110 protein-coding genes, 1 tRNA gene and 2 pseudogenes (2 of these 113 running past the window's edge) are annotated in these 111,067 nt (G+C 66.8%); 60 read left to right on the top strand and 53 right to left on the bottom strand.

The window, feature by feature from the left end:
• Window positions 1-996, top strand: partial view of an efflux RND transporter permease subunit gene (locus ACQKLX_RS10465; protein ID WP_427361519.1) — the final stretch only. 2,187 nt of this gene lie to the left of the window's left edge; only the last 996 of its 3,183 coding nucleotides appear in the window; its start codon lies off the left edge, out of view; it ends in the stop codon at window positions 994-996.
• Between the two features lie 203 nt (window positions 997-1,199).
• Window positions 1,200-2,258, top strand: a complete 1,059-nt coding sequence (locus ACQKLX_RS10470; protein ID WP_427361520.1) for a DNA cytosine methyltransferase — start codon at window positions 1,200-1,202, stop codon at window positions 2,256-2,258.
• On the opposite strand, the gene ACQKLX_RS10475 is transcribed toward ACQKLX_RS10470, so the two are convergent.
• Together ACQKLX_RS10475 and ACQKLX_RS10480 are read right to left on the bottom strand one after the other, a co-directional pair.
• Window positions 2,226-2,921, bottom strand: a complete 696-nt coding sequence (locus ACQKLX_RS10475; protein WP_427361521.1) for an MAE_28990/MAE_18760 family HEPN-like nuclease — start codon at window positions 2,919-2,921, stop codon at window positions 2,226-2,228. The genes ACQKLX_RS10470 and ACQKLX_RS10475 overlap by 33 nt on opposite strands.
• The gene (locus ACQKLX_RS10480) at window positions 2,918-4,078 is read right to left on the bottom strand and encodes a DUF262 domain-containing protein (RefSeq protein WP_427361522.1); all 1,161 of its coding nucleotides are present in this window, start codon (window positions 4,076-4,078) and stop codon (window positions 2,918-2,920) included. Before ACQKLX_RS10480 ends, ACQKLX_RS10475 begins: the two co-directional genes overlap by 4 nt.
• Window positions 4,079-4,421: 343 nt before the next feature.
• On the opposite strand from ACQKLX_RS10480, the gene ACQKLX_RS10485 reads away from it, so the two are divergent.
• Window positions 4,422-5,231, top strand: a complete 810-nt coding sequence (locus ACQKLX_RS10485; RefSeq protein ID WP_427361523.1) for a DUF3108 domain-containing protein — start codon at window positions 4,422-4,424, stop codon at window positions 5,229-5,231.
• Window positions 5,232-5,234: 3 nt separating this feature from the next.
• On the opposite strand, the gene ACQKLX_RS10490 is transcribed toward ACQKLX_RS10485, so the two are convergent.
• The 6 genes from ACQKLX_RS10490 to ACQKLX_RS10515 all read right to left on the bottom strand — a co-directional run bounded on the left by ACQKLX_RS10490 (window position 5,235) and on the right by ACQKLX_RS10515 (window position 10,411).
• Window positions 5,235-6,506, bottom strand: coding sequence for an acyl-CoA dehydrogenase family protein (locus ACQKLX_RS10490; protein WP_427361524.1), 1,272 nt, complete (start codon window positions 6,504-6,506; stop codon window positions 5,235-5,237).
• An 11-nt stretch (window positions 6,507-6,517) separates the two neighbouring features.
• Window positions 6,518-7,558 (bottom strand): phosphotransferase family protein, encoded by a 1,041-nt coding sequence (locus ACQKLX_RS10495; RefSeq protein ID WP_427361525.1) that lies wholly within the window; start codon window positions 7,556-7,558, stop codon window positions 6,518-6,520.
• A gap of 61 nt (window positions 7,559-7,619) precedes the next feature.
• Window positions 7,620-7,934 (bottom strand): type II toxin-antitoxin system RelE/ParE family toxin, encoded by a 315-nt coding sequence (locus ACQKLX_RS10500; RefSeq protein ID WP_427361526.1) that lies wholly within the window; start codon window positions 7,932-7,934, stop codon window positions 7,620-7,622.
• Window positions 7,931-8,209, bottom strand: a complete 279-nt coding sequence (locus ACQKLX_RS10505) for a type II toxin-antitoxin system ParD family antitoxin (protein ID WP_427361527.1) — start codon at window positions 8,207-8,209, stop codon at window positions 7,931-7,933. Before ACQKLX_RS10505 ends, ACQKLX_RS10500 begins: the two co-directional genes overlap by 4 nt.
• Window positions 8,210-8,243: 34 nt before the next feature.
• A complete protein-coding gene (locus ACQKLX_RS10510; RefSeq protein ID WP_427361528.1) occupies window positions 8,244-9,662 on the bottom strand; it encodes a protein kinase domain-containing protein in 1,419 nt (472 codons plus the stop codon).
• 8 nt (window positions 9,663-9,670) lie between these two features.
• On the bottom strand, window positions 9,671-10,411 hold the full coding sequence (locus ACQKLX_RS10515; RefSeq protein WP_427361529.1) for a metallophosphoesterase family protein: 741 nt from the start codon (window positions 10,409-10,411) through the stop codon (window positions 9,671-9,673).
• 292 nt (window positions 10,412-10,703) lie between these two features.
• Here ACQKLX_RS10515 and ACQKLX_RS10520 point away from each other — a divergent pair, with 292 nt between their 5' ends.
• Window positions 10,704-11,498, top strand: a complete 795-nt coding sequence (locus ACQKLX_RS10520; RefSeq protein WP_427361530.1) for a phytanoyl-CoA dioxygenase family protein — start codon at window positions 10,704-10,706, stop codon at window positions 11,496-11,498.
• A gap of 113 nt (window positions 11,499-11,611) precedes the next feature.
• The gene (locus ACQKLX_RS10525) at window positions 11,612-13,198 is read left to right on the top strand and encodes a CYTH and CHAD domain-containing protein (protein WP_427361683.1); all 1,587 of its coding nucleotides are present in this window, start codon (window positions 11,612-11,614) and stop codon (window positions 13,196-13,198) included.
• Window positions 13,199-13,228: 30 nt separating this feature from the next.
• On the opposite strand, the gene ACQKLX_RS10530 is transcribed toward ACQKLX_RS10525, so the two are convergent.
• On the bottom strand, window positions 13,229-13,603 hold the full coding sequence (locus ACQKLX_RS10530) for a superantigen-like protein SSL4 (protein ID WP_427361531.1): 375 nt from the start codon (window positions 13,601-13,603) through the stop codon (window positions 13,229-13,231).
• 134 nt (window positions 13,604-13,737) lie between these two features.
• Window positions 13,738-14,976, bottom strand: coding sequence for an aspartate kinase (locus ACQKLX_RS10535; RefSeq protein ID WP_427361532.1), 1,239 nt, complete (start codon window positions 14,974-14,976; stop codon window positions 13,738-13,740).
• Between the two features lie 151 nt (window positions 14,977-15,127).
• On the opposite strand from ACQKLX_RS10535, the gene ubiG reads away from it, so the two are divergent.
• Together ubiG and ccrA are read left to right on the top strand one after the other, a co-directional pair.
• On the top strand, window positions 15,128-15,880 hold the full coding sequence (gene ubiG / locus ACQKLX_RS10540) for a bifunctional 2-polyprenyl-6-hydroxyphenol methylase/3-demethylubiquinol 3-O-methyltransferase UbiG (protein ID WP_427361533.1): 753 nt from the start codon (window positions 15,128-15,130) through the stop codon (window positions 15,878-15,880).
• A 385-nt stretch (window positions 15,881-16,265) separates the two neighbouring features.
• Window positions 16,266-17,540 carry a crotonyl-CoA carboxylase/reductase gene (gene ccrA, locus ACQKLX_RS10545; protein ID WP_427361534.1) on the top strand — a complete coding sequence of 425 codons (1,275 nt, stop codon included), beginning with the start codon at window positions 16,266-16,268 and terminating at the stop codon, window positions 17,538-17,540.
• Here ccrA and ACQKLX_RS10550 read toward each other — a convergent pair.
• Entirely contained in the window at window positions 17,507-18,742 is a 1,236-nt protein-coding gene (locus tag ACQKLX_RS10550) for an acyltransferase family protein (RefSeq protein ID WP_427361535.1), read from the bottom strand. The genes ccrA and ACQKLX_RS10550 overlap by 34 nt on opposite strands.
• A 76-nt stretch (window positions 18,743-18,818) precedes the next feature.
• On the opposite strand from ACQKLX_RS10550, the gene ACQKLX_RS10555 reads away from it, so the two are divergent.
• Window positions 18,819-19,694 carry a LytTR family DNA-binding domain-containing protein gene (locus ACQKLX_RS10555; protein ID WP_427361536.1) on the top strand — a complete coding sequence of 292 codons (876 nt, stop codon included), beginning with the start codon at window positions 18,819-18,821 and terminating at the stop codon, window positions 19,692-19,694.
• Window positions 19,695-19,714: 20 nt separating this feature from the next.
• On the opposite strand, the pseudogene ACQKLX_RS10560 reads toward ACQKLX_RS10555, so the two are convergent.
• Window positions 19,715-20,572 (bottom strand): annotated as a pseudogene (locus tag ACQKLX_RS10560) (YihY/virulence factor BrkB family protein).
• 137 nt (window positions 20,573-20,709) lie between these two features.
• Between ACQKLX_RS10560 and ACQKLX_RS10565 the strand changes: the two are divergent.
• The 7 genes from ACQKLX_RS10565 (at window position 20,710) to ACQKLX_RS10595 (ending at window position 34,353) form a co-directional block, all read left to right on the top strand.
• Window positions 20,710-21,594, top strand: a complete 885-nt coding sequence (locus ACQKLX_RS10565) for a DMT family transporter (protein ID WP_427361537.1) — start codon at window positions 20,710-20,712, stop codon at window positions 21,592-21,594.
• A 113-nt stretch (window positions 21,595-21,707) separates the two neighbouring features.
• Window positions 21,708-22,475 carry a fumarylacetoacetate hydrolase family protein gene (locus tag ACQKLX_RS10570; protein WP_427361538.1) on the top strand — a complete coding sequence of 256 codons (768 nt, stop codon included), beginning with the start codon at window positions 21,708-21,710 and terminating at the stop codon, window positions 22,473-22,475.
• Window positions 22,476-22,625: 150 nt separating this feature from the next.
• A complete protein-coding gene (locus ACQKLX_RS10575; protein ID WP_427361539.1) occupies window positions 22,626-24,641 on the top strand; it encodes an autotransporter assembly complex protein TamA in 2,016 nt (671 codons plus the stop codon).
• A complete protein-coding gene (locus ACQKLX_RS10580; protein ID WP_427361540.1) occupies window positions 24,641-28,963 on the top strand; it encodes a translocation/assembly module TamB domain-containing protein in 4,323 nt (1,440 codons plus the stop codon). The genes ACQKLX_RS10575 and ACQKLX_RS10580 overlap by 1 nt, the downstream gene beginning before the upstream one ends.
• A gap of 388 nt (window positions 28,964-29,351) precedes the next feature.
• Window positions 29,352-30,791, top strand: coding sequence for a porin (locus ACQKLX_RS10585; protein ID WP_427361541.1), 1,440 nt, complete (start codon window positions 29,352-29,354; stop codon window positions 30,789-30,791).
• A 211-nt stretch (window positions 30,792-31,002) separates the two neighbouring features.
• Window positions 31,003-33,333: an OmpA family protein gene (locus tag ACQKLX_RS10590; protein WP_427361542.1), complete on the top strand. Its 2,331-nt coding sequence runs from the start codon at window positions 31,003-31,005 to the stop codon at window positions 33,331-33,333.
• A 9-nt stretch (window positions 33,334-33,342) separates the two neighbouring features.
• On the top strand, window positions 33,343-34,353 hold the full coding sequence (locus tag ACQKLX_RS10595) for a hypothetical protein (protein ID WP_427361543.1): 1,011 nt from the start codon (window positions 33,343-33,345) through the stop codon (window positions 34,351-34,353).
• Window positions 34,354-34,358: 5 nt separating this feature from the next.
• On the opposite strand, the gene ACQKLX_RS10600 is transcribed toward ACQKLX_RS10595, so the two are convergent.
• The 5 genes from ACQKLX_RS10600 to ACQKLX_RS10620 form a co-directional block, all read right to left on the bottom strand.
• Entirely contained in the window at window positions 34,359-35,246 is an 888-nt protein-coding gene (locus ACQKLX_RS10600) for an alpha/beta fold hydrolase (RefSeq protein ID WP_427361544.1), read from the bottom strand.
• 83 nt (window positions 35,247-35,329) lie between these two features.
• Window positions 35,330-35,701 (bottom strand): MarR family winged helix-turn-helix transcriptional regulator, encoded by a 372-nt coding sequence (locus ACQKLX_RS10605; RefSeq protein WP_427361545.1) that lies wholly within the window; start codon window positions 35,699-35,701, stop codon window positions 35,330-35,332.
• Window positions 35,702-35,811: 110 nt separating this feature from the next.
• Window positions 35,812-37,107, bottom strand: coding sequence for an MFS transporter (locus ACQKLX_RS10610; protein ID WP_427361546.1), 1,296 nt, complete (start codon window positions 37,105-37,107; stop codon window positions 35,812-35,814).
• Window positions 37,104-38,264 carry an amidohydrolase gene (locus ACQKLX_RS10615; protein WP_427361547.1) on the bottom strand — a complete coding sequence of 387 codons (1,161 nt, stop codon included), beginning with the start codon at window positions 38,262-38,264 and terminating at the stop codon, window positions 37,104-37,106. Before ACQKLX_RS10615 ends, ACQKLX_RS10610 begins: the two co-directional genes overlap by 4 nt.
• A gap of 356 nt (window positions 38,265-38,620) precedes the next feature.
• On the bottom strand, window positions 38,621-40,660 hold the full coding sequence (locus ACQKLX_RS10620; protein WP_427361548.1) for a lytic transglycosylase domain-containing protein: 2,040 nt from the start codon (window positions 40,658-40,660) through the stop codon (window positions 38,621-38,623).
• Window positions 40,661-40,939: 279 nt separating this feature from the next.
• Between ACQKLX_RS10620 and dapA the strand changes: the two genes are divergently transcribed.
• A complete protein-coding gene (gene dapA / locus ACQKLX_RS10625) occupies window positions 40,940-41,833 on the top strand; it encodes a 4-hydroxy-tetrahydrodipicolinate synthase (RefSeq protein ID WP_427361549.1) in 894 nt (297 codons plus the stop codon).
• A gap of 52 nt (window positions 41,834-41,885) precedes the next feature.
• A complete protein-coding gene (gene smpB, locus ACQKLX_RS10630; protein ID WP_137883819.1) occupies window positions 41,886-42,359 on the top strand; it encodes an SsrA-binding protein SmpB in 474 nt (157 codons plus the stop codon).
• Between the two features lie 16 nt (window positions 42,360-42,375).
• Here smpB and ACQKLX_RS10635 read toward each other — a convergent pair whose 3' ends face one another.
• From ACQKLX_RS10635 to lepB, 6 genes are all read right to left on the bottom strand, one after another.
• Window positions 42,376-42,762, bottom strand: a complete 387-nt coding sequence (locus tag ACQKLX_RS10635; protein WP_427361550.1) for a nuclear transport factor 2 family protein — start codon at window positions 42,760-42,762, stop codon at window positions 42,376-42,378.
• 62 nt (window positions 42,763-42,824) lie between these two features.
• Window positions 42,825-43,547, bottom strand: a complete 723-nt coding sequence (locus ACQKLX_RS10640; RefSeq protein WP_427361551.1) for a superoxide dismutase — start codon at window positions 43,545-43,547, stop codon at window positions 42,825-42,827.
• 118 nt (window positions 43,548-43,665) lie between these two features.
• Window positions 43,666-44,280 (bottom strand): LabA-like NYN domain-containing protein, encoded by a 615-nt coding sequence (locus tag ACQKLX_RS10645; RefSeq protein WP_427361552.1) that lies wholly within the window; start codon window positions 44,278-44,280, stop codon window positions 43,666-43,668.
• Between the two features lie 176 nt (window positions 44,281-44,456).
• The gene (era, locus tag ACQKLX_RS10650) at window positions 44,457-45,368 is read right to left on the bottom strand and encodes a GTPase Era (RefSeq protein WP_427361553.1); all 912 of its coding nucleotides are present in this window, start codon (window positions 45,366-45,368) and stop codon (window positions 44,457-44,459) included.
• Window positions 45,361-46,092: a ribonuclease III gene (gene rnc / locus ACQKLX_RS10655; protein ID WP_427361554.1), complete on the bottom strand. Its 732-nt coding sequence runs from the start codon at window positions 46,090-46,092 to the stop codon at window positions 45,361-45,363. The genes era and rnc overlap by 8 nt, the downstream gene beginning before the upstream one ends.
• Window positions 46,089-46,853 carry a signal peptidase I gene (lepB, locus tag ACQKLX_RS10660; protein ID WP_427361555.1) on the bottom strand — a complete coding sequence of 255 codons (765 nt, stop codon included), beginning with the start codon at window positions 46,851-46,853 and terminating at the stop codon, window positions 46,089-46,091. Before lepB ends, rnc begins: the two co-directional genes overlap by 4 nt.
• Window positions 46,854-47,196: 343 nt before the next feature.
• Between lepB and aqpZ the strand changes: the two genes are divergently transcribed.
• Window positions 47,197-47,907 (top strand): aquaporin Z, encoded by a 711-nt coding sequence (gene aqpZ, locus ACQKLX_RS10665; protein WP_427361556.1) that lies wholly within the window; start codon window positions 47,197-47,199, stop codon window positions 47,905-47,907.
• 31 nt (window positions 47,908-47,938) lie between these two features.
• Here aqpZ and acpS read toward each other — a convergent pair whose 3' ends face one another.
• Window positions 47,939-48,343, bottom strand: coding sequence for a holo-ACP synthase (acpS, locus tag ACQKLX_RS10670; RefSeq protein ID WP_427361557.1), 405 nt, complete (start codon window positions 48,341-48,343; stop codon window positions 47,939-47,941).
• Between the two features lie 9 nt (window positions 48,344-48,352).
• Entirely contained in the window at window positions 48,353-49,105 is a 753-nt protein-coding gene (locus tag ACQKLX_RS10675; RefSeq protein ID WP_427361558.1) for a pyridoxine 5'-phosphate synthase, read from the bottom strand.
• A gap of 202 nt (window positions 49,106-49,307) precedes the next feature.
• On the opposite strand from ACQKLX_RS10675, the gene ACQKLX_RS10680 reads away from it, so the two are divergent.
• Complete coding sequence (locus tag ACQKLX_RS10680; RefSeq protein ID WP_427361559.1) at window positions 49,308-51,011, top strand: ATP-binding protein; 1,704 nt, start codon at window positions 49,308-49,310, stop codon at window positions 51,009-51,011.
• Between the two features lie 8 nt (window positions 51,012-51,019).
• On the opposite strand, the gene ACQKLX_RS10685 is transcribed toward ACQKLX_RS10680, so the two are convergent.
• Window positions 51,020-51,463: a GFA family protein gene (locus ACQKLX_RS10685; RefSeq protein WP_427361560.1), complete on the bottom strand. Its 444-nt coding sequence runs from the start codon at window positions 51,461-51,463 to the stop codon at window positions 51,020-51,022.
• 157 nt (window positions 51,464-51,620) lie between these two features.
• On the opposite strand from ACQKLX_RS10685, the gene rpoZ reads away from it, so the two are divergent.
• Window positions 51,621-52,013 (top strand): DNA-directed RNA polymerase subunit omega, encoded by a 393-nt coding sequence (gene rpoZ / locus ACQKLX_RS10690; RefSeq protein ID WP_092158745.1) that lies wholly within the window; start codon window positions 51,621-51,623, stop codon window positions 52,011-52,013.
• A 172-nt stretch (window positions 52,014-52,185) separates the two neighbouring features.
• Complete coding sequence (locus tag ACQKLX_RS10695; RefSeq protein WP_427361684.1) at window positions 52,186-54,396, top strand: RelA/SpoT family protein; 2,211 nt, start codon at window positions 52,186-52,188, stop codon at window positions 54,394-54,396.
• A gap of 116 nt (window positions 54,397-54,512) precedes the next feature.
• Here ACQKLX_RS10695 and ACQKLX_RS10700 read toward each other — a convergent pair whose 3' ends face one another.
• Entirely contained in the window at window positions 54,513-55,355 is an 843-nt protein-coding gene (locus tag ACQKLX_RS10700) for a LysR substrate-binding domain-containing protein (RefSeq protein ID WP_427361561.1), read from the bottom strand.
• 117 nt (window positions 55,356-55,472) lie between these two features.
• On the opposite strand from ACQKLX_RS10700, the gene ACQKLX_RS10705 reads away from it, so the two are divergent.
• From ACQKLX_RS10705 to parC, 3 genes are all read left to right on the top strand, one after another.
• Window positions 55,473-55,856 (top strand): tautomerase family protein, encoded by a 384-nt coding sequence (locus ACQKLX_RS10705; RefSeq protein ID WP_110492686.1) that lies wholly within the window; start codon window positions 55,473-55,475, stop codon window positions 55,854-55,856.
• Window positions 55,857-56,091: 235 nt separating this feature from the next.
• Complete coding sequence (gene recO / locus ACQKLX_RS10710; protein ID WP_427361562.1) at window positions 56,092-56,820, top strand: DNA repair protein RecO; 729 nt, start codon at window positions 56,092-56,094, stop codon at window positions 56,818-56,820.
• A gap of 325 nt (window positions 56,821-57,145) precedes the next feature.
• Complete coding sequence (parC, locus tag ACQKLX_RS10715; RefSeq protein WP_427361563.1) at window positions 57,146-59,392, top strand: DNA topoisomerase IV subunit A; 2,247 nt, start codon at window positions 57,146-57,148, stop codon at window positions 59,390-59,392.
• Between the two features lie 190 nt (window positions 59,393-59,582).
• Here parC and ACQKLX_RS10720 read toward each other — a convergent pair whose 3' ends face one another.
• Window positions 59,583-59,990: a DoxX family protein gene (locus tag ACQKLX_RS10720; RefSeq protein ID WP_427361564.1), complete on the bottom strand. Its 408-nt coding sequence runs from the start codon at window positions 59,988-59,990 to the stop codon at window positions 59,583-59,585.
• Between the two features lie 102 nt (window positions 59,991-60,092).
• Between ACQKLX_RS10720 and ACQKLX_RS10725 the strand changes: the two genes are divergently transcribed.
• Window positions 60,093-60,491, top strand: a complete 399-nt coding sequence (locus ACQKLX_RS10725) for a winged helix-turn-helix transcriptional regulator (RefSeq protein ID WP_427361565.1) — start codon at window positions 60,093-60,095, stop codon at window positions 60,489-60,491.
• Window positions 60,492-60,577: 86 nt separating this feature from the next.
• Here the strand turns inward: ACQKLX_RS10725 and ACQKLX_RS10730 are convergent, their stop codons facing one another.
• Window positions 60,578-61,183, bottom strand: coding sequence for an outer membrane protein (locus ACQKLX_RS10730; protein ID WP_427361566.1), 606 nt, complete (start codon window positions 61,181-61,183; stop codon window positions 60,578-60,580).
• 87 nt (window positions 61,184-61,270) lie between these two features.
• Window positions 61,271-62,290 (bottom strand): DUF2336 domain-containing protein, encoded by a 1,020-nt coding sequence (locus tag ACQKLX_RS10735; RefSeq protein WP_427361567.1) that lies wholly within the window; start codon window positions 62,288-62,290, stop codon window positions 61,271-61,273.
• Between the two features lie 321 nt (window positions 62,291-62,611).
• Between ACQKLX_RS10735 and ACQKLX_RS10740 the strand changes: the two genes are divergently transcribed.
• Window positions 62,612-64,240: an OpgD/OpgG family glucan biosynthesis protein gene (locus ACQKLX_RS10740; RefSeq protein ID WP_427361568.1), complete on the top strand. Its 1,629-nt coding sequence runs from the start codon at window positions 62,612-62,614 to the stop codon at window positions 64,238-64,240.
• Between the two features lie 24 nt (window positions 64,241-64,264).
• On the opposite strand, the gene ACQKLX_RS10745 is transcribed toward ACQKLX_RS10740, so the two are convergent.
• The 6 genes from ACQKLX_RS10745 to ACQKLX_RS10770 form a co-directional block, all read right to left on the bottom strand.
• Window positions 64,265-65,191 carry a hypothetical protein gene (locus tag ACQKLX_RS10745; RefSeq protein WP_427361569.1) on the bottom strand — a complete coding sequence of 309 codons (927 nt, stop codon included), beginning with the start codon at window positions 65,189-65,191 and terminating at the stop codon, window positions 64,265-64,267.
• Window positions 65,192-65,250: 59 nt separating this feature from the next.
• Entirely contained in the window at window positions 65,251-65,613 is a 363-nt protein-coding gene (locus ACQKLX_RS10750) for a peptidoglycan-binding domain-containing protein (RefSeq protein WP_427361570.1), read from the bottom strand.
• Window positions 65,614-65,698: 85 nt separating this feature from the next.
• Window positions 65,699-66,898, bottom strand: a complete 1,200-nt coding sequence (locus tag ACQKLX_RS10755; protein ID WP_427361571.1) for a UxaA family hydrolase — start codon at window positions 66,896-66,898, stop codon at window positions 65,699-65,701.
• Complete coding sequence (locus ACQKLX_RS10760) at window positions 66,895-67,212, bottom strand: UxaA family hydrolase (protein WP_427361572.1); 318 nt, start codon at window positions 67,210-67,212, stop codon at window positions 66,895-66,897. Before ACQKLX_RS10760 ends, ACQKLX_RS10755 begins: the two co-directional genes overlap by 4 nt.
• A complete protein-coding gene (locus tag ACQKLX_RS10765; RefSeq protein ID WP_427361573.1) occupies window positions 67,212-67,859 on the bottom strand; it encodes an RraA family protein in 648 nt (215 codons plus the stop codon). The genes ACQKLX_RS10760 and ACQKLX_RS10765 overlap by 1 nt, the downstream gene beginning before the upstream one ends.
• A gap of 248 nt (window positions 67,860-68,107) precedes the next feature.
• Window positions 68,108-68,854, bottom strand: coding sequence for an arginyltransferase (locus tag ACQKLX_RS10770; RefSeq protein ID WP_427361574.1), 747 nt, complete (start codon window positions 68,852-68,854; stop codon window positions 68,108-68,110).
• A gap of 165 nt (window positions 68,855-69,019) precedes the next feature.
• On the opposite strand from ACQKLX_RS10770, the gene ACQKLX_RS10775 reads away from it, so the two are divergent.
• Window positions 69,020-69,850: a class I SAM-dependent methyltransferase gene (locus ACQKLX_RS10775; RefSeq protein WP_427361575.1), complete on the top strand. Its 831-nt coding sequence runs from the start codon at window positions 69,020-69,022 to the stop codon at window positions 69,848-69,850.
• 7 nt (window positions 69,851-69,857) lie between these two features.
• On the opposite strand, the gene ACQKLX_RS10780 is transcribed toward ACQKLX_RS10775, so the two are convergent.
• The 4 genes from ACQKLX_RS10780 to hemB all read right to left on the bottom strand — a co-directional run bounded on the left by ACQKLX_RS10780 (window position 69,858) and on the right by hemB (window position 74,116).
• Complete coding sequence (locus tag ACQKLX_RS10780) at window positions 69,858-70,331, bottom strand: RDD family protein (RefSeq protein WP_427361576.1); 474 nt, start codon at window positions 70,329-70,331, stop codon at window positions 69,858-69,860.
• Between the two features lie 54 nt (window positions 70,332-70,385).
• Window positions 70,386-71,630: a threonine ammonia-lyase gene (locus tag ACQKLX_RS10785; protein ID WP_427361577.1), complete on the bottom strand. Its 1,245-nt coding sequence runs from the start codon at window positions 71,628-71,630 to the stop codon at window positions 70,386-70,388.
• Window positions 71,631-71,650: 20 nt separating this feature from the next.
• Window positions 71,651-72,982, bottom strand: coding sequence for a branched-chain amino acid ABC transporter permease (locus ACQKLX_RS10790; protein ID WP_427361578.1), 1,332 nt, complete (start codon window positions 72,980-72,982; stop codon window positions 71,651-71,653).
• A gap of 135 nt (window positions 72,983-73,117) precedes the next feature.
• The gene (gene hemB / locus ACQKLX_RS10795) at window positions 73,118-74,116 is read right to left on the bottom strand and encodes a porphobilinogen synthase (protein ID WP_427361685.1); all 999 of its coding nucleotides are present in this window, start codon (window positions 74,114-74,116) and stop codon (window positions 73,118-73,120) included.
• Between the two features lie 243 nt (window positions 74,117-74,359).
• Between hemB and ACQKLX_RS10800 the strand changes: the two genes are divergently transcribed.
• The 5 genes from ACQKLX_RS10800 to ACQKLX_RS10820 all read left to right on the top strand — a co-directional run bounded on the left by ACQKLX_RS10800 (window position 74,360) and on the right by ACQKLX_RS10820 (window position 78,524).
• Window positions 74,360-74,683 (top strand): hypothetical protein, encoded by a 324-nt coding sequence (locus ACQKLX_RS10800; RefSeq protein WP_427361579.1) that lies wholly within the window; start codon window positions 74,360-74,362, stop codon window positions 74,681-74,683.
• A gap of 86 nt (window positions 74,684-74,769) precedes the next feature.
• Window positions 74,770-75,825 carry an enoyl-CoA hydratase/isomerase family protein gene (locus ACQKLX_RS10805; RefSeq protein WP_427361580.1) on the top strand — a complete coding sequence of 352 codons (1,056 nt, stop codon included), beginning with the start codon at window positions 74,770-74,772 and terminating at the stop codon, window positions 75,823-75,825.
• Between the two features lies 1 nt (window position 75,826).
• Window positions 75,827-76,273: a DUF6163 family protein gene (locus ACQKLX_RS10810; protein ID WP_427361581.1), complete on the top strand. Its 447-nt coding sequence runs from the start codon at window positions 75,827-75,829 to the stop codon at window positions 76,271-76,273.
• Window positions 76,274-76,481: 208 nt separating this feature from the next.
• The gene (gene ldtR, locus ACQKLX_RS10815; protein WP_427361582.1) at window positions 76,482-76,994 is read left to right on the top strand and encodes a transcriptional regulator LdtR; all 513 of its coding nucleotides are present in this window, start codon (window positions 76,482-76,484) and stop codon (window positions 76,992-76,994) included.
• 288 nt (window positions 76,995-77,282) lie between these two features.
• The gene (locus tag ACQKLX_RS10820; protein ID WP_427361583.1) at window positions 77,283-78,524 is read left to right on the top strand and encodes a L,D-transpeptidase family protein; all 1,242 of its coding nucleotides are present in this window, start codon (window positions 77,283-77,285) and stop codon (window positions 78,522-78,524) included.
• A gap of 200 nt (window positions 78,525-78,724) precedes the next feature.
• On the opposite strand, the gene ACQKLX_RS10825 is transcribed toward ACQKLX_RS10820, so the two are convergent.
• Window positions 78,725-79,858 (bottom strand): isocitrate/isopropylmalate dehydrogenase family protein, encoded by a 1,134-nt coding sequence (locus ACQKLX_RS10825; protein ID WP_427361584.1) that lies wholly within the window; start codon window positions 79,856-79,858, stop codon window positions 78,725-78,727.
• Between the two features lie 53 nt (window positions 79,859-79,911).
• The gene (locus ACQKLX_RS10830) at window positions 79,912-80,886 is read right to left on the bottom strand and encodes a Bug family tripartite tricarboxylate transporter substrate binding protein (RefSeq protein WP_427361585.1); all 975 of its coding nucleotides are present in this window, start codon (window positions 80,884-80,886) and stop codon (window positions 79,912-79,914) included.
• 139 nt (window positions 80,887-81,025) lie between these two features.
• Between ACQKLX_RS10830 and ACQKLX_RS10835 the strand changes: the two genes are divergently transcribed.
• Entirely contained in the window at window positions 81,026-81,679 is a 654-nt protein-coding gene (locus ACQKLX_RS10835; protein ID WP_427361686.1) for a GntR family transcriptional regulator, read from the top strand.
• A 193-nt stretch (window positions 81,680-81,872) separates the two neighbouring features.
• On the opposite strand, the gene nhaA is transcribed toward ACQKLX_RS10835, so the two are convergent.
• Both nhaA and ACQKLX_RS10845 read right to left on the bottom strand, forming a co-directional pair.
• Window positions 81,873-83,135, bottom strand: coding sequence for a Na+/H+ antiporter NhaA (gene nhaA / locus ACQKLX_RS10840; protein ID WP_427361586.1), 1,263 nt, complete (start codon window positions 83,133-83,135; stop codon window positions 81,873-81,875).
• Window positions 83,136-83,293: 158 nt separating this feature from the next.
• Window positions 83,294-84,499 carry an MFS transporter gene (locus tag ACQKLX_RS10845; RefSeq protein ID WP_427361587.1) on the bottom strand — a complete coding sequence of 402 codons (1,206 nt, stop codon included), beginning with the start codon at window positions 84,497-84,499 and terminating at the stop codon, window positions 83,294-83,296.
• Between the two features lie 69 nt (window positions 84,500-84,568).
• On the opposite strand from ACQKLX_RS10845, the gene ACQKLX_RS10850 reads away from it, so the two are divergent.
• Window positions 84,569-85,015 (top strand): helix-turn-helix domain-containing protein, encoded by a 447-nt coding sequence (locus ACQKLX_RS10850; protein WP_427361588.1) that lies wholly within the window; start codon window positions 84,569-84,571, stop codon window positions 85,013-85,015.
• A gap of 98 nt (window positions 85,016-85,113) precedes the next feature.
• The gene (glyA, locus tag ACQKLX_RS10855; RefSeq protein WP_427361589.1) at window positions 85,114-86,409 is read left to right on the top strand and encodes a serine hydroxymethyltransferase; all 1,296 of its coding nucleotides are present in this window, start codon (window positions 85,114-85,116) and stop codon (window positions 86,407-86,409) included.
• A 24-nt stretch (window positions 86,410-86,433) separates the two neighbouring features.
• On the opposite strand, the gene ACQKLX_RS10860 is transcribed toward glyA, so the two are convergent.
• Window positions 86,434-87,384: a hypothetical protein gene (locus ACQKLX_RS10860; protein WP_427361590.1), complete on the bottom strand. Its 951-nt coding sequence runs from the start codon at window positions 87,382-87,384 to the stop codon at window positions 86,434-86,436.
• 262 nt (window positions 87,385-87,646) lie between these two features.
• On the opposite strand from ACQKLX_RS10860, the pseudogene nrdR reads away from it, so the two are divergent.
• The 11 genes and pseudogenes from nrdR to ACQKLX_RS10915 form a co-directional block, all read left to right on the top strand.
• Window positions 87,647-88,204, top strand: a pseudogene (gene nrdR / locus ACQKLX_RS10865) (transcriptional regulator NrdR); the annotation flags it as partial.
• Window positions 88,170-89,267: a bifunctional diaminohydroxyphosphoribosylaminopyrimidine deaminase/5-amino-6-(5-phosphoribosylamino)uracil reductase RibD gene (gene ribD, locus ACQKLX_RS10870; protein WP_427361591.1), complete on the top strand. Its 1,098-nt coding sequence runs from the start codon at window positions 88,170-88,172 to the stop codon at window positions 89,265-89,267. The pseudogene nrdR and the gene ribD, both read left to right, overlap by 35 nt.
• Window positions 89,267-89,914, top strand: a complete 648-nt coding sequence (locus ACQKLX_RS10875; RefSeq protein WP_427361592.1) for a riboflavin synthase — start codon at window positions 89,267-89,269, stop codon at window positions 89,912-89,914. Before ribD ends, ACQKLX_RS10875 begins: the two co-directional genes overlap by 1 nt.
• 34 nt (window positions 89,915-89,948) lie before the next feature.
• Window positions 89,949-90,446, top strand: a complete 498-nt coding sequence (gene ribH / locus ACQKLX_RS10880) for a 6,7-dimethyl-8-ribityllumazine synthase (RefSeq protein ID WP_427361593.1) — start codon at window positions 89,949-89,951, stop codon at window positions 90,444-90,446.
• Complete coding sequence (nusB, locus tag ACQKLX_RS10885) at window positions 90,443-90,910, top strand: transcription antitermination factor NusB (RefSeq protein WP_427361594.1); 468 nt, start codon at window positions 90,443-90,445, stop codon at window positions 90,908-90,910. The genes ribH and nusB overlap by 4 nt, the downstream gene beginning before the upstream one ends.
• Before the next feature lie 8 nt (window positions 90,911-90,918).
• Window positions 90,919-91,914: a thiamine-phosphate kinase gene (gene thiL / locus ACQKLX_RS10890; RefSeq protein WP_427361595.1), complete on the top strand. Its 996-nt coding sequence runs from the start codon at window positions 90,919-90,921 to the stop codon at window positions 91,912-91,914.
• A gap of 36 nt (window positions 91,915-91,950) precedes the next feature.
• On the top strand, window positions 91,951-93,153 hold the full coding sequence (locus ACQKLX_RS10895) for an MFS transporter (protein WP_427361596.1): 1,203 nt from the start codon (window positions 91,951-91,953) through the stop codon (window positions 93,151-93,153).
• Window positions 93,154-93,194: 41 nt separating this feature from the next.
• Window positions 93,195-93,995, top strand: a complete 801-nt coding sequence (gene allE, locus ACQKLX_RS10900; protein WP_427361597.1) for a (S)-ureidoglycine aminohydrolase — start codon at window positions 93,195-93,197, stop codon at window positions 93,993-93,995.
• Window positions 93,996-94,250: 255 nt separating this feature from the next.
• Window positions 94,251-96,407 (top strand): sodium-translocating pyrophosphatase, encoded by a 2,157-nt coding sequence (locus ACQKLX_RS10905; RefSeq protein WP_427361598.1) that lies wholly within the window; start codon window positions 94,251-94,253, stop codon window positions 96,405-96,407.
• Between the two features lie 131 nt (window positions 96,408-96,538).
• On the top strand, window positions 96,539-96,787 hold the full coding sequence (locus ACQKLX_RS10910) for a hypothetical protein (RefSeq protein ID WP_427361599.1): 249 nt from the start codon (window positions 96,539-96,541) through the stop codon (window positions 96,785-96,787).
• A gap of 100 nt (window positions 96,788-96,887) precedes the next feature.
• The gene (locus tag ACQKLX_RS10915) at window positions 96,888-97,808 is read left to right on the top strand and encodes a DMT family transporter (protein ID WP_427361600.1); all 921 of its coding nucleotides are present in this window, start codon (window positions 96,888-96,890) and stop codon (window positions 97,806-97,808) included.
• Between the two features lie 76 nt (window positions 97,809-97,884).
• Here the strand turns inward: ACQKLX_RS10915 and ACQKLX_RS10920 are convergent, their stop codons facing one another.
• Window positions 97,885-98,379, bottom strand: a complete 495-nt coding sequence (locus ACQKLX_RS10920; RefSeq protein ID WP_427361601.1) for an outer membrane protein assembly factor BamE — start codon at window positions 98,377-98,379, stop codon at window positions 97,885-97,887.
• Between ACQKLX_RS10920 and ACQKLX_RS10925 the strand changes: the two genes are divergently transcribed.
• The 7 genes from ACQKLX_RS10925 (at window position 98,378) to sugE (ending at window position 103,348) form a co-directional block, all read left to right on the top strand.
• On the top strand, window positions 98,378-99,055 hold the full coding sequence (locus ACQKLX_RS10925; RefSeq protein WP_427361602.1) for a ubiquinol-cytochrome C chaperone family protein: 678 nt from the start codon (window positions 98,378-98,380) through the stop codon (window positions 99,053-99,055). The genes ACQKLX_RS10920 and ACQKLX_RS10925 overlap by 2 nt on opposite strands.
• Entirely contained in the window at window positions 99,052-99,609 is a 558-nt protein-coding gene (locus tag ACQKLX_RS10930; RefSeq protein WP_427361603.1) for a YceD family protein, read from the top strand. The genes ACQKLX_RS10925 and ACQKLX_RS10930 overlap by 4 nt, the downstream gene beginning before the upstream one ends.
• A gap of 112 nt (window positions 99,610-99,721) precedes the next feature.
• Window positions 99,722-100,786 carry a phosphate acyltransferase PlsX gene (gene plsX / locus ACQKLX_RS10935; RefSeq protein WP_427361604.1) on the top strand — a complete coding sequence of 355 codons (1,065 nt, stop codon included), beginning with the start codon at window positions 99,722-99,724 and terminating at the stop codon, window positions 100,784-100,786.
• A gap of 15 nt (window positions 100,787-100,801) precedes the next feature.
• A complete protein-coding gene (locus ACQKLX_RS10940; protein ID WP_427361605.1) occupies window positions 100,802-101,779 on the top strand; it encodes a beta-ketoacyl-ACP synthase III in 978 nt (325 codons plus the stop codon).
• 202 nt (window positions 101,780-101,981) lie between these two features.
• Window positions 101,982-102,296, top strand: coding sequence for an integration host factor subunit alpha (locus ACQKLX_RS10945; RefSeq protein ID WP_057192231.1), 315 nt, complete (start codon window positions 101,982-101,984; stop codon window positions 102,294-102,296).
• A 35-nt stretch (window positions 102,297-102,331) separates the two neighbouring features.
• Window positions 102,332-102,898, top strand: a complete 567-nt coding sequence (locus ACQKLX_RS10950) for a MerR family transcriptional regulator (RefSeq protein ID WP_427361606.1) — start codon at window positions 102,332-102,334, stop codon at window positions 102,896-102,898.
• A 135-nt stretch (window positions 102,899-103,033) separates the two neighbouring features.
• Window positions 103,034-103,348, top strand: a complete 315-nt coding sequence (gene sugE / locus ACQKLX_RS10955; RefSeq protein ID WP_427361607.1) for a quaternary ammonium compound efflux SMR transporter SugE — start codon at window positions 103,034-103,036, stop codon at window positions 103,346-103,348.
• Window positions 103,349-103,493: 145 nt separating this feature from the next.
• Here the strand turns inward: sugE and ACQKLX_RS10960 are convergent, their stop codons facing one another.
• The gene (locus ACQKLX_RS10960; RefSeq protein ID WP_427361608.1) at window positions 103,494-103,664 is read right to left on the bottom strand and encodes a hypothetical protein; all 171 of its coding nucleotides are present in this window, start codon (window positions 103,662-103,664) and stop codon (window positions 103,494-103,496) included.
• 234 nt (window positions 103,665-103,898) lie between these two features.
• Between ACQKLX_RS10960 and ACQKLX_RS10965 the strand changes: the two genes are divergently transcribed.
• Window positions 103,899-104,402, top strand: coding sequence for a YciE/YciF ferroxidase family protein (locus tag ACQKLX_RS10965; protein ID WP_427361609.1), 504 nt, complete (start codon window positions 103,899-103,901; stop codon window positions 104,400-104,402).
• Between the two features lie 9 nt (window positions 104,403-104,411).
• On the opposite strand, the gene ACQKLX_RS10970 is transcribed toward ACQKLX_RS10965, so the two are convergent.
• Window positions 104,412-105,365 (bottom strand): LysR family transcriptional regulator, encoded by a 954-nt coding sequence (locus tag ACQKLX_RS10970; protein WP_427361610.1) that lies wholly within the window; start codon window positions 105,363-105,365, stop codon window positions 104,412-104,414.
• A gap of 94 nt (window positions 105,366-105,459) precedes the next feature.
• A complete protein-coding gene (locus ACQKLX_RS10975; RefSeq protein WP_427361611.1) occupies window positions 105,460-105,885 on the bottom strand; it encodes a DoxX family protein in 426 nt (141 codons plus the stop codon).
• Window positions 105,886-106,070: 185 nt separating this feature from the next.
• On the opposite strand from ACQKLX_RS10975, the gene ACQKLX_RS10980 reads away from it, so the two are divergent.
• Window positions 106,071-107,003: a ring-cleaving dioxygenase gene (locus ACQKLX_RS10980; RefSeq protein WP_427361612.1), complete on the top strand. Its 933-nt coding sequence runs from the start codon at window positions 106,071-106,073 to the stop codon at window positions 107,001-107,003.
• Between the two features lie 66 nt (window positions 107,004-107,069).
• The gene (locus ACQKLX_RS10985) at window positions 107,070-107,699 is read left to right on the top strand and encodes an alpha/beta hydrolase (RefSeq protein WP_427361613.1); all 630 of its coding nucleotides are present in this window, start codon (window positions 107,070-107,072) and stop codon (window positions 107,697-107,699) included.
• A gap of 5 nt (window positions 107,700-107,704) precedes the next feature.
• Here ACQKLX_RS10985 and ACQKLX_RS10990 read toward each other — a convergent pair whose 3' ends face one another.
• Together ACQKLX_RS10990 and ACQKLX_RS10995 are read right to left on the bottom strand one after the other, a co-directional pair.
• Window positions 107,705-107,854 carry a hypothetical protein gene (locus ACQKLX_RS10990; protein WP_159650342.1) on the bottom strand — a complete coding sequence of 50 codons (150 nt, stop codon included), beginning with the start codon at window positions 107,852-107,854 and terminating at the stop codon, window positions 107,705-107,707.
• Between the two features lie 136 nt (window positions 107,855-107,990).
• Entirely contained in the window at window positions 107,991-108,293 is a 303-nt protein-coding gene (locus ACQKLX_RS10995) for an SH3 domain-containing protein (RefSeq protein WP_427361614.1), read from the bottom strand.
• Between the two features lie 129 nt (window positions 108,294-108,422).
• On the opposite strand from ACQKLX_RS10995, the gene ACQKLX_RS11000 reads away from it, so the two are divergent.
• The 4 genes from ACQKLX_RS11000 (at window position 108,423) to ACQKLX_RS11015 (ending at window position 109,659) form a co-directional block, all read left to right on the top strand.
• Complete coding sequence (locus ACQKLX_RS11000) at window positions 108,423-108,707, top strand: hypothetical protein (RefSeq protein ID WP_427361615.1); 285 nt, start codon at window positions 108,423-108,425, stop codon at window positions 108,705-108,707.
• A gap of 114 nt (window positions 108,708-108,821) precedes the next feature.
• A complete protein-coding gene (locus ACQKLX_RS11005) occupies window positions 108,822-109,025 on the top strand; it encodes a hypothetical protein (protein ID WP_427361616.1) in 204 nt (67 codons plus the stop codon).
• A gap of 68 nt (window positions 109,026-109,093) precedes the next feature.
• Window positions 109,094-109,171 (top strand) — tRNA-Pro (locus ACQKLX_RS11010).
• Window positions 109,172-109,509: 338 nt separating this feature from the next.
• Window positions 109,510-109,659 (top strand): hypothetical protein, encoded by a 150-nt coding sequence (locus ACQKLX_RS11015; RefSeq protein WP_427361617.1) that lies wholly within the window; start codon window positions 109,510-109,512, stop codon window positions 109,657-109,659.
• 30 nt (window positions 109,660-109,689) lie between these two features.
• On the opposite strand, the gene ACQKLX_RS11020 is transcribed toward ACQKLX_RS11015, so the two are convergent.
• Together ACQKLX_RS11020 and ACQKLX_RS11025 are read right to left on the bottom strand one after the other, a co-directional pair.
• Complete coding sequence (locus ACQKLX_RS11020; protein ID WP_427361618.1) at window positions 109,690-110,928, bottom strand: O-antigen ligase family protein; 1,239 nt, start codon at window positions 110,926-110,928, stop codon at window positions 109,690-109,692.
• Window positions 110,925-111,067: the 3' portion of an undecaprenyl-phosphate glucose phosphotransferase gene (locus ACQKLX_RS11025; protein ID WP_427361619.1), read on the bottom strand. 1,399 nt of this gene lie beyond the right edge of the window; only the last 143 of its 1,542 coding nucleotides appear in the window; its start codon lies beyond the right edge, outside the window — the gene reads right to left on this strand; the stop codon is at window positions 110,925-110,927. The genes ACQKLX_RS11020 and ACQKLX_RS11025 overlap by 4 nt, the downstream gene beginning before the upstream one ends.

Raw genomic sequence — 111,067 nt, forward strand, 5'->3', positions numbered from 1 at the left:
AACGTGCCGCAGCTCTATGCCGACATCGACCGCACCAAGGCGCGCCAGCTCGGCGTTCCCGTCACCGATGTCTTCGAGACGCTGCAGATCTATCTGGGATCGTCCTATGTGAACGACTTCAACAAGTTCGGCCGCACCTACACGGTGCGCGTCCAGGCCGATGCGCCCTACCGCGCCTATCAGGAGGACATCGGCAAGCTCAAGGTCCGCTCGAATTCGGGCGAGATGGTGCCGCTCTCGGCCGTGCTCAACGTGCGCACCGATGCCGGCCCCGAACGGGCCATGCGCTATAACGGCTTCCTCAGCGCCGACATCAATGCCGGCCCGGCCCCGGGCTTCTCCTCGGGCCAGGCGCAGGACGCCGTCACCCGCATCGCCAACGAGACCCTGCCCAAGGGCTTCGCCTTCGAATGGACCGAGCTGACCTATCAGGAGATCCTGGCCGGCAATTCCGCCATCCTGGTCTTCCCGGTCGCGATCCTGCTCGTCTTCCTGGTGCTGGCGGCGCAGTATGAGAGCCTGACCCTGCCGGTCGCGATCCTCTTGATCATCCCGATGGGCCTGCTCGCGGCGATGGCCGGCGTCTGGTGGAGCGGCGGCGACAACAACGTCTTCACCCAGATCGGCCTCGTCGTCCTGGTCGGACTATCGGCCAAGAACGCCATCCTGATCGTCGAATTCGCGCGCGAGCTCGAATTCGAGGGCCGCACGCCGGTCGAGGCCGCGATCGAGGCCAGCCGCCTGCGCCTGCGGCCGATCCTGATGACCTCGCTGGCCTTCGTCATGGGCGTGGTGCCGCTGGTGCTCTCGACCGGGGCGGGCGCCGAGATGCGCCAGGCCATGGGCATCGCGGTCTTCGCCGGCATGATCGGCGTCACCGCCTTCGGCATCTTCCTGACCCCGGTCTTCTACGTGCTGATGCGGAAGCTGTCGGGGAATAAGCCCCTGCGCCAGCATGGGGTAGAGGGGAAGGGGGAGATGGCTGAGGCGGCGTAGTGGGTAGCCGGCGGGGTGGTCGCTACCCTGCCGGCCTTTTTTCTAAGGCCCCGTCATGCCGAGTGCATGGCGGGACTTTTCGGGCATCCGTCGGGTGGCTTCGGAGCAAACTGCCGCTCAGCATTTGAGCAGTGTGAATCTCGTGGTGAACCGCGATCGATTTTTGCGTGCGCTCGCGCTAAGATCATGGCGGAGTGTCTCAGATGGATTCGTTTTCTTGTTCACGCCCCGCGGTGAGGGCAATTGACCTGTTCTGCGGGGCCGCGGGACTGTCGCTGGGACTTCAGCGTAGCGGCATCGAGATTGTAGCTGGTGTCGATGTCGATCCCGCATGCCGCTTTCCCTTCGAAACGAACATTGGTGCGCGCTTCTTTGAGGAAGACGTTGCCGACCTTGACGGAGAGAAAATTGCATCGATGTTCGGCGACGGCTCGGTGCGCCTTTTAGCTGGTTGCGCGCCATGCCAGCCCTTTTCGGGCTATACGACCAAGCGTAGAGACATAGATGGGCGTTGGCAGCTTCTACTTGAGTTCGCACGCCTCGTTGAAGAGTCACGTCCTGAGCTGGTAACTCTGGAAAACGTCCCTCGACTAGCACAATTGCCGCTATGGCATGACTTTGTGGGACGCCTGCGCAACCTGGGGTATAGCGTCAGCTGGGATGTGCTGGACGCGTCGCGTTACGGCGTCCCGCAGGCGCGGCGGCGACTCGTATTACTGGGGTCGCGCCTCGGCGAGATCGCTCTACCAAAGCCCTTGGAGCGCACGATTAATGTACGCGAGGCTATCGGGAAGCTCCCAGATGTTGATGCTGGGGCGTCTCACGAGCGCGACCCACTTCATTCGTCGCGTGCGCTGACCCCTGCTAATCTCGCCCGCATCAGAGCGTCCAAACCGTCCGGCACCTGGCGCGATTGGCCTGATGAGATGCGCGTGAAGTGCCACACGACTTCGCGTGGCAGGACCTACCCCTCGGTCTATGGCAGAATGGCTTGGGAAAAGCCGTCTCCAACGATCACTACGCAATTCTACGGCTTCGGAAACGGGCGCTTCGGCCATCCCGAGCAGGATCGCGCCATCACTCTGCGAGAGGGGGCGATCTTGCAATCTTTCCCAGAAGGTTTTGAGTTCGCTCCTCAGAATCGCAAGCTCAACTTCCGCGAGATAGGACGTCTGATCGGTAACGCGGTTCCTCCAGCACTAGCCCAAGCCATCGGCCAAGCCATCCTCTCACACGTCGAGGAGACGCGCGGGGCCTTGTGAGGCAGGTCGCGGTTCGGTGTGCAGATATCGGCGCTCGTCCAAAAACTGCGTAACGTTGCCCAAGATGGCGCGCATGTAGCCGAGCGTACGCAGGCTCAGGCCACGGATTTGCTCAATTCCGTAATCGCGGCCGACGTCCTCGAATGTGACTCGCCCATGCGCCAAATTATTCCGATTGTTTTTAACGGTCACGAGATCGGAGCCACCCCATGTGTGACTCGGTGCCGAATGCGAAAATCCGTAGACTTCGGCAAGCTCGCGGATGTGGCGGGCGTCTACGTTGCCCGAGAGGCTGATTCCACCTTCCAAGGCGATTCCGACGAACGCACGTGCGAGGTCTGTCGCTCCGTAATGAGCCTCTGGGTCCAGGCGTGTCCGAAAACGCTTCATCGCCTCCCGTCGCAAAGACGCCGATAGTTCCTCAAACGGCACGGTCTCTGTCGCAATACGGTCGTGGATCGCCTCGATCGTGTTGCGGGTCGTAGCCTCAACTAGATTATAGAGAACGAGAAAGACACCGGCTCTGGCTGTCAGCAATCTCCCTTCCTGAGTCCTTGTCGCTCTTCCCAGCGGCGTAATCCGCTCGATGGCGACGAGGATGGAAAGATAATGCCGAACCTGCCGCGTGCGGGTTTGGAAATCGGACTGAAGGCCGTTGCTCATCGTCCCAGCAACCGGTCGCGCACGAACTCCAACCTTCCGACCAGATTGGAGCGGTTGTTCGAAGCGTCGGTGGTCGTCCTCTTCTTAAACTCTTCGCCATTGAGCCAGGAAACGTCGCTAGGCACGAGATTCGGATCTTCGCGAAGCGCCAGCGCCACGCCGACCGCTAGGGCCTCAAACCGGACGCGCGGCACCTTCCGTCCGGGCCCCGCCTTTTTAAAGCCGCCGGGAAAATTCTTGCCGATGAACGCCAGCATGCGATGCCATTCTGCTTCCATCACCTCCCGCTTGGCGGTGCCGCCGTCGGAAGCAAGTTCGGCGTTGGTATCCAAGACGTAGGACATCAGGAAGTCTTTGACGACCTTCCCTTCCGGCCCTCGACCATAGTTTTCGTACCGGTCGAGGAAAGCAAAAAACCTTGTGACGAGTTCCTCGTACTCGAACCGCTTTTGTAAGGCTGTCGACACCGGCGCAAGGCTATGGAGGGCCGGGTCCTTGGCCAATACACTGACCAAGTCGAGAAACGGCCCAGGACGCATACCCCTTCTGACCTCGACGGCCTCAAGACCGACGGAGCCGGTGTTGATGCGGTCGAACATGTCCCTCCGCACGTCCTCTCCGACTGTCTCGGTAAGCTCAATCAACCTCAGCGTCACCCTCTTGAATCGTCTCTGTCGAGAGGGAGGGAGGTCGTGGAAAGTAAAGTCATTCAGAAGCGGGAGCTTTTCCAAGTCCGATAGTACGAGATCACCCGTGAGAAAACGGACGAGTGTCCGAATGCGCTGCACACCATCGACGATCTCTAAGCGTCCGGCCTTGTCGGGTTCATCGATAGCGTTGGCATCCGCCACGAAGATGAAAGGTACAGGAAGTCCTATGAGCAAGGATTCAACAAATCGAGATTGGTTCTTATCTGGCCAGATCAGATCGCGTTGATAGTCAGGAATAAATATCTCATTCTTGTCGTCTTCTAAGCCATTCAGAAACATAGATACAACGACGGAGATGGGATATTCTCTGACGATATACCTGACGTCCTTTATATTTTGGATAATTTGCGCTTCCGCTGCTGCTATTTCCGGTTCTTTTTTTGAGGAACCCGAATCGGAGCGTGGATCCAAGAAGTTTAATTCCTCGTCGTCCGGGCTCTCTTGCATCTTTCCAATCCTCGATTCGCGATCCGTTTCCAGGAGCTTACACGACGTTACGAAGGACGATGCTACCCCACCACCTTCATTCAAGGCCACACAATCCCCTGCTCAGCAACGCGCTGCGGTTGCTCTCCTTGCGCCTCTTGATCTCCGCCCGCGCGATGGTGCGCAGGACCCGGCCTGAGGAGTCGATGAAGCCCAGCGGCGTGTCGTTGGATAGCCCGCCCGCACTGCAGCCTTGCACCGCCGCGCCTCGCGCCCGCACCCCGTCGCGCCTTCGTGCATGGCGGGGCTCTCGTCGTTCACGCTAAAACAGGACATCGCCCGAGCGCGACGGGAGGAGAGTTCCTTGACCGGCATCGCATCGAGACAGGCCAGGGCCATCGCGGCAGGCGCCCTGATCGTCGGGGCGCTCGCCTGCGCCGCGCCCTCGGCCGCCTCGGCGCGCGAGCTGCGCCTTCGCTACGATGTCACGGTGCTGGGCGGGGTCACGCTCGGCGAGATCGAGGTGACCTCGCTGCTGGATCGCGCCGGCTATCGCATTGAGATCCGCACGCGCCCCTACCGGGCGGCCCAGCTCGTCGGGGCGGCCGAGCAATCCGGCAAGGTCGAAGGCCGCTGGGGCCGCGGCGGTCCCGAGCCGCGGCTCTACCAGGCGAACGGCTCATGGCGTGGCCGCACCTATGTCAGCGAGATGCACTATCCGCGCGGCGTGCCGACGATCCGGCGGCAGGAACCGTCGAACGAGGATCGCGAGGCCGTCCCGCCCGAACTGATCCGCGGCACCGTCGACTCGCTCTCGGGCGTCGCCGGGATGCTTCGGAAGGTAGCGGAGACGGAAAGCTGCGACGGCTCGACGGCGATCTATGACGGCCGCCGCCGCTCGGTCGCGGTCATGACCTCCTCGGCCAAGGTGCAGGTCAGCGACCAGGGCCCGTTGAACGGCCGCGGGCTGACCTGCGGCTTCACCGTCCGGACCATCGCCGGCTTCCGGCATGACGATGATCGCGAGGCGGCGATGCGGCCCCTGAAGGGCTCGGTCCTGATCGCGCTGCGCGAGGGCGGCGAGTTTCCCGTGCCCCTGCGCTTCGAGGTCGAGACGCGCTGGTTCGGCACCGTCGCGGTCCAGCTCGCCGGACCGCCTGTCGCGGCCGATTGAGAGCTAGCTCGCTCCCTTCACCCATGGCCGCACCACACCCTGTTCCGCGAAGGTGCTGCGGTTGCTCTCCTTGCGCTTCCTGATCTCGGCGCGGGCGATGGTGCGGAGATGGACCTCGTCCGGCCCGTCGATGAAGCGCAGGGCCCGGCCCCAGGAGTAGATGAAGGCGAGGGGGGTATCGTTGGAGAGCCCGCCGGCGCCAAACACCTGCATCGCCCGGTCGGCGATCTTCGTCTGCAGGCGCGTCGCCGCGACCTTGATCGCGGAGACCTCGGTGCGGGCGGCCTTGTTGCCGTGCTTGTCCATCATCCAGGCGGCGCGCAGGCAGAGCAGGCGGGCCTGGTCGATTTCCATGCGCCCTTCGGCGATCCAGTCCTGGACATTGGCGTAGTCGGCAAGGTTGCGGCCGAAGGCCTTTCGCTCCAGCGCCCGCTCGACCATCAGTTCGAGCGCGACCTCGCATTGGCCGATCGTGCGCATGCAATGGTGGATGCGCCCCGGCCCGAGCCGCGCCTGCGCCAGGGCGAACCCTGCGCCTTCCTCGCCGAGCAGGTTCGCCGCCGGCACGCGCACATTGGTGAAGTCGGTCTCGGTATGGCCCTCGATCGAGTAATGGTTCAGCAGCGGCAAATTGCGCATCACCGATAGGCCGGGCGAATCCATCGGCACGATGATCATGCTGTGGCGCTTGTGCGGATCGGCCTCGGGCCGCGGATCGGACAGGCCCATGACGATGCAGAACTTGACGTTGGGGTGCAGCGCCCCGGTCGTCCACCATTTGCGGCCGTTGACGACGTAATGGTCGCCGTCGCGGATGATGGTGGTCTGCAGGTTGGTCGGGTCGGAGGAGGCGACGCCCGGCTCGGTGATGCCGACGCAGGAGCGGATCTTGCCGGCGAGCAGCGGGTTCAGCCAGCGTTCGCGCTGCTCAGGCGTCGCGAACATGTGCAGGATTTCCATGTTGCCGGTGTCGGGGGCGTTGCAGTTGAACACCTCCGAGGACCAGTAGAACCGGCCCATGATCTCGGCGAGCGGGGCGTATTCGAGATTGGTCAGCCGCGTGCCGGGCTCGTCGGCCTTGAGCGCCGGCAGGAAGAGGTTCCAGAGCCCTTCCGCCTTCGCCTTAGCCTTGAGGCTGTCGATCAGCGCGGTGGGGTAGCGGCCCGCCTCGACCTCGTGCTTCCAGGCGGCGTCGGCCGACTGGATATGGGCATCCATGAAGGCCTGCAGCTTCGCGCGCAGCTCCTCGACCCTGGCCGAATAGGCGAAATCCATGGCGTCCCTCGTCAGTTCGTCTGGTCGATCAGCGCTTCCGCGCGCTGCGCAAAGCTCTCTGCCATCGCGCCGACCGCCACCGCATTCTCGGCGGCGGCGTTCCCGGTCTTCGCTCGCGCCGCAATGCCGTCGAGGATGACGGCGAAGCGGAACAGCGAGAAGGCGAGGTGGAAGCGACCCGGCCCCTGCGCCCGCCCGGCGGCGGCACAATAGCGGGCGATGTACTCGTCCTGCGTCGGTATCCCCAGCGCCTCGCGGTCGAGCCCGACGATGCCGGCATACATGTCCGGTGTCGAATGCCAGGGCAGACACGAGAAGGCGACGTCGGAGAGCGGGTGTCCGAGCGTCGAGAGCTCCCAGTCGAGCACCGCGACGACCCTCGGCTCCGATGGCGCGAACATCAGGTTGCCGAGCCGGAAATCGCCATGGACGATGGTGGTGTCCGGTGTCTCGTCGAGCTGGCTGCCGAGCCAGTCGATCACTCGGTCGATCGCCGGAATCTCGCGCGTTCGGGTCTCGCGCCATTGCCGGCCCCAGCGCGCCAACTGGCGGGCGTAGTAATTGCCGGGTTTGCCGAAATTGCCGAGGCCGGCGCCCTGCCAGTCGAAGCCGTGCAGCGCCGCCAGCGCCTCGGCCATGGCGAAATACATGGCGCGCCGCTCGTCGGGGGCGACGCCAGGCAAAGCGGTGTCGTGGAAGACGCGGCCCTCCAGCCGTTCCATCAGGTAGAAGGGTGTACCGACGACATCGTCGGCCTCATGCAGCAGCAAGACGGGCGGCACCGGCACGGCCGAGCCAGCGAGCGCCTTCAGGATGCGATATTCGCGCTCGACCGCATGGGCCGAGGGCAGCAGCGGTCCCGGCGGCTTCTTGCGCAGGACGAGCCCTGTGCCGGCGTCGGGATAGGAGACGAAGAAGGTCGGATTCGACTGGCCGCCGCTGATCCGCTCGATCGTCATGCCTCCGGCAGTGCGGCCGGGCAGTGCAGAGCGCAGGAAGGCGCCCAGCCGGGCAGGATCGAATTCGGGCGGGGCGGAGGAGGCAGCCGGCATGTCCGGCATATTCGGAAGGAGAGGCGGGGAGGTCAACGCGGCTAGCACATGGCGGATGCGCTCAAATCGGGGCGTCGTCCTTAAGCAGCACCTCGATGTCGCGCCCGCGCTGAAAGACCCGAAGGATCGTCAGGTCATTGCCGAGCACGGCGAAGGCAATGGTTGCTTGTCTGCGGTAGCCGATCAGCCTCAAACCCGGACGCAGATCGTCGCGGCGGACGCCTCGTTCGGGAAAGGTCCGGAAGTCGAGGCAGCAGGTGTGGAGGCGGGCGACATAGTCGCGTGCGTTCCGCTCGCCACCTCGCGGCGCGATGTAGTCGTAGATGCCCTGAAGGTTGGCGATCGCCCGCTGGGAGAAGCCAACCCGAATGCTCATGCGCCACCGGTCTTGCGGCCGATATGCGCTTCGATTTGGGCCCAGGCCTCGTCCGCTGGCACGGTCTTGCTCGGATCGGCGGAAATCTCATCGTAGACCGGCAGGACCTCCTCGCGCAGCCAATTGTCGACGGCCTGATCGCGGGCGGCGAGCACGCGCAAACCGTCGCGGATGACCTCGCTTTCGCTGGCGTACTCGCCCGAGGCGACTTTGGACTTCACCATCTGCGCCATCTCATGCGGCAGCGTGATGCTGAGAGATTGGGTCGTGCGCATGAAGACCTCCGATTGGTTTCGCTCTTAGCACGATTTAATCCTGCTCGCGATCCTTCTCGCCTGCTCCAGTCTTCACCCGGACCACTGAAACCGAGCACAGCGCTTCCGCCACGACCTTGGTTGAAACGCTGCCGAGATGGCGGCGCACCGCCGAGGAAGTGCGGGCGCCGAGCACGATATGGTCGATGTCGTTGTGCTCGGCATAGCGCAGGATCGCGTCGGCGGCGCTGACCGCCTCGATGACATGGTAGCTGACCCGATCCTCCGGCAGATGCAGCGGCCGTGCCCAGTCTTTCAGCGCCACCAACCGGCCGATATAGAGCGAGCGACCCTCGGCATCGACGGTCTTGGTCTCGCCGATGATCTCGGTTTTCAGCACCGTCAGGCAGGCGAGCGATGAATCCGGCCGGGCCGCCAGCAACCGGCTGGTTTCGGCCAGGATCGCTGCCGCGAGCGCATCCAGACCCTCGGCGAGATCGACCGCCGTCAGCACGATCGAAGGCCCGGCCTTGCGCCGCGCCACCGTAGGCGCGCCGGTGACATCAGCCTCGTCACGCTTCTGGAACAGGTCGACCAGTCGCTTGCCGAAGCTACGTTCTTCTGTTGTGCGGCGCTTGCGCGAGATGGTGACCTGCTCGGGATGGCGCAGATCGAAGGCGAGCTTGCCGGCATCGGCATAACGCCGGCCGCGATCGACCTCCAGGCAGCGCGCGACGATTTCCTCGAGCCAGGCCGGAGCCTGCGGATTGAGGGCACGCAGGGGTTTCGGCGCGTGATAGAGCCGTCGCTTCATGCCGGGCACGGTCTTGGGCCACCCGAACGGCTCCTCGCCCGCAGCCATCTGGTAGAGCAGGCAGCCGAGCGCGAAGAGGTCGCTCGCCGGGTCGGAACGCTCGCCCAGGACTTGCTCGGGCGCGATATAGGCCGATGTCCCCATCGGCTCGGAACTTTCCTCACCAAGCAGATCCGGCAGTTCGGCATGGCGGGCGAGGCCGAAATCGAGCAGCACCGCGCCCTTGTCGGTCAGGATCACGTTCTCCGGCTTGAGGTCGAGATGGACGACGTTCTGCCGGTGCAGATCGGCCAGCGCCGTCGCGATCGCGAGACCGATGCGCTGCACTTCGGCGAAGGGCAGGGGCGCCTGCTTGATCCGCTCGGCCAGGCTTGTCCCGGCGACGAAGCCCATGGCGATGAAGGGGATATGGGCGAGGTCGCCAGAGGCGACGAAGTGCGGCACATGCGGTCCCGACAGGCGCTTGTGGATCAGCACCTCGGTCTCGTAACCGACGATGGCCGAGACGTCGGCGCCGGGGTCGAGCACAGGGATCTTCACCACGAGCGGGCCAGGATGAGCCGGGTGGGTGGCGTGCCAGAGCGTTGCCATGCCGCCGGCCTTCAAGCGCTCGCCGAGCGTGAAGCCATCGATGACCGAGCCGGTCCCGGGCCGTTCCATCCGAACTCCTATCTGCCGATCTGCAAGCGCAGGCCGAGCCAGTCCGGCAGGCCGGACGCTTTGATCTTCCGCGCGGTGTCCTGGCTGTCATAGGGCACGCGCATCATCGTGACCTCGCGCCCCCGCGTATCCAGCAGCGCGAAACAGGCGGCCGGATCGCCGTCGCGCGGCTGGCCGACGGCGCCGACCACGACCACGTGGCGGTGCACGGCCGAGAGCGGTGCCGGCACATTGCGTAGCGGAATGAACGCCACCGGCTCGCGCCCGGCCCTGGCGTAGAAGATCGTTGGCAGATGGGTATGGCCGCAGACGACGATGCTCGCGTCGGTCGCGGCGAGGCAGGCCTCGGCCCCGCGCAGGTCGCGGACATAGGGCCAGGCGGCGGGATCGTGGGCGCTGGCGTGGACGAAGAACACGCCGTCGAGCTCGGCCGTCAGCGGCAGGGCACCCAGGAACGCGCTCTGCTCGGCGCTGAGCTGGGCCCTGGTCCACAGCGCCGCCTCATGCGCATTCGGCGTCATGCCGGCGGGGCCGTGCACGGCGGCGTCGTCATGATTGCCGCGGATGCAGATGGCACCCGCCGCGACGAGCTCGCGCGCCACATCGACGCAGAAGCCGGGTTCGGGGCCGTAGCCGACGATATCGCCAAGCAGCACCAGCCGGTCCGGCGCCAGCCGGCGCACGGCACCCAGCACCGCCTCGAATGCCTCGCGGTTGGCATGGATGTCGGAGAGGATGGCGATCCGCATTCAATGTCCGGGCCCGAATCCGGGGAAGCCCGCATCGTGGCAGTGCCGAAGCCAGCTTGGCCAGCGCGCCTTTCGGCTCAGGCGGTTGCTCGTGGGTTGATCGTGCTCGGCTCGGCTGCGATAGTGCCCGAACCATGATGATGTTCGCCGTCTTCCTCGCCTGACCTTCCTGCGGTCCCGGCTGCGCTTTGCGCTCCGGCCCGGCAACGGGTGCCCCGCATCCGAAGGTCCCTTGCCAGCCTGCCCGCGTGGCGGGCGTCTCGGCTGGCCGATAGCGAAAGACACACCATCAATGACTCACCCTGAACTCGGTGCGCGCGTCCTCGACGACGCGCAGATCGCCCATTTCGTCGAGCGCGGCTTCGTTCGGCTCGACGGTGCGTTTCCTCCGGTGCTGGCGGAGCAGGCCCGCGCCATCCTCTGGCGCGATCTCGGCTGCGATCCCGATGATCCGGCGAGCTGGACCAAGCCGGTGATCCGGCTCGGCATGTACACAGACGCGCCGTTCGTCGCTGCGGCGAACACGCCGCGGCTGCGCGGTGCCTTCGACCGGCTCGTCGGTGTCGGGCGTTGGCTGCCTTGCCGCGCCATGGGCACCTTCCCGGTGCGCTTTCCGTCGCCGGAGGATCCGGGCGATACCGGCTGGCATGTCGATGTCAGCTTTGGCTTCGACGATCCCGACTTCATGAACTGGCGCGTCAATCTCGCCTCGAAGGGCAGGGCGCTTCTGATGCTCTTCCTGTTCTCGGATATCGGCGAGGGCGACGCGCCGACCCGTATCAGGGTTGGCTCGCACCAGGACATCGCCCGCCAACTCGCGCCGGCAGGCGAGGCCGGGTTGTCGCTGCGTGAGCTGGCTGCCGATGGCTTCGCTGGCAGCACCGGGCGCAAGGAGGTGCTGGCGACGGGGCAGGCAGGGACGGTCTATCTTTGCCATCCCTTCCTGGTGCATTCGGCGCAACCGCATCGCGGCAAGACGCCGCGCTTCATGGCGCAGCCTCCGCTACTGCCGCGCGAGCCGTTGAGCCTCGACCGGCCGGACGGGACATGCTCGCCCGTTGAGGCCGCGATCCGGCAGGCTCTCTGAGCCTGCGCCACTTCGCCCGGGCCTTGGCCCCGGGCGAAGTGGTGACAAGCCGCTGCCGGGAACGCTACTGTCGCGGTTCATGCACCGCCCAGTGGAGAGAAGCCTTGGACGTTGTGCCGAGTCCTGATGTCGCCCAGCCCGACGACGCTGCACCTCCCGCGCCGAAGAATCCGCCGCCGCGCGAGATCGAACTGAAACTGGCCGCCTCGCCCGAGGCACTGGAGACGCTGCGCAGCGCGGACTTGATCGCGCGCCATGCCCGCAACCAGGGCGTCACCCGCCGGCTCGACGCGGTCTATTACGACACGCCCGACCGCCTGCTCGACCGCAACGGCCTGTCGCTGCGCGTGCGCCGCAGTGGCAAGCGCCATGTCCAGACGCTGAAGCGTTCCGATTCGGGCGATCCGCTGGTGCGTGATGAATGGGAGGCGGCGCTGCCGGATGGCACGCTCGACCTCGCCTTGCTGCCTCTGGCCGAGATCGGCGAACCGCTCGCCAGCCTGTCGGCCGGGCAGCTCGCGCCGGCCTTCGCCACGCGCATCAGGCGGCGCCTGCGCCGGCTCGACTACGCCGGCGCACTGATCGAGATCGCCTTCGACGACGGCACGATCGAGGCCGGCGAAAAGAGCCTGCCGGTCAGCGAGGTCGAGCTCGAGCTCAAGGAAGGCGAGGCTGCGGCGCTCTACGAGTTCGGGCTGGCCATGCTGGATGTGGCCCCGCTGCAGGTCGCGACACAGAGCAAATCGGCGCGCGGCTACGGTCTCGCCTTTTCGCGGCTGCCACGGGCGGTGAAGGCAAAGCCGGTCGAGATCGGCGCGGATGACAATGCCGATGCGGCGATCGCCGCGATCCTCGGCAATACCTACAAGCAGCTCCTCGGCAATCTCGCTCCTGTCGCCACGCGCTCGGGGCCGGAAGCGGTCCATCAGATGCGGGTATCGCTGCGCCGCCTGCGCTCGGCGCTGACGGTGCTCAAGAGCGAGATTGCGTCACCGGCGCTCGTGCCGATCGGGCAGGAGGCGAAGCGTCTCGGCCATGCCCTGGGCCCAGCCCGCAATTGGGATGTCTTCATCACGCAGACGGTGCCGGATATCGAGGACGAGGGGCTGGAGGATGCCGGATTGAAAGTGCTGCGCAAGGCAGCCGAGCCGCACCGGGAGAGCAGCTATGCCGCCGTGCAGGAGCGTCTGGCCGATCCGCAGACCAGCCGCTTCCTTTTGTCGTTCGGCGCGCTGATCGAGCGTCGAGGCTGGCGCAATGGCGTGGCAAGCGAGACGATGGCGGTGCTCGCAGAGCCGGCCGACGATTTCGCCGGCCGCATCCTGGCGCGCACTCATCGCAAGGCGCTGAAGCGCGGCCGCCATTTCGGCAGCCTTGCTCCGGAGGCGCGCCATCAGTTGCGGCTCGCGCTGAAGAAGCTGCGCTATACTGCCGAGTTCTTCCTGCCGCTGCATGACGGCGCGGCAGCGCGCAGATATCTCGGGCGGCTGTCGCGATTGCAGGAGGCGCTCGGCCTCGCCAATGACGCTGCGACGACGCGGCACCTCATCGCCGACCTGCGCGGCGGCAAGGGGGGGCCGGAGCTGCATTTCGCCGCCGGCGCCGTGCATGGCTGGCAATCCCGCCAGACCATCGAGGCGGGTCGCAAACTCAAGCGGCGCTGGCGCAAATTCGAGGCTGCCACGCCCTTCTGGGCGTAGGCTTCCGGCTGATGCGCCGGCCGCCTTTCGTCAGCTGGCCTTCCTCGTCACGATCGTCAGCTCGCCGTCATTGTTGACCTGGGCGAGCACGACGTCGCGCGGCGAGAAGCCCTTCGCCTCGACGGCGGACTTTACCGCCGGCGCCTTTTCGATCGCCTGGCGCAGCTTTTCGAGTTCGTCGGCGGTGCGTGTCGCCACCAGCTGGTTCACCTGCGCCTTGGTCGCCTCGGGCAGTTCGTCGATCTCGACCACCTTCACCGATGTGATGGTCGGCGCGTTCGCCGGAGCTTCCGGCGACGAGGCAGGCGGCTTGCTCGTCGGGCGTTCCGTCGACGGTGCCTGGGCATAGGCGGCGCCGGCCAGGATCGTGGCGGCGCTGGCAACGGCGATCGTGATCATACGCATGGCGTGTCCTTCCATCGGTTGCGGAAAGGACGATTAGAAATCAGCAATGGGATCAGAGGCTGGAAGCGATCAGGTCATTTCGTGGTCATACAGCGGCGCTGACGGGGCAGCGCCGCCGAGACTTCGCCCTGATCTCAGGCGGCGTCGAGCCCGTAGAGCGAGTGCAGGGTGCGGACCGCGAGCTCGGTATAGGCGGCGTCGATCAGCACCGAGAACTTGATCTCGGAGGTGGTGATGGCGCGGATGTTGATGCCCTTCTCGGCCAGCGCCCGGAAGGCGCGTGCCGCGACGCCGGCGTGGCTGCGCATGCCGACGCCGATCGCCGAGATCTTCACCACGTCGGTTGCGCCCTGGATGTCCTGGTAGGCGATGCTGTCATGCATCGATTCGAGCAGGCCCTTGGAGCGCTCGTAGTCGGCCGTCGGCACGGTGAAGGTGATGTCGGTGGTCGCCTGGTCGTCCGAGACGACCTGGATGATCATGTCGACATTGATATTGGCGTCGGCCAGCGGCCCGAAGATCGCCGCGGCGACGCCCGGCTTGTCGGCGACGCGCCGGAGCGTGATCTGGGCTTCGTCGCGCGAGAACGCGATGCCGGTGACGATCTGCTGTTCCACGATGTCGTCCTCGTCGCAGATGAGGGTGCCTGGATTGGGGTTGTCGGGGTCGTCGAAGGAGGAGCGCACATAGGTCGGTACGCGCTGGACCATGGCGATCTCGACCGAGCGCACCTGCAGTACCTTCGAGCCGAGCGAGGCCATCTCCAGCATCTCTTCGAACGAGACCTTGTCCATCCGCCTCGCTTTCGGGACGATGCGCGGATCGGTGGTGTAGACGCCATCGACATCGGTGTAGATGTCGCAGCGATCGGCCTTGAGGCCAGCGGCGAGCGCCACCGCGCTGGTGTCCGAGCCGCCGCGGCCGAGCGTGACGATGCGGTGGCTGCGCGGGTTGATGCCCTGGAAGCCGGAGCAGACGGCGATCTCGCGGTTGCGGTCGAAGCCGGCGAGGATGCCGGCACCATCGACGCCCTCGATCCTTGCCGAGCCATGCGCGTCCGAGCCGTAGAGCGGAATCTGCCAGCCCTGCCAGGAGCGGGCGGGCAGCCCCATCTCCTGCAGCACGATCGCCATTAGGCCGGAGGTGACCTGCTCGCCCGAGGCGACGACGGTGTCGTATTCGGCCTGATCGTAGGCGGACGAGGCTTCCTTGCACCAGGCGACGAGCTCGTTGGTCTTGCCCGACATCGCCGAGACCACGACCGCGACCTGGTTGCCGGCGTCGAATTCGCGTTTGACGTGGCGTGCCGCGTTCTTGATGCGCTCGACAGTGGCGACCGATGTGCCGCCGAATTTCATCACCAGACGGGCCATGACGTCCAAGAGCTCTCAACAACGGACCCGGCGCAGGGCCGGGACAAATAGCGCCCTCGCACTCGGCGAAAGGCGCGTGTAGATGACGGGAGGTGCGGGCGGTGTCAATGCAGCCATAACCCGTCAGAGCGTAAACAGGACATCAAAGGCGATGACGGCAGCGGCACGCGAAGGCTCCACCATCGACCCGGCCGAGGTCGCGCGCTTCGACGCGCTGGCGAAAAGCTGGTGGGACCCGAAAGGGCCGATGGCGGTGCTGCACAAGTTCAACCCGGTGCGGCTCGCCTTCATCCGCGACCTTGCCTGCGAGCGCTTCGGTCGCGATCCGAAATCGCTGCGGACGCTGGAGGGCCTGAGCCTCGTCGATATCGGCTGCGGCGGCGGTGTGCTCTCCGAACCGCTGGCGCGATTGGGCGCCGAGGTCACGGGGCTCGACCCGGCGACGACCAATATCGCCGTGGCGCGTGCGCATGCGCAGAAGGCCGGCATCGGCGTCGATTATCGCGAGGAGACGATCGAGGCGGTTGTCGCATCCGGCGCGCGCTTCGACATCGTGCTCGCCATGGAGGTGGTCGAGCATGTCGCCGATGTCGAGGCCTTCGTCGCCTCCTGCTGCGCGGCGGTGAAGCCGGGCGGCCTTCTGGTCATGGCGACGCTCAATCGCACGCTGAAATCCTATGCGCTCGCCATCGTCGGCGCCGAATACATCCTGCGCTGGCTGCCGCGCGGCACGCATGACTGGGAGAAATTCGTTACCCCGGACGAGCTCGAGGCCGCGATCGAGACCGGAGGGCTCTCGGTCTTCGCCCGCGAGGGCGTCGCCTACAACCCGCTCGCCGATCGCTGGTCGCGCTCGCGCGATCTCGACGTCAACTACATGCTTGCGGCTGGCCGTCCGGCGTGACCTTTCGCGGCGCAATGATCCTGCGCCGGCGTCCTTGAAATTCGATCGAAACCGCCCCTGAATCTCACACGGGCGATCCGAGCCGCCCTGCAAATCGGCTCAGCGGACGCCGGGGTACAGATTCCCCTAATCCCTGCGCCTCGGCGTCCGATTAGAACTCGAAGAGCCGCTACGGGCTGAACGCTTCAGGCCGCGAGCCGGGCCTCGAGCGCCGCGCTGTCGTCGCCGCTTCGGCGCGAGGCAAACGGCAAGGGAACTTTGCGCCTTTCCTCTTGTTTTTTGCGCTGCGGCATAATTCGATAGGCGTATGGCGCAGCGCAGCAATGGCCTGCATGATGCCGGCAACGCCACCGGATCACAGGCGTGGCGACAAGGGAGAGATCAGATGGCACAGCTGCAACCCGTCGCGAAGCCCGCGTTGAAGGATCTCTACGAGCTCGGTGAATTGCCGCCGCTCGGCCATGTCCCGGCCAACATGTACGCCTGGACGATCCGCCGCGAGCGCCACGGCCCGCCGCAGGACAGCTTCAAGGTCGAGGTGGTGCCGACCTGGTCGATCGGCGAGGAGGAGGTCCTGCTCCTCGTGATGGCTGGCGGCGTCAACTACAACGGTATCTGGGCCGGCCTCGGCCAGCCGATCTCGCCTTTCGATGTCCATAAGGGCTCGCTGCACATCGCCGGCTCCGACGCTTCCGGCATCGTCTGGGCGGTCGGCTCCAAGGTGAAGCGCTGGAAGGTCGGTGACGAGGTCATCGTCCACTGCAATCAGGACGACGGCGACGACGAGGAGTGCAATGGCGGCGATCCGATGTTCTCCTCCTCCCAGCGCATCTGGGGCTACGAGACGCCGGACGGCTCCTTCGCCCAGTTCTGCCGGGTGCAGTCGCGGCAGCTGATGCTGAAGCCGAAGCACCTCTCCTGGGAGGAATCGGCCTGCTATACGCTGACGCTGGCGACCGCCTATCGCATGCTCTTCGGCCATGCCCCGCACACGATCAAGCCGGGCGACAATGTCCTGATCTGGGGCGCCTCGGGCGGCCTCGGCGTCTTCGGCGTGCAGCTCTGCGCGGCGTCGGGCGCCAATGCGATCGGCGTCATCTCCGACGAGACCAAGCGCGACTATGTGCTGGGCCTCGGCGCCAAGGGCGTGATCAACCGCAAGGACTTCAACTGCTGGGGCCAGATGCCCACGGTCAACTCGCCCGAATATGCCGAGTGGACCAAGGAGGCCCGGAAGTTCGGCAAGGCGATCTGGGACATCACCGGCAAGAAGGACGTCGACATCGTCTTCGAGCATCCCGGCGAGGCGACCTTCCCGGTCTCCTGCCTCGTCGCCAAGCGCGGCGGCATGGTGGTGTTCTGCGCCGGCACCTCCGGCTTCAACATCACCTTCGACGCCCGCTATGTCTGGATGCGGCAAAAGCGTGTGCAGGGCTCGCATTTCGCGCATCTCAAGCAGGCCTCGGCCGCCAACCAGTTTGTCATCGACCGCCGCGTCGATCCCTGCATGTCCGAGGTCTTCCCCTGGGACAAGATCCCGCTCGCCCATCACAAGATGTGGAAGAACGAGCACGCGCCCGGCAACATGGCCGTGCTGGTCTACGCCCCGCGCACCGGTCTGCGGACCTATGAGGACGTGGTCGAGGCGCTTGAGGGCTGAAGGCTAGGGGCGGGCAGGGGCCTGCGCCTGCCCGCCGAGATCCCGAACAGGGGCCTCAGCCAGCCGATGCGCCTGGCGATCTCATAGCTCGCGGCGCAGCCCAGCGCGGCGATCGCGATGACCAGCGACGCTTCCTGCCCGGCCGGCAGGGCGAGCGGCTTCAGCCAATGCGCCGCGAGGATGATCGCGGTCTGGTGGACGATGTACCAGCAGAACACGGCATCGACGAGGTAGCGCCGCACCGGCCCATCGCGCTGGGAGAGGTGCCGGCGGGCGAAGCCGAGGATCGCGACGATCCAGCACCATTGGTCGAGCCCATAGACGAACGGTCCGACGAGCCGACGCAGATCGCCCGGCGGTTGGGCACGCAGCCAGAGCATGGCGAGGAAGGCCGCGACGGCGAGGATGAGCGCGAGCCAGCGCAGGCGCTCGGTCCGCTCGGCCTGCCGCTGCGAGCGCGCCGCGAAGAAGCCGAACAGAAAGCAGAAGCCGTAGAGGACGTGCTGGTACCAGTCGCCGACGACGATATGGCTCGGCGGGAAGGCAGGGAAGACCAGGAAGCGGTTGAGCCCGAGCAGCAGCGCCGGCCCGAGCAGCAGGAGCAGGCCGGGCAGGGCGCGCTCTAGCAGTCGCTCACCACGACCAGGCAGACCAGGCGAGAGCGCGATCAGCCCGGCGAGCGCCATGGTGTAGAGAAAGAGATAGACCACGAACCAGAGATGGTTCCAGGTCGGCAAAATGATGCAGGCCTGCCGGCCGGTCTCGATCCGGCAGAAGCTCTGGTCGAAGGCGAGATAGTGGCCGAACCAGAAGTCGAGATAGCCGCCGGAAAACCCGAGCTTCTCGACGACCTCGGCCCAGGATTGCGGCGGCACCACCACCAGCATGCCGAAGGCGAGGGGGATCAGCAGGCGGGCCGAGCGCCGTCTCGCGAAGGCCCCGACCTCGTATTTGCCCAGCATGAAGCGCGTCGCCGCGCCCGAGACCAGGAAGAGCAGCGCCATCCGCCAGGGGTTGAGCAGCAGCATCAATGGCTCGAGCTCGCGCAGCTGGTGGAGGCTCTTCACATGGAAGCCCCATGACACATAGAGCATGCCGACATGGTAGAGGATCAGCAGGCCGAAGGCGGCGATCCTGATCCAGTCGAGATCGAGCCGGCGTTCGGTGCTGTGTGGTGGCGAATGATCGGTTTGCGCAGTCATGGCGGCTATCCCTTGCTCGCTCCGAGCAGGCCGGGATGCCTGCGCAAAGGTCGAGACGGTGCGGGACGAGCAGCCGATGCTCCGTGACGAAAGCCAGCGAGCCGGGACGAGCGGCGGGGCAGCCGTGACGAACGGCGGAGCCAGCCGTCTGCCGGGCTGGCTGCCCTATCTCGCGATCGCCCTCGGCACCACCGCGACCTGCCTCGTCAACACCTTCTCGACCTGGCACGATCTCGCCCGCCTCGGCCGCGCCGTTCCGCTGTGGCAACCCCTGCTCTGGGAAATTTCGAGTGGCGTCCTGGTCGTCGCGTTGGCGCCGCTCGTCCATCGGCTGGTGCTGGTCTCGCTCGCCTGGCCGCACCGACCATGGCTCTTGGGGCCGCTGCACGCTACTGCGATCCTCGCGTTCTCGGCCGTGCATGTCTGCGGCATGGTTCTGCTGCGCAAGCTCGGCTACTGGGCCGCTGGCGCCGGCGACTACAGCTTCGGCTTCTCCGGCGGCAACCTGTTCTACGAGCTGCGCAAGGATATTCTCGTCTACCTGCTGCTCGCGGCCGTGTTTTGGCTGAGCGAACTCTGGCGCAGGCGTCCGCAGCCGCAAGCAGCGGCTGTCGCAGCCGCTGCGCCCGGCGGTCTCTGGCTGCGCGACGGCACGATCAATCTGCGGCTCGAACCGGCCGATATTGTCGCCGTGGTCTCGGCCGGGAACTATGTCGAATACTGGCTGGCGAGCGGCAAGCGCCACCTGATCCGCACGACGTTGCAGGCCGAGGAGGAACGCCTGCGCCCGCTCGGCTTTTCCCGTATCCACCGCGCGAGGCTGGTCAATCACGGGCGCATCCGGCGCATCGCCGGCAAGCCGTCGGGTGATTTCGAGGTCGAGATGGATACCGGCGAGAGTTTCGCCGGCAGCCGCCGCTATCGCGAAGGTCTTGTCGTGCTCACGCCTTGATCGTGGGCACCGGCCTGCGCTCACAGCCCGCTCAGCACATCCCCGGTCGACTTTTCCGGCGCGCGGTGCAGCGCGATGGCGGCGTTGAGCTCGGCGCCATAGAGGAAGATCGCCGCCAGCCAATACAGGAAGACCAGCGCGATCATCGCGGTGGCGAGGCCGGCATAGGTGGTGACATAGGCGCCGGCAAAGGAATCGAGATACCAGCCGAAGCCGACGCCGCCGATCAGCCAGACCACCAGCGTCATCAGGATGCCCGGCCACATCGCCCCGATATGCGGCGCCCGGGCCGGCAGCAGCTTATGTGCGACGGCGAGTGCCAGCACCACCAGCACGGTCGCACCCGCAATGCGCAGGAAGGCGAGCAGGAAGCCCAGCGGGGCGAGGGCCGGCGCGAAACCGACGATGCCGCGCCAGATCAGCGGGCCGAGCACGACCAGCAGCGAGAAGGCGAGCATGAAGATCGCGCCGCCGACCACGTAGACGATCGATTCCAGCCGCGTGCGCCACCAGCTGCGCCATTCATAGGCTTCTTAGGCGCGGTTGAGCCCGACCCTGACGGCTTCTACTCCTGAGGAGGAGAAGTAGAGCGCCAGGATCGCGCCCAGCGTCAGCGCGTCCTTGCGCACCGCGGTCAGCACCGAGCGAACCTCGCGCGCGATCGGCTCCGCCACTTCTCGCGGCCAGGCTTCCAGCAGCAATTGCGCCGCTTCGTCGGCTGCCGCCTGCGAGCCGAAAAAGCCGCCGAGCGCGGTGACGAGAATCAGGAAGGGGAACAGCGACATCAGCACCGAGAGCGCGATGTGGCTGGCGATCGCCCAGCCGTCATGGGCGATGAAGCGCTCGAAGGCGAGGGCAGGGACGGAACGTAGCGACATGCGGTTCTCGAGCGATGGCACGATCTTTGGTGCTTCGCTGCTACGGTGGCAAGTGCACGGAACATGCCGCCACAGCGTCCGTATGCGGCGACAACTGCCGTTATCGGGCCTATCAGGCGCCTAGAGGCCGCGCCGAGATGTTCGATTCACCGCTCTTCCTGCGCCTGTCGCCGGCGTTCTTCGTGTTCCTCTGGTCGAGCGGCTGGATCGTCGCCGGCTATTCGGCGCGCTATTCCGACGCGCTGACCTTCCTGTCGGTGCGCTTCGCCTGTGCCGGGCTCGCCCTGTCCATCCTCGCCGTCGCGCTCGGGGCGCAGTGGCCGAAGACGCGGCGCGCCATCGTCGATTGCGCCGTCGCCGGCATCCTGTTGCACGCCGTCTATCTAGGCGGCGTCTGGTGGGCGGTACGTCACGGATTGCCGGCCGGCGTCTCCGGCCTGATCGCGGGGCTGCAGCCGGTGCTGACCGCGCTGTTTGCGCCTTTGATCGTGCGCGAGCATATCTCCCCGATCCGTTGGCTCGGCATCGTCTTCGGCTTTGTCGGCATCGCGCTGGTGCTGGAGCCGAAGCTGGTCGGCGTCGCGCCCGAGGCGCTGTCCGCCATTGCGCTGCCGATCATCGTCAACGTCGTCGGCATGTTCGCCGTCACCATCGGCTCGTTCTGGCAGAAGGCGCGCATCGTCGAGGGCGATCTGCGCACGGTGACGGCGGTGCAGTACATCGCCGCCTTCCTGTTCACGCTGCCCTTCGCCTACCTGCTCGAGCCGATGCGGATCGAGTGGAACCTGACCATGGGCCTGGTGCTGGCCTGGTCGGTGCTGGCGCTGTCGCTCGGCGGCATCGGGCTCTATCTCGTCCTGATCCGCCGCGGCCAGGTCTCGCGCCTCGCGACCTTCCTCTATCTCGTGCCGCCGGCGGTCGCGGTCGAGGCCTGGATTCTGTTCGGCGAGACGCTGACGCCGATCCAGCTTATCGGCATGGCCGTCGCGGTGTTCGGCGTCGTCCTCGCCAGCCGGAAATAGCGTCGTTGAATCAGGCGGGCCCGATCCTGGGTTCCCGGAAGCCGGTCGATGCTGTAGCCAGAGAAGATCAGGCGGCACGGTTCCGCCACGCTGACGACGGGGACGAGACGACCATGGCTGCGACGACCGAAACTCTTGCTGGCGCCTTCATCGCTGCCCGCCGTGGCCACAAGCTGGTCGACATCGCGACCTTGCCGGTCCCCGCCGATGTCGATGCCGGCTTTGCCGCGCAGGCCGAGGTCAACAAGGGCATGGGCTATCCGCTCGCCGGCTGGAAGGTCTCGCTCGGCGAGGGCGGCCGGCCGATGGCCGGGCTGATGCAGGGGCCTTATCTCAAATCCGGCGACACCTATCGCGGCGTGCACGGCGCCGAATTGCGCGTCGAGATCGAACTCGCCATCCGGCTCGGCCGCGATATGCCGCTGCGGCCCGGCCAGCCCTACACCCGCGAGGAGCTGATCGACCATTGCGACGCCGCGCTGGTCGGCATCGAGATCGTCGAGAGCCGCATCGCCGACTGGACCAATGTCCCGTTCCCGCTCTGGCTCGCCGATGCGATGGGCCATGGCGGCTATCTGCTTGGCCCCGAGGTGCCCTTCAGCATCTTCGATGATGTTCCGGCGCTGACCTGCACGGTCGAGCTCGATGGCGACGTGCTCTATGACCGCCAGGCGCTGCACGCCAATGGCGATCCGCTCGTCACGGCACTCGCCTGGGCCAACCGCTCGGTCGAGGGACCGCTCGGCCCGCTCAAGGCCGGCCAGATCATCACCACCGGTAGCCTCTGCGGCGGCGTGCTCGCGCCCACGGTCGGGCCGGTGATCGCTCGGCTCGATCCTGTCACCGCGATCTCCTTCGCGCTGGCGGAGCAGGGCGATTGAGGCTTTCGCCAGCGGGCGACAAGCCAACGATTCGTTCAGAATTTGGATTGATGGTGCGCTAATCCCGAGCGTCGAATTGTGATCAACTGGAGGCGCGATCACAAAATCAACGCATTCGCTGCGTCCTAGTTGGGTTGCGTTGGAGGTTTGATGCGGTCATGGCGAAGGGGCAGGATCGGCATTGCCGGCGGAGGCTTGGTTGCTTTCGCGGCGATGCTTGCCGGTGAGGTTTCGCCGGCGCGCGCCTTCGACCTGTCATCGCTCGACGTCTTCAATCTCTTCGGCAGCAAGGACAAGCCGCCGCCGGTCAGCGCGACGACGCTGCCCTATGAATTGAAGTTCGAGCTCGGCGATGTCCCCGATGCCAGCGCACTGAAGCGCAGCCTGCAGGACGCCTCGCTACTCTATCGCCTGCGCGAGGATGCGCCGCCCGACGGCGAGACCCTGGCCCGCCGCGCCGCCGCCGACATCAACCCGCTGATCGATGCGCTCTGGGCTCAGGGCTATTTCAACGCTCAGGTCGCGATCGCAGTCGATGGTGTCGCGGTGACGCAGGCGGGCGAGCCGCCGCCGGGCCTCGCCCGCGCGGCCGATCGCTATCGTAACCGTGCGCCGGCGCCGGTCGTGGTCACGGTCGATCCCGGCCCGCTCTTCTCGCTGCGCAATGTCGACATCGCGCCGAGCGGACGCCGTGATCCTTCGGCAGTGATTTCCGATCCTGGCAAGGTCTCCGGTCTCGTGCCTGGCGCGCCGGCCACCTCGTCCTCGATCCGCGCCGCGCAGGCTGCTCTGGTCGACTACTGGCGCGGCAAGTCCCGTCCACTTGCGCGCGTCGTCGAGGTCCGCCCCGTCGTCGACCATGCCGCGAAGACGATGGACGTCTCGCTCCTCGTCGATCCCGGCCCCGTGGCCGGCTTCGGCGACGTCTCGGTGACCGAGACCGGTGACATCCCGCCCGAGGTGATCCGCTCCTTCATCTACCTGGAGCCGGGCGATCCCTATTCGCCCAAGGCGCTGACCGATACGCGCAAGTCGATCGCGACGATTCCCGCTGTCGGCTCGGTGCGCATCCGCGAGGGCACCAGCCTCGACAAGGCCGGCAACCTGCCGATCTTCGTCGAGGTCAATGAGCGGCCCAAGCGCCTGCTCGGCTTCTCGGCCCGCTATTCGACGATCGATGGCCCGGCGGTGAAGACCTATTGGGAGCACCGCAACCTGTTCGGCGGCGCCGAGAGCCTGCGGCTGGAGGCTTCGGTCTTCCTGGCCCCGCGCATCGACGGCACCAAGATCCAGAGATTCGGCGACTTCGAGCGCAGCGATCTCGGCGGTCGCTTCTCGGCGAGCTTCGTGAAGCCGGCGCTCGGCGGCAGCCGCAACGACCTGCTGATCGACGCCTCCGCCGTGCGCGAGCGTGTCGGCATCAACCGCTACGGCGGCTACACGGCGCGCTATGCCAACGTCACCACTTCGATCCGCCATCGCTTCAGCGACGTCTTCTCGATCCAGGCCGGCATCGAGGCCGAGCGCGGCCAGACCAGCGACGTGCTCGGCCAGGTCGACTACATGCTCGTCGGCGTGCCGCTCTCGCTGCGCTACGATTCGACCGACAGTCAGCTCGATCCGACCCGTGGCATCAGGGTCTCCGCCTCGGTCACGCCCTATGCCGCCTTCGGCGACAACGACGCCCCCTTCATCCAGAGCAAGGCTTCGATCTCCGGCTACTACGCCCTCGATGACGATGCCCGCTACGTGCTCGCCGGCCGGATCGGGCTGGGCTCGGTCGCCGGCGCCGATCTCGACGAGATTCCAGCGACCCGGCGCTTCTATGCAGGCGGCGGCGGCTCGGTCCGCGGCTACGCCTATCGCACGCTCTCGCCGCTCGGCCCGTTTTTCCGGCTGACCGGCGGACGCAGCCTGTTCGAGGCCTCGGTCGAGGCCCGCATCAAGATCACCAACACGATCGGCATCGTGCCCTTCTTCGATGCCGGTATGGCCTTCGCGTCGGAATTCCCGAACTTCAAGGAGAAGGTGCAGTACGCAGCCGGCCTCGGCTTGCGCTACTACACGCCGATCGGGCCGATCCGGGTCGATGTCGCAGCGCCGCTCAACCCGCGCAAAGGCGACAAGCCGGTCGCGCTCTATATCAGCATCGGGCAGGCCTTCTGATGGGCGCGCTTCGAATCTCGCGCTTGCTCGCCGGCCTGGGAGCGCTGGTCATCGCCGTGGCGTTGGTCCTCGCCACTGGCCTAGGCGGCTTCGCCCAGAATGCCGGCGAACGCGGCGTCCTGGCCGACCTGATCTCGAAAGCGCTCTCCACCGATGGCAGCCAGGTCTCGATCGGCGCGGTCGACGGCGCGCTCTCCTCGGATGCCTCAATCCGCGACATCGTCATCTCCGACCGCGACGGGCCCTGGCTCCGGCTCGACCGCGCCCGCCTGGTCTGGACCCGCTCGGCCCTGCTGCTGCGCCGGCTCGAGGTCAATCGGCTCGAGATCGGCAAGCTGGAGATCCTGCGCAAGCCGGTGCCCGAACCGGGGGCTCCGCCTCCGGCCGACAATGCACCGATCCTGCCGGAACTGCCGCTCAAGGTGGTCATCGAGGCCTTCCAGCTCGGCGAGCTGGCGCTGGGGCCGACCGTGATCGGTGCCGCCGCGCGACTTTCGGCGACCGGCGCTGCCCGTCTTGGACCGCCCAATGAGGGTCTGGACCTCAGGCTCGTCGGGCGCCGGCTCGATATGGGCGGCACGCTCGACGTCACCCTGCGCTTCGTGCCGCAGTCGACGCAGCTCCAGCTCGCGGTCAAGCTCGACGAACCGGCGGGCGGCCTGATCTCGACCATCGCCGATCTGCCGGACCGGCCGCCGGTCAAGCTCGATCTCAGCGGCGACGGCCCGCTCGACCGGTTCCGAGCGACGCTCGCCTTCGCCGCAGGCCCGACCATCGGCGCCAACGGCACCGCCGATCTCAGCCGGCAGGGGACGGCGCGCCGGCTCCTGCTAGCGCTCGATTCGCGTATCGCCGGCCTGATGCCGCCGCCGGTCGCGCCGGTGTTCGAGGGCTCGACCCGGCTTGATGGCACGGTCGCCTTCGCCGATGACGGCGCCGTCGCGGTCGACCAGCTGGCGCTGGTCTCGGCGCTGGCCCGGCTCGATGTGAACGGCCTCTACGGCGCCGACAAGAACCTCGACTTCAAGGTAACCGCCGCCGCCCGCCCCAATGCCGGCGGCCGCACCGTCGCCTCCGGCGCCGAGATCGCCAAGCTCGCCTTCGATGCGACGATCCGCGGACCGGCCGCCGGGCCGCGTGTCAACGCCAGCCTGCAGGCGGAAGGTGCCAGTGTTCCGGCCGGCAAGCTCGGCAAGCTCGATTTCACCTTCACCGCGACCCCGACCGGCGCGCTCAACGATCCGAGGACGCGCACCGTGCTGGTCTCGGATGGCGAGGCTTCAGGCGTCGCACTCGCCGACCCCGGTCTGGCGCGCTTCATCGGCGACCGCCTGCGCTTCACTTTGCGCGGCACGGCCTCCGATGGCGGCGGCGGCGAGTTCGAAACCTTGAAACTCGCCTTCGGCGGGGCCGAACTCGGCTATGTCGGCCGGCTCGATCCGGCCCGGATCCTCGGCAAGGTCGAGGCGCGGTTGCCTGACCTTGCGCGGCTTAGCACGCTGGCCGCCCGCCCGCTCAAGGGCTCGGCCGCTGTCACCGCCAATGTCGACGCTGAGCCGAAGAAGCGCCTTTACGCCGTCAAGCTCGATGGCGGCGCCGAGGCGCTCGCGCTCGGCCAGGAGGCGCTCGATCGCCTGCTCGCCGGCAAGCTCTCGCTTGGCGGTGAGATTCGGGTGCCCGGCAGCGGTGGCCTGGTCGTCAACGGTCTGCGCATCGCCGGCACCCATGTCGCGGCGACGGCGGATGGTGCACTCGGCGCGCAGGGTTCGAGCCTGAAAGCCAACATCGCCATTCCCGATCTGCGCCGCGCCGATCCGAAACTGTCGGGGCAGGGCGCTTTCGACGCAACGCTGACGGGGCCGCTCGACAAGCTCGACGCGACGCTGAAGGCTGGCATCACCAATGCGACCGCGCTCGGCCGGCCCGTGCCGCGTCTCGCCCTCGAGGCGGTCCTGCGCGATCTGCAGGGCGCACTCTCCGGTGACGTCAAGCTCTCCGGCGAAGTCGATGGTCGGCCTGCGACCGGCGGCCTGCGTTTCGCCAAGCGCGATCCGGGCGGCTGGGCTCTGCCGCAGCTCGCCATCGCCATCGGCTCGGTCACCCTGAACGGCGCGCTCGATCTCGACGCCGCCAATCTCGCCGAGGGCAATCTCAAGCTCGCGGCCCGCAATCTCGACGATCTCTCGGCGCTGGCGCTCGCCAAGCTCGGCGGCCGGATCGAGGCCGATGTGATGCTGGCGCGCCCGACCGGCGGCCAGAATCTGAATCTCAAGGCCAGCGCGCAGAAGCTTGTCGCGCCTAGCCTTTCGCTCGACCGGCTCGATGCCGATGTCGCCATCGTCGACGCGCTGCGCAAGCCGTTGATCAACGGCACGATCCAGGTCGATCGCGCGGTCGTCGCCGGCGAGCCGGTGAGCGCGATCCGCCTCGTCTCCAAGGGCGGGGCGGATGCCAGCGACATCAGCCTCGACGCCACGGCGCGCGGCTTCTCTCTTGCCTCGAAGGGCCGGCTCTCGGTCGCCGATCCCTTGCGCTTTGATCTCGCCAGCTTCACCGCGACGCGCGACGGCCGCAAGATCGCGCTGGCCAAGCCCGCGAGCTTCACCGCGATCGATGGCGGCGTATCAATCCGCGATCTCGCCATCGCGCTCGACGGTGGCCGGATCACGCTCGACGGCGAGGCCGGCAAGGCACTCGATCTGCGCTTTGCCGCGCAGAATGTGCCGCTCTCGGCTGCTCGCCTCGCTTCGCCGACCCTTGACCTTTCCGGCACGCTTGATGCCGAGGCGACGATCAAGGGCACGCCCGAAGCGCCGACCGGTCCATGGCGGGTGCGAATCGCTCGCCTCGTCGCGCCGCAGACCCGTTCCGCCGGCTTGCCGCCGATCGAGATCGCCGGGCAGGGCGCGCTCAACGGCCGCCAGACCAGCCTCGACGCGAGCCTCAACGCCGGCCGCTTCGTCAGCCTGACGGCCAGGGGCACCGCGCCACTCGGCGGTGAGGGGGCGCTCGATCTTGCGATCCAAGGCCGCGCCGATGCGGCGCTCGCCAACACCCAGCTCGCCGCCGATGGCCGGCGGTTGACCGGCCAGCTCGTGCTCGACCTGCGCGCCGGCGGCACGCTTTCGGCGCCGCGCCTCTCCGGCGGCGCGACGCTCTCCGGCGGCAGCTTCAACGACGCGCTTCAGGGCGTGAAGCTGACCGGGCTCGAAGCGCGCGTCACCGCCAATGGGCCCGAGATCGCCATCGAGCGTTTCGCGGCGCAGACCCCGGGCGGCGGCACGCTCTCGGCGCGCGGCAACGTCAAGCTCGATCCGGATGCCGGCTTCCCCGGCACGATTCGCATCGAGGGCAAGCGTGCCCAGCTCGTCGACAGCGGCCTGGTCCGGGCGGTCACCGATCTCAATCTCGATCTCGCCGGCCCGCTGGCGCAGCGGCCGCGCATCGCCGGGCGTGTCGATGTCGTGACCATCGAGGTCGCGGTGCCCGATCGCCTGCCGTCGAGTTCGCGGCCGGTCGACGGCATCCGCCACGTCAATGCCAAGGGCCAGGCGGCAGCCCGCCTCGCCGCCGAGCGCAAGGCCCGCGCCGTCGCCAGCCGCAAGGGCGCTCGCGCGCCGGCTTTCGACGCGGTGCTCGACATCGTCGTCTCGGCGCCGGGACGCGTCTTCATCCGCGGCCGCGGCATCGATGCCGAGCTCGGCGGTGATCTGCGCGTCGGTGGCACCTCCGGCGCTCCGGCCCTGACTGGCGGCTTCGATCTCAGGCGCGGGCGGCTCAGCCTCGCCAGCCAGCGTCTCGATTTCAGCAAAGGTCGCGTCACCTTCTCCGGCGACGTCATGCCGACGCTCGATTTCGTCGCCGAGACCCGCGCCGCCGACGTCACTGCGCGGATCATCATCTCCGGCGAGGCCTCGGCGCCCGAGTTCACCTTCACCTCCTCGCCCGAGCTGCCGCCGGACGAGGTGCTCTCGCGTCTGCTCTTCGCCCGCGCCTCGGGCTCGCTCTCGCCCTTCCAGGCGCTGCAGCTCGCCCAGACCGCGGCGCAGTTCTCCGGCGCAGGCGGCGATGACGTCTTCGAGCGCATCCGCCGCTCGCTCGGCGTCGATAACCTCGATGTGCAGATGGGCCCGGGCGGGCCGACGGTCGGTGTCTCGCGCGCGATCTCCGACAATGTCACCCTCGGGGTGAAGGCTGGAGCCAAGCCCGAGGATAGCGGCGTCTCTGTCGGAATCGACCTGACGCGCCGCCTGAAGCTCCAGGCTGATGCCAATGCCGACGGCAGTGCTGCGGTCGGCGTCGGGGCCGAGTGGGAATACTGACGTCCCGACTCAGTCGGCGAAGAAAGCGTCACAGATTCGCAGCCGAGCTGACCGGTCGATGGCTCTGAATGCCCGCAAACCACCCGGTTCGGTTAACGCTCTCTTAAGTTCGGCGTTCAAAGCGTGGCCCGGCTGCAACACCGGGGGGCAAAGCGGGTCTGTGGCGGGGACTGTGGCGTGATCGTGGTTGATCGCGGGCCGGGCATTCGTAATGGTGACTGTGCGGCGGGACGTTCCCGGTCGCTGTTTTTCGTCTTCGCCTCCGAACGGTTCGGGGACGCGGGCGAAAGACCGGGATAAGCGGGTTTCGCCGGACAGGTCTCCTGGGGCCACCGGACTGGAATGCGCCGACGCCCGAGGGTCTCGAAACTCTTTTGGAGGTAATCAAATGAAGCTCGTTAAGAGCCTCCTCCTCGGTTCCGCCGCCGGCATCGCCGCGGTTGCCGGGGCTCAGGCCGCCGACCTTCCTTCGCGGAAGGCCGCTCCGGTCGAGTACGTTCGCGTTTGCTCCGCTTATGGCGCGGGCTTCTTCTACATCCCGGGCACCGACACCTGCCTGCGCGTCGGTGGTCGTGTCCGTGCTGAGTACACGGTCGGCACCCGCTACGGCAACGGCCAGGACGCCTACGGCACCCGCTCGCGCGGTCGTCTGAACGTCGACGCCCGTACCGCGACCGCCTACGGCACGCTGCGTACGTTCTTCCGCTACGAGCTGACCGTCAGCTCGGGCTTCTACGCCGGCACCATCGGCGGCAACCAGGGCATCATCGCCCCGGGTGTGGCTCGTAACGGCGCTGCCGGTCCGGGCACTGCTTCGAACCTCGACCTGGCCTTCGTCCAGTTCGGCCCGATCACCGCTGGTCGCGCTCAGTCGTTCTTCGACTTCTACGCCAACGACCTGACCTTCTCGACGTTCCGTACGGCTGACTCGCGCCTCAACCTGTTGGCTTACACCGCCACCTTCGGTTCGGGCTTCTCGGCCACGGTCTCGCTCGAAGACCGCAACACCGGCACCGGCCAGCGCGAGAACGGCGCTTTCGGTCGCTTCGCCGGCAACGCGCTCACCCTCGCTGGTCAGGACTTCCCGGACGTCGTCGCCTCGCTGCGCGTCGATCAGGGCTGGGGCTCGGCTCAGTTGTCGGGTGCTCTCACCCAGCGTAAGGTCGTCGCGACCGCTGCTGCGGCTGGCGCGTTCGCGGTCAACCCGGTCACCGGCGTTATCACCCAGGGTGCCGCCACCGGCGCTCAGAACGGTGCGGACGAGTACGGCTGGGCCATCCAGGGCGGCGTGAAGATCAACCTGCCGATGCTTGCGGCTGGCGATCACCTGTTCCTGCAGGCCGCTTATGCTGACGGCGCTCTCGGCTACCTCGGCTGGGGTGGTCAGTTCGGCTCGGGTCGCATCGCCTCGGGTAACGCTCTGAACCAGCTCGTCATCGGCGACGTCGGCGTCACCCCGCTCGGCAACGTCAAGAACTCGACCGGCTGGTCGATCGTGGCTGCCCTGCGTCACTTCTGGACCCCGACCCTGCGTTCGGAGCTCGTCGCTTCGTACTCCGAGCTGAAGCTCGGCTACAACGCTCCGGCCGGTGTCTACGCCGCTGGCGCTCCGATCCGCTCGCTTGATCCCAAGGAGCTGATCGTTGCTGGTAACCTGATCTGGTCGCCGGTTTCGGGCCTCGATATCGGTGTGGAAGTTCTCTACACCCGCACCGAGCTCGCCTCGCGCGTTCTGCCGGTCAACAACGCGGGCGCCCGCGTCGCTGGCTTCGGCATCAAGACCGACGACGCTTGGGCTGGTCGCCTCCGCATCCAGCGCGACTTCTGATCGATCCTAGGATCGTTCAAGGGAAGCCCCGGGGAAACCCGGGGCTTCTTTCGTTTCAGCCGGCCTTTGCAGGCCGGAAACCCCGTCTGACCCTCACAAGGGTCGAGCGGCCCCTTGCTTGACTTGGGGACACGATAAGGCGTGATTGGAGCGGACTGCGGGCGTCGGGATTCGACGTGAGCGGTCCCTGGGACGAGGCGGGGATTTCGGCATGGCGCGGCAGGCCGGTTGGCTCTGGGGGCTTGTTCCGCTGTCCTTGATCTGGGCGGCCGCCAATGCGCTGAACACCGAGCCGGTGCGCCGGGACATCGAAGCCAGGGCGCTCGCGGCGAGCGCGGTGGCTGGAGCTGCCTCGGGTGCGCGTGGCATCGCGATCCGTGTCAGCGGTCGCGACGTCTACCTGGATGGCGAGGCCGTCACGGCCGACGGCGCCAGCAAGGCGCTCGCTCAACTTCAATCGGAATTCGGCGTCCGGCGCGTGCTCGGCGGATTGACGCAGGTCATCGCCCAGAAGCCCTATAGCTGGTCGGCGACACGGCAAGGTGACGTCCTGACTCTGTCCGGATTCGTGCCGGACGAGACGACGGCCATGGCGACCCTGGCGGCGGCGCGGGCACTCGGATCGCAGCTCAAGGTCGACGATCAACAGAAGGTCGCCTTCGGCGCGCCGGCCGGCTTCGCCGAGCTCGTGGCCGCGCTGATACGTGATTTCGGCCAGCTCTCCACCGGCAAGGTCGCCCTCGACGATTCCCGCTATTGCGTCGAAGGAACCGCCGCGACGCCGCAGGGCTTCCAGGCTCTGCGCGAGAGCGCTGCCGCGATCGCTCCAAAGGGCTTCACGCGCGTCGATTGCGCGCTCAGCCCCCCGATGATGGCGCCGTATCGCTGGAGTGCGGAGAAGAGCGCCTCGGGCTCCGTCACGGTCTCGGGCTATTATCCTTCCGATGCGGTGCGCCGCGAAATCGGAGGATTGCTCGGGCGAGCCTTTCCGGCCTCCGGAGCGGTGAGTGACCGGACGCTGCCGGCCGTTGGCGAGCCGGTTGCCTTTGCTGCCAGGGTGGCGCGCGCCATCGCCGATCTCGCTCGCTTGCGCAGCGGCAAGGCCGAGATCGAAGGCAGCGCCTATCGCATCTCCGGACAAGGGCCGGATCAGCATGAGGCCTGCGAGATGCTGAAGCTGAACATTGCGCAGGGCGATGGTCCCGATTCGGTTGCGCTTGCCAGCATCGTCTGCCCGCCGCCTCGGCCACCGGCTCCGAAGAGCGAGCCGGTACCCGCTCCATCGATCGATTCGAGTTCGTCCGGGCCCGCGACGCCGAGTATGCCAGCGGCTCCAACGCCGGCGCCCGCCGACCCGGCTCCCAGCGCGCCGAGCCCTGCTGTGACGGATGCGCCGCAAGCCCCGGCTCCTGTCGCGCCGCGGCCGCTGCAATGGCGCGCGGAGAAATCCGAGAGCGGCATCGTCCTCTCCGGCGCAGCCCCCGATGCCGCGGCCAAGGCGGCGGCGCTCGAAGCGGCGCGTGCGGCGCTGTCGGGCGGGGAGGTCGTCGACCGGACCGTGATAGAGCCGGGGCCGCGCATCGGCCCCGACTATGGCGAGGCGACCCGCTTCGCGCTCGGCCTCCTCGGCAGGATGGCGCAAGGCAGCATCTCGCTGGCCGGGGCCGGGCTCAGCCTCACCGGCGCGGCGGCGGACAAGGCCGGCTGGCAAGCTCTGGAGGAGACGCTGAGAGGGAAGACTCTGCCGGCAGGGCTCTCCGTTTCCGGCCGCCCGGCGCTGACCTTGCACAGCTACGGCTTCACCGCCTCGATCGACAAGTCCGGCGGCTATCTCAACGGTTACCTGCCCGATGCCGCCGCCAAGGAGGCGATCGCGGCGCTGATCGAGGCTTCGCCCTTGCGCGGCCGTGTCAGCGACGAGACCGAGATCCTGCCGGCAGCGCCGACCGGCTTCGGCGTCGCTGCGCGCGGGGCGGTGCAGGACCTGTTGCGGCTTGATCTCGGCTCGGCCAGCCTGATCGATCGTGAGGTCAATGTGCGCGGCTTGACCTGCCGCGCGCTGATCCGCGACGAGGTCGAGACCAATCTGGCGAGCGGCCTGCCGCAGGGCTTTTCCGGCAAGGCGGAGGTCGGCATGCGCCAGACCGGCTGCGTCATCGATCCGCCGAGCAATTGCCAGAACGAGCTCGATGCCTTGACCCAGCGCTATTACGTGATGTTCGGCCAGGGCACTGCGGTGGTGACGCTCGATCCGGTGACCGAGCGGGCGATGACCGAGGCCGCCGCCATCCTCAAGCAATGCCCGACCTCGCGCGTCACGGTCGAGGGCCACGCCAATCTCGATGGCGAGCGCAGCGGCTTCAACAATCTCGACCTGTCGAGCCGGCGGGCCTTGCGTGTCCGCGAGGAGCTGATCCGCCGTGGCATCGGCCCGGCCCAGCTCGAAATCAAGGGCTATGGTACGGAGCGGCCGCTGGTCGCCCATGGCGACGCGGAGGCGCGCGTGAAGAACCGCCGTGTCCAGTTCACTGTGGCGAAGTAGGAGGCGGCGATGCTCTATCTCGCGACCCAGTTCGCCTGGTTTCTTCTCGCTGCCTTTGCGATGGGCGTCGTTTTCGGCTGGCTGACCGGTCGAGGCGGCCCGCGTGGCTTCGCCAGCGGCCCGGTGATGGTCCTTGCGATCCTCTGGGCCGCCCTGGCGGGGCTGGTCTGGTTCCGGCTGGTCAACGACCAGGCGGCGTTCTGGATCGAGACGGCCTTGCTCTATTTGCTCGCTTACGCCGCCGGCTGCCTGATCGGCAGCTTGTTCGCCGGAGAGGGAGAGGCATTGCCTGCGCTCGCCGCGCCGGCGTCGCGCCTCGCTCTGCCGCAACCGGCGCCGGCTCTGCCGTCACCGTCCGTGCCGGCGGCTACCGCCGGCGCGCGAGCGGTCGAGCCGGCCCCCATGCCCAAGGTCGAAAACGAGGATGCGATCGCTGGCAAGCGCCCGGTCGGTTTCGCCGCCGCTCGCGGCGGACAGGCCGATGATCTCAAGCTGATCAAGGGCATCGGGCCGCAGAATGAAGGGCGCTTGCATGCGCTCGGCATCTGGCATTTCAGCCAGATCGCCGGCTGGACGCCTGAGAATGTCGAATGGGTCGGCACCTATCTCGCCTTTCCGGGCCGCATCGAGCGCGAGGACTGGGTGGTGCAGGCGGCTGCGCTGGCGCGGACCGCGACGACGGTCGAGATCGCTGCGGCCCCGCTCTCCGGCGCCGCACTTGAAGGCAGGCGCCCGGGCAATCTCCTGCCGGGTGCGCGCGGTGGCAAACCGGACGATCTCGGCCTGATCGACGGCGTCGGCTCGGCGATCGCCGAGAAGCTGAACAGCCTCGGCATCTGGCATTTCGACCAGATCGTCGCGCTGGGGTCGGACGAGCTGCGCTTCGTCGCCCATCACACCGGCTTTCCCGGCCGCGACATCGCCGAGCAATGGCAGGCCGAGGCGAAAATCCTCGCCGCCGGCGGCGAGACCGAGCATTCGCGGGCCGTCAAGGCGAAGCGCCGCAAGAGGAAGCGCTGAGCGGCTCAGGCCGCCTGCTTCTCGGCCTTCGCGATCAGCTTGCCGATGCGGCGGACCATGTCCTTGCTGCCGAGCAGGGGCGCATGGCCCTGGCCCGGTGCGGTGAATATCTCGCAGCGCGGATGGCGCTGCCCCATTTCCTCCAGCGTCTTCTCGGCCAGCAGGTCGGAATTCTCGCCACGGATCGCCAGCACGGGGATGTGGTTCAGTGCCGCGAAATAGGGCCAGAGCTCGGGGAGGGGCGCTTCGAGATCAAGCTCCTCCAGCGTCTTCAGCAGACGCGGATCATAGTCCGGCACCAGTGCGCCATTGCGCTCGGTCCAGGTCCGGCGCGCCATGATCTCCCATTCGGCCTCGCCGAACAGCGGGAATTGCTGGTCCGACAGCCGCTTCAGGATTTCGGCGCCCTCGGCGAAGCTGCGGGGCGTCGGCAGCTTGCCGACATAGCCGCGGATGCGCAGCAGGCCGCGCGCGTCGATCACCGGGCCGACATCGTTGAGGACGGCGCCGCGGATCGCCGCCGGGCGTGCGGCGCCGAGCGCCATGGTCAGGAGCCCGCCGCGCGATGTGCCGACGAAGACCGCTTCCTCGACGCCGGTTGCCGCCAGGACCTGCATGAGATCGTCGAGTTCGACGCGGATGTCGTAGTCGTGCCAGTCCTTGGCATAGTCGGAGCGACCGCGGCCGCGATAGTCGAGCGCCAGTACCCGCCGCTGCCCGTCCTCGGCCAGCGCCAGTGCGAGTTCATGGAAATCGGCGGAGGTGCGCGCCAGCCCTGCGAGGCAGATGATCGGCAGGTTGGGCGCCGCCTGCGGCCCGTACTCGCGCACATGCAGCTTCAGCCCGTCGCGGGCGCTGATGAAGAGGGAGCGAAAGCCGGTATCGGAATCCATGCGGGAGACTCAGGGCAACAAGGCGGGCAGGGCGCACCTAACCATGGCCGTGCCGGACGCGAAAGCCGACCGATGGCGGGGCGCTAAGACGCGCCCCAGCCCTTCAGCTTGGTGATGCAGCGGTTGAAGACTTCAAGCTCCTCTTCGGTGAGTGCGGAGAGGAAGTCGCGCTCCATCACCTCGCCCAGCCGGTCGGCCTCCTGCCTGACGGTCTCGCCCTTCGTCGTCAGGCGCAGCGCTACCCGTCGCGCATCGGCGCTTTCGAGATCGCGGCGGATATAGCCTTCGCCGATAAGCTTGCGCAGATGCTTGGAGACCAGCGTCTGCTCGATGAAGCTCGCCTCCGACAGCGCCTTGGACGACAGGCCCGGCTGGTCGCCGATCGTCCTGATCACCCGCAATTCGCGAATGTTCAGGCCGAGCTTGTCCTTGTAGACCCGCGAGGCTCTCGCCATCGCGGTCTGGTTGACCTGATCGATCCGGAAAGTCAGGAACGGTTCGGGCAGGGCCGGGACTCCTTCTCGCGCAGGCTGCCCCTTGTCCTACCCGACATCGCAGGCCCGGCTCAACGCCGGGTCTCGCCGCGATCGGCCTGCCAGTGCGCGATCAGCGCCAGGGCGGTGCAGGCGAGAAGGTAATAGGACGGCACGAGGTCTGAGCCCGTCTTTGCCACCAGCCAGGTCAGGGTGAACGGCGCGAGCCCGCCGAACAGCAGCACCACCATGTTGTAGGCGATCGACATGCCGGTCGAGCGGACAGTGGTCGGGAACATCCCGGCCAGGAGCCCCGGCGTCGGCGCCCAGATCGCGGCGATCGGCAGGGCGCAGATCGCCTGCACGATCAGCAGCCGCTCGAAGCTCGGCACCGCCACGACATAGGAGAGCAGCGGATAGGAGAGCAGCGCGAAGGCGAGCATGCCGCAGAGCCAGACGCGGCGCGGCGACCAGCGATCGGCGAGCTGGCCCATGATCGGCACGAAGATGAAGAGCAGGATGCCGCCGATCAGCGAGCTCAGCATGGCGCTGGTGAAGGGCAGCTTCAGTTGCCGCACGACATAGCCCGGCAGGAAGATGAACCAGACATAGTTCGAGGCGGTGCCGGGGATCATGATGGCGCAGCTCCGCAACAGGGCGCTGCGGTGCTCGGCCAGCACCGTCAGGAACGGTGTCTGCTTGACCTTCGGGCCGGCGTCCTTCTCGTATTCCGGCGATTCATCGACGAAGCGGCGGATATAGAAGCCTAGCGGCGTGATCAGCGATCCCAGCAGGAAGGGAATGCGCCAGCCCCAGTCCTGCAGGCTCTCGGGCGTCAGCAGCGTCGAGAGCGCATAGCCGGAGAAGGCAGCGAGCGCGAGCGCCAGCGCCTGCGAGCACATCTGGAAGCTGCCATAGAGCATCTTCTTCCGCGGCGGGGCGTATTCGACCAGCATGGCGGTCGCGCTGGCGAATTCGGCGCCGACCGAGATGCCCTGCAGGATGCGCGCGACGATGATCAGGATCGGCGCCAGGATGCCGATCGTGGCATAGCTCGGCGTCAGGCCGATCAGTACGGTCGAGAACCCCATGATCAGGATCATGACCGTCAGGATCGGCTTACGCCCGAAGCGGTCGGCATAGGTCGAGAGCAGCACGCCGCCGACCGGCCGCACCAGGAAGGAGATCGCGAACGTCGCCGCGGTCAGCAGCGCCGAGACCAGCGGGTCGGCGCTCGGAAAGAAGACCTGCGCGATGATGGTCGAGAAGAAGCCGTAGACCAGGAAGTCGTACCATTCGAGCCCATTGCCGATCACCGAGGAGATGACGGCGCGGCGGACCATCGAGGCCGAGCGCGGCTGGTCGGAGGCGATCGCGGCGGCAGTCATGCGCTGGCCCCTTCCATAGTCTGGCGTGTGGCGATGCGGGCGAGGATGCTGGCGCCGATAGGCAGCAGGCGGTCATCGAAATCGAAGGTCGGGTGGTGACACATCGCCCCGGGCTGGCCGAGGAAGATGTAGGCACCCGGCCACTGGTCGAGCATCAGCGCGAAATCGTCGGAGAAGGGCAGGGGCTTCATGTCGGTCTGGACATTGCCCGTGCCGAGCACCTCGCCTGCGGCGGTAGCCGCGGCTGCTGCAGCGCACGGATCGTTGACGCAGGGCAGGCAGCTGGCGGCTTGCGTGCAGGCGATGGTGCAGCCGGACATCGTCGCGAAGCCCTGGCAGATCGCGTCGAGCTTTTTCAGGATCAGCGCCTCGACCGCCGGGTCATAGGTCCGGATCGTGCCGGAAAGCTCGGCCGAGGCCGGGATGATGTTCGGCGCGGTGCCGGCTGTGAGCCGTCCCAGGCTGATCACCGCCGGCGCGAGGGGATCGACATGGCGGCCGACGATCGAGGAGATCTCGGTCGCGAGCCGTGCTGCGACCTGCAGCGGGTCGATCGTGGTGTGCGGCGCCGCGCCATGGCCGCCGACGCCATCGATCCTGATCTCGAAGGCGGCGATGCCGGCGAGCGTCGGGCCGGGCCGGACCGCCGCCGTGCCCTCGGCATAGAGCGGAATGGTGTGGAGGGCGTAGACCTCCGAGCAGGGGAAGCGCTCGAACAGCCCGTCCTCGATCATGCGCTTGGCGCCGAGTCCGACCTCTTCGGCCGGCTGGAAGATCAGATGGACCTTGCCGCGCTTCGGCGGGTTGGCGGCAAGGTGCCGGGCGGCGCCGAGCAGCATCACCGTGTGGCCGTCATGGCCGCAGCCATGGAAGCGGCCGGGCGCAGTCGAGCGGTAGTCGGCCCCGGTTTCCTCGGTCATCGGCAAGGCGTCCATGTCGGCGCGCAGGCCGATGGTCGGGCCGGGCGCTGCGCCTTCGATCACGCCGACGAGGCCGGTGCCGCCGAGGCCGCGATGTACGGTGACGCCGAACGAGGCCAGCGTCTCCGCCACGAAGGCCGAGGTCCTGACTTCCTCGAAGGCGGTTTCGGGATGGGCGTGAAGGTCGCGGCGCCAGGCCTGCAAAGTCGGCGTGTGCGCGGCAATGTCCGGCAGCATCTGGTTTCCCCCCTTTGTGATTGTGGGATCAGATACTTGAAAATTTCAAATATTGCAAATGGCAGGAATGATCATTGGGGGGAGGAGGGCCGTGGCGCAGCCAAGCGCAAGGTGCGGTTCAGTAGGCGGAGTGCGATGGGACCGGCGCGGGAAACCCCTCCCCCTTGCGGGGAGGGGCAGGGGCGGGGGGCGGAAAGTCAGAGCTCTACCCGGCCTATTGGGTAAATCCGCCCGTACAGATCGGCCTTGCACCCAGCCGTTCGCCCCCCAATCCCCATACCCTTCCCCGCAAGGGGGAAGGGAGGAGCCAAGGCAATCGGCCTGTCGCTAAAAAGAGAGGGGCGGGAGAGAGCCCCTCAATCCCGCTTGCCACCCCGTTTAAGATCGTAGTCGATCATATAGGCGGTGCGCTGGTTGAGGCGCTGGCGGTAGACCTGCAGGTTCTCCATCACCCGCTGGACGTAATTGCGCGTCTCGGTGAAGGAGATGCGCTCGACCCAGTCGACCGCGTCGACCTCGGGCGTGCGGGGATCGCCATAGGCGGTGATCCACTTCTTCACATTGCCGGAGCCGGCATTATAGGCGGCGAAGGTCAGGATATAGGAGCCGCGCCAGTCGCCGAGCAGGTCGTTGAGATGGGCCGCGCCCATCTTCGCCGAATAGAGCGGGTCCTTGGTCAGCTTGTCGAGCTCGAAGGGAAATTGCGCCCGTCGCGCCGTCTCGCGCGCCGTCGCCGGCATCATCTGCATCAGCCCGAGTGCGCCGGCATGCGAGACCGCGGCCGGGTCGAAGGCGCTCTCCTGGCGGGCAATGGCATGGACGATGGCGCGCTCCATCGGATCGCCGACCGACGGGAAGTCCGGGACGCCGAAGGTCGGGAAGGCGGCCTCGTCGAGCGGGAAGCCACGCTGCAGCGCGATCTTGCCGATGGTCAGCAGGGTCTTGGCGTCGCCGCGCTGACGAGAGATGTCGGCGATGGCTTCGAGCGAGGCGGCGTCGTGCAGGCGCTGCGACAGGTCGACCAGCAATTGCCCGGCGAGATCGGGCGCCTCGATCGCATAGAGCAGCTTGGCGGCCTTGAAGCCGGGCAGATGCGCCAGGGGCGCCGCCATGGTGCGTCGCACCGGCAGGTCGGTCAGGCCGAGCCGGGCGCGGGCGAGCTGGCCGTAATAGGCGACCGGGTGCTCGGCGGCTCGGGCGTAGAAGGTCTTTGCCTCGTCGCTCTTGTTCAGTGCGTCGGCGGCGCGGCCCTGCCAATAGGTGGCGCGGGCCACCGAGATCGGCGTCTCCGCGATCTTGGCGGCTTCGGCGAAGTGCTTCGCCGCTCGCTCGGCATCCTTCTCGAAACGCAGCGCGATCCAGCCGGCATGCCATTCGGCGTCGATACGCTCGGCCGTATCCTCGGCGCCATGGCCGGCGGCGACCGCATAGGCACCCTTGGCGTCGCCCTCGTCGAGCAGCTTGCGGGCGATCAGCCGGCGCTCCTCCCACCAGCCATCGCCATCGCCGAGCAAAGCCGGGTCGCGCGGCACCTCGGCGATCGCTTTCGCGGCGTCTGTCGGCTTGCCGGAGCGGCGCGCCTGCTGCGCCTGCAGGAAGGCGAAGGAGATGTCCTTCTTCAAGGCTGCCGGGACGGCGTCGATCTGCTTCTGCGCGATCGGCCCCTTGGCCCTGGCGCTGGCGAGCCGGACCTTGGCCAGGGCGACATAGTCCTGCGAGACGCGGGCGGCATTGCGCAGCGCCTCCTCGCTCTTCCCGCCGAAGAGATAGCGCTCGGTGCGCAGGCGATGATCCGCAGTGGTCAGCTTGTCGCCGAAATTGTCGAGCACGATCTTTTCGAGCCCGGCGCCGAGATGGTCCTTGAGCCAGGCCCGGCGCACGAGCGCCAGTGCCTCGTCCTTCTTGCCCTCGGCGGCGAGAGCGCGTGCGAGTGCGATGCGCCCGGCCGGGCTGATCGGCTCGCGGCCATGGAAGAAGGCCCGGACAGTTTCAGGGCTACGCCGGTCGTTGACCAGCGCCGCCTCGGCGCGGCGGCGGAACGGCGTCGTGCCGGGATAGTTCGGGAACTCGTCCAGGAATTCGGCGATGCGCTCGAAGCTCACCACATTGGACAGACTGCGCAGTGCGACCCATTCGAGCATGCCGCGCACCGCCTTGTCGTCGATGCGGCGGGCGATGGCGTCGCCTTCCTCGAGCTTGCCGGCACGATAGGCCGCGACCACTTTCTTCAGCGGCTCTAGGTCGATGCGCTCTTCCGGCCGGGCGATCTCGGCCGGCGGCACGGGCGATGCTGGCGGCTCGGTCTGCGGGGCGAGCGAAGCGGTGACGCCGACATCGACGCTCGCAGGCCCGGTGTCGGCGCCCGTATCGACCCTCGCCAGGCGCTCGATCTGCAATGGATGCGAGCCATCGGGGCCCGCAGAGCAGGGTCCGGCAGTCACCAGAATAAGCGTCAGGCCGGCTCCGAAGAACCGTCGGCCCGGCGATAGCGCCATCAAGGGATCCCCCCAAGCAAGCCGGATCGGTAGCAGAAGGCCATGCTCCAGGATGGAGCTTTATGAAGTCCTAACCATGCCGCCACGATTTTTGATGGGTTGCCGGCTTTGCGGACTGCGGCTGAAAGGCTATGTCTGTCGCCCCTTTCACGCCCAACTTTGTCGTTTTCAGGACCGTCCATGACCAAGCATGCGCCACTCACCGGTTCGATGCCCGCGCTGGTGACGCCGTTCAAGGGCGGCAAGATCGACGAGGCGACGTTGCGCGCGCTGGTCGACTGGCAGATCGAGAGCGGCTCGACCGCGCTGGTCCCGGTCGGCACCACCGGCGAGAGCCCGACGCTGAGCCATGACGAGCATGGCCGCGTTACCGAGATCGTCATCGACCAGGCCAAGGGCAGGGTGCCGGTCATCGCCGGCGCCGGCTCGAACAATACCACCGAGGCGATCTCGCTGGCGAAGCATGCCGAGAAGGCTGGTGCGCATGCCGTGCTGGTGGTCACGCCCTATTACAACAAGCCGACCCAGGAAGGCATGTATCAGCACTTCAAGGCGGTGAACGATGCGATCGGCATCCCGATCATCATCTACAACATCCCGCCACGCTCGGTGATCGACATGTCGGTGGAGACGATGGCGCGGCTCTATGAGCTGAAGAACATCGCCGGTGTGAAGGACGCGACCGCCAATCTCGCCCGCGTCTCGCAGCAGCGCCATGTGCTCGGCCCCGACTTCATCCAGCTCTCGGGAGAGGACATGACCGCGCTGGCCTATATGGCCGCCGGCGGCCATGGCTGCATCTCGGTCGTCGCCAATGTCGCACCCAAGCTCTGTGCCGATCTGATGACCTGCGCCCTCAAGGGCGACTATGCCGGCGCCCTGAAGATCCAGGACCGGTTGGTGCCGCTGCACGACGCCATCTTCAAGGAGCCCGGTCTCGCCGGCGCCAAGCACGGTTTGAAGCGCCTCGGCCGGATCGAGGAAGAGGTCCGCCTGCCGTTGCTGCCGGTCACGCCGGCGACCGGCGAAGTCATCCGCAGCGCCATGGTTCACGCCGGGCTGCTGAATGCTTAAGTGAGGTGATCGGTGCCGCCACTTTGCGAGCGCCGGTTGCCGGAGTGTTTCGATGAGTAAGCCTGATCCAGAGCGCTACAAGCTTGCGGCCGACAACCGCAAGGCGCGCTACAGCTATGCCATCACCGAGACCCTGGAAGCCGGCATCGCCCTGCAGGGCACCGAGATCAAGTCGCTGCGCGGCGGCAAGGCGACGATCGGCGAGAGCTATGCCGGGCCGATGGGCAACGAGCTCTTCCTGTTCAACGCCCATATCCCGGAATATCTCGAAGCCAACCGCTTCAACCATGATGTCCGCCGGCCGCGGAAGCTGCTGCTGCATCGCCGCCAGATCAACAAGCTGATGGGCGCGATCCAGCGCGAGGGTTTCACGGTCATCCCGCTCAAGGTCTATTTCAACGACAAGGGGCGGGCGAAGGTCGAGCTCGGCCTCGGCAAGGGCAAGAAGCTGCACGACAAGCGCGAGACCGAGAAGACCCGCGACTGGAACCGCGACAAGGCGCGAATCCTGAAGACGGGCGGCTAGAACACCGAAAGCTGGCCTAGCCCGCTAGTTCGTTGGGCTCGACGAAGCCTCCCTCCGGCGCCGGATGAGGCAGAGACCAGCCGAAATAGACCTCGACCTCGACGATCTTGCCGTCCCGGATCGTCATGACCTCGGTGTTGCGGAAGCTCTTGCCGCTGACAGCCTCGCCTTCATAGGTGACAAAGACCGTCTCGCCGATCGGCACGATGCGCTTGATCGTGCAGGCACGGATGCGAGCGCTGTTCGGCCAGCAGCGCTCGAAATAGGCGCCGCGGTCGAGCCGATTGTCGAGCGGGCTGCTGAAATGGAAGTCGGCATCGAGCAACGCTTCGATCGTCGCTCGATCCTTGTCGACATAGGCCTGATAGCAGGCGCGCGCGATATCGCTGGCATCGTCCGGCATAGGCTGCCCCTCACATCCCCATCACAACTGTAACGGGAAAGTGAGAGGCAAGTTCCGTAGCGTCAGCCCATCGCCTTCTTGAAGTTTTCGTTCGCCTTGTCCCAGTTCACCGTCTTCCACCAGGCGGCGAGATATTCCGGCCGGCGATTCTGGTACTTCAGGTAATAGGCATGCTCCCAGACATCGATGCCGAGAACCGCCTTGGCGCCGAGCTCCAGCGGCGTGTCCTGGTTGGCGGTCGAGATGATGGCGAGCTTCTTGTCCTTGTCGACGACGAGCCAGGCCCAACCCGAGCCGAAGCGCGTCGCGCCGGCCTGGTTGACCTTCTGCACCAGCTCCAGCACCGAGCCGAAGGCGCCGTCGATCGCGCTCTTGAGTTCTGCGCCAGGCTGCTGTGCTCCGCCGGGCGTCATCAGCTCCCAGAAGAAGCTGTGATTCCAGTGGCCGCCGACATTGTTGCGCACCGCGGTGCGGACATTGTCGGGGGCGGCGCTGAGATCGGCGAGCACCGTCTCGATCGGCGTCGTCCGCAACGCTTCCCATTGGCCGGCAGCGGCGTTGGCGCCATTCACATAAGCCTGATGGTGCAGCGAATGGTGGATGCGCATGGTCTGCGCGTCGATGACCGGCTCGAGCGCCTCATAGGCGTAAGCCAGCTTCGGCAGCGTGAAGACTGGCGGCGGCGCAGCCAGAGCCGGCGCCGCCTGCGCCAGGACCAAAGCCGGGCGGGCAATCACGAAGGCGGAACCGGCCGCGAGGCCGGTGAGAAAGCTGCGGCGTTCCAAGGCGTGCCCTCCGGGTGTCGTTGCGGAAACAGAGCTTGCGCGAGCCGCGGTCGCGGTCAAGTGCCCGCGGCTCAACGCCGCTGCTCCTCCAGCGACAACGCGGTAAGGCAGGGCAAGTTCAGCCTTCGGGCGGCTCGTCGCCCTGGCGGATGCCGTAGCGGCGCTCCAGTCCCGGATTGGCTTGCCCGGGCGCCCGCGCCGCGCGCTCGGCCGGATCGCGCCCGACCTTCTGCATCAGGCTGGCGAGCTCGACGAATTCGTCGCATTGCCGGCGCAGATCGTCGGCGACCATAGGCGGGTTGGTGTTGATGGTCGAAACCACCGAGACCTTGACGCCCTTGCGCTGCACCGCCTCGACCAGCGGGCGGAAATCGCCGTCGCCGGAGAACAGGTAGATGTGGTCGAGATGGGGGGCGAGCTCGAGCATCTCGATGGCGAGCTCGATGTCCATATTGCCCTTGACGCGGCGGCGGCCGGTCGCGTCGGTGAATTCCTTCGCCGCCTTGGTGATGACCCGGTAGCCGTTATAGTCGAGCCAATCGACCAGCGGCCTGATCGAAGTGTATTCTTCGCTTTCCACCAGCGTCGTGAAGTAGAAGGCTCGGATCAGATTGCCGCGGCCCTGGAATTCCTTGAGCAGTCGTCGGTAGTCCATGTCGAAGCCGAGTTGCTTCGACGTCGCATAGAGATTGGCTCCGTCGATGAAGAGCGCGATGCGCGGTTCACCTGCCATGTAATGGCTCCTGGCTTAAATCGGTCGATCAATAGGAATCGGCACGGATCAAGGTTGAATAATGTCAGGCTGGCGCTCCAAATCGAGCGCTCCTTCGGTGTTTATGTGGTGAAGGCGACGTACCGCGCAAGATTGTGATTGCATTTTGCCATTTACGCGTGCGGGCACGTAAATGTTCAGCTTTTGGGAAAGTCCAGGCCCATCTCGCGATAACGCTCCGGGTCGTCACTCCAGTTTTCGCGGACCTTGACGAAGAGGAAGAGATGCACCTTCGCCTCGGCCGCTTCGGCGATCTCGACGCGCGCCTTCTGGCCGATCGCCTTGATCGTCTGGCCGCCTTCGCCGAGCACGATCTTCCGCTGGCCTTCGCGCTCGACATAGATCGTTTGCTCGATCCGGACCGAGCCGTCGGGGCGCTGCTGCCAGCTCTCGGTCTCGACCGTCGAGCGATAGGGTAGTTCGTCGTGCAATCGCTCGAAGATCTTCTCGCGGGTGATCTCGGCCGCGAGGAAGCGCAGCGGCGCGTCCGAGATCTGGTCTTCCGGGTAGAGCCAGGGACCGGGCTTCAGCCGGTTCTCCAGCCAGCTCAATATGTCCTTGACGCCATAGCCGGTCAGCGCCGCGACCATGAAGGTCGCTTCGAACTTGGCCTGTTCGTTCACCGCCGCGGTGATGGCGAGCAGCTTCTCCTTCGGGATCGTGTCGATCTTGTTGAGGATCAGGAATTTCGGCTGCCTGAGCTCCGCGAGCTTTTCCAGCAGCGCGGTGTTCTCCTCATGGTCGAAGCGGCCGACATCGATCAGCACGCCGATCAGGTCCGCATCGGTCGCTCCGCCCCAGGCGCTCGTCACCATGGCGCGGTCGAGCCGGCGCTTGGGCGCGAAGATGCCGGGCGTGTCGACGAAGATGATCTGCGTCGGGCCGGACAGGGCGATGCCGCGCACCTGGGTCCGCGTCGTCTGGACCTTGCGCGAGACGATCGAGATCTTGGCGCCGACGAGCTGGTTCAGCAGAGTCGACTTGCCGGCGTTGGGCGCGCCGATCAGCGCGACGAAGCCGCAGCGGGTTTGCTGGTCGTTCTCAGCCATGGTCCGCCTCCGCCCCTTCGTTCCACAATCCCTGCCGGCGCAGGAAGGCTTCGGCAGCCGCCTGTTCGGCCAGCCGCTTCGAGCGCCCTTCCGCCTCCGCTTCCACCAATGAGCCGATCCGCACCGCGATCCGGAAGATCGGCGCATGATCCGGGCCGGAGCGGCCGCGCTCGGCATAGGTCGGCGTTGGATGGCCCTGGCCCTGCGCCCATTCCTGCAGGGCGGTCTTGGCGTCGCGCAGCGGCGTCACCGGCGTCAGCAGCCGCTCGCCGAAGCCGGCTTCGACCAACCTCCGAGCCGCCTCATAGCCGCCGTCGATGAAGACCGCGCCGATGACCGCCTCGCAGGCGTCCGCCAGGATAGCCTTGTTCTTGCGAGCGCCCGAGAGAATTTCACCTTCGCCGAGCCGCAAATGCGGGCCGACATCCCAGGCGCTCGCCACTGCGGCGCAGGTCTCCTTGCGCACGAGGTCGGCGAGGCGGCGCGACATGTCGCCTTCCTCGGCTTGCGGATAGGTGGTGAACAGCATGTCGGCGACGGAGAGGCCGAGCACGCGGTCGCCCAGGAACTCGAGCCGCTGATAGCTCGCGAGCCGGCGCGGATCGGCGCTCATATGGGTGAGCGCCGTCTCCAGCAGGGTGCGGTCGCGGAAGCGGTGGCCGAGCTTATCCTCTAGCCGCGAGAGCTCGGGCAGCTTGCGGCCGCTATCGGTGGGCTTGCTCACTTGATCGTCGAGAACATGCGGTTCCAGCGCACCGTCCAGGGCCATTCCCAGATGCGCCAGGCCGACGCGCCCTCGTCGATCGAGAAGAAGATGATCTCGGCGCGGCCGACGAAGTTCTCGAACGGCACATAGCCGACGCTGCGGTCGCGCGAATCGAGCGAGTTGTCGCGATTGTCGCCCATCATGAAGAAATGGCCGGCCGGCACCGTGAAGACCGGGGTATTGTCGAAGGTGCCGGTATCGCCTTCGCGCTCGATGATCTGGTGACTGACCCCGTTCGGCAGGGTCTCGCGATACTGGATCGCGTTCGCGGCGCGGCCCCAGGCGTCGGTGGTGACGAAATCGGCGATCCGTTCGCGCTTCACCGGCTGGTTGTTGATGTGCAGCACGCCGTCGATCATCTGGATCCGGTCGCCCGGCAGGCCGATGACGCGCTTGATGTAGTCGGTCGAATTGTCGCTCGGCAGCTTGAACACGGCGATGTCGCCGCGCTTCGGCTCGGCTGCCCAGATCCGGCCCTGGAACAGAGGCGGGCTGAACGGCATCGAATGCTTCGAATAGCCGTAGGTGTATTTCGAGACGAACAGATAGTCGCCGATCAGCAGCGTCGGGATCAGCGAGCCTGATGGGATGTTGAAGGGTTGGAACAGCAGGGTGCGGATCACGAGGGCGATCAGCAGCGCCTGGACGACGACCTTGATCGTCTCGAGGATGCCGCCTTCGTCCTTGGTCTTGCTCTTGATCTCGGCGTCGTTCGCCACGCGGGGCTCCTGCTGGCTGCGTTTCAACTGCGCGGTCTAGCCGACTATCGGGCGTCGGACAACGCGGGCGCGATATGGGAAGGCCGACCGGCCGTTGCACGGGCCGGACGCCGTCGTGCCGTACTCCCAGGGGCGGGCGACGAAAAGCCCCCTGGGGGTGCCCGCAGCGCAGGGCGAACCTGCGAGTGCTGCCGGGGCCGGGCCAAGGCAACGGCCTGGTCAGTGGAGAGCGATGCCCGCCGCGGCCTGCGCCGGTTGCTCTGCCGACCCGCATCTGCGCCAGATTGACGCTGGGTTGCACCGCGATCACAGTCCTGTGATCGCAACCAATGGGCGAATCGACATGAGCACGAGAAATTATGTCGCAGAGGTGATCGGAACCTTCTGGCTGACCTTCGCCGGCTGCGGCAGCGCCGTGATAGCGGCGGGCTTTCCGCAGGTCGGCATCGGGTTGCTTGGCGTGTCTCTCGCGTTCGGTCTGACCGTCGTCACCATGGCTTACTCGATCGGTCATATTTCCGGCTGTCATCTCAACCCGGCCGTCACCATCGGCCTTGCCGCCGGCGGGCGCTTCCCGGCGGGGCAGGTGGTGCCCTACATCGTCGCCCAGGTCGTCGGCGCCATCCTCGCCGCCACCGTGCTCTATTTCATCGCGGTCGGCGCGCCCGGCTTCGACCTCGCCAAGGGCTTCGCCTCAAACGGCTATGGCGAGCATTCGCCCGGCAAGTACGGCCTGGCCTCGGCCTTCCTGACCGAAGTCGTGATGACCATGATGTTCCTGTTCATCATCATGGGCGCGACCCATGGCAAGGCGCCGGCCGGCTTCGCCCCGCTCGCCATTGGCCTCGGCCTCGCTCTGATCCACCTCGTCAGCATCCCGGTCACCAACACCTCGGTGAACCCGGCCCGCTCGACCGGCCCGGCGCTGTTCGTCGGCGGCTGGGCCCTGCAGCAGCTCTGGCTGTTCTGGCTGGCGCCGATCATCGGCGGCGTGCTTGGCGGCGTGATCTATCGCTGGCTGAGCGGTGAGTCGCAGGAGCAGGTCACCGGCTGACGTAAGACCGCGCGATATCCGCAATCCGAGGTCAGGCCTGGACGGGCCTGGCCTCGATCACCACGAAGGCCTGGGCCAGCGGCGGGTCATCGGTCAGGGAGACGTGCAGGACCGCTTCATGGCCGGGCGGTGTCATTTCGGCGAGACGCGCCGCTGCGCCGCCGGTGAGCCGCATGGTCGGCCGACCGCTCGGCAGGTTCACCACTTCCATGTCGCGCCAGAACACGCCCGACCTGATGCCGGTGCCGAGCGCCTTCGAGCAGGCCTCCTTGGCGGCGAAGCGGCGGGCATAGGAGGCGGCGCGGGTGGCACGGCGGTCGGATTTCGCCTGCTCGCCTGCTGTGAAGATGCGCTGCGTGAAGCGCTCGCCGAAGCGGGCGAGCGAGTTCTCGATGCGACGGATGTCGCAGAGATCGGAGCCGATGCCGAGGATCATACGGCCGGTTTAGCTGGCCGCTCGCCCCTCGTCCATCGCCCGCCGCATCACGGCGATCGCGGTTTCGAAGCCGACGAAAATCGCTTCGCCGACCAGGAAATGCCCGATGTTGAACTCGACGAAGTCCGGAACGCCGGCGAGCTTGCGCGCCGTGTCGTAGTCGAGCCCGTGGCCGGCATGGACCTCCAGCCCGAGCGAGGCGGCGAAGGCCGCGCCGTTGGCGAGCCGCTGGAATTCCGCCTCGGCCTTGTCGGCATGGCCGTCGGCGACGGCATGGCACCAGGTGCCGGTATGCAACTCGACCACCGGCGCGCCAAGCTTGGCCGCCATCGCGATTGGCGCCTCGTCGGCCTCGATGAACAGCGAGACGCGGCAGCCGGCTGCCTTCAGCCGGGCGATCGGAGCGGCCAGCGCCTGCGCCTGGCCGACCACGTCGAGCCCGCCTTCGGTGGTGCGTTCCTCGCGCTTCTCCGGCACGAGGCAGGCGGCATGCGGCTTGAACCTCTCGGCGAGGCCGATCATCTCCGCTGTCGCGGCCATCTCGAAATTCAGCGGCTTGGAGAGCTCGCTCGCGAGCCTTTGCATGTCGGCGTCGCGGATATGGCGCCGGTCTTCGCGCAAGTGGGCGGTGATGCCGTCGGCGCCGGCAGCCACTGCGAGAAGGGCAGCGCGTACCGGATCGGGCAGGGCGCCGCCGCGGGCATTCCGCACGGTCGCGACATGGTCGATATTCACGCCCAGGCGCAAGCGGTTCTTGGTCATCGTCGCCCCCTCGTCCTTTGCCGTCTACGCCGCGTCTCGCGCAGGTTCAAGGCAAGGGATGTGATCGACGCCGTCAGCATTCTTGATCGATCGACGCTCGTATTGCGTGTGTCTTGAAGTCGTCTCGCGAAACATGCGGCGTGACTGTTGTTAAGCCCGGGACTTTAGCCTCGCGGGCCTCCGGAAACGTTTCGACAGCATCATGCAGCTTCCCGCGAACAACAGTCAGTTCGAGACGAAGATCACGCCGGACCGGCGCGATGCGAACCAGCCGGCCGATCGCGCGCTCGGCCGCGTGATCGCCTGCTCCGGCTCGCGCGCCACCATTGCGGCGAGCGCTTCGGGAACGGCGTCCGGTGCGCTGGATGGTTGTGCCATCGGTCGTCTGCTTTCGATCAATCTCGGAAAAAGCCGCGTCGTCGGGCTGGTCTACGAGATGCGCGCGCTGGACCTGGCCTGGAACGAGGCCGGTGCCAATGCCGTCGCAGTCGAGGTCGAGCTGCTCGGCGAAGTCGTCGACGGCGAGAACGGGACCGCTCGCTTTGACAGTGGCATCACCGCCTACCCGCCGATCGGCGCGCTGGCGCATCGTATCCGCTCGCGCGACCTCGAGCTCATCCATGATCTCGGGGAGCGCAAGGGCGTCGTCCTCGGCTCTCTAACCCAGGACGCAAGCGTCGCGGCGAGCGTCGACATCGAGCGCCTGCTCTCGCGCCATTTCGCCGTGCTCGGCACCACCGGCGTCGGCAAGTCGAGCGCCGTTGCGCTGATGCTGCGCAAGGCGGTCGCGGCCAAGGCCAATCTGCGCGTGCTGATCCTCGATCCGCACAACGAATACGCCCATGCCTTTCCCGACAATTCGGCGCGGATCGATGCCAGCACCGTCGATCTGCCGTTTTGGCTGTTCCGTTTCGAGGAGTTCGCCGACATCGTCTTCCGCGGCCGTCCGCCATTGGAGGACGAGGCAGAGATCCTGCGCGAGGTCATCGCAGTGGCCCGCAGCCGCTACCGCGTCACCTCCGCCCACGACATGGCGCGAGACCTCGGCAGCAGCGTATTGAAGCGGCCGCTCGATTCCAGTGCGCGCAAGCCTGGCGAAGCCGGTGGTGCGGCCGAACTCGCGGCGCCTTACCGGCTCGCCGACCTTTTCGCCGCGATCGACGAACTGATCGGCCTGCACGAGGTCCGCTATCCGCGTCTGACCCTGCGCGCGCTCAGGGTGCGGCTGGAGACGCTGTACGGCGATCCGCGCTACGGCTTCCTCTTCGCCCATGCCAACAGCATGGAGACGATCGCACCGGTGATCAGCCAGATCTTCCGCGTGCCGCATCGGGGCCGCCCGATCACCGTGTTCCAGCTCGCCGGGTTGCCGGCGGAGGTGGTCAATGCGGTCGCCTCCAGCCTGGCGCGGCTCGCCTTCGATCTGGCCATGGCCAGCCGCGGCAGCTACGAAATCCTGCTGCTCTGCGAAGAGGCTCATCGCTACGTGCCGCAGGACCCGGCGCTCGGCTTCGCGCCGACGCGCCAGGCCATCGCCCGCATTGCCAAGGAAGGCCGGAAGTACGGAGCCTATCTCGGCGTTGTGACGCAACGCCCCGGCGAGCTCGATCCGACCATCCTGTCGCAATGCTCGACCGTCTTTGCCATGCGCCTCGGCAATGACCGCGACCAGGAGATCATCCGCGCCGCGATCGCCGACGCCTCGGCCAGCACCATCGCCTTCCTCTCCTCGATCGGGAACCGCGAGGCGATCGCCTTCGGCGAGGCGGTGGCTACGACGATGCGCATGCGCTTTTCCGAGCAGCGGCAGGACGAGCTGCCGGCTATGGCCGGTCGGCTGCCGTCGCAGGCGGAGCAGCGCGAGCCCTTGGTCGAGGAACTGGTTGCGCGCCTGCGCGGGCTCTGAAGCTGCCGTCAGCCGGGCGCGACGAGCGGGCCGTCCGGGAACGCGACATATTGCGGCAGGGCATCGGTGATCTCGAACCATGGTGCCTTGGACCCGGCGAAGATATGCGCCGTCGGCCTGATCCTGGGCGTATCGGTCAGCGTGCCCAGGGTGACATGGACGAAAGCACCCTCGCGGACCACGGAGTACAGCAACGAGCCGCAGCGCCTGCAATGGACGTCATGGGTTTCGTCGCTGCCGTAGCGCAGCAAGGCGTCGGCGCCCTGCGTGATCTCGAGCTCTTGCTTCGCAATGCCGGCGAACGGCTTGAAGGCTGCTCCCGTGGTCCGGCGGCACTGCGAACAATGGCAGTTCATCGCGTAATCGAAGGCGTCGGTGACGCTGTAGGACACCTGGCCGCAGAAGCACTGGCCGGACAGCCTGCGAACGCTGGACGAGGATGAATCGGTCAAGGTGCCCCCTTCGCGGTAGCGCCGTCATTCGCGGCATTCAAGCAGCGGCCGCCGCGCTTGCGTGGCAGGAGCGAAATTCTTGCATCCGTCCGCGTCAGCCTGTATGAGCGCCGTTCAACCTTTCCATCGCATCGCGCAAGATCAGAAGGAGCCGCGAATGGCTCGCGTCACCGTTGAGGATTGCATCGACAAGGTCGAGAACCGCTTCGAGCTGGTTCTGCTTGCGAGCCATCGCGCTCGCATGATCGCCTCCGGCTCCTCGATTCTCGTCCCGCGCGACAACGACAAGAATCCGGTCGTCGCCCTGCGCGAAATCGCCGACGAGAAGCTCACTCCTGAGGATCTCAAGGAAGACCTGATCCACTCGCTGCAGAAGCATGTCGAGGTCGACGAGCCGGAAGCCGACACGGTGCCGCTGCTGACCAGCAGCCAGCCGAGCGCGGCGACGCCCGATTCCGAGATCCAGTTCGACCGCATGAGCGAGGACGATCTGCTGCGCGGCCTCGACGGGCTCGTCCCGCCGACCGAGAGCGCCGACGACGAGGACTGAGCTGTCGGAAAGCGTTGACGATATCTGCTAAAGCCCGGCTCTGCCGGGCTTTTTTCATGCCCGGCACGCGTCGATACGTCTTGCCGCAGGGCCGATGACATGGCGATATTGAACGAATTCAATTGAACACGAATCCCCCTGAACTGAGCGTCGGAGTACGGCCCGCATGGGCATGATGCGGCAATATGAGCTTGTCGACAGGGTCAAGCGCTACAACCCGAATACCGACGAGGAGCTGCTCAACCGCGCCTATGTCTACGCCATGCGTGCGCACGGCACGCAGAAGCGCGCCTCGGGCGACCCGTTCTTCGCCCATCCGCTCGAAGTCGCGGCGATCCTGACCGAGCTCAAGCTCGACGACGCCACCATCGTTGCCGCCGTCCTGCACGACACGGTCGAGGATACCGAAGCGACGCTGGAGGAGATCGAGACCCTGTTCGGGCCCGATATCCGCCGCCTCGTCGACGGGCTGACCAAGATCAAGAAGCTCGACCTCGTTTCGAAGAAGGCGGCGCAGGGCGAGAACTTCCGCAAGCTGCTGCTCGCTATCGTCGACGATATCCGCGTCCTCCTGGTGAAGCTCGCCGACCGGCTGCACAACATGCGCACGCTGCACTATGTGCCGCCGGAGAAGCGTCTGCGCGTCGCCGAGGAGACGATCGAGATCTACGCGCCGCTCGCCGGCCGCATGGGCATGCAGGAACTGCGTGAGGAGCTGGAGGAACTCGCTTTCCGCCATATCAAGCCGGAAGCGCACGCCACCATCACCAAGCGGCTGGAGGAGGTGACCCAGCGCGAGGGCAAGGTCATCGGCGAGATCGAGAGCGACCTCAAGACCAAGTTGGCCGAGCGCGGCATCGAGGCGCAGGTCTATGGCCGGCGCAAGCGGCCCTATTCGATCTGGAAGAAGATGGAGCGCAAATCCGTCTCCTTCGAACAGCTCTCCGATATCTTCGGCTTCCGCGTCATCGTCGACAAGCCGGAGGACTGCTACCGCGTCCTCGGCATCGTCCACATGACCTGGCCGATGGTGCCGAACCGTTACAAAGACTACATCTCGACGCCGAAGCAGAACGATTATCGCTCGCTGCACACCACTGTGGTCGGCCCTGGCCGCCAGCGCGTCGAACTGCAGATCCGCACCGACGGCATGGATCGTGTCGCCGAATTCGGCATCGCCGCCCATGCCCGCTACAAGGATGGCCGCACCGCCGGCGTCGTCGCCGCCGCCGACGAGAGCCGCGCCTATCAATGGCTGCGCCGTACCGTCGACCTGCTGGCCGAGGGCGACAATCCCGAGGAATTCCTCGAGCACACCAAGCTCGAGCTCTTCCATGACCAGGTCTTCTGCTTCACGCCCAAGGGCCGCCTGATCGCCCTGCCGCGCGGGGCGACGCCGATCGACTTCGCCTATGCGGTCCATACCGATGTCGGCAACACCGCGGTCGGCGCCAAGATCAACGGCCGGATCGCGCCTTTGCTGACCGAATTGCAGAACGGCGACGAAGTCGAGATCACCCGCGCCGAGGGGCAGGCGCCGCCGGCCGCCTGGGAATCGCTTGTTGTCACCGGCAAGGCTCGCGCCGCCATCCGCCGCGCCACGCGCGTCGCCGTGCGCCGGCAATATGCCGGGCTCGGCCGCCAGATCCTCGAACGCGCCTTCATGCGAGCCGAACGCCCGTTCTCGGATGATAAGCTCAAGGCGGCGCTGAAGCGGCTCGCCCGCACGGCGGTCGACGACGTGCTCGCGGCGGTCGGGCGCGGCGAGATGTTCTCCGGCGACGTGGTTCGGGCGGTCTATCCCGATCTTGAGCCGGAGAAGCGCGCGACAGGCGGCGAAGCCAAGGCGCCCCCGCCCGGCAAGGGCTGGTTCGAACTGCGCCAGGGCGAGAATCTCAAATTCAAGCTGCCGAACGAGACGCCGGGCAGCGACGCCATCCCGATCCGCGGCCTCGGCGGCGATCTGCCTGTGCGTTTTGCGCCGGGCGGCGGCGCTGTGCCGGGCGACCGGATCGTCGGCATCCTGACGCCGGGCGAGGCGGTGACGATCTACCCGATCCAGTCGCCTTCGCTCGCCGCCTTCGACAACGAGCCGGAGCGCTGGCTCGATGTGCGCTGGGACCTCGACGAGAAGCGCCCGCAGCGCTTCCCGGCGCGCATCCAGCTCAATTCGATCAACGAGCCGGGCTCGCTGGCCCAGATCACCACCACCATCGCCGAGCATGACGGCAATATCGACGCGGTCTCGATGGTGCGCCCGACGCCGGACTTCACCGACGTCACCATCGACCTGACGGTCTGGGACCTGAAGCACCTCAGCGCGATCATCAGCGAATTGCGCGAGAAGCGGGTGATCAGCCGGGTCGAGCGGGTGGTGGCTTAGACGCGCCAGCCTTCATCGTCATTGCGAGCGCAGCGAAGCAATCCAGGGAGACGTAGTGCTCTGCCGCCCCTGGATTGCTTCGTCGCTTCGCTTCTCGCAATGACGGGATGCGGCCTTCACCCCGCCCGGAACGCCGCGGCGAGCTCCCTGACGAAGGCGTTGGCGCGCGGCGTCGCGACATTGCTGCGCAGCACGACCTCGAAGGTGTCGAGCGCCGGCAACCCCCAGTCCGGCCCGAGATCGACCGCACCGCGCGGCGCGATCCGCGCAGCCAGCGGCGAGACGCCGAGCCCGCCCTCGACCGCGGCCAGCACCGCCGCCATGCCGCCGCCGATGAAGGCCTCGCGCCAGGGCAGGCCGACGCGGTCGAGCGCATCCATGGCGTGGCGGCGCAGGCGGCATTCCGGCATCAGGCTGACCAGCGGCACCGGCCCGTCCGGCTTCGCCAGCGAGGGCGCGCCGAACCAGCCGAAGGCGTCGCGGCGCAGCACCTCGCCGGTGCGCCCGGACCCAAGTCGGCGGATCACCGCGACATCGAGCTCGCCGCGCTCGAAGGCGGTGTCGAGCGCGGCGGAGGGCTCGATCCGCAGGCCGATCACCAGCGAGGGGTCATGCTTGGCTAGCCGCGCCAGCAGGGCAGGGGCGTCGGCCCCGACCGCCTGTTCGCTGATGCCGATGCTGATGCGCTCCTGCACCTGCTGGAACGAGGTCCGCGCGCGCTCATGCGCCGCCATCAGCTCGCGCGCCGCCGGCAGGAAGCGCTCGCCCTCGGCCGTCAATCGCACCAGCCGCGGATGCCGCTGCAGCAGCATTTGCCCGAGCGCCTCCTCCAGCTTTTTGACCCGTGTGCTGATGAGAGATTGCGCCGTGCCGAGCGCCTCGGCGGCACGGGTGAAGCTGGAGAGTTCGGCTGCATGAAGGAAGGCGCTGACGCCGTCGAGATCGAGTGTGTTGCTCATCTTTGATTGCAAAATCAGATTATTGATATCATCAAAGATACAGTTTTCAGATGAAATGAACAAGCCTAGTTTCGCAGGCGTCGGCGGCAGAGACCGCCCTGTCCTATGGAGCCTGTCATGCCTCTGATCCGGATTTCGATGCGCCGCGGCCGTCCGGCCTCGCATCCCGCCGCTATCGTCGATGGCGTCTATCGCGCCTTGCGCACCACCTTCGAGGTGCCGGAGAACGACCTCTTCGCCGTGGTGCACCAGCACGAGGCAGAGGAATTCATCTTCGACAACAACTATTTCGGCTTCAATCGCAGCGATGCGCTGGTGATCATCCAGCTGACCGTCGCCAATACCCGAGGCGTCACCCAGAAGAAGGCGCTCTATGCCGCCATCGCCGAGAACCTGCAGAAGGAGCCGGGCTTGAAGCCCGACGACATCTTCATCAACCTCGTCGAGGTCAAGCGCGAGGACTGGTCCTTCGGCGGCGGCATCGCGCAGTACGTGGCGTGAGCCGAAGAGGGCGCGGGGAACCCTCTCCTGGAAGGAGAGGGCAGGGTGAGGTGTAGGTGGTCAGACCAGCTCCCTAAACGCTCACCGCGCGGCTTAACTCAGACTCACGATTTCTCTCCCGAACACCTCACCCCCACCCCTCTCCTTCCAGGAGAGGGGATCCCCCGCCCCTGCTGACACTGTCGCGCGCGACAGCACTGGAAACATCCCCCCTATTCGCTCTAACTCTCCCCGCATGGAATGGAGCGACGAGGGCACGATCATCGGCGTCAGGCGGCATGGCGAAAGCGCCGTGATCCTGGAGGTGATGACGCGCGATCATGGTCGCCATCTCGGCCTCGTGCGCGGCGGCCGCTCCAGCAAGCAGCAGCCGGTGCTGCAGCCCGGCAATTTCGTCTCGCTCAACTGGCGGGCTCGGCTCGACGAGCATCTCGGCGAGTACAAGGTCGAGCTCCTGACCTCTCATGCGGCGCGTTTGATGGCCCAGCCGGTCGCCCTCTATGGCCTCGCCAATGTCGCCGGCCTGCTGCGGCTGCTGCCGGAGCGCGATCCGCATCCCGGGCTCTATGAGGGTCTCTCGGTGCTGCTCGCCCATCTCGACGAGATCGCGATCGCGCCGGCGCTGATGGTGCGCTTCGAGCTCGCCATGCTCTCCGAGCTCGGCTACGGGCTCTCGCTCGAACGCTGCGCCGTCACGGGCCTGCGCGAGGACCTCACCCATGTTTCGCCGAAATCCGGCAAGGCCGTGAGCCGCAAGGCCGCCGAGCCCTATCTCGACCGGCTTTTCAGCCTGCCGGCCTTTCTCAGCGAGGGCCAGGGCGCGCGACGGCCGGGCCCAGCCGAGATCGCCGCGGGCTTTGCGTTGACCGGCTTCTTCCTGCGCCGCGACCTCTACGAGCCACGCGGCCTGATGGAGCCGCCCGAGCGGGCGCGCCTGCTGGAGCTGGCGGCAAGAATCCACTGATTTCCGCTGGTTTTTGGGCGGCGACGTTTTGCGTTGCTGCCTTTCCACAGGCATTGTGCAACAGGTGATTCGCGCGTCTTTCCGGGGCGCTGCGCAGCAGTGAGCCCGGAACCCATGAATACGACGCCAGTCCAGTGCCGTCATGCTCGCCCTTGTGGCGAGCATCCACGTCTTGAACGCCACGCCCGACCCACCGGGCGAAGACGTGGATGGTCGGGACAAGCCCGACCATGACGGGTCGGGGCAGTGTTCATGGGTTCCGGGCTCAGCGCTTCGCGCTGCCTCGGAATGACGACGCGCCACAGATTCGAAGGTCAGTAGAAGCATGGGCAAACCCGTCGAGCCGCCTCCGGAGGAGGAAGCCGAACGCGTCGATCTGAAGAGCGCGCTCGAGGAGCGCTATCTCGCCTATGCGCTGTCGACGATCATGCACCGCGCCTTGCCGGATGCACGCGACGGTTTGAAGCCCGTCCATCGCCGCATCCTGCACGCCATGCGCCTGCTCCGGCTCGATCCCGGCCAGGTCCACAAGAAGTGCGCCCGCATCGTCGGCGACGTCATCGGCAAGTTCCACCCGCATGGCGACCAGTCGGTCTATGACGCGCTGGTGCGCCTGGCGCAGGACTTCGCCCAGCGCTACCCGCTCGTCGATGGCCAGGGCAATTTCGGCAATATCGACGGCGATAACGCCGCCGCCTACCGCTACACCGAAGCGCGCATGACCGAGGTCGCGCGCCTCCTGCTCGACGGCATCGAGGAGGACGCGGTCGATTTCCGCGAGACCTATAACGGCGAGGACGAGGAGCCGATGGTGCTCCCCGCCGCCTTCCCGAACCTGCTCGCCAACGGCTCGCAGGGCATTGCGGTCGGCATGGCGACCTCGATTCCGCCGCACAACGCCGCCGAGCTCTGCGATGCGGCGCTCTATCTGATCCAGCATCCGGACACGACGTCCGAGCAGTTGATGACCTTCGTGCCGGGACCCGATTTCCCGACCGGCGGCATCATCGTCGAGTCGCGCTCCTCGATGGTCGAGACCTACCGGACCGGCCGCGGCGCCTTCCGCACGCGAGCGCGCTGGCATGTCGAGGACCAGGGCAGGGGTACCTGGCTCGCGGTGGTTACCGAGATCCCCTACATGGTCTCGAAGGGCCGGCTGATCGAGAAGATCGCCGAGCTGCTGAATGAGCGGAAGCTGCCGCTGGTCGCCGATCTGCGCGACGAGTCTGCCGAGGATATCCGCATTGTCATCGAGCCTCGTGCCCGCAATGTCGACGCCAACCTGATGATGGAATCGCTGTTTAGGCTCTCCGAGCTCGAAGCGCGCATTCCGATGAACATGAACGTGCTGACCGGCGGGCTGGTGCCGCGTGTGCTCGGCCTCGCCGAGGCCTTGCGCGCCTGGCTCGACCACCGCCGCGAGGTGTTGATCCGGCGCTCGCGCTTCCGCCTCGGCCAGATCGAGAAGCGCCTCGAAATTCTTGCCGGCCTGCTGATCGTCTATCTCGATCTCGACCGGGTGATCAAAATCATCCGCGAGGAGGACGAGCCCAAGATCGAGCTGATGAAAGCCTTCGAACTCACCGAGGTCCAGGCCAACGCCATTCTCGACACCCGCCTGCGCGCTTTGCGCAAGCTCGAGGAGATGCAGCTCAAGACCGAGTTCGAGGAACTGACCAAGGAGAAGGGCCAGATCGAAGGCCTGATCGCCTCCGAGGCGCAGCAGTGGAAGACCATCTCCTGGGACATCCGCGAGGTGAAGAAGCTGTTCGGTCCGGAGACGGCGATTGGCAAGCGCCGGACGACCTTCGCCGACATGCCCGATACCGCCGATATCGACCTGACACAGGCCATGGTCGAGCGCGAGCCGGTGACGGTGGTGATCTCGAAAAAGGGCTGGATCCGGGCGCTGAAGGGCCACGTCCAGGACCTGTCGACCCTGTCCTTCAAAGGTGATGATGCGCTCCGCACCGCCTTCTTCAGCGAGACCACCGCGAAGATCCTGGTAATGGCGACCAATGGCAAGGTCTTCACGCTCGAAGCCTCGAAGCTGCCGGGCGGTCGCGGTTTCGGCGATCCGATCCGGCTGATGATCGAGCTGGAGGAGAGCGCCGAGATCGTCGCCGCCTTCCCCTACAGGGCAGGGCTGAAGCTCCTCGTCGCCACGACCGAAGGGCGCGGCTTCGTCGTGCCGACTGACGATGTCGTCGCCAATACCCGCAAGGGCAAGCAGGTGCTGAATGTCGATGCGCCGGTCGAGGCCATGCTGGTCGTGCCGGCTGAGGGCGACCATGTCGCGATCATCGGCCAGAACCGCAAGCTGCTCTGCTTCCCGATCTCCGAGGTCGCCGAGATGAGCCGCGGCAAGGGCGTCAAACTGCAGCGCTACAAGGATGGCGGTCTGTCGGACGCCAAGGTCTTCAAGCTGGAGGACGGGCTGACCTGGCTCGACACCTCCGGCCGGACCTGGACGGTGGCGCAGGCCGAATTGCTGGAGTGGCTCGGCCATCGCGCCGAGGCCGGCCGCCTGCCGCCCAAGGGCTTCCCGAAGAACAACAAGTTCGGGGGTTGACCAGGACGAGAGGCGGCCGTCGCATCGTCATCTGACGGTGCGCTGTGGCACGGGCCAGCCGACCGAGCGACCGAGATCGGTGGTGTGGCAGGCTGCCAGGGTTAGCGTGAGCAAGGTGGCGGCGATCAGGCGCGACATGGTCTGCTCCAGGCGGGTCGTGTGGGGGCGGGCATCGGCGTGACGGTCGGACTCAGTCTCGGCCCAGAAGGATCGGTTCGGCCGCGGCCTTGATCTCGCTCCGGTGGGCGCTGGCGACCAGCAGGCACAGGGCAAGCAGGACGAGCGCCGGCAGTGCCGAGCCCGGCAGGACCGTGAGATGCGCCAGGGCGGCGCCGGCCATCGTGGCCGTCAGCAGCAGGGCGGCGAAGCCGGCGAGCGCGGGCAGGAGCAACGCGACAGCGCCGGCGAGCTCGATCGCCCCGGTCAGGTAGCGGAACCATTGTCCGACGCCGATCGTGTCGAAGACCTCGACCATGGGCTGCAGGCCGGCGAGCTTGGCGCCACCGGCCGTTGCGAAGGCCGCGGCAAGCAACGCCTTGACGCCCCACAGGCCAAGCCGGCGCCAGCGTGGCGCCTCCGAAACTTCAGTAGCTGACATCGATGTCTCCGAGAACTGCGGCAGGGCATTCCCGCCGCTTTCGCCGAGATGACATCGGAGGTACTGTCGGAATGACAAGTAGAATGAAATTTATGGTATAGTATGGAAAATCAGACTATTGGGCCGGGCAGTCTCGGCTCGGGCACGAAAATCGTTGTTGAATCAGATACTTGCCCGAGCGCGGCGGCGGTCGAACAATTTCACGCCGCCATGCGTATCCTGACCGGCAAGTGGAAGGGCGAGATCTTGTGGCGGCTGGGGCAAGGCACTCTGCGCTTCGGCGAGCTGCGCCGTTCGATCCCGGGCATCACCCAGCACATGTTGACGACCCAGCTGCGCGATCTGGAAGCGCACGGCCTCGTCAGGCGCACGATCTATCCGGAGGTGCCGCCGCGCGTGGAGTATGAGCTGACGCCGTCAGCGCGCGATCTCGGCACCGTCTTTCGCGAAATCAGGGTCTGGTCCGACAGGCACGCAGCCTCGCTCAATCTGGCGGGCTGAAAACGCGGCTGAGACCGGTTCATCTGCCAGATCAATGGGTTAGGCCAATCCGCTGAGTCAATTCGCCAGCGCCTTGAATCGGCGTCTCAGCGGATTTCCGGCCCGATGACGCCGACTTCCAGCCCGAGCGTCACCTTGTCGGTGACGGCCCATTGCACGCCGGCGCGCGCCTCTGGCCTGACAGCGATGTCGGAGCGCGAGAACGGCGTCGAGAACGCGGTCGCGCCATAACGGTAGGTCTCGTTGGCGGCCGACATCCCGACGGTGGTGTAGAGAAGCACGTCGGGCGTCGCGAACACGCCGGCCTTGAGCTGGAAGGCGCCGGCGATATCGCGGCTATAGGTCGCGCGGTTGAAGCCCGGATTGTTGTAGCCGCCGAAGCTCGGCGCAAAGTCGAGCACTCCGGCGATGCCGTAAACGAAATCGCCGTCGCGCCACATCTTGCCGCCCTCCAGCCCGATCACCGGGCCGGCCGAGGTGCCGAAATGCTTCGAGCTGGTGACCTGGAAGCCGCTTGAGATGCGGGCGTAGGAGCCTTCCCATTGGACGCCGCCGGGCGACAGGGTCGGCTGCGACCAGGCGAAGGAGGGCAGGAAGCCGAAGCCGGAGAGCGGCAGGAAGGCCTGAGCCTGCGCCGGGACGCCGGTCGCGATCAGCGTGGCCAGGGCCGCGCCGGCTGAAAGAAGTCTCATGCGTGCGGTGCCGGCGGCCTGGATCATGCTCATGGCATAGCAGGAGAGGGCGGGATTGTCGCGCTTTTGTGGCGGGATGCTTACCGGTCAGCTGAGCTTGGTCTTGAGGCGCAGGAAGCGCATCGTCCTTTCGGCGGTCGCGGTGTCGAGTTCCTCATAGGCCTTGAGGTCGTCCTCGATGTCCTTGGCCTTGAAGTAGAGCCGGCGCCCGCGGAGGGTAAGGATGGCGTGGAAATTGTCCTTGCCGAGCCCAAGCATGCGCGCCAGCACGGCGATGCCGCTGACATCGCGCTGCATGAGCACGCGCAGGGCCTGCTCGTTGCTGATCTCGGCGCTGATCGCGATCACCTGGGCGAGGTGGAAGGCGCGATCCTCTTCTGCCAGCATGTCGACGACCTCGCCGAGGCTGCGCGTGCCGGCCTGGAGGTCGGCGATCAGCAGCCGGACTTCGCGGCGCTGCTGCCGCGCCTGCCGCGCCATCGTCGCGGCCTGATGCGAGCCGGTCTCGGTGCTCGGATCGGACATCTGCTCGACGATGCGCAGCACGCGCTCGGCCCGCTGCGGCGACAGATCGGAGCGGCGCGCCAGCGCCTCGCTCACCGCCGCATCGTCGCCCCCGCGCTGCAGCAGCCGGTCGAAGCCGCGATCGGAGAACTGTGCGCCTTCATTGCCCGAGACGCTGCGCAGCACCGCGCTATCGCCGCGCTCGACGAGGATGTCGGTGATGCCCACCGATAGACGGGCCCGTTCCGCGATGGCGACGAGATGCGCCTGCGTCTGGCTGATGGCGATGGCGGCGAGGTCCGTATCGGTCAGGACCGGCGAGAGCTTGAGCACGAGCCGGGCGACGCCGGCATCGGCATCGTTCGCCAGCGAGACCGCGACACGATGCGGCAGCGTTTGCGTCGCGGCGACATTGTCGGCGTATTCACGGCGGCCTTCCGTATCGAGATGCGGCAGCGAGCGCAGCGCGATCTCGCCATAATGATCCTGCGCCACTTCGCTCGGATCGGAATCGAGCAGGAACAGATCGGTCACCGCATTGAGCAGCTTGCGCCGGGATTCGGACGACATGTCCGCCGGCATGCGGGTGAGGGTCTGGAGCATCGGCGCGACTTCCGGCGGGCATCACGTTTGCGGCTATAGCCGGACGCTATCGCCCTCCATTTGATTTAGTCTTAAGCCGGCGGACGATTCTTCAGTGTTTTCAGTATTTCTTTATGCAACCATAAATTGTATTTTGGCGATATTGTCTATTTATTGGACGACCCAACATCCTGCAACGGAACTTCGCCCTCCGCATCACGTTGGCAGACCGCCGCCCTTTTGCGGCCACCGAGCCGACCGACGATGCGGAGCATGATGACAAACCGACCCGACGCGCAAAGCCACCCCTTCGTTGACGAACCGAGATCTGCAGCGGCCGGGTTGTCGCGCCGCGCGCTGCTGGCTGCCTTGGGCTCGATCGGGCTCGCCACGCCGCTTCGCGCCCAGGACGGCCGTCCGCCGGCGGCCGCGCCGCCTGCCGAGCCACGGCGCGGCACGTTCGGCTACGAGGATGTCGTCCGCCAGGCCCGCGAACTCGCAGCCCGTCCGTTCGACGCGAGCGCCCCGGCCATTCCCGATGCGCTGAAATCGTTGAGCTATGACAGTTATCGCGAGATCAGGTTCCGCAGGGACAAGGCGCTCTGGCAGGATGGCGGCTCGGATTATCGCCTTCATCTGTTCCATCTCGGCTTCCTGCACGACAAGCCGGTACCGATCCATGTGATCAGCGACGGCAACGCCATCCCGCTGCCGTTCAACATGGCGCTGTTCGAATACGGCAAGGCCCAGGTTCCGCCGAAGCTGCCGGTCTCGCTCGGTTTCGCGGGCTTTGCCGTCACCACGACGCTGAATGACCTGAAGGTGCAGGACGAGGTGATCTCGTTCCTCGGCGCGAGCTATTTCCGCTTCCTCGGACGCGGCCATCGCTATGGCCTCTCGGCGCGCTCGCTCGCCCTCGATGTCGGCGGCGAGCAGGCCGAGGAGTTCCCGTTCTTTCGGGCGCTCTGGCTGGACAAGCCGCAGCCCGGCAGCGTCGATCTCGTCATCTACGCGCTGCTGGATTCACCGTCCGTCAGCGGCGCCTTCCGCTATGTCGTCACGCCCGGCCAGCAGACCAGCGTCGCCGTCACGGCGACGATCGTGCCGCGCCGGACGATCGAGCGCATCGGCATCGCGCCGCTGACCTCGATGTTCCTCGCAGGCGAGGGTGATCGCGAGCAGCGCACCGATTTTCGGCCAGAGGTCCACGATTCCGACGGGCTGATGCTGAAGACCGGCGCCGGCGAATGGATCTGGCGGCCGATCCGCAACCCGCAGGCGCTGACGATCTCGTCCTTCCACGACCGCAACCCGCGCGGCTTCGGCCTGATCCAGCGCGACCGCGAATTCGGTCACTATCAGGACCTGGAGGCGCACTACCACGCTCGGCCCGGCTACTGGGTCGAGCCCTCGGGCGACTGGGGCGAGGGTCGCGTCGACCTGATCGAGATCCCGACCCAGGGCGAGGAGTTCGACAACATCGTCTGTTGCTGGACGCCAAAGGCGCCCTTGCCGAGTGGCCAGCCGACCGAGCTGAGCTATCGCATCACCACGGTGTCGACGACCGAGACGCTGCACGCGATGGCACAGGTGCAGAGCAGCATCGCTGCCCGCGAAGAGCTCGATGCGGCGGCTGGGCTGGCGAAGCGGCGCTTCATCGTCGACTTCAACGCCGGCGACCTCGAATATTATCTCTCCGATCCCAAGCGCGTTTCGGTTGTCGCGACGGTATCGACCGGCACGGTCGCCAGGGCGACGATCGATCCGAACTTCGCGGCGAAGGGCTTCCGCGTCATCGTCGACGTCACCCTCCGCCCGGGCGAGAGCACCGATCTGCGCGTTTTCCTGCGAACCGCGAGGGCGACGCTGAGCGAGACCTGGACGACTTCCTGGACCGCACCGACTGCGCCTGCCGCGCCTGCGGATACCGCCGCTCCATCGAACGCTCCCGCCCCGGCCCAGGGACGCTGAACGACAGCCGGGCTCGCGGGCGAGTTACGGCGTCGGGAAGAAGCCGCTCGGGAGGTTGCCCGGGCGCGCGGTCGATTCAACCCGCACGGGTTCGCGCGCGCCCGATCCATAGCCCCTGTCGAAGGCGGTGCCGTCCTGCTCGTTGCAGGTCGGCCGCTGCGGGTTCTTGGCGATCGCGGCCGATTTCGGGAAGGCGGTGTTGTCGACCGCGTCGGTGGTCGGCTGGCCGATATCGATGCGCGAGGTCACCATCGCGACGGTCGGCTTGGTGGTGGGAGAGGTCCAGCCGAGCGTGCCATGCCAGATGATGTGCCAGCCGATCCGCGCCAGATGATGCACCGTCGAGCCGCGTTCCCTTGCCACGAAATAGGCGATGAAGCCTTCGTCGCGCCGGGCCGTGTGCAGGAAGTTCGGCGCAGGCACCTTGCTGTTGGTCTGGCGCAAGGGGAACGGATTGTTGGGATGGTCGCCGAGCTTGTAGGTCACCAGGAAGCCCTTGGTGCCGGTGGTCTGGTCGGTGATGACCTGGTTGCCGGGGTCGAAGATCATCTCGTCGACGGTCGGCAGGTCGCCGTCGCCGTCCAGCGATGGGTTGGTGCCGAAGGCGGATTTGAGGTTGACGACGATGCTGCCTTCATTGGCCATCCGCCCGGCATAGTGCGCCTCGTAGACCACGATGTCGGCGACAAGGATCATCCCGAACTCCCAATTGGTCATCAGGTCGATCTTGTCTTGCCGGTTGGCCGGATCGCCCGACATCAGCACGCTGCCGGTGCAGGTGATCATCGGGCCGGTATGGCCGGGATGCCCCGCCGCTTCGTCGGCCGCGGCGCGGCGCGCCTTGGTCGTGCAATGCAGCAGCGCGTGCTCGGTGCCGACATGGATGTCGGTGCGCGAACCGCCCTTGTTGGCGGTGATCGTGGCCGTGCCGGGAGCGATCGCGACAACCATGGTTTCTCCTGCGGTTATCCGATTGTCTGATGTATTCGGGCGGGGCTCGGCGCGTCGATCTAGCGAACCGCTGCGCTGTGCGTGCGCGCCTTGGCAGCTTCGGCGCGCCGGTTGAGGGCGCTTACCGCGATGATTGCGCGCTCCAGCGCCGCCATGGTCAGCGGCCCGACGATGGCGTCAGCGACGAGCCCGTTGGCCGTCTGGAAGCTGCGCACGCGGTTCGCCGTCTCCGGGCCGAAGATCCCGTCGGGCAGTGTGCGGCCCTGGCCGGTCGAGTTCGGCATCGCCATGCCGAGGTCGATCAAAGCGAGCTGGATGATGGCGACGGCCTCGCCACGCTCGCCCTGCTTCAGCGGCGGCGCGTTCTCGGCGGCCCTCCTGAGACGGTCATTCTTCGAAAAACGCGGCAAGGTGAGAGGCATGGCCGTGGTCCTGCCCGTTCCCGATGACCCAAGGTTAGTTCCGGGTCCGGGGAGGGGTCAAGGACGGCGCGAGACCTCTTGGCCGTTAGGCAGCCGGCAGGCAGGCCGGGCCGAGCGGCTCGAAGCTCTTATAGGTCAGGATGAACTCCTGATGACCGAGTTCTTCCGACTTGGTCCGCCCGCCCTGCGCCAGCGAGACGACGAGGTTGCGGATCTCGGTGCCGACCTCGTCGAGGCTCGCCCGGCCTTCGAGGATGCGGCCGGCATCGACGTCCATGTCGTCGCTCATCCGGCGATAGGTCTCCGGATTGGCGCAGATCTTCACCACCGGCGAGATCGCCGAGCCGACCACCGAGCCGCGCCCGGTGACGAACAGCACGCAATGCGCGCCGCAGGCGATCAGTTCGGCGATCTCGGCATTGTCGTTGATGTTGGGGAAGCCGAAGCGGACCTCGCCATCCGGCACCACATCGAGCAGATAGAGCCCGCCGCGCGGCGGCACGTCGCCGGGCTTGAGCAGGCCGGAGATCGGCGATGCCCCCGACTTGGCATAGGCGCCCATCGACTTCTCCTCGATGGTCGAGAGCCCACCCTCGGCATTGCCGGCGGCGAAGGAACCGTAGCCGAGCGTCGCGTAGTAGCGTGCCGCCTTGGCGACCGATTTCTCCAGCTCGACGCCGAGCTCGGGCGTGATCGCGCGCGCCGCCATGATGTGCTCGCAGCCGATCAGCTCGCCGGTCTCTTCGAAAATGCAGGCGGCGCCCTCGGCGATGAGCTGATCGAAGGCGCGGCCCGCCGCCGGGTTGCCGGTGATGCCGGAGGTGCCGTCTGAGCCGCCGCAGACGGTGCCGATCACCAGTTCGCTGACCTGCATCGGCACGGTTTCGGCGCTATCCAAGGCGATACGCTGCTCCTCGACCCAGGCGCGGCCTTCCTTGATCGAGGCGCGGGTGCCGCCGGTGCCCTGGATCACGATGGTCTTCACCGGGCGGCCGGTGGCGCGCACCACCCGCTCCAGCGCGTATTTGTTGAAGCTTTCGCAGCCGAGCGAGACCAGCAGCACCGCCCCGACATTGGGATGGGTGCAGAGCTGCTCCATCATCCGCTCGGCGTAAGGGTTGGGATAGCAGCCCGGGAAGCCGATGGCGTGGACCTCATGCTCGCGCCAGGGCAGGGCGATCTCGCGCGCGACATGATGGGCGCATTCGACCAGATAGGCGACGGCGACGACGTTGCGGATGCCCTTGCGGCCGTCGCTGCGGAGATAGCCTTGCAGTCCGCTCATTGCGCCGCTCCCGCCTTGCGCTCGTCCTCGAGATGATAGGTCGGCGTGTAGTCGCTCTTCATGTTCTGGACATGGACGTGATGGCCGGCGGCGATGGCGATCGTCGCCACGCCGATCGGCGCGCCGTATTTCAGGATCTTCTCGCCGGGTGCGATGGCGCGCCGGGCGATCTTGTGGGCGAGCGCGATATCGCGGTCGATCACCGCCTGACCGGTGCCGGTCTCGATGGGCTCGCCCGCCGGCAGGCGGGTGCGCGCGACGAAGACGTTGTCGCGCGGATCGAGCAGGATCAGGCGGGGATCGTGCTGGGACATCAGAACTTGCCGAATTGCAGATAGGCCTGCTGCGGGTCGGTGCCGGCGAGGATCGCGGTGCGGACCTTGTTCTCCGCCGAGATCGCGGTCTCGGACTTCTCCAGCACTTCCTCGATGATCTCGGCCGGGATCCGGACGACACCGTCGCGGTCGGCGAGGATGTAGTCGCCCGGCCGGATCCAGACATCGCCGATCTTGATCGGTTCGTCGACTGCCTTGGGCAGCCAGACGCCGACGATGTCGCGCGGCGTATAGGCCTTGAAATAGGCCTGGAAGCCCATCTCGACCATGAATTCGGTGTCGCGCGACAGTCCGTCGATGACGCAGCCGCGCACGCCCTTGTTCTTCAGCGTCTCGGCCGAGAGCTCGCCCATCAGCGCGACTTCCTCGGTGTTCGGCTGGCAGACCCAGACATGGCCGGGCTTGGCCGCCGAGAGCAGGCCGGTCCAGCCGAGCAGGGTCTCGTGCGCGTCGAACTCGCCGGTCTTGCCTTCGACGGTGAAGGCCGGTCCGGCGAGCTTCACGCCTGGCAGCAGCGGGCGCAGCGCCGGCGGCAGGGTGAAGTCCTTCAGCCCCATGGCGCGCATCGTGTCGTGAATGATGCCGGTGTAGCAGCGTTCGAGGCGCTCGGTCAGCGTATCCGTCATGTTTCCTCCGGTGCGGCCGCTCCGGCGGCCTTGGGAGCACCTTGCGCAGAGGCGTGCACGCCGGGCAAGTGCGGATTCTGCAGCGCTGGCGTGCGTATTAAACGATTTAAATCATGATTCTCGTCATGCTCGGGCTTGACCTGAGCATCTCCTTCCGGAGGGGCTGCGTCGGCGCCCTTCTCGTCCAGAGATTCTCGGATCTGCGCTTCGCTTCGTCCGAGAATGACGCGTGACGGGGGCTTGCTGGCTCAGCCCACGCGTTCCCAGCCCTGCGGCATCAGCCGTTCCTGCGGCAGGAAACGGGCCTTGTAGGCCATCTTCGGCGAGCCCTCGACCCAGTAGCCGAGATAGACATAAGGCAGGCCGAGCTTGCGGGCACGCTCGACATGCTCCAGCACCATGAAGGTGCCGAGCGAGCGGGCTTCGAGAGCGGGATCGTAGACCGAATAAACCATCGAGAGCCCGTCGCTGAGTCGGTCCGTCAATGCGAAGGCGAAGAGATCGCCCTGGCCCCGGCCGGTGAAGCCGCTATCGGGCCCGCGCCGGCGGTATTCGATCAGGCTGGTCTCGACATGAGTATCCTCGACCATCATCGCGAAGTCGAGCGCCGACATCGTCGCCATGCCGCCATCGGGGTGACGATCGTCGAGATAGCCGCGGAACAGCGAATAATGCTCCGAGCGCGGCTGCGGCGGCAGCGCCTCGCCGATCAGGTCGCTGTTGCGCGAGGCGATCTTGCGGAAGGTGCGCGAGGGCTGGAAGTCGGCGACCACGATCCTGACAGAGATGCAGGCCCGGCAGGTCTCGCAGGCCGGCCGGTAGGCGATGCTCTGCGAGCGCCGGAAGCCGCCTTGCGAAAGCACGTCGTTGAGGTCGCGCGCCCGCGCACCGACGAGGTGCGTGAACACCTTGCGCTCCTCGCGGCCCGGCAGATAGGGGCAGGGCGTCGGCGAGGTCAGGTAGAATTGCGGGGCATCCCGCAAGGGGCGTGTCACGTCGAGGCGACTCCGGAACCGCCGAACTCAACCTGAGTTTAGCAGTCGGCGCGGCGGCAACAAGCGGCAAGCCTGCGGCGGCCGCACCGCATGGGATAACCCTCGCGCCGGTGCTAGGCTGTCTGCGTGAGAAGACCGGGAGGCCCCCGGAAACAGGGGGATCAAATGCAGGCCGAGACGGTCGCGTTGACCCAGGAGAAGGAAACCCTGCTGATCACGCTCTGGGCCAAGGCCGGCGAGAGCCTGCTGCCCGATTCCCTGCTCAAGGATCGCTTCGCCGCCGAAGCCGCAGCCTCCATCGACTATGATTTCGCCAGGCTCAAGGTCGACCGCGACCTGATGGTCGGGCTCGCCATGCGCGCCCATGCGCTCGACGGCTGGACGCGCGAGTTCCTCGCCGGCAGTCGCGACGCGCTCGTGCTGCATCTCGGCTGCGGGCTCGACAGCCGCGTCTTCCGCATCGATCCGCCTGCCGGCATCGACTGGTACGATGTCGATTACCCGGAGGTGATCGCGCTCCGGCAGAAGCTCTATCCGCCACGTACCAATTATCACCTGATCGGCTCGTCGGTGACGGAGCCGGGCTGGCTTGATGCGGTGCCGCTTGACCGCCCGGCGATGATCGTGGCCGAGGGGCTGTTGCCTTATCTTCCGGAAGAGGAGGTGCCGCTGCTGCTGGAGCGCCTGGTGCGGCATTGCCGATCGGGCGAGATCGTCTTCGACGCCTATAGCCCGCTCGGCCTCAAGCTGATCGCGCTGCAGCCCTCGATCAAGGCGACCGGCGCGGTGCTGCACTGGTCGCTGGGTGATCCCTCCGAGCTGGAGCGGCAGGTGCCGGGCCTCGAACTGGTCACCGAACTGACGGCCTATGATCCTGACGGCTACGACCCCGCGCAGATCGCCCGGATGTCGTGGCCGGCGCGCTTCGCGATGCAGTTCTTCTCGCTGATCCCGCCGCTGTCGCGCATCGGCCTGTTGCTGCGCTATCGGTTCTGACGCTGGCTCAGGCGCGAACCACCACCAGCCCGGTCAGGATGTCGTGGCCGAGGCGCCGGTCCTCGCGCACCAGCCCGCAGGCGATGTCGAGGAACCAGAGGCCGACCGTGCCGGCCGCGACATAGAAGAACAGCGCGTGCACGGCGGCTGCGAGCGCATCCGGCCGTCCGCCCGAGGCGGTTTCGACCCGAAGGCCAGCCATGCGCATGCCGAGCGTCGCCTGCTTGCGCCCGCCGATGGTGATCGCCGAATAGCCGAGCACGACGGCGATCGCCGCGCCACCGATCAGCAGCCAGGTCAGCCCGAAGGTGACGAAGCCGAGGATGCCGAGCAGGACCCAGACGATCCAGGTCAGGAAGAACAGGATGACGACGTCGCCGATCCAGGCGAACAGGCGCGAGCCGAGCACGCCGCGCGTATCCTGCTGCGGCCGGTCCTCCAGCGCGATGACCGGCGGCTGGCGATAGGACGGGTTCGACATCTCTGCTTTCCATTCTCCGGCGGGCGGAGGTGCCCGCTGAACGGTAATGTTTGATCAGCCGCCCGGTTCCGCAAGGCCGCGCGGGTAGATCCGGCGCGGCGCGAAGCCTTCCTGGCGCAGCGCTTCCTCGATCGCGGCGGTGTGCGCCTCGTCGCGGGTCTCGATGGTGACGTCGAGCATCACGCCCTTGGCCGGCACGTCGAGGAAGAGCCGGCCATGGCTGACTTCGAGGATGTTGGCACCGAGCGTACCGAACAGACTCGCGACCTTGCCGAGCAGGCCCGGCCGGTCGCTGGCAGTGAGGCGGAAGGCAGCGATGCGCTGCTCGCGTTCGAGTTCGCGCACCATGATCGCAGCGAGCAGCCGGGCGTCGATGTTGCCGCCGGAGAGCACGAGGCCGATCTTGCGGCCACGGTAGCGCTCCGGCTGCTTCAGCATCGCCGCGAGCCCGGCGGCGCCAGCGCCCTCGGCGAGCGTGTGCTGCAGCGTCGCGCAGGCGTTGACGGCGCGCTCGATCAGATCCTCGCTGACCAGCACGATGTCGGAAACCAGTTCCTTCACCACCGGCAGGGTCTGCGTGCCGACGGTCTTGACCGCGATGCCCTCGGCCAACGTCGCCCCGCCGATCGGCATCTGCGCGCCATGCACGGCATTGTGGAAGGAAGGGTAGAGCGCCGCCTCGACGCCGATCATCTCGATCGACGGCTTCAGGGCCTTGGCAGCGACGGCGTTGCCTGCCATCAGCCCGCCGCCGCCGAGCGGGATCACCAGCGCGTCGAGCTCGGGCGCTTCGCGCAGCATCTCCAGCGCGACCGTGCCCTGGCCGGCCATCACTGCCGCGTCGTCGTAGGGGTGGACGAAGACCAGACTCTTCTCGGTCGCGATCTCGCGGGCCTTCTGTGTGGATTCGTAGAGCGTTTCGCCGAACAGCACGACGTCGGCGCCATGGGCGCGGGTGTTCTCCACCTTCACCAGTGGCGTCGTCTCCGGCATCACGATCGTCGCGGGGATGCCGAAGCGTCTGGCGTGATAGGCGACCGCCTGGGCATGGTTGCCAGCGGACATGGCGATGACGCCGCGGCGCTTCTCGTTCTCGCTGAGGCTCAGCAGCTTGTTGACCGCGCCGCGTTCCTTGAAGGAGGCGGTCGCCTGCATGTTCTCGTGCTTGACGAAGATCTGCGCCCCGGTCAGCGCCGACAGGCGCGGCGCCGGCATCAGCGGCGTCTTCAGCACATGGCCTGCGATGGTCTGCGCAGCCGCCTCGATATCGGCGAAGCTGATCGCGAAGCCGCTGCCCATCGGTTACCCCGTTTTGAGATTCAGACCTGGCGCGGCGTCAGCGCGCCGTCGCCGAAGAAGCCGCCGGGGCGCAGGATCAGCGTCACGGCGAGCAAGCTATAGACCGCGATGTCGCGCTGTTCGAGCGGCATCGTCGCCGACCACAGGACTTCGAAGGCGGCGATGACGAGTCCGCCGAGACAGGCGCCGGGCACCGAGCCGATGCCGCCGAGCACGGCGGCGACCAGCGCCTTCAAGCCCAGCGTGAAGCCGCCGGAAAAGCCCATCCCGCCATAGATCACGGTGACGATGACGCCGGCCGCGCCGCAGATGGCGCAGGCGATGATCAGCGCCCGGTCGTGCACGGCGCCGGGATCGATCCCGAACAGCGAGGCGGTCCTGGCGTCGTCGGAGACGGCGCGCCAGGCTCGGCCATAGGCGGAGCGGGCGAGGTAGAGGATGAGGCAGGTCGCTGCGCTGAAGCCGAGACCCGCCATGGCGAGCGAGACCGGCGTCGTCGTGACGATGAACTGCTCGGCACGAGCCAGCGGCAGCGGCTCGTTGAACACCGGCGGCAACCAGCGCAGCTCGGCGCCCTGAGCGAGGCGCAGATATTCCGAGAGCGCGATGGCGAGCCCGATCGTCGCGATCAGCACCTGCTGGCCGTTGCGCTTGTCGAGATGGCGCAGCACGAAGCGGCCCATGGCGAAGCCGTGGAAAGCTGCGACGGCGATCGCGACGGCGAAGGCGATGAACAGGCCCGAGACCGGCGTCGAGATCGAGAGCGACAGCAGCAGTGCGACGCCTACCACCGCTGCCAGCGCGCCCAGCGCCGAGAATTCGCCGAAGGTCAGGATGATCCGGCCGTTGAGCCCGTAGATCAGGGCATAGGCGCTGGCGAGCAGCGCGTAGATCGCGGCCGAGGGCAGGGCGGCGAGCCCCTGCTGCAGGCCATAGGCGAGGCCGGGCGACAGGCTGATGAGGTCGGCGCCGGGCGCGGTCCCCGGGTCGACCGGCGGCTCCGCCTTGTATTCGAGGTAGAAGCGCCGCAGCAGCAGGAAGCTCGCATCCGTCATAGGCACGCCGTCCGAGGCGAGCCCCGCCAGCGCGCCGCGCTGCAGCGTGGTGCCTTCGCCGGCGAAGATGCAGTCGATGGTGCGCCGGCGTGGCTGGGCATCCGGCGCCTGCGCCCGGTAGGTGATCCGCAGGATGTCGGCGCGTGGGCCGGTGCCGGTGCCTTCGATGGTGATGACGGTATCGGTCGGGTTCAGCGCCGGGATCGCCAGCCGGCAGGCGCGGATCTGGTCGGTGTCGAAGCGCCCGCAGGCAGCGAGCGCGAGGCAGAGCAGAATCGACGTGAGCAGGGCGCGCATCGCGGCGCACGCTAGCCTGCTTCACGGCGGGGCGGAACACGGCTTATGCCAAGCGTCACGCTCGGGCTCGACCCGAGCATCTCTTTCAGGAGATTCTCGGGTCTGCGCTTCACTTCGCCCGAGAGTGACGGTGGGTTATGCGCGTTCCTTCAGCATCTTCGCCACCCGCGGCGCGAAATAGGTCAGCACGCCGTCGGCGCCGGCGCGCTTGAAGGCGAGCAGGCTCTCCAGCATCGCCTTGTCGCCGTCGAGCCAGCCATTATTGGCTGCCGCCATGATCATCGCGTACTCGCCGGAGACCTGATAGGCGAAGGTCGGGACACGGAAGGTGTCCTTCACCCGGGCGATCACGTCGAGATAGGGCAGGCCGGGCTTGACCATCACCATGTCGGCGCCCTCTTCGAGGTCGAGCGCGACCTCGGCGATCGCCTCGTCGGTGTTGGCCGGGTCCATCTGATAGGTGCGCTTGTCGCCGATCAGCGTGGCGTTGGTGCCGATCGCGTCGCGGAACGGGCCGTAATAGGCCGAAGCGTACTTGGCCGAATAGGCCATGATCTGCACGTCCTCATGGCCGTCGGCATCGAGCGCGGCGCGGATCGCGCCGACGCGCCCGTCCATCATGTCGGAGGGCGCGATCACGTCGGCGCCGGCCTCGGCCAGGGCCAGGGCCTGCCGGACGAGGATGCCGACGCTCGGGTCATTTAGTATCCGCTCGCCGTCCATCACGCCGTCATGGCCGTGCGAGGTGTAGGGGTCGAGCGCCGCGTCGCAGATGATGCCGATCTCCGGAACCGCCGTCTTGATCGCGCGAACCGCGCGGCACATCAGGTTACGGCTGTTGAGCGCTTCCGAGCCGGTCTCGTCGCGCAAGGCGCGGTCGACATAAGGGAAGGGCGCGATCGCCGGGACGCCGAGCCTGGCCGCAGCTTCAGCCTGGCGCACGGCTTCGTCGATGTTGAGCCGGTCGACGCCCGGCATCCAGGCGACCGGCGAGACGGCTTCCGCGGAATCGATCAGGAAGATCGGCCAGATCAGGTCGTCGGTGGTCAGGCGGTTCTCGCGCACAAGCCGGCGCGACCACTCGGCCTTGCGGTTGCGGCGCATGCGACGGGTCAGGCCGAGCGCGTCCGTCATCGCGGCCGCAGCCTCTGCCTTCCGCTCCTGCGGTGCAGGGAAGGGGCGCACAACCTTGGATGCCATCGACGTCTCCGCTTCCAACGCGATATCTGCTTGCCGGCGATGCTTTAACACATCGGAACGATTCCAAAACAGTCGCGATGGTCGCAGCCCGCGAGAGCCGGCCAGAGCGACGCAAGCCTGCCCGGCGTGTTGATTGACGAAGGTTGCGCGATGCGGACGGAGCTTGTTGCTTTCACCATGTTGGCCGGAATGCTTGCCGCCACGGTCGCGGGGGCCGAAGTGACGCGTCGCGATGCGATCGAGGCGCAAACGGCAAGCGCTCTCGCCTCCGCTGACTATGCCGAGCGCCATTGCCCGTCGCTGCGTCTCGGCCAGGACACGCTCGACAAGAATTTGCGCGAGATCAAAGGCACGCTCGCCGGTCTGCGCGCCACCGAAAGCTATGCCGAGCAGGTCGCGGCGCTGCGTTCGATCGAGCAGAGCCACGGCCGGGCGATGGTCTGCGTGGTCCTGCCCAAGGCCCATGGCGGCTATGGCCGGGGCATCGTCACCGTGCGCTGAGCCCCGGACGGGGCAGAGCCGGCGCTCGCGTTGACAAGCCGGGTCCCGCCTTCCAGAACCGGCTCAAGCATCGGTTTGAGGCGGGCATGACGCAGGATCAGGACATCATCTGTGAACGGCGCGGCAGCGCCGGCTTCGTCCTCCTCAACCGGCCGAAGGCGCTGAACGCGCTCAATCTCGGCATGGTCCGCGAGCTGGCCAGTGCGCTCGACGTCTGGGAGCACGATCCTGCCGTGACGCGCATCGTCGTCACCGGCGCCGGCGAGAAGGCCTTCTGCGCCGGCGGCGACATCCGCAGCCTGCATGATCTCGGCAAGGCCGGTCAGTATGATGAGATGCTCGCCTTCTGGCGCGAGGAATATATCCTCAACGCCCGTATCCAGAGTTATCCCAAGCCCTATGTCGCACTGGTCGACGGCATCGTCATGGGTGGCGGCGTCGGGCTCTCCTTGCATGGCAGCCATCGCGTCGCCGGCGAGCGCTGGCTCTTCGCCATGCCGGAGGTCGGCATCGGCTTCTTCCCCGATGTCGGCGCGACCTATGCCCTGCCGCGGCTGCCCGATCACGCCGGCACCTATCTCGCACTGACCGGCGACCGCGTCGGCCAGGCCGATGCGCTGGCGCTCGGGCTTGCTACGCATGCGGCTCCCTCAGCACGCATGGCCGAGCTTGCGGAAGCGCTGACGGGCACCGAGCCGGTCGATGCGGTGCTCGCCCGTTTCGCTATCGATCCCGGACCGGGCAAGCTCGCGCCGGAGCGCGCGACGATCGCGCATTGCTTCGGGGCGACGACGCTGCCGGAGGTGCTCGGCCGGCTCGACGCCAAGGCGGCCGCCGGCGATGCCTTTGCCGCCAAGGCGCTCGCCACCATTCGGGCGAAGTCGCCGACCAGCGTCGCCATCGCCTTCGAACAGATGCGCCGCGGCGCCTCGCTCGGCTTCGCCGAGGCGATGCAGCTCGAGTTCCGTATTGTCTCGCGCATTCCGCATGGCCACGACTTCTACGAGGGCGTGCGCGCCGTTGTGATCGACAAGGACCAGGCGCCGACCTGGCGGCCGCAGACGCTGGAGGAACTCGACCCGGCGGCGGTGGCGGCCTATTTCGCGCCGCTCGGCAAGACCGAGCTGGTGTTGGGCAACTGAGATGGCGGTCCTGCGCGACGGCGAGGTTCTGCGCGGCCCGGCTCAAGTGGGCGAGGCCAAGAAGCGCGGCATACGCTGGCGGCTGATCCTGGTCTGGCTGCTGCGCCTGCTCTCGGTGATCTGGATCGGCAAGGGCCTGATGCACTGGGCGACGATCCTCGGCCTCGGGCTGGTCTTCGAGCCGGGCCCCGCCTTCGAGACGCGCCCGCTGACCTTCCAGGCGATAACCGTCTATTTCGCGGTCTTCGATCTCGTCGCCGGCGTCGGCCTCTGGCTGACCGCGACCTGGGGCGGCGTGCTCTGGCTGCTCGCTGCCGTCAGCCAGCTACTGCTCGGCTTCTTCTTCCCGCGCTGGCTGACGCTCTCACCCGTGTTGATCGGCACCTATGTCGGGCTGATGCTGACCTATTTCCTCGCCACCTGGGCGGCCGAGAATCAGGAATCCTGAGCCCGCCCGCCTGCCTCGAATACGGTAGGCCGAGGTAAGAATCGCTTTAGCTTAAGAGACTTCCGGTTCATTTTGGATTCACCCAAATGGGTAAATCCCTGATTCATCCTGATATTTAAACTCGTTTTCATCCGCCCCGCCTATGGTGTCTTTCAGAAGCGGACCGGGAGACAAATCCTGGCCGGTAATCAACAGGCGGGATATTACCATGAAGAGCAATGTAAAGACTGTGGAGCCGGCCGCGTCCGAAGAGGTTCAGCTCAAGGTGAAGCCGCTTTACCTTGAGTCCCTCACCTTGGTCGAGCGGCTGCATCGCCGACTGCTCGACGTGATCAAGGACGAGTTCGAGCGCCGCAACCGCGACGACGTCAACAGCGTGCAGGCGCTGCTCCTCTACAATATCGGCGACGCCGAGCTCTCGGCCAGCGAGCTGCGCACCCGCGGATACTACCTCGGCTCGAACGTCTCCTACAACGTCAAGAAGCTGGTCGAGCTCGGCTTCCTGCACCATGCCCGTTCGCGGATCGACCGTCGCTCGGTGCGCATCAGCCTGACCGACAAGGGCCGCGAGGTGCACCACATCGTCAAGGGCGTCTACGACAAGCATGTCCGCACGGTCGAGCAGATCGGCGGCATTGCGGCCGACGACTTCGAGCGGATGAACAACGCCCTGCTGCGCCTCGAGCGCTTCTGGACCGACCAGATCCGCTACAAGCTCTGAGGGGCAGGGCGCTCCGCCCTGCTCGACAGGATTTCCCGCAGCGCGCTTCGGCCTTTCGGCCGGGGCGCGTGCGCCTGTTTCTTTCCGGCAACAGTGATTTCTCTTCGGCCAACAGCGATCAAACCCGCGTGAGCGCGACGCATCGCCGCCCTAAAAATGCCGCGCTCATCATGAGCTGTTAACTGTGGTAAGGGATCGTCCCCAGCGACCGGCCGTGGCAGATGCCCGGCCGAAGGGGCGGGTCGCGTCCCGCTCCGGTGATATGCGAAGTCCAAGGGGTAACGATCGATGCCGAATATCTGCCTGACCCGCCGCGAGACGGTTCTGGCCATGCTCTCGACTGCTGCCGCCGGCGTCAGCCTGCCGGCTTTCGCCCAGCAGGCCGAGTGGCGCCAGAGCTATGATGCCGGCTCGCGCAACGCCGTCCAGCGTTCCTCGACGCCAATGCTCTCACCGGCCGCCCTGGCTGCGACCGAGCAGGCCGTCGAAACCTATCGGGCGCTCGCCGCGCGTGGCGGCTGGCCGACCTTGCAGGTCAGTGAGCGTCTCTCCGTCGGCTCGCGGGGCCCGAGCGTCGTGGCGTTGCGCCAGCGCCTGATCGTCACCGGCGATCTCGATGCTTCCGCCGGCGACAGCAACATCTACGATTCCTATGTCGAGGGCGGCGTGCGCCGCTTCCAGTCGCGCATGGGCCTGTCGACCACCGGCAGCATCAACCGCGCGACGCTGGCTGCGCTCAACGTGCCGGTCGACCGGCGCATCCGCCAGCTCGAGACCAATATCGTGCGCCTGCGCACCTGGTCGGGCAATCTCGGCAACCGCTATGTCGTGGCGAACATCCCGGCCGCGGCGGTCGAGACGGTCGAGAACGGCCATGTCGCGACCCGCCATGCCGCCGGCGTCGGCAAGATCGACCGCCAGTCGCCGCTGCTGCAGACCAAGATCCCCGAGGTCAATTTCAACCCGACCTGGACGGTGCCTGCTTCGATCATCCGCAAGGATCTGATCCCGAAGATGCGCAAGGAGCCGGGCTACCTCACCGAGAACAAGATCCGCATCATCGGGCCGAGCGGCGAGATCGCGCCCGAGCGCGTCAACTGGAACTCGGACGAGGCGACCCGCTACACCTTCCGCCAGGATCCCGGCGGCGAGTTCAATTCGCTCGGCTTCGTGCGCATCAACATTCCGAGCCCGCACGGCGTCTACATGCACGACACGCCGTCGAAGGGCATTTTCGGCGACGATTTCCGCTTCGTCTCCTCGGGCTGCATCCGCGTCCAGAACGTGCGCGACTACATCGCCTTCCTGCTCAAGGAGACGCCCGGCTGGGATCGCGCCAAGATCGACGAGACCATCGCCTCGGGCGAGCGCGTCAACGCCCGCATCGCCAATCCGGTGCCGTGCTACTGGGTCTACATCACCGCCTGGGCGACGCCCGATGGCGGCGTGCAGTTCCGCGACGACATCTACAACAAGGACGGCCTCGGCCCGGCGGCGGTTGCCGCCCTGCAAGGCGACCAGGACATCTGAGCAGTCACTACGAAGTGCTCGAAACTATAAGGCCCGCCGTTGACCGGCGGGCCTTTTCTATTTGAGCCCTCATCCTGAGGAGCCGCCCTCGGGTCCGGCTTTTGGCCGGCCCAAGGATAAACTCCGCGGCGTCTCGAAGGATGTTTCAGGAGGCTCCCGAAACACCTGGACCATCCTTCGAGACGGCCCTTCGGGCCTCCTCAGGATGAAAGCTGAGGAAAGTGTTCAGCTCTGGCTACTTTCGCCAGCTCGGCCAGATTGGCGGCGACGCAGCTGGCGAAGGCTCGCGTCCCGAGCGGGCCGCCGAGATCGCGCGTGCGCAGCTCCGGCGCCTTGATCGTCAGGTCGATCGCCTGCTCGATCGCCTGCGCAGCCTGCAGCAGGGCAGGGGCCTGCCGCCGCTCGCCGAGCCAGGCGAGCAGCATCGCGGCCGAGCCGATCAGCGAGGCCGGGTTGGCGAGGTCGCGACCGGCGATGTCGGGCGCCGAGCCGTGCTGAGCCTGCGCCACCGCGTGATCTTCGCCGGCGTTGAGCGAGGCGGCGAGACCGAGGCTGCCGGAGATCTCCGAGGCCTGGTCGGAGAGGATGTCGCCGAACATGTTGGTGGTGACGATCACGTCGAAGACGCTGGCGTCGCGCACCAGCAGCGCCGCCATCGCATCGATGATCTTCTCGTCATATTCGACATCTGGGTAACGCGCGGCGACCGAGCGCACGCATTCAAGGAAGAGCCCGTCGGAGATGCGCAGCACATTGGCTTTATGCACGGCCGTCACTTTGCGCCGCCGCTGGCGGGCCAGCGCGAAGGCGCTCTCGGCGATCCGCAGCGAGGCCTGCCGCGTCACCTTGCGGAAGGACATGGCGAGGTCCGGCGTCGGCATGATCTCGCCGGGGCCGAGATGCATCGAGCGGTCGGAATAGAAGCCTTCGGTGTTCTCGCGCACCATCACGAGGTCGAGCGGCTTGCCGCAGCGTGGCGCGAAACCCTCGCGCGAGCGGGCCGGGCGGATATTGGCGTAGAGGTCGAGCCGCTTGCGCAACTGCCCGGACGGGTTGAGCCCGCCCTTCTCTGCCGGCGGATACTCGTTGTGCGAGACCGGGCCGAGAATGACCCCGTCCGTTCGCTTCGCGGCTTCCAGGACGGTCTCGGGAAAGGTCGTGCCCTGGTTCTTCAGCGCCGAAAACCCGATCTCGGCACGCTCATAGCCGGCCTTGAAGCCGAACAGTGCGCTAGCCGCGTCGAGCACCTTGCAGGTCGCCGCCGCGATCTCGGGGCCGATGCCGTCCCCTTCGAGGACAAGCAGGCGCAGGGCAGGGGGTGTCGCGTCGGTCATGGTGGGTCGTTCCGGGTCGAATGGGGCTGGGATGGCGCAGCTGAGTGAGATCGTCACTCGATCTTGATGTCGGCCTCGGCGACGACCTTCGACCACTTCTCGCGCTCGGCCTTGACGAAGGTGGCGAACTCGGCCGGCGTGTTGCCGATCGGCTGGGCGCCTTCGAGTTCGAGGTTCTTGCGGACCTCTGGCAGGTTGATGATGGTCGCGACCTCGCTGCGCAGTCTGTCGATGATCGCCTGCGAGGTGCCCTTGCGCACGAAGACGCCGTACCAGCCGCTCGCCTCGTAGCCAGGCACGCCGGCTTCCGCGAGTGTCGGCACCTGCGGCAGGGCCGGCGCACGCTCGGCGGTGGTGACGGCGAGCGCCTTGAGGCCGCCGCCGTGCACATGGCCGATCGCCGAGGGCAGCGTCGCGAACATCATCGGGATATGCCCGCCGATGAGGTCGTTCAACGCCGGGCCGGCGCCGCGATAGGGCGCGTGCTTCAGCTTGACGCCTGCCATCAGCTCGAACAGCGCCGTGGCGATGTGGTTGGCCGAGCCGTGCCCGGCCGTGCCGTAGGTCATTCCCTCAGGCTGCGCCTTGGCGAGCGCGATCAATTCGGCGACCGAGTTGGCCTTGACCGAAGGATGCACCAGCAGGAGCAGCGGCGCCTTGGCGATCAGCGTCACCGGCTCCAGCACCTCGGCTGGGTCGTATTTCAGATTCTTGAACAGGCTCGGATTGACCGCCATCGGGCCGATATTGCTGATCAGAACGGTGTAGCCGTCGGCCGGAGCCTGCGCCGCCGCGGTGGTACCGAGATTGCCGCCGGCCCCAGCGCGGTTCTCGACGACGACGCCGACCCCGAGACGTTCCTGCAGCTTCTGCGCGACGGCCCGCGCGATCACGTCGGTGCCGCCGCCGGCGGCATAGGGCACGACCATGCTGATCGGCTTGCTCGGCCAGTCCTGCGCCTTCGCGGCGAGGGTGGATGTGGCAGCGAATGCAGCCGCGAGCAGGAGCTTCGTGATCCGGCGTGACAAGGCGACCTCCCATAGTGTTTTCATTTTTAGTATACCGAAGTATGCTGAAATGAGTGATGAGGGCAAGCGTTGATTTCGGCGCGGGGGCGGGCGATCACCGAAGCTGGCGGTTTGGAGCGGGAGAGGGTGCGGTTTGACGGTGTTCGCGGATGTCCAGCCGGCGCGCTCGCTTGCGGGCCAGGCCTATGAGCGCCTGCGCGAGGCGATCGATGCCGGTGAACTCAAGCCCGGCATGCGCCTGCGCGAGGAGGATCTCGCCGCGCGTCTCGAAATGAGCCGCACGCCCTTGCGCGAGGCGGTGCGCCGGCTCGAGGCCGAGGGTTTCTTCACCCGGGACTCCCGCACGCTTGTGGTCATGACGCTCGATCACCAGGCGGTGTCCGAGCTTTATGCGATGCGTGAGGTGCTGGAGGGGACGGTCGCCGCCTTCGCCGCCCGCCACGCTTCGGAGGGTGAAGTCGCGTTGCTGCGCGACCTGCATGAGATCGAGGCCGGGTTGCTCGCCCGCCCACCGGAACTCGCACGCCACAATGAGCGCTTTCATTCGGCGCTCTATGGCGCGGCGCATAACCGCTATCTGCTGAAGGCCCTGAACGCGCTGCGCGATGCGCGCGCCTTGCTCGGTGCTTCGACATTGCTCGATGTCGACCGGGCAGCGCAGGCGCATGCCGAGCATGACGCCATCGTCTCGGCGGTGGAAGCTCGCGACCCTGCCAAGGCGGAAGCCGCCGCCCGCGATCACATCAGGGCGGCCGGCCGGGAGCGGCTGCGGCGGCTGGTACAGGCGAGCTGACTCGCCCGCGAACGGTTCGGGTCACGCCAGGTTGTCGGCGATCAGAAAGCCGAGCAGCGAGATGCACGCCATCACCACTGAGATTTCCAGAAGACTGAAGCCCATTGCCGCCTCCACCGCTGGGGAGGCAACGCGGCGAGCCCGCCTTGGTTCCGCCGCAGCTGCGACAATTGTGTGATCGTCGGGGCGCTTCTCAGCGCGCCCGCTTGCGAGGTCCGGCTGCCGGCACGGGGTCGTCCTCCTCTGGTGCCAGATGCCGGCCGGCGATATGGAGCACGATATAGCCGATTACCGCCGACAGCGCCGAGCCGGCGAGCACGCCGATCTTGGTCGCGTCATTGAGCGCGGCATTGTTCGCGAAGGCCAGCGCCCCGATGAACAGGCTCATGGTGAAGCCGATGCCGCAGAGCAGCGAGACGCCATAGAGTTGCGCCCATGTCGCCTTGGCCGGCATGGTGCCGAGACCGAGCCGCACCGCGAGCCAGGCGAAGCCGAAGACGCCGATCTGCTTGCCGAGGAAGAGCCCGAGCACGATGCCGAGCGGCACAGGCGTCAGCAGCAGCGATGGCGACATGCCGGCGATCGAGACGCCGGCATTGGCGAAGCCGAAGACCGGCACGATGAAATAGGACGACCAGGGATGGAGCTTGTGCTCCAGTGTGTGCAGCGGCGAATGCTCGGGCTCGTCGCTCTCGGTGCCGCGGCCGACGAGCGGGATGGTCAGCGCCAGCGCGACGCCAGCGAGCGTGGCATGGATGCCGGATTTCAGCACGAAGAACCAGAGCAGGGCGCCTATGGCGAGATAGAGCGGCAGCAGGCGCACGCCGCGCAGATTGAGCGCGATCAACACGGCCAGGCACGCCCCGGCGCCGGCAAGCATCGGCAGCGAGAGATTGCCCGAATAGAACAGGGCGATGATCAGGATCGCGCCGAGATCGTCGAGGATGGCGAGCGCGGTCAGGAAGATCTTGAGCGAAACAGGCACGCGCGAGCCGAGGATGGCGAGCACGCCGAGTGCGAAGGCGATGTCGGTGGCGGCGGGGATCGCCCAGCCGCGTATCGCCTGCGCATCGCTCCAGGCGAGCGTGGCATAGATCACGGCAGGCGCGACCATGCCGCCCAGCGCCGCCAGGGCCGGCAGGGCGCGCCGGCTCCAGCTCGCGAGCTGGCCTTCGATGAACTCGCGCTTGATCTCCAGTCCGACCACCAGGAAGAACACCGCCATCAGCGCGTCGTTGATCCAGTGCAGGAGGGTAAGGCCGGCGATCTTCGCGTCCAGGATCGTGAAATAGACGATGCCGAGCGCCGAATTGGCGATGATAAGCGCCAGCGCGGCGGAGAGGACCAGCAGGACGCCGGCTGCGGCGCCGCTTTCGATGAAGGCGTGCAAGGGCGAACGGCGCTTGGGCGGCCAATCTGGGTGCTGAGCCTCGATCTCGTCCGTCTGCTGCGCCACATTGGCCTCCTTCCGCCGGTGTCCGTTTCACCCGGCTGCTGCGACACCCCGATGTCGTTTCGATTGCAGCCGACGATTGCGCCACTCCATGGCGAGTCGGCCTTCCCACCCCGCGAATAAAGCAGTGTGCGTGCGAGACAGCACTCCATATCGTCGCATCATCGGCGGCGCAGCCGGTTGGCTCCACCTGCCAGCATGGCCGCGATGGTCATGACGGCGAGCGCCATGGCCGTGCCGCCGAACAGGCTGGCATAGCCATGTCCTGCGATCAGCGGCGTGCTGATGAGCGGCGAGCAGAACTGGCCGATGAAGATCGAGGCGGTCAGGATCCCGCCGGCCAGCCCGCGCTTCCGCCGCGGCGCGAGGTTGAGGGCCAGCGCGACGAAGCTCGGCGAGACCAGGGCATAGCCGGCGCCGATCGCGGCGACGGCGGTGAAGATCGCCGGGGTGGTCGCGGCGAGCAGCAGGACGAGAAAGCCGAGCGCCATCGCGCCATAGCCCAGCGCGAAGATGCCGGCATAGCCGACTGCCCGCTGGATGCGCTGGTAGAGCAGGGCAAAGCCGCCACCCGACAGCATCAGCACGCCCAGCGCCGAGCCGGTCATGATCGCGCTGTCATAGCCCTGCGCATCCAGGAAGAAGGAGAGCTGCGTCGGCATGACGAAGAAGATCATGTTGGTCGCGCCCTGCAGCAGCACCAGCAAGGCGAGAAGGAGCCGCCAGCCGCGTTGTTCATCGTTCGGGCCGGCGAGGTTGGCGCCGGCCGGTGACAGGCGCGGCAGGTCGACGATGACCAGCCACATCAGCGGCAGGAAGGCAGCGGCCAGCCCGTAGATCGCGAAGGGCAGGCGCGGCGAGAGCGTCGCGACCCAGCCGGCGGCGAGGATGAAGACGAGGCCGCCGAGATTGCGCGCCGAGATCTGCAGGCCGGTGAGGGCGTTGCGGTCGTCACCACTGAAATAGTCGCCGACCAGAGCGGTCTGCGCCGTCATGATCAGGGCCACGGCGACGCCGAGCACGAGGCGGCTGGCGAAGATCGTCGGCAGGTCGGGCAGGACGAGCCCGGCGGACCCCGACAGCACGAACAGGATCACGCCGAAGAGCAGCAGCCGCCGCCGCCCGATTCGGTCGGCGGCGATACCTGCGAGCGGAGCAAGGATCGCGACGCTGAGCGAAGGCGCCGGCACCAGCAGTCGTGTCAGCAGCGCGGCGTTGGGATCATCTGCGAACAGGCGCTCCAGCTCGGGCAGCGCCGGCGCGATCGTCGCGTTGGCCATGGTGGTGAGCGATGCCGCCATCAGGAGCGCGATGGCGCGCCGGTCTTGCCAGACCGGAATTTGCTTTGGAACGAGAAGAGCTTCCATGATTTTTTCCTCTTGCCGAAGTGATAGGTTCGGCAGAGCGTACGAATTCAAGTCGACTTGAGGTCAAGCATGCCTGTTCTGGATATCGGCGAGGTCGCCGAGCACTCGGGCGTCGCGCCCTCGACGCTGCGCTATTACGAAGAGATCGGCCTGATTTCCTCGCTCTGGCGGCGGGGCTTGCGGCGGCAATTCGATGGCGACGTGCTGCTGAAGCTGTCGCTGATCGCCATGGGCAAGGCCGCCGGCTTCTCGCTGGAGGAGATTGCCGGCATGTTCGAGCGCGACGGCAAGCCCGCCATCCCACGCGACCAGCTGCGCCTCAAGGCCGACGAGCTGCAGCGGCAGATGGCCGAGTTGCGGACGCTGCGGGACATCCTGCGCCATGTCGCCGACTGTCCCGCACCCTCGCATCTGGAATGCCCGACCTTCCGCAAGCTGATGCAGGCGGCTCCGCGGCGGAAGCTCGGTTACCGTCCTTCTGTCAGGCGTTCCGGCGCGCGCCGGGCAGCTCCTTAGCCGCGGCCATCTATTGCTTGGACAGCCTCACTCTGCGTGATAGGGACCGCGCACGGGGCTGGGCCGCGATCGGCCGCCGCATTTTTCAGGAGCCGGACATGACCGACGCCGCGCGCAAGCACCTCTCCAACTCCTTCTTCGGCGCCGGCCTCGCCGATGTCGATCCGGAGATCGCCCGCGCCATCGAGCTGGAGCTTGGTCGTCAGCGCGACGAGATCGAGCTGATCGCCTCGGAGAACATCGTCTCGCAGGCGGTGCTCGAGGCTCAGGGCTCGGTGATGACCAACAAATACGCCGAGGGCTATCCAGGCCGGCGTTACTATGGCGGCTGCCAGTTCGTCGACATCGCCGAGAAGCTCGCAATCGAGCGTGCCTGCCGCCTGTTCGATTGCCAGTTCGCCAATGTCCAGCCGAACTCGGGCAGCCAGGCCAACCAGGCCGTGTTCATGGCGCTGATGCAGCCGGGCGATACCTTCATGGGCCTCGACCTCGCCGCCGGCGGTCACCTCACCCATGGCGCTCCGGTCAACCAGTCCGGCAAGTGGTTCAAGGTCGTGCCCTATGGCGTCTGCGTCGTCGACCAGCTGATCGACTATGACGCGATGGAGCGCCTCGCCGTCGAGAACAAGCCGAAGCTCATCGTCGCCGGTGGCTCGGCCTATGCCCGCCATTGGGACTTCGCCCGCTTCCGCGAGATCGCCGACAAGGTCGGCGCCTATTTCATGGTCGATATCGCCCATTTCGCCGGGCTCGTCGCCGGCGGCGCCCATCCCTCGCCGTTCCCGCACGCCCATGTCGTCACCACAACCACCCACAAGACCCTGCGCGGCCCGCGCGGCGGCATGGTGCTGACCAATGACGAGGCGATCGCCAAGAAGATCAACTCGGCGGTGTTCCCGGGCCTGCAGGGCGGGCCGCTGATGCACGTCATCGCCGCCAAGGCGGTCTCGTTCCACGAGGCGCTGCAGCCGGAGTTCAAGACCTACGCCCACGCCGTCGTCGCCAATGCCAAGGCGCTGGCCGAGACGCTGAAGAGCAAGGGCTTCGACCTCGTCACCGGCGGCACCGACAACCACCTGATGCTGGTCGACCTGCGCTCCAAGAAGGTCACCGGCAAGGCCGCCGAGGCTGCGCTCGGCCGTGCCCACATCACCTGCAACAAGAACGGCATCCCCTTCGATCCGGAGAAGCCGATGGTGACCTCCGGCATTCGCCTCGGCACGCCGGCGGCGACCTCGCGCGGCTTCGGCGTCGCCGAGTTCAAGAAGGTCGGCGAGCTGATCGCCGAGGTGCTGGACGGCCTCGCCGCCAATGGCGAGGAGGGCAATGCCGCCGTCGAGCAGGCGGTCAAGGCCAAGGCCCACGAGCTGACCGCGCGCTTCCCGATCTACTGAGCGGGAAACGACCGGGGCCTCTCGTTACGGGAAGGTCCCGGTCAGCTTGATCATGAACAGGTTCTCCGGGCCGCCGGGCGCATCGCCCCGGTTGGTCCGGCTGAGCTCGGCGTTGAGGTCGAGCCCCTTGGTGATCTTGTAGCCGGCGGAGGCGCTGCCGCCAAACTGGCCGTCCTTGACCTGCGCGGCGACCGAGACGTTGAAGCGGTCATCCGTGGCGCTCAGCTTGAGGTTGAGGTCGACGGTCGGCTTGGCGACGTCCTTCTTGACGATGCCGCTGAGCTCGAACGAGCCGTATTGCACCATGACCTCGCCCTCGACCTTCTCGATCGCGGCCGATTTCGTCACGACCTGAAGCGAAAGATCGAGCTTCAGCCGCTCCCATTTCAGCTTGCCCGTCAGTTTGGCGCCGACCAGCTCGGCCGTCGGGTCGAAGACGATGCCGCCGACGCCGAGCTTCAGCGCACCGAGCTTGACGACCTCGAATTTCAGCTTCTCCAGCTGCTGCAGGCCGAGCGTCACCGCGCCATTGTTCGGCTTGGTGACGAAGAGGGCAGCGCCCGCTCCGAGCGCCAGCGCCGCGCCGACGACGTAGACGATGCCCTTGTGCTGATCGATCCAGACGCCGAGCGCCGAGGAGCTGGCTGCCTCCTTGAAGGCGTCGACCTGCTTCTCCAGAGCCTTGTAGTTCGACGACTTCTTGATCTGCTTGAAATATTCGTCGGCCGCCTTGGACAGGACATCGTCGCCGATCGAGCGCAGCTTCTTGATGTCCTCGGGCGAGAGCTGGGTCGTCTGGCTCTTGAGTTTGGCGTTGGCGAAGCTCAGCAGCCCTTTCTGTGCCGTCGCCAACACGACCGGGCTCTTGAGGATCTCGGCGAGGCGTTCGGGAGATCTCTGAATCTCGCTGTCGAACAGGTCGAACGCCAGCACGACCAGGCCGCCGAAGGCGTCGCCCATAGAGTCATTGGACATCTGCGAAACTCCGATTGGCAGGCGATGGGGATCGGCAGGCAGGCGCAGGCGGGTCGCAGGACGACATCTTGCCATGGGGAAGGCTGATCGTCCGGCGTCATTTTCTGGCGAGGGCTGCGATCCGGTGCCGGAGCGTCATGCGATCTCGTGCTTGCTCCCTTGCCCGCGGCTGGTCGTTTTTCGCTGGCCTGCGACGGCATGGCTGGGGCAATGAAGGGCCGCGGACGGTATCGTCCCTCAAGTCAACCTCGAGGCCTCATTCATGCGCTGTCCCTATTGCGGCTCGCTCGATACCCAGGTGAAGGATTCGCGGCCGACCGACGACCACGCCTCGATCCGGCGTCGGCGCGTCTGCCCCGATTGCGGCGGCCGCTTCACCACCTTCGAGCGCGTGCAGCTGCGCGAGCTCACCGTGGTCAAGCGCTCGGGCCGGCGTACCGCCTTCGACCGCGACAAGCTGCAGACCTCGATCGAGGTGGCGCTACGCAAGCGCTCCGTGGCGCCCGAACGGATCGAGCGCATGGTCAACGGCATCGTCCGCCAGCTCGAAAGCTCCGGCGAGGCCGAGATCCAGAGTTCGACCATCGGCGAGCTGGTGATGGAGGGGCTGAAGTCGCTCGACGACGTCGCCTACGTCCGCTTCGCCTCGGTCTACAGGAATTTCCGCGAGGCGCGCGATTTCGAGGAACTGCTCGGCCAGCTCGGTGGCGACGAGATCGAGCCCGACAGCAAGCCGGCGCCCGCCCGCGACGATGCCTGACCAGGACGAGATCGACCGCGTCTTCATGGCGCGAGCGCTGGAGCTCGGCGCGCGCGGGCTTGGTCAAACCTGGCCAAATCCGAGCGTCGGCGCCGTCGTCGTGCGCGACGGCCCGGATGGGCCAGCGATCGTCGGCGAGGGCCGCACGCAACCGGGCGGCCGCCCACATGCCGAGGCGATGGCTTTCGAGGACGCCGGCGCAGCCGCGAGCGGCGGTACGCTCTACGTCACGCTGGAGCCTTGCTCGCACCGCACGGTCCGTGGCGGCACCCCTTGCGTCGAGCGCACCTTGCTTGCCGGCGTCAGGCGCGTCGTCTCGGCCATGGCCGATCCCAACCCGCAGATCGCCGGCCTCAGCCATGCCTTGCTGCGCATGGCGGGCGTAGAGGTCAAGGTCGGCGTGCTCGAGGACCAGGCGCAGCGCAGCCATCGCGGCCATGTCCTGCGGGTGACGGAAGGGCGGCCGATGGTGACCTTCAAGGTCGCGCGCACCGCCGACGGCTTTGCCGGCGGGGCAGGGGGCGCGAGGCTCGCCATCTCCTGTCCCGAGTCCGGCGAATGGGTACATCGCCTGCGCGCCAGCCATGATGCGATCATGCTCGGCATCGGCAGCGTCCTCGCCGACGACCCGCTGCTGACTGTGCGCCTGCCGGGGATGGAGATCCGCTCGCCGATCCGCGTCGTGCTCGATTCCTCGCTGCGGCTGCCGCTCGACGCCAAGCTGGTTCAGGGCGCGGCGACCGTGCCGCTCTGGGTGATCGCCGCCGAGGATGCGCCGGTCGCGGCCGAGGAGAGGCTGGTTGCCGCCGGCGTCGAGGTCATGCGCGTCTCCCGCGGCGCCGATGGCCACCTCGATCTACTTGAGGCGCTGCGCCTGCTGGCGGCCCGCGGCATCACCCGCGTCTTCTCGGAAGGCGGCCCGACGATCGGCGAGCAACTGGCGCTGCGAGGTCTCGCCGACGAGGTCATCGTCTCGACCTCGCCGACGCCGCTCGGAGCCGAGGGCGTCGTCGCCGTCAGGCCGGGGCTTGCGGCGCTGCTCGCCGATCCCGAAATCTACGCCGTCACGCAAGCCGGGCAGATTGGCTGCGACCGTTTCGAAGTTTTCACGAGGATTGCCTGATGTTCACCGGCATCGTCACCGCCATCGGCACCGTCACCCTCGCCGAGACCAAGGGTCCGAGCCTGAAGCAGTTCGACATTTCATGCCCTTGGGAAGCCTCCGGCATCGAGCTCGGCGCTTCGATCGCCTGCGCCGGCGTCTGTCTGACGGTGACGGCGCTCAAGCCGCGCGAGGACGGTGAAGCGGGCTGCACCTTCCAGGTCGAGACCGCGGCCGAGACCCTGGCCAAGACCCGCGTCGCGGAATGGGCTCCGGGCACGAAGATCAACCTCGAGCGCTCGCTGAAGATGGGCGACGAGCTCGGCGGCCATCTCGTCACCGGCCATGTCGACGGCGTCGGCACCATCCTGAAGATCGACGAGATCGCGCCCGACCCGAGCGAGCCCTGGGGCGCGACGGCCCGTTTTCATATCCGCGCGCCGCAGGGGCTCGCGCGCTTCATCGCCGCCAAGGGCTCGATCTGTCTCGATGGCACATCGCTCACCGTCAACACCGTCGAGGACGACGTCTTCACCGTGCTGCTGATCCCGCACTCCTTCAGCGTCACCACCTGGGGCGAGCGCCAGAAGGGGGACGGCGTCCATGTCGAGGTCGATCTGATGGCGCGGTATGCTGCGCGGCTTGCGGAGGCGCGTCCGGGCGGCTAACCAGCGTCCTCAATCCCAGACGAGGAATTTCATCATGGCCGGATCCCGGCAATCTTCGGCTGCCTCAGCCGCTCCGCTCGACGATGCCCGCGTGCTCGTGGTCGAGGCCCGCTTCTACGACCGCCTGGCCGACGAACTGCTCGCCGGCGCGACCGCCGTGCTCGAGAAGGCCGGCTGCCGCGTCGACGTCGTCACCGTTCCCGGTGCGCTCGAAATCCCCTCCGCCATCGTCATCGGCCTGCGCGCCGCCGACGAGGCGGTCGATCCCTATGAGGCCGTCGTCGCGCTCGGCACCGTCATCCGCGGCGAAACCGGCCATTACGACATCGTCGCCGGCGAGAGCTCACGTGCGCTGATGGACCTTTCGGTCGCCTTCGCCCTGCCGCTCGGCAACGGCATCCTCACCGTCGAGAACGAGGCGCAGGCCTGGGCCCGCGCCAACCGCAGCGAGATGGACAAGGGCGGCGGCGCGGCGGAAGCTGCGCTCGCGGTGCTGCGTTACAAGCGCTCGCTGGCGGAGGAGTCGAAATGAGCCGATCCGAGATGCGCCGCGGCGCCCGGCTGTCGGCCGTCCAGGCGCTCTACGAGATGGAGGTCGGTGGGCGCGGCGTGGTCGAGGCCATGGCCGAGTTCGAAGCCTTCTGGATCGGCAAGGAGGTCGAGGACATCGAACTCCCAAAGGCCGAGATCGCTTTCTTCCGCGACCTGCTCGGCGGCGTCGTCCGCGAGCAGCGTCTGGTCGACCGCTCCGTCGACGATCTCCTCGCCTCCGGCTGGCCGCTGAAGCGTGTCGAGGCGGTGGTGCGCGCCATCCTGCGTGCCGGCGCCTATGAGCTCGCCTTTCGCAAGGACGTGCCGGCCCGCGCGGTGATCTCGGAATATGTCGCGGTCGCCCGTTCCTTCTACGAAGGCGAGGAGGTCGGCATGGTCAACGCGGTGCTCGACAAGATGGCCCGCGATGTCCGCGCCGAGGAATTCGACGCGCCGGCGGCGTGAGCGGCGTCGTGGCCGGAACCCAGTCCCCCGGTGAATTCGAGCTGATCGCCCGCCATTTCGCGCCGATCGCCGGCCGCGCCGGGCTCGGCCTCGTCGACGATGCCGCCCTGCTGCGTCCGGCGCGCGGCTATGAGCTCGTCGTCACCGTCGATGCGCTCGTTGCCGGCGTGCACTTCTTCCCGGACGATCCGCCGGCCTCGATCGGGCGCAAGGCGCTTGGCGTCAATCTCTCTGATCTCGCCGCCAAGGGCGCCAAGCCCGATGGCTTCGTGCTGGCGCTCGCTCTACCGAAAGGCTGGACCGAAGATTGGCTCGCGGGCTTCGCCGAGGGCCTCGGCGCCATGGCGGGCGAGGGCGGTTGTCCGCTGATCGGTGGCGACACCGTCTCGACCACTGGCCCGCTGACCCTCTCGATCACCGCCTTCGGCAGCGTTCCCGCCGGCCGCATGGTGCTGCGCTCCGGGGCGAAGCCGGGCGATGTCGTCGCCGTCACCGGCACGATCGGCGACGGCGCGCTGGGGCTGAAGGCGCATGGACCGGATCGGCCCGCCTGGGTCGGTCAGATCTCGGAAGCCGACCGCGCCTTCCTCGCCGACCGCTATCTGCACCCGCAGCCCCGGACGGTGCTCGCCGCGGCCCTGCAGGCGCATGCCTCGGCCGCGATGGACATCTCCGATGGACTGGTCGGTGACCTCGCCAAATTGCTGGCGGCCTCGAAAGCCGGGGCCGAGATCGATCTCGACGCGGTGCCGCTCTCGGCCGCGGCCCGCACTGCCGTCATGGCCGATCCCGCATTGGCGGAACTGGCCTGGACCGGCGGAGACGACTACGAAATTCTCTGTGCGATCCCAGAAGGAGAATTTCCTTCTCTGGCGGCCGCTGCTGAGGCGGCAGGCCTCGGCCTGGCGCGCATTGGGCGTGTCACGGCGGAGGCGGGCAGCGTGCGCTATATCGAAGCGGGCCGGCCGCGAAGCTTCGCGCGCGGCTCCTTCGCTCATTTCTGACGGCGGCCGCGGGGCCGCGAAGGGTCGGCGGCTGCGATGAACCAGCATGTTCCGGTGATGGACGGCGACAGCCTCGCCAAGCGCAATGCGCTGGTGCTTGCCGGCGCCCAGGCGCTCGGCGGCGCGAGCCCCGCGATCGTGATCTCTCTCGGCGGCATCGTCGGCTCGCAACTCGTCTCCAATCAGGCTTTCGCCACCGTCCCGGTCAGCCTGATGCAGCTCGGCCTCGCCTGTGGTGTGATCCCGGCGGCGTTCATGATGCGCCGTCTCGGCCGCCGCAGCGGCTATGTCGTCGGCGCTCTGCTTGGCGCATTCGGCGCTGCCATCGCCGCGACGGGAGTGGCCGAACGGCTGTTCTGGCTGTTCTGCCTCGGCACTTTCCTGTGCGGGCTCTACGGCTCCTACGTCCAGAGCTATCGCTTCGCGGCGGCCGATACCGCGAGCGAGAGCTTCAAGCCACGCGCCATCTCCTGGGTGATGATCGGTGGGCTGGCGGCGGCGGTGATCGGGCCGCAATCGGTCTACTGGACGCGCGATCTGACGCCGGCTGCGCCCTTCGCCGCGAGCTTCCTGGCGCAGGGCGCTCTGGCGTTGCTCGCCATCGGCGTCGTGCTGGCGCTGCGCGCGCCGCCGGTTGCGCAGGTGAAGTCCGGTGGTGGCCGGCCGCTATCCGAAATCATGCGCCAGCCGAAGTTCATCGCTTCGGTGATCGCGGCGCTGGTCACCTATGGGCTGATGAGCTTCGTGATGACGGCGGCGCCGCTCGCCATGGTCGGCTGCGGCCACAGCGTCGGCGATGCGGCGCTCGGCATCCAGTGGCATGTGCTCGCCATGTTCGCGCCGAGCTTCTTCACCGGCCGCCTGATCGCGCGGTTCGGCAAGGAGAAGCTCACGGCCGCTGGTCTGGTACTGACTGCGCTCGCGGCCGTGGTCGGCCTCACCGGCCTCAGCGTCGCGCATTTCTGGATCGCGCTCGTCCTGCTCGGGATCGGCTGGAATTTCGGCTTCATCGGCGCGACGGCATTGGTCACCGACTGCTACCGGCCGGAGGAGCGGGTCAAGGTCCAGGCCGCCAACGACTTCCTGGTCTTCGGCTCGGTCGCGGTCGCCTCCTTCTCCTCCGGTGGCCTGCTCAGCGCCGGCGGCTGGACCAGCGTCAACTGGCTGGTCTTCCCGCCGGTCGCGATCGCGCTGGCGCTCGTCGCCTGGCAGGGCTTGCAGAGGCGCGTGGCGGCGTGATCCTTGCCGTCTAGGCTGCGCCGCCCAGCAGGAGACCTCGCATGCGCCCCCATCAGCTTCCCCAGTTCGCCGGCCGTCCCGCAGCGGGCGCGATCGGCCACAACCGCGGCGTCGTGCAGAGGAACTACGCCTTCATGCCGCCCGAGGGCGTGCTGGTCAGCCGGTTGCCGCATGTCGAGAAGACCATTGCGCGCATTCTCGCTGCTCCGGTGCTCGGCGCCCGGTTCGCGCAGTACGTGCTCGAGATCGAACCCGGCGGCGGTACGCTCGCGCCCTTCTCGGAGGAAGGCGTCCAGCACTTCTATTACGGCCTTTCCGGCGAGGCGGCATTCGCCATCGACGGTTCGGCGAGCGGCTCCTTCCGGCCAGGCAGCTTTGCCTATGTTCCGGGCGGGACCCGATTCTCGCTGCGCAATGACAGCGATGCCCGGGTCCGTGTGCTCGGGCTGCGCAAGCGCTATGAGCCGGCGTCCGGCCTTGCCGTGCCCGAGCCGATCCTGTCGCATCGCGATGCGGTGCCGCTGACCAATCACACCGGCATGGAAGGGCGCGGCTTCCAGTTCCTGCTGCCCTATGGCGACATGCGCTTCGACTTCGAGATGAACCTGATGTGGTTCAAGCCCGGCGCCTTTTTCCCGGATGTCGAGACCCATGTGATGGAGCACGGGCTCTACATGCTGGAAGGGCAGGGACTCTATCTCCTCGGGCAGGACTGGCACGAGATCTGGGCCGAGGACTTCATCTGGATGGGCGGCTACTGTCCGCAGCAATTCTATCCGACCGGCTTCGGCGACGCCTGCTACCTGCTCTACAAGAACGTCAATCGCGACGTCGCGCTTTAGAGCCTCTCTCAAAAGGTCGCGGCTGATCTGCAGGCCGATGTGTCGCGGCCTGACATCTTTCCAAAATTGTCAGCCGACCCGTTTGCGATTCGGGCGGAAACTGGGCAACAATCCGATCCGACACTGGTGATCGGCGCTGTTGGCCTGATTCTTTGTGAGGCCGACCGAGCCGTTCTCTGCGTTTCAAGAACCGGAAAACCGGCTCCGTCGGGGCGTCCTGCCCCGGATGACGAATTCTCAGGGATAGGAAATTCGATGTCGGCCTTGCTCATCATCATCGTCTTGAGTGCGTTATCGATCGTCTACGGCTTATGGGCCTATGGCGACGTGATGAAACGCGATGCCGGCAACCAACGCATGCAGGAGATTTCCGGTGCGGTGGCGGAAGGCGCGCAGGCTTACCTGAAGCGCCAGTACATGACGATCGGCATGGTCGGCGTCGTGCTCTTCCTCGGCCTGACCTGGCTGCTCGGCGCCTATGTCGGCATCGGCTTCCTGATCGGCGCCGTGCTCTCGGGCGTCGCCGGCTTCATCGGCATGAACGTCTCGGTCCGCTCCAACGTCCGCACCGCGCAAGCCGCGATGCAGTCGCTCGGCGACGGTCTCGACGTCGCCTTCAAGGCCGGCGCGGTCACCGGCATGCTGGTCGCCGGCCTCGCTCTGCTCGGCGTCGCCTGCTATTACGGCTTCCTGACCGGCATGAAGGGCTTTGCGCCCTCGAGCCGCGTCGTCATCGACTCGCTCGTGGCGCTGGGCTTCGGCGCTTCGCTGATCTCGATCTTCGCCCGTCTCGGCGGCGGCATCTTCACCAAGGGCGCCGATGTCGGCGCCGACCTCGTCGGCAAGGTCGAGGCCGGCATTCCCGAGGATGATCCGCGCAACCCGGCGACGATCGCCGACAATGTCGGCGACAATGTCGGCGACTGCGCCGGCATGGCGGCCGACCTGTTCGAGACCTATGCGGTGACGCTGGTCGCGACCATGGTGCTCTCTGCGATCTTCTTCGCAGGCCAGCCCGTGCTCGGCGCGATGATGCTCTATCCGATGGCGATCGGCGCTGCCTGCGTCGTCACCTCGATCATCGGCACCTTTTTCGTCAAGCTCGGCGCCAACCAGTCGATCATGGGCGCGCTCTACAAGGGTTTCATCGCCGCCGGCGTGCTCTCGGTCGGCGCGATCGCCGCGGTCAACTACCTGATGTTCGGCGGCTTCTCGGCCTCGTTCACCACGGGGCAGGGCGCGACCTTCACCTCGGGCGCCCTGTTCGGCTGCGCGCTGGTCGGCCTTGCGGTCACGCTGCTGATCGTCGTGATCACCGAATACTACACCGGCACGGGCAAGCGCCCGGTCGTCTCGATCGCCCAGGCCTCGGTCACCGGCCACGGCACCAACGTCATCCAGGGCCTCGCGGTCTCCCTGGAATCGACGGCGCTGCCGACCATCGTGATCATCGCCGGCATCATCGTCGCGTATGGCCTCGCCGGCCTGTTCGGCATCGCCATCGCCACCACCGCCATGCTGGCGCTGGCCGGCGTCGTCGTCGCGCTCGACGCCTTCGGCCCGGTCACCGACAATGCAGGCGGCATCGCCGAGATGGCCGGCCTGCCCAAGGAGGTCCGCCACTCCACCGACGCGCTCGACGCGGTCGGCAACACCACCAAGGCGATCACCAAGGGCTATGCGATCGGCTCGGCCGGTCTCGGCGCGCTGGTGCTCTTCGCGGCCTACACCTCGGACCTCAACTTCTTCGTGGCCGAGGCCAACAAGGCGGGTTCGACGACCTTCCAGTACTTCAAGGGCGTCACCGTCGACTTCACCTTGTCGAACCCCTACGTCGTCGTCGGCCTGCTGCTCGGCGGCCTCATCCCCTTCCTGTTCGGCGGCATGAGCATGACCGCCGTCGGCAAGGCGGCGGGTTCGGTGGTCGAAGAGGTCCGCAGGCAGTTCAAGGAAAAGCCCGGCATCATGGAAGGCAAGGATCGGCCCGATTACGGCCGCGCCGTCGACATGCTGACCCGCGCCGCGATCAAGGAGATGATCGTTCCCTCGCTGCTGCCGGTGCTGGCGCCGGTCGTGACCTTCTTCGTCATCAATGCCATCGCCGGCAAGAATCAGGCTTTCGCCGCGGTCGGCGCCATGCTGATGGGCGTGATCGTCACCGGCATCTTCGTCGCGATCTCGATGACCTCGGGCGGCGGCGCCTGGGACAACGCCAAGAAGAGCTTCGAGGATGGCTTCGTCGACAAGGACGGCGTGCGCCATCTCAAGGGCTCGGAGGCGCACAAGGCCTCGGTCACCGGCGACACCGTCGGCGACCCCTACAAGGACACGGCGGGTCCCGCCGTGAACCCGGCGATCAAGATCACCAACATCATCGCGCTGCTGCTGCTCGCCATCCTGGCGCATAGCTGAGCACGAAACGCGATCTGTCGAAACATGGCCCCGCGGAGCGATCCGCGGGGTTTTTCAACGCGTTGTGAAAGGCTTGGAAGGCGAATGAGATTCAATGTCTCAGCCGCTTGAATCGGTTTCGGAGCCCGGATTTGTTCGACGTGATCGGCAGCATCTTTCTGGACATGCTCGGCTACACCACAGTGCGGCTGCTCGTTCCGATTCTGACCTTCGGGTGCGTTCGTGTGCAGCCCCTTCGAGCCGAGCCGCAGCGGCACAACTGGTTCGGCTTCGCGCGCGGCGCCGACGGTTCCTGCCAGCTCGAGGCGACCATGGCCGGCTGGTACGGCCTGTTCTTCTGGATCGCGGTGGTGATCGCCGCGCTTGCCTGGTTTCGCTGAACGATCGCCGAGGCCCAGGAGCCTACGGCCAGAACCGTAGCGTTCCCGCGCGACGGGCTCGCCGCTGCCTGTCATGGTCCCCCGTCTCAAGGAGGACCCGATGACTGCCCCAGCCGCTTCCGCCACCACACGATCGGGGCACCTGACCGACCTCGTGGCACTCCTCGTACTGGCGACGCTCTGGGGCGCCTCCTACAGCTTCATCAAGCTCGGGGTCGAGACGATCCCGCCGCTGACCCTGATCGCGGCGCGCACGCTCATTGCAGGCGCGCTGCTGCTCGTCGTCATTCGCTGGCGGGGGCTGACGCTGCCGCGCGATCCCGTCATCTGGCGCCGCTTCCTGATCCAGGCCTGCCTCAACAGCGCCGTGCCCTTCACCTTGATCGCCTGGGCCGAAACCAGCGTCGACGCAGGTCTCGCCGCGATCCTCAACGCCGGTTCGCCGATCTTCGCCTTCCTGTTCAGCCTGCTGCTGTTTCGCTCCGAGGCGGCGGCAGGCCGCAAGCTCTTCGGCGTCGCGGCCGGCATGCTCGGCGTCTGCCTGATCATCGGCGTCGAGGCGTTGTCGGGCTTCGGCCGTGAACTATGGGCCCAGCTCGCTCTGGTCGCGGCTGCGGCCTGCTATGGCGGCGCGGCGCTGTTCGGGCGCAATTTCAAGGGGCTCGTCCCGATCATGCCGGCCTGTGGCTCGCTGATCTGCGGCGCGGTGATCCTGATTCCCTTCAGCCTGTTCGTCGACCGCCCCTGGACGCTCGCGCCCTCGGCCGCATCGATCCAGGCTCTACTGGCGCTCTCGGTGTTCTCGACCGCGCTCGCCTTCATCCTCTATTTCCGGCTGATCGACCGGCTCGGCACGGTCGGGACGACCTCGGTCGCCTATCTGCGTGTGCCCACGGGCGTCGTCATCGGCGTCTTCTTCCTCGGCGAGAGCCTGAGCCCGACCGCCTGGGCCGGGCTCGCGCTGGTGATCCTCGGCGTGTTCGCGATGACGTTGCCGGACCGCAGGCCGAAAGACGGTTGAGAAGCGCGAGACCGCCCATGCAAAAGCCCCGCGGCAGCGCCGCGGGGCTTTTGCATGTCTGGAAGCGGCGCGCTCGTCAGGTGCCGAACGGCGTGAACTTGGTGACGCCGCGGAACAGGTTGCGCAGGAAGCTCTGCTCCTCGCCGCCGGTCGGGGTGGTGCGGCTGATGAAGTCGAAGATCACGCCGTCCTGCAATCCGTAATTGGCGATGCGCTCGACCTTGAAGCCCTTGTTGAAATAGATCACCAGCACGTTCTGGTCGATCACGGCGAACTCCTGGAACTGGAAGCGCCGGCGCACCCTCTGGCTGATATAATAGAAGGTGCGGTTGCCGACGGTCGAAGTCGTCGACGGCGTGCCGAGCGTCGTCAGCACCGTCTGCACGTCCATGCCGGGCTTCACCTTGGCGATCAGCTCGTCATCCATGACAAAGCCGCGGGTGAACTCCTCGTTGAGGCCGGCGGAGGTCGGGGTACGGAAGCCGAGATTGGTGGCGGTGCCGCAGCCGGCCAGCGGCAACGCGGCGGCCAGCGAGCCGATCAGGACGGTACGGCGGGTCGGAGCAGTCATGCTTGGCGGATCCGAGGGAAGGCGCGCGGAACTTGTCGCGCTTGTCAGGGTGGGTGCGCTTGGCGTAACGCCCGAGCATGGCTTTGGCAAGGCAAGTCGCTTTTTAGCCAAGCCGGTTGGGAAAGGCGGGGTAGGGGCTGTGATCTTCGGCCTGTTCGGCAGGAAGCGTGCGCGCATGGCGCCGGTCAATGCGTTGCTGGAGCGCATCGTCGGCGCATCGCGCGAGCCTGCCCTGTATCTGCAAGGTGGTATCCCCGACAATTTCGAGGGTCGCTTCGAGGCGCTGACGCTGCATCTCTTCCTGGTGCTGCGTCGCCTGCGCGAACTGCCAGCGCCGGCAGCCGATGCGGCGCAGGACCTGATCGACGCCAGCTTCGCCTATCTCGAGCTTGGCTTCCGTCAGGGCGGGATCAGCGATGTGGCCGTGCCGAAACGGATGAAGAAGATCGGCCGGAGCTTCTATGGCCGCCTCCTTGGTTATGAGGAGGCGCTTGCCGCCGAGGACAGCGGCGCCTTGGCAGCAGCGCTCTCCCGCAATATCGCTCCAGGTGTCGATGCAGTGGCGCTCGCGCGCCATATCAGGGCTGCCGCCGCCGTCTTGGCCACACGCTCGCTCGACGATATCCTCGCATCAGATCCGTTGTTTCCGTCCTTCGCCGACAGCATCCCCGCATGACCGCTTCTCCTTCTCCTCAGGACACTTTGCCGCTCAGCCGCCCGATCCGCGTCGAAAGCATCACCTTGCGTCCGGTCGCGATCGAGATCGCGCCGGAGCAGGGCGATTTGCCCGCGATCGCGACCTATCTCGGCGTTGCTTCGGTCGAGGCGCTGAAGGCGAGCTATTCGCTCTCGCGCAATGGCGAACGGGTGAAGCTCGAGGGCATGATCAAGGCGAGCCTGCACCAGAACTGCGTCGTCACGCTCGACCCCTTCCCGGTCGAGCTGAATGTTCCGGTCAAGCTCGACTTCGCGCCCGAGGCCGAGATCGCCGTCATGGCGAGCCCCTCGGAGGACGATGAAATCGACATCGAGGTGCTGCTGAACGAGGAGGAGCCGCCGGAGCCGATCGTCGATGGCGCGATCGATCTGGGCACGGTCACGCTCGAATTCCTGGCGCTGTCGCTCGATCCTTATCCGCGCAAGCCCGGTGTCGCCTTCACCGAGCCGGCGCCCGAGACGCCGGCCGAATCGCCTTTCGCCGCACTCTTGCAGCTGAAGCGCGGCGAATGACCCTTAAAAACCTCAGCACCTTGGCTTGCGGCGGGCGTCCAACCCGCTATTGTCCGCCGCCCGCCCGGCCGCCCCGGCAGGGGGCACGGCCCCTGGAATCGATCACCACCGCATGACACGCCCGGTTACAATCGCGCTCGACGCCATGGGCGGGGATCACGGCCCCTCCGTGGTCATCCCGGGCGCTGCCCTCACGCTCGAACGTCGCCCTGACGCGAAGTTCGTGGTCTTCGGTGACGAGGCGCTGGTCGTGCCGCTGCTCGACGCCCACCCCAGGCTGAAGGCCGTCACCACCTTCCATCACACCGAGGTCTCGGTGAAGATGGACGACAAGCCGAGCCAGGCGCTGCGCTATGGCCGCTACAAGTCGTCGATGTGGCGCGCCATCGACGCGACCAAGACCGGCGAAGCTGACGTCACCATCTCTGCCGGCAACACCGGCGCGCTGATGGCGATGTCGAAGTTCTGCCTGAAGTCGATGCCGCAGGTCGACCGGCCGGCGATCGCCTGCCTGTGGCCGACAGTTCGTGGCGAGAGCGTCGTTCTCGATGTCGGAGCGACCATCGGCGCCGATGCCCAGCATCTGGTCGACCTCGCGGTGATGGGCGCCGCCATGGCGCGCGTCGTTCTCGATATTGACCGGCCGAGCGTCGGCCTGCTCAATGTTGGGGTCGAAGAGATCAAGGGCGTCGAGGCGGTCAAGGAGGCCGGCCGCATCCTGCGCGAGAGTGCGCTCCCGCATCTCGACTATCACGGCTTCGTCGAGGGCGACGATCTCGGCAAGGGCACGGTGGACGTCGTCGTCACCGAGGGCTTTACCGGCAACATCGCGTTGAAGACCGCCGAGGGGACGGCCAAGCAGATCGGCGAATATCTGCGCGCTGCGATGGGCCGTTCGCTGCTGTCGAAAATCGGTTATCTTTTCGCGCGTGGCGCCTTCGCCGCGCTCAAGGACAAGATGGACCCGCGCAAGGTCAATGGCGGCGTCTTCCTCGGGCTCGAAGGCATCGTGATCAAGAGCCATGGCGGCACGGACGCCGTCGGGTTCGCCAGCGCGACCGAACTGGGTTACGAGATGGCGCGCGAGAATCTGATGGCCAAGGTGCGCGAGATGGTCGCCGCGACGGCGCGGCCCAGCGCGGCACCGGAAAGCCCACAAGTCGCCGCCGGCGAGTAGGGAAGAGAAACGTCCTTGTCCAGAATGCGATCCGTCCTGCGCGGCTGCGGCTCCTATCTGCCGGCGCGCATCATGACCAACGCCGAGCTGGCGCAGAAGGTCGACACCAGCGACGAGTGGATCGTCCAGCGCACTGGCATTCATGCCCGCCACATCGCCGCCGATGACGAGACCACCGGCACGCTCGGCTTGAAGGCTGCCGAGGCCGCACTTGCCGACGCCGGCATTCCGGCGAGCGAGGTCGACCTCATCATCGTCGCGACCGCGACGCCGGACCATACCTTCCCGGCGACCGCGACGCAGATCCAGGCTGCGCTCGGCATCACGCAGGGCGCTGCCTTCGACCTGCAGGCCGTCTGCTCCGGCTTCGTCTTCGCGCTCGCTACCGCCGACAAGTTCCTGACCAGTGGTGCGGCCAAGACCGCCATCGTCATCGGCGCCGAGACCTTCTCGCGCATCCTCGACTGGGAGGACCGCGCCACCTGCGTGCTGTTCGGCGACGGCGCCGGCGCTGTCGTGCTCAGGGCCGAGGAGGGCGCCGGCACGTTGGCCGACCGCGGCGTGCTGACGACCCATGTCCGCTCCGACGGGCGCTACATGAACAAGCTCTATGTCGACGGCGGCCCGGGCTCGACCAAAACCGTGGGCTTCCTGCGCATGGAGGGCCGCGAGGTCTTCAAGCACGCCGTGGTCAACCTGGCCGACACGGTGCGCCATACCTTCGAGGAGACCGGGCTCACCGGTGCCGACATCGACTGGTTCGTGCCGCACCAGGCCAATCGCCGTATTATCGACGCCACCGCGCATAAGCTCGGTATCAGTGAGGAGCGGGTCGTCGTCACCGTCGGCCAGCACGGCAATACCTCGGCGGCCTCGATTCCGCTCGCTCTGGCGCAGGCCCACATGGATGGGCGCATCAAGCCCGGCCAGCTCGTGCTGATCGAGGCGATGGGCGGCGGCTTCACCTGGGGCTCGGCGCTGATCCGCTGGTAACGGCGCGGATTGGCCGCGCAAGCTAAGCGCTTTTGATCTATGACATTTTCTTAGCGGCTATCAGCGCGGATTTTCCGCGTTTTTCAACCTATGCGGGCGTTTCGAGGATTGACCGCAATCGCCTGCCCGCCTAGCGTCCGCCTCCGGTGGGGCTAGGGTAAACGGGGACGCCGCTGCTGGAATAAACGCCTTGGAGGAATTGATGGCGGGGCAAACGATAACGCGCGCTGACCTGTGTGAGGCGGTCTACCAGAAGATCGGCCTGTCGCGGACGGAGTCGTCCAAGCTGGTCGAGGCTGTGCTGGACGAGATCTGTGACGCGGTCGCGCGTGGGGAAAACGTCAAGTTGTCCTCGTTCGGCTCGTTCGTAGTACGCGACAAAGGCGAGCGAATCGGGCGTAATCCGAAAACCGGCGTCGAAGTCCCGATCGAGCCGCGTCGCGTGATGGTGTTCAAGCCGTCCAACGTGATGAAGGCGCGGATCAACGGACTGAATGGCGTAGGTGAGGAGGAGTGACTCTGGAGTTCCACGACGGCGGATTCGAGGCCGAATTGGATAACAAGAGCCCAGACGCATTCAGAACCATCAGCGAGGTCGCCGAAGACCTCGACATTCCCCAGCATGTCCTGCGTTTCTGGGAAACGCGCTTCTCCCAGATCAAGCCGCTGAAGCGCGGCGGCGGCCGGCGCTATTACCGGCCCGACGATGTCGCCCTGCTCAAGGGCATCCGCCGCCTGCTCTACGGCGAGGGCTACACCATCAAGGGCCTGCAGCGCATCCTGAAGGAACAGGGGCCGCGCTATGTCCAGGCGATTGGCCGTGGCGGCGAGATCGCCGGCGGCAATGCGCCCGCTCCTTCGGCTGCGGCAGCCCATGCGGCTCCCTCGCGCGCCGCGCCGATGCCAGCAGCTCAGCCCACGCAGCATCACCACGGAGCCGCTGCTGCCGAGCCGGGCTTCGCCGCCAAGGCGCTGCTCTCCTCCTTGCCACGCTCGGCCCAGCCGCTGGTCGGCGCCGACGATCTCGCCTTCCTGAAGGCGACACTTTCCGAGCTGATCGAGTGCCGCCGCCTGCTGCATGGTGCCTTGGCGACTGCAGGCGCCGGCGAAGACGGCTGAGCTCCGCAGCCCCCGCGACTTGAACCTTCGGGCCCGGCTCGCTAGATCAGCCAGCGAGGACGACCTCCGCAGGCCTTTCGCCCGCGTTTCCCCATAGGCGTGGACGACCCCGCCCTTCTCATGAGGAGGGCCGCCATGGCCTGGACTTATCTCTTCTTCGCCGGCTTGTTCGAGATCGGCTGGGCCATCGGGCTGAAATACACGCACGGCTTCACCCGCCTCGTCCCGACCATGCTGACGGTCGGCAGCATGGTGGTCAGCCTCGGCCTGCTCGGCCTCGCCCTGAAGAGCCTGCCGCTCGGCACCGCCTATGCGATCTGGACCGGCATCGGCACGATCGGCACCGCCACCCTCGGGATCATCCTGTTCGGCGAGCCGGCGACGGCGTTGCGCCTCGCCTGCATCGGCCTGATCGTCGCGGGTATCGTCGGGCTGAAGCTCGTCTCCTGAACCAGGCCGGACCGGCGGCGTCCTAGAGCCGGACGATTTCAGATGGAACCGCAAAGCGCTTCCATCTGAAATCTGAATTCGTCTCTCATCAAAGAGTTAGAGCAGCATCGATGCGAAAACCGGTTCCCACTTTTCGCATCCTGCTCTAGCGCCGCCGGAACGCCTCGGGCCAGAGGTCGTTGCGCTCGAGCAGTACGACCACGACGATGACGCCGAGCGTCACCACAATGGTCATCAGCTTGGCGTCCCAGGGCACGCCGCGGCCGATCAGCCAGATCAGCGCCAGGCCCGCGATGAGGGGGATGAGCAGCTCCATGGCGCGAGCCTAGAGCATTGCGCGAAAAAGTGGGAACCGTTTTTTCGCAAGAGCAATGCTCTGAACGTTAGAATCGATCACGAGGTGATCGAGCGCAGATATCCGCAAGCCGCATCCGCCTTCGCAAATCTTCGGAACAGTTCGCGGCGGCACACGTTGCAGCGACAGGGAAGCATGTCGTCGGCAGACGGCGTCGGTTTCAGCAATCCGGACATAAGCGGACAGGAGGAAGGCATGGGCCTGTTTTCCAAGGATATCAAGACGATGGACGATCTTTTCGTGCATCAGCTCCAGGACATCTATTACGCCGAGAAGCAGATCAGGAAAGCTCTGCCGACCATGATCGAGAAGGCGACGGACACCCAGCTGCGCAACGGCCTGCAAGCCCATCTCGGCGAGACCGAAGGCCATATCCGCCGGCTCGAGCAGGTCTTCCAGCAACATGGCGTCGAGGCCAAGGGGACCGATTGCCCGGCGATCGACGGTATCCTCGAAGAGGCGGACGAGGTGACCGGCGAGGTCGAGGACAAGCAGGTGCTGGACGCGGCGATCATTGCTGCGGCGCAGGCGGTCGAGCATTACGAGATCACCCGCTACGGCACGCTGACCGCCTGGGCCAAGCAGCTTGGCCGCGAGGACTGCGCTGCTCTGCTGCAGCAGAATCTCGACGAGGAGCATGCCGCCGACAGCAAGCTGACCAAGCTGGCGGAATCCGGGATCAACCGCCAGGCCGCCTGACGGCCTGCCTCAAGCTTCGGCCGGCGAGGGCGCCTCGGTGCTCTCCCGGCCTGTCGCGCCGCCTTCCATCAGCGGCCGCAGCTTGGCCAGTTCCTGGGCCATGAAATCGAGAAAGAGCCGCACGCGCGGCGAGTGGCGCAGGTCGGGATGGGTCAGCAGCCACAGATCGGCGGCATAACCGGTCTGGGGAGGCGCGAGCCGGACGAGACCAGGACGCTTGTCGGCGATGAAGCAGGGCAGGAAGCCGATGCCGATGCCGGCCTCGACCGCTTCGGCGAGGCCCAGAACCGTGTTGAGCTTGTAAACGGTCTGGTCGGCCGGGATGTGCTTCTGCCGATACTGCACGACCTTGAAATTGCTGAACTGGTCGCCGAGCGAGATCCAGCGCTGCTGCGTAAGCTCGGCCTGATCAGGCGGTGCGCCTTCCGGAAAATCCGTGGCGCGGCCATAGAGTGCCCAGCCGATCTGGGCGACGCGCCGGCCGATCAGGTTCTCAGGCGGATTGTCGGTGGCGCGGATGGCGACATCGGCGTCGCGCTTGCTGAGATTGAGCGCCTGGTTGCCGAGCAGGATGTCGAGCTTGATGTCCGGGCACTGCTTCATGAAGGCGGCGAAGAGCGGCGTCAGCAATTCGACCAGCAGCGAGTCGTTGGTGGTGACGCGCAGCTCGCCAGCCGGCAGAATCTCGCGGCCGGCGAGGCGCCGGGTGAAGCCGGCGATGTCGGTCTCGAGCCGCTCGGCCAGGACGGCCATCTCCTCGCCGGCGGGCGTCGGCACGTAGCCGGAGCGATGCCGCTCGAACAGGCGCGTCCCGAGGCTTTCCTCGATCTGGCCGAGCCGGCGGAACACGGTCGAATGGTTGAGGCCGATCAATTCGGCAGCGGCGGGCAGGCTGCGCGCCTCAGCGATGGCCTTGATCAGCCGGAAATCGTCCCAGGCGACGGAAGAGGCGGCGTTCGGCAAGCGGGCGGCTCCAGGGAAGTCAGCTCCCTGAACATGGTACGGGCGACAGGTTGCAGCAACCTGTCGCCCGTTCTGTCGTGGTGAGCGGTGGAGCTCAGGCCAGAGCGGGCTTGGCCGCGGCCGAGACGCCGGCCGGACGCAGCGCCAGCGCACCGTCGCCGATCAGGACATGGGCGAAGGCGGTCAAAGCGAGGAAGGCGGGATATTCCCAGCCGCCGTTCGGAGCGGTGAAGAGCCAGCCATTGGGGGCATGGACGCTGAGCGCGCCGAGCAGGACCGGCAGCAGCAGGAGCGAGACATAGCGGCCATAGAAGCCGGTCAGGATGGCAAGCCCGCCGAGGAGCTCCGCCAGGATGATCGGCCAGGCGAGGAAGCCGGGCAGCCCGATCTGGCCGAGGAAGCCGGCGAAGCCGGGAACGGTGAAGACGGCGAGCTTCAGATAGGCGTGGGCGATGAACATGACGCCGAGCGCGACACGCAGAGCGAGGGCGCCATAGGGGGCGAAACGGGTGTCGATCATGGTCTTTCTCCGAAGGACCGGTTTGGTCTGCGGTGAAGAATGACGATTTCGAATTGGCAATTCAAATTGGCAATTTCAGAGAATGACATTGCTGGTATGCAATGATTGCGATCTGGCATTTTGCCGAACTGCAATCATCTTCGGGCTCAACGAGGGCAGCCTCCTGCGGCCCGGAGGACGACATCATGCAGATCAACGGCATCCACCACGTCACTGCCATCGCCGGCCCGGCGCGCCGCAATCTCGACTTCTACAGCCGCGTCCTCGGCCTGCGCTTGGTGAAGAAGACAGTGAATTTCGATGACCCGACCACCTGGCATCTCTATTTCGGCGATGCCGGCGGCAATCCCGGCACCATCCTGACCTTCTTTCCCTGGGAGCACGTCGCTCCCGGCCGGCTCGGCGTCGGTGAGACGGAAGTGACTTCCTTCCGCATCCCGGAGGCGGCGCTCGGCTACTGGACGCATCGCCTCATCGCCAACGGCGTCGCCCATGATGCTCCGCAGAAGCGCTTCGGCGAGACCGTGCAGGCCTTCCGCGATCCGGACGGCATGCGGCTGGCGCTGGTCGCGGTGCCCGGCAGCGAAAGCGAGCCGGCCTGGGACAATGGCGAGGTGCCGGCCGAATCCGCGATCCGCGGCTTCCACGGCGTTACCTTGCTGCTCGACAAGACGGAGACGACCGCCGCGATCCTGCGCGACGTGTTCGGCTTTGCCGAGGCCGGTCGCGAGGGCGACATCGTCCGCATGCGGGCCGAAGGCACCGCTCATGGCAGCGTCGTCGACCTGCGCGCCGCCGGCGGATTCCTGCCGGCCCGGATGGGCGCGGGCTCGGTGCACCACATCGCCTTCCGCGCCGGCGACGACGCCGAGCAGGCCCGCATGGTGAAGACGCTGGTCGACACATTCGGTCTGCGCCCCACCGAGCAGAGGGACCGGAACTATTTCCGCTCCGTCTACTTTCGCGAGCCCGGCGGCGTGCTGTTCGAGATCGCGACCGATGCGCCTGGCTTCGCCATCGACGAGCCGGCCGACGACCTTGGCGGCACGCTCAAGCTGCCGGCGCGTTACGAGGCGCGCCGCGCCGAGATCGAGGCGGTCCTGCCGGCCTTGGCCTGAACCTCAAAAGCGCTCCGCCTCCGGGCGGGGCGCCCCTCAACGAACATCCCGAAAGGAGGCCGTGCCATGAGCGCGTCTGAAACCTTCATCCATCGCTTCGAGCCGGCGACCGCGCCCGGCCAGGCGCCGCTCCTGCTGCTGCATGGCACCGGCGGCGACGAGAACGATCTCCTGCCGCTCGGGCGCACGCTCGCGCCAGGGGCTGCACTGCTCTCGCCGCGTGGCCGCACGCTCGAGGCCGGCATGCCGCGGTTCTTCCGCCGCCTGGCGGAGGGCGTCTTCGACGAGGACGACCTCATCCGGCGTACGCATGAGCTCGCCGACTTCGTCGAGCAGGCGCGGGCGGAATACGGGCTGCCGGCGCCGATCGCGCTTGGCTTCTCGAATGGCGCCAACATCGCCGCTGCGATGCTGCTGCTGCGGCCGGAGGCGCTCTCGGGCGCGGTCCTGCTGCGGGCGATGTCGCCCTTCGCCAGGCCGCCTGCGGCAGCGTTGGCGGCCAAGCCGGTGCTGATCGTCTCCGGCAGCTTCGATCCGATCATCCCGGAGGAGAATGCGGCGCGGCTGGCGGCGACGCTGATCGGGGCAGGGGCTTCGGTGGAGCACCGCAGCCTGCCGACCGGTCATGGCCTGTCGCAGGCTGATCTGGGGCTGGTGCGGGAGTGGCTGGCGCAGCGCACGGCGCTCGCGGCCTGATAGGGTCAGGCTTCAGGCCTGATGTGCTTCGAGAGATAGCATGTCAGGCCGAGCCCGCCGAGCATCACGGAGATCATATAGGGGCCGAACAGGCAGGCGACGAACACCGCCGCGATGAAGCCGAGCATCAGGCTGTTGCGCCAGTCCAGGGTCATGACGGGGCCTCCACGAATCGGTGCCAGTATCATGAAGATAACCTTCACCTTGTGAACCGCATTTGAACAGAATTCGTTAATGAATTCTTGCCGTTCCGGGCCTTCGCTCGCACTCGCCAGCTATCCCGGCCACCGCTCAACCGCACTCCTTCAGGAAGCGGCGCGCGACATGGCCCTCGGTGAAGCGGTCATAGCCCTTCGCCAGCCTGGCATCGCCGGGCCAGTGCCTGACCTTGCTCCAGCCGCCGCGTCCGCCTTCGACGATCTGGACCTCGTCGCCGGCCCTCATGCGCAGGATCAGCCGGCCCTGCGCGCTGGGCGCCGCGCGCAAGGCGACGAAGCCGTCGCCGGTTTCGGGGACGAGGCAGAACAGCGAGGCCTGGGCCTCCCCACCATGGAGAAGCAGGCCGAATAGCGCGAACAGGGCGGGGCGGATCATCGGGCTTTTCCCCGGCTCGAGGTGTCGCAGCATGACGCAGCAGCCCGGGGTTGTCGCGTCTCGGTGGCACCTCGACCGTTCTCGCGCGTTGTCCTCGCGACGCCGCGATGCGGCACGGAGCAGAAAGCCATGATGTTCAACCTCTTCGAGGTCCTTGCCGACAGGGTGCGCGAGCAGGCCGCCGAGTACGCCAATGCGCAGGCGCGCATCGGTCTGCGGACCGTCGCCGGCGTGTTCGATCCTTTCGGACTGATGGCCGCCATGACCGTAACGTCGTCCGCCATTTTGCCGACCGTCGGCACCGAACTGCGCCCGCCCCGGCTGAAGAGCGAGCGGCGTATCCGGCGCAGTGGGAGCCCGGCTGACAAGCAGCGCCCACGGCAGACAAGGCGCCCCGCCCTGAACTTCGCTTGACGGTAGCTCGCGCCGCCAGGAAAGTCGGGGCATGGTTGGTCGGCTGAATTCTGGATTGGCCGCCGCGCGGGGCTTAGCCTCGCGTCGCTGTGCCGTGGCCGGGCGGTGGCCGGCATGACCAACCTCCTGCTCGCCTTGGCCGCCGTCGCGACGCTGGCGGCCTCGCTCTGGCTCGCATTCGAGAACAACGCGGTGATGGCTCTGCCGCTGGCGATCGTGTTCGCCGGGCTCGTGCGCACGCTGGTGCGCCGGAGCACCCGAAGGGGCATCACCCCGGCAGAGGTTGCGCCGACGCCGCATGACGACAAGCCGCTGTGAATTCCGCACCGCCAACTGGCAATTGCCGCGTTGCATCGCGGCGTCGTGCACTCTATAAGCCGACCCGTCGGAGCGTAGCGCAGCCCGGTTAGCGCACTTGTCTGGGGGACAAGGGGTCGGAGGTTCGAATCCTCTCGCTCCGACCATTTTCTTCTTCATTGTCAGTAGGCTAGGCGAGCCGCCCCAACGGCTTGCGCTCCTGGATTCGGAACGGAACGGCAGCATGGCACAGCCGGGCCGCGAGATCGAACCGCGCAAGCAAGGCCGCTGGATGAAACGAAAGAAGCCCGGTCCCGCAAAAGCGGAGCCGGGCTAGTTTTTTGGGGAGGAACGCCCGAAGGGCATGAGTATAATGACAGGCCGGTGAACTCTGGTCAGCCACACATAGGTGTTAACGCCATACACCTGATGACTAGGGCTGCTGCGAGGCAGACGCCAGCACCCGCCTTGGGAAGAGAAGTCGTTTAAGGTTCAGAGGCGGCATATGAACGGATTGTCGATCGGCTCAGCCGGAATCAGGCTTGCCCTGCTGGTGGTCACCTTCGGCCTCTCCGCCTGCGCGCAGGAGGCGACCCGACCCGCGACCTGCCACAGCCACAAGGTCAGCAATGGCGAGCTGACGGAGTGCCGGTGACCCCTCGATTGGCCACTGTTTCGAGGGGCGCTAGGGGCGCCGAGCGTTTCCTGCCTGCGCCGGCAAAGCCGCCATTCCCCAGATCAGGCCGAGCATCAGGTAGAAATGCCGCCAGTGGTCGGTGTCGATCTGGAAGCCCTGCAGGATCGTGACGAACAGTACCGACCATAGCACGATCGCGTGTCCCTGCCAGGGCGAGCGGCGGAAGACGACGCGCCAGCCGGCGATACAGGTCGCGGCCGTCAGCGCCAGATAGGCGAAGCCGCCGAGCCAGCCATAGGAGGCGAAGCCGTTGATGTAGACGTTGTGCGGGTCTTCCGGGAAGTGGAAGCGGAAGCGCAGCGGCCCGAAGCCGTTCGGCAGGTCGAGCAGCATCGGCAGCGAGCGCAGCTGGTTGCCGAAGCGGCCGGTGACGCCCTGGTCATAGTCCTGGTCAAGATTGGCGCGCAGCTCGAAGATGGCGCGGATGTTCTCGAAGGAGAGCGCGATCAGCAGCGCCACCACCAGCAGCACCAGCATGACCACCGTCAGGAAGACGATGCGGGCGCGCTGCGCCGTGTTGGTCGAGGTCAGGAAGGTCAATCCCGTCATCATCAGCGCCGACACGGCGAGATTGACCCAGGCGCCGCGAGAGAACGACAGGAACAGCGCCAGCAGCGGGATGCTCAGCAGCAGAAAGCCCTTCACCAGTCCGATCCGGCCGATGATCACCGCGTGCAGCAGGTAGATCAGCGGCAGCACCAGGAAGGGGCCGAGCACGTTCGGGTCCTTGAACGTACCCGAGGCCCGCGAGGCGTAGGTGAAGACGCCGGACAGGCCGCCGACATCGAAATAGCCGAGCACGGCGGCAAGGCCGGCGCACCAGGCGGCGAAGAGATAGCCCTTGCGCAGCGTCTCGAGCCGGCCGAGCGGGTCCTCCGCCATGATCGCCGCGAAGAAGATCGCCGTGATCATCAGATAGACCGAGACGGCGGTGAAGCGCACCGAGGGCGCCTCGTCCATCCAGGGGATCAAGGCGATCACACCGCCGATATTGTAGACGAGCAGCAGCACCGCCATCGGCAGCAGTTTCTGCGAGAAGCGGATGCCGGTGATCGCGAAGACGAGCAGCGTGATCGGGAAGACGAACTCGTAAGGCGAGGGCTCGATCAGGGCGATGAAGCTTACCGCCAGCAAGAGCCACAGCGTGCCGCGCTTGATCGCGGCATGGGAGATCGTCAGCCCCCTGCGTCGGGGCGCGTCATCCTGCCGCTGCGCCAGCGTGCTCAATAGGCGTTCTCGTTCTTGGTCATCAGCGAGAACGGCGTCTTGATCAGGATGTAGAGGTCGAGCAGCACCGACCAGTTCTCGATGTAGTAGAGATCATGCTCGACGCGGCGCTGGATCTTGTCCTCGGTGTCGGTCTCGC

Origin of the sequence: Allobosea sp. NPDC003192 (assembly GCF_050275675.1) — a bacterium.
Classification (GTDB): Bacteria; Pseudomonadota; Alphaproteobacteria; order Rhizobiales; family Beijerinckiaceae; genus Allobosea.

Coding starts and splice junctions, on each gene's coding strand:
- ACQKLX_RS10470 (WP_427361520.1), top strand. CDS start 1,200: ATGGATTCGTTTTCTTGTTCACGCCCCGCGGTGAGGGCAATTGACCTG.
- ACQKLX_RS10475 (WP_427361521.1), bottom strand. CDS start 2,921: ATGAGCAACGGCCTTCAGTCCGATTTCCAAACCCGCACGCGGCAGGTT.
- ACQKLX_RS10480 (WP_427361522.1), bottom strand. CDS start 4,078: ATGCAAGAGAGCCCGGACGACGAGGAATTAAACTTCTTGGATCCACGC.
- ACQKLX_RS10490 (WP_427361524.1), bottom strand. CDS start 6,506: ATGGATTTCGCCTATTCGGCCAGGGTCGAGGAGCTGCGCGCGAAGCTG.
- ACQKLX_RS10495 (WP_427361525.1), bottom strand. CDS start 7,558: ATGCCGGCTGCCTCCTCCGCCCCGCCCGAATTCGATCCTGCCCGGCTG.
- ACQKLX_RS10500 (WP_427361526.1), bottom strand. CDS start 7,934: ATGAGCATTCGGGTTGGCTTCTCCCAGCGGGCGATCGCCAACCTTCAG.
- ACQKLX_RS10505 (WP_427361527.1), bottom strand. CDS start 8,209: ATGCGCACGACCCAATCTCTCAGCATCACGCTGCCGCATGAGATGGCG.
- ACQKLX_RS10510 (WP_427361528.1), bottom strand. CDS start 9,662: ATGGAACGGCCCGGGACCGGCTCGGTCATCGATGGCTTCACGCTCGGC.
- ACQKLX_RS10515 (WP_427361529.1), bottom strand. CDS start 10,411: ATGCGGATCGCCATCCTCTCCGACATCCATGCCAACCGCGAGGCATTC.
- ACQKLX_RS10520 (WP_427361530.1), top strand. CDS start 10,704: ATGACTCACCCTGAACTCGGTGCGCGCGTCCTCGACGACGCGCAGATC.
- ACQKLX_RS10530 (WP_427361531.1), bottom strand. CDS start 13,603: ATGCGTATGATCACGATCGCCGTTGCCAGCGCCGCCACGATCCTGGCC.
- ACQKLX_RS10535 (WP_427361532.1), bottom strand. CDS start 14,976: ATGGCCCGTCTGGTGATGAAATTCGGCGGCACATCGGTCGCCACTGTC.
- ubiG (WP_427361533.1), top strand. CDS start 15,128: ATGACGGCAGCGGCACGCGAAGGCTCCACCATCGACCCGGCCGAGGTC.
- ccrA (WP_427361534.1), top strand. CDS start 16,266: ATGGCACAGCTGCAACCCGTCGCGAAGCCCGCGTTGAAGGATCTCTAC.
- ACQKLX_RS10550 (WP_427361535.1), bottom strand. CDS start 18,742: ATGACTGCGCAAACCGATCATTCGCCACCACACAGCACCGAACGCCGG.
- ACQKLX_RS10555 (WP_427361536.1), top strand. CDS start 18,819: ATGCTCCGTGACGAAAGCCAGCGAGCCGGGACGAGCGGCGGGGCAGCC.
- ACQKLX_RS10565 (WP_427361537.1), top strand. CDS start 20,710: ATGTTCGATTCACCGCTCTTCCTGCGCCTGTCGCCGGCGTTCTTCGTG.
- ACQKLX_RS10570 (WP_427361538.1), top strand. CDS start 21,708: ATGGCTGCGACGACCGAAACTCTTGCTGGCGCCTTCATCGCTGCCCGC.
- ACQKLX_RS10575 (WP_427361539.1), top strand. CDS start 22,626: ATGCGGTCATGGCGAAGGGGCAGGATCGGCATTGCCGGCGGAGGCTTG.
- ACQKLX_RS10580 (WP_427361540.1), top strand. CDS start 24,641: ATGGGCGCGCTTCGAATCTCGCGCTTGCTCGCCGGCCTGGGAGCGCTG.
- ACQKLX_RS10585 (WP_427361541.1), top strand. CDS start 29,352: ATGAAGCTCGTTAAGAGCCTCCTCCTCGGTTCCGCCGCCGGCATCGCC.
- ACQKLX_RS10590 (WP_427361542.1), top strand. CDS start 31,003: ATGGCGCGGCAGGCCGGTTGGCTCTGGGGGCTTGTTCCGCTGTCCTTG.
- ACQKLX_RS10595 (WP_427361543.1), top strand. CDS start 33,343: ATGCTCTATCTCGCGACCCAGTTCGCCTGGTTTCTTCTCGCTGCCTTT.
- ACQKLX_RS10600 (WP_427361544.1), bottom strand. CDS start 35,246: ATGGATTCCGATACCGGCTTTCGCTCCCTCTTCATCAGCGCCCGCGAC.
- ACQKLX_RS10605 (WP_427361545.1), bottom strand. CDS start 35,701: ATGGCGAGAGCCTCGCGGGTCTACAAGGACAAGCTCGGCCTGAACATT.
- ACQKLX_RS10610 (WP_427361546.1), bottom strand. CDS start 37,107: ATGACTGCCGCCGCGATCGCCTCCGACCAGCCGCGCTCGGCCTCGATG.
- ACQKLX_RS10615 (WP_427361547.1), bottom strand. CDS start 38,264: ATGCTGCCGGACATTGCCGCGCACACGCCGACTTTGCAGGCCTGGCGC.
- dapA (WP_427361549.1), top strand. CDS start 40,940: ATGACCAAGCATGCGCCACTCACCGGTTCGATGCCCGCGCTGGTGACG.
- smpB (WP_137883819.1), top strand. CDS start 41,886: ATGAGTAAGCCTGATCCAGAGCGCTACAAGCTTGCGGCCGACAACCGC.
- ACQKLX_RS10635 (WP_427361550.1), bottom strand. CDS start 42,762: ATGCCGGACGATGCCAGCGATATCGCGCGCGCCTGCTATCAGGCCTAT.
- ACQKLX_RS10645 (WP_427361552.1), bottom strand. CDS start 44,280: ATGGCAGGTGAACCGCGCATCGCGCTCTTCATCGACGGAGCCAATCTC.
- era (WP_427361553.1), bottom strand. CDS start 45,368: ATGGCTGAGAACGACCAGCAAACCCGCTGCGGCTTCGTCGCGCTGATC.
- aqpZ (WP_427361556.1), top strand. CDS start 47,197: ATGAGCACGAGAAATTATGTCGCAGAGGTGATCGGAACCTTCTGGCTG.
- acpS (WP_427361557.1), bottom strand. CDS start 48,343: ATGATCCTCGGCATCGGCTCCGATCTCTGCGACATCCGTCGCATCGAG.
- ACQKLX_RS10675 (WP_427361558.1), bottom strand. CDS start 49,105: ATGACCAAGAACCGCTTGCGCCTGGGCGTGAATATCGACCATGTCGCG.
- ACQKLX_RS10680 (WP_427361559.1), top strand. CDS start 49,308: ATGCAGCTTCCCGCGAACAACAGTCAGTTCGAGACGAAGATCACGCCG.
- rpoZ (WP_092158745.1), top strand. CDS start 51,621: ATGGCTCGCGTCACCGTTGAGGATTGCATCGACAAGGTCGAGAACCGC.
- ACQKLX_RS10695 (WP_427361684.1), top strand. CDS start 52,186: ATGATGCGGCAATATGAGCTTGTCGACAGGGTCAAGCGCTACAACCCG.
- ACQKLX_RS10700 (WP_427361561.1), bottom strand. CDS start 55,355: ATGAGCAACACACTCGATCTCGACGGCGTCAGCGCCTTCCTTCATGCA.
- ACQKLX_RS10705 (WP_110492686.1), top strand. CDS start 55,473: ATGCCTCTGATCCGGATTTCGATGCGCCGCGGCCGTCCGGCCTCGCAT.
- recO (WP_427361562.1), top strand. CDS start 56,092: ATGGAATGGAGCGACGAGGGCACGATCATCGGCGTCAGGCGGCATGGC.
- parC (WP_427361563.1), top strand. CDS start 57,146: ATGGGCAAACCCGTCGAGCCGCCTCCGGAGGAGGAAGCCGAACGCGTC.
- ACQKLX_RS10720 (WP_427361564.1), bottom strand. CDS start 59,990: ATGTCAGCTACTGAAGTTTCGGAGGCGCCACGCTGGCGCCGGCTTGGC.
- ACQKLX_RS10725 (WP_427361565.1), top strand. CDS start 60,093: ATGGAAAATCAGACTATTGGGCCGGGCAGTCTCGGCTCGGGCACGAAA.
- ACQKLX_RS10730 (WP_427361566.1), bottom strand. CDS start 61,183: ATGAGACTTCTTTCAGCCGGCGCGGCCCTGGCCACGCTGATCGCGACC.
- ACQKLX_RS10735 (WP_427361567.1), bottom strand. CDS start 62,290: ATGCTCCAGACCCTCACCCGCATGCCGGCGGACATGTCGTCCGAATCC.
- ACQKLX_RS10745 (WP_427361569.1), bottom strand. CDS start 65,191: ATGGTTGTCGCGATCGCTCCCGGCACGGCCACGATCACCGCCAACAAG.
- ACQKLX_RS10750 (WP_427361570.1), bottom strand. CDS start 65,613: ATGCCTCTCACCTTGCCGCGTTTTTCGAAGAATGACCGTCTCAGGAGG.
- ACQKLX_RS10755 (WP_427361571.1), bottom strand. CDS start 66,898: ATGAGCGGACTGCAAGGCTATCTCCGCAGCGACGGCCGCAAGGGCATC.
- ACQKLX_RS10760 (WP_427361572.1), bottom strand. CDS start 67,212: ATGTCCCAGCACGATCCCCGCCTGATCCTGCTCGATCCGCGCGACAAC.
- ACQKLX_RS10765 (WP_427361573.1), bottom strand. CDS start 67,859: ATGACGGATACGCTGACCGAGCGCCTCGAACGCTGCTACACCGGCATC.
- ACQKLX_RS10775 (WP_427361575.1), top strand. CDS start 69,020: ATGCAGGCCGAGACGGTCGCGTTGACCCAGGAGAAGGAAACCCTGCTG.
- ACQKLX_RS10780 (WP_427361576.1), bottom strand. CDS start 70,331: ATGTCGAACCCGTCCTATCGCCAGCCGCCGGTCATCGCGCTGGAGGAC.
- ACQKLX_RS10785 (WP_427361577.1), bottom strand. CDS start 71,630: ATGGGCAGCGGCTTCGCGATCAGCTTCGCCGATATCGAGGCGGCTGCG.
- ACQKLX_RS10790 (WP_427361578.1), bottom strand. CDS start 72,982: ATGCGCGCCCTGCTCACGTCGATTCTGCTCTGCCTCGCGCTCGCTGCC.
- hemB (WP_427361685.1), bottom strand. CDS start 74,116: ATGACGGACGCGCTCGGCCTGACCCGTCGCATGCGCCGCAACCGCAAG.
- ACQKLX_RS10800 (WP_427361579.1), top strand. CDS start 74,360: ATGTTGGCCGGAATGCTTGCCGCCACGGTCGCGGGGGCCGAAGTGACG.
- ACQKLX_RS10805 (WP_427361580.1), top strand. CDS start 74,770: ATGACGCAGGATCAGGACATCATCTGTGAACGGCGCGGCAGCGCCGGC.
- ACQKLX_RS10810 (WP_427361581.1), top strand. CDS start 75,827: ATGGCGGTCCTGCGCGACGGCGAGGTTCTGCGCGGCCCGGCTCAAGTG.
- ldtR (WP_427361582.1), top strand. CDS start 76,482: ATGAAGAGCAATGTAAAGACTGTGGAGCCGGCCGCGTCCGAAGAGGTT.
- ACQKLX_RS10820 (WP_427361583.1), top strand. CDS start 77,283: ATGCCGAATATCTGCCTGACCCGCCGCGAGACGGTTCTGGCCATGCTC.
- ACQKLX_RS10825 (WP_427361584.1), bottom strand. CDS start 79,858: ATGACCGACGCGACACCCCCTGCCCTGCGCCTGCTTGTCCTCGAAGGG.
- ACQKLX_RS10845 (WP_427361587.1), bottom strand. CDS start 84,499: ATGGAAGCTCTTCTCGTTCCAAAGCAAATTCCGGTCTGGCAAGACCGG.
- ACQKLX_RS10850 (WP_427361588.1), top strand. CDS start 84,569: ATGCCTGTTCTGGATATCGGCGAGGTCGCCGAGCACTCGGGCGTCGCG.
- glyA (WP_427361589.1), top strand. CDS start 85,114: ATGACCGACGCCGCGCGCAAGCACCTCTCCAACTCCTTCTTCGGCGCC.
- ACQKLX_RS10860 (WP_427361590.1), bottom strand. CDS start 87,384: ATGTCCAATGACTCTATGGGCGACGCCTTCGGCGGCCTGGTCGTGCTG.
- ribD (WP_427361591.1), top strand. CDS start 88,170: ATGGCGCGAGCGCTGGAGCTCGGCGCGCGCGGGCTTGGTCAAACCTGG.
- ACQKLX_RS10875 (WP_427361592.1), top strand. CDS start 89,267: ATGTTCACCGGCATCGTCACCGCCATCGGCACCGTCACCCTCGCCGAG.
- ribH (WP_427361593.1), top strand. CDS start 89,949: ATGGCCGGATCCCGGCAATCTTCGGCTGCCTCAGCCGCTCCGCTCGAC.
- nusB (WP_427361594.1), top strand. CDS start 90,443: ATGAGCCGATCCGAGATGCGCCGCGGCGCCCGGCTGTCGGCCGTCCAG.
- ACQKLX_RS10895 (WP_427361596.1), top strand. CDS start 91,951: ATGAACCAGCATGTTCCGGTGATGGACGGCGACAGCCTCGCCAAGCGC.
- allE (WP_427361597.1), top strand. CDS start 93,195: ATGCGCCCCCATCAGCTTCCCCAGTTCGCCGGCCGTCCCGCAGCGGGC.
- ACQKLX_RS10905 (WP_427361598.1), top strand. CDS start 94,251: ATGTCGGCCTTGCTCATCATCATCGTCTTGAGTGCGTTATCGATCGTC.
- ACQKLX_RS10915 (WP_427361600.1), top strand. CDS start 96,888: ATGACTGCCCCAGCCGCTTCCGCCACCACACGATCGGGGCACCTGACC.
- ACQKLX_RS10925 (WP_427361602.1), top strand. CDS start 98,378: ATGCTTGGCGGATCCGAGGGAAGGCGCGCGGAACTTGTCGCGCTTGTC.
- ACQKLX_RS10920 (WP_427361601.1), bottom strand. CDS start 98,379: ATGACTGCTCCGACCCGCCGTACCGTCCTGATCGGCTCGCTGGCCGCC.
- ACQKLX_RS10930 (WP_427361603.1), top strand. CDS start 99,052: ATGACCGCTTCTCCTTCTCCTCAGGACACTTTGCCGCTCAGCCGCCCG.
- plsX (WP_427361604.1), top strand. CDS start 99,722: ATGACACGCCCGGTTACAATCGCGCTCGACGCCATGGGCGGGGATCAC.
- ACQKLX_RS10945 (WP_057192231.1), top strand. CDS start 101,982: ATGGCGGGGCAAACGATAACGCGCGCTGACCTGTGTGAGGCGGTCTAC.
- sugE (WP_427361607.1), top strand. CDS start 103,034: ATGGCCTGGACTTATCTCTTCTTCGCCGGCTTGTTCGAGATCGGCTGG.
- ACQKLX_RS10960 (WP_427361608.1), bottom strand. CDS start 103,664: ATGGAGCTGCTCATCCCCCTCATCGCGGGCCTGGCGCTGATCTGGCTG.
- ACQKLX_RS10965 (WP_427361609.1), top strand. CDS start 103,899: ATGGGCCTGTTTTCCAAGGATATCAAGACGATGGACGATCTTTTCGTG.
- ACQKLX_RS10975 (WP_427361611.1), bottom strand. CDS start 105,885: ATGATCGACACCCGTTTCGCCCCCTATGGCGCCCTCGCTCTGCGTGTC.
- ACQKLX_RS10980 (WP_427361612.1), top strand. CDS start 106,071: ATGCAGATCAACGGCATCCACCACGTCACTGCCATCGCCGGCCCGGCG.
- ACQKLX_RS10985 (WP_427361613.1), top strand. CDS start 107,070: ATGAGCGCGTCTGAAACCTTCATCCATCGCTTCGAGCCGGCGACCGCG.
- ACQKLX_RS10990 (WP_159650342.1), bottom strand. CDS start 107,854: ATGACCCTGGACTGGCGCAACAGCCTGATGCTCGGCTTCATCGCGGCG.
- ACQKLX_RS10995 (WP_427361614.1), bottom strand. CDS start 108,293: ATGATCCGCCCCGCCCTGTTCGCGCTATTCGGCCTGCTTCTCCATGGT.
- ACQKLX_RS11000 (WP_427361615.1), top strand. CDS start 108,423: ATGATGTTCAACCTCTTCGAGGTCCTTGCCGACAGGGTGCGCGAGCAG.
- ACQKLX_RS11005 (WP_427361616.1), top strand. CDS start 108,822: ATGACCAACCTCCTGCTCGCCTTGGCCGCCGTCGCGACGCTGGCGGCC.
- ACQKLX_RS11015 (WP_427361617.1), top strand. CDS start 109,510: ATGAACGGATTGTCGATCGGCTCAGCCGGAATCAGGCTTGCCCTGCTG.